At 71.7% G+C, this 111,953-nt stretch carries 113 protein-coding genes, 1 tRNA gene and 2 pseudogenes (1 of these 116 only partly in view); 73 read left to right on the plus strand and 43 right to left on the minus strand.

Annotation, left to right across the window (positions count from 1 at the left end; genetic code table 11):
- On the minus strand, positions 1–723 hold the 5' portion of the coding sequence (locus tag ACQP0N_RS32090; protein ID WP_433116348.1) for a CPBP family intramembrane glutamic endopeptidase. The gene continues 48 nt to the left of window position 1, outside the view; 723 of the gene's 771 nt are visible here — the first part of the coding sequence; its start codon is at positions 721–723; the stop codon falls past the left edge of the window.
- A 144-nt stretch (positions 724–867) separates the two neighbouring features.
- Here ACQP0N_RS32090 and ACQP0N_RS32095 point away from each other — a divergent pair, with 144 nt between their 5' ends.
- A complete protein-coding gene (locus ACQP0N_RS32095; protein WP_433116350.1) occupies positions 868–1,983 on the plus strand; it encodes a globin domain-containing protein in 1,116 nt (371 codons plus the stop codon).
- A 71-nt stretch (positions 1,984–2,054) separates the two neighbouring features.
- Here the strand turns inward: ACQP0N_RS32095 and ACQP0N_RS32100 are convergent, their stop codons facing one another.
- On the minus strand, positions 2,055–3,584 hold the full coding sequence (locus ACQP0N_RS32100; RefSeq protein ID WP_433116352.1) for a peptide deformylase: 1,530 nt from the start codon (positions 3,582–3,584) through the stop codon (positions 2,055–2,057).
- A 160-nt stretch (positions 3,585–3,744) separates the two neighbouring features.
- Here ACQP0N_RS32100 and ACQP0N_RS32105 point away from each other — a divergent pair, with 160 nt between their 5' ends.
- From ACQP0N_RS32105 to ACQP0N_RS32115, 3 genes are all read left to right on the plus strand, one after another.
- On the plus strand, positions 3,745–4,263 hold the full coding sequence (locus ACQP0N_RS32105; RefSeq protein WP_433116354.1) for a SigE family RNA polymerase sigma factor: 519 nt from the start codon (positions 3,745–3,747) through the stop codon (positions 4,261–4,263).
- Positions 4,260–5,174, plus strand: a complete 915-nt coding sequence (locus tag ACQP0N_RS32110; RefSeq protein ID WP_433116356.1) for a hypothetical protein — start codon at positions 4,260–4,262, stop codon at positions 5,172–5,174. The genes ACQP0N_RS32105 and ACQP0N_RS32110 overlap by 4 nt, the downstream gene beginning before the upstream one ends.
- Positions 5,175–5,425: 251 nt before the next feature.
- Positions 5,426–6,208: an IucA/IucC family C-terminal-domain containing protein gene (locus ACQP0N_RS32115; protein WP_433116358.1), complete on the plus strand. Its 783-nt coding sequence runs from the start codon at positions 5,426–5,428 to the stop codon at positions 6,206–6,208.
- Positions 6,209–6,216: 8 nt separating this feature from the next.
- Here ACQP0N_RS32115 and ACQP0N_RS32120 read toward each other — a convergent pair whose 3' ends face one another.
- Positions 6,217–8,046 (minus strand): hypothetical protein, encoded by a 1,830-nt coding sequence (locus ACQP0N_RS32120; RefSeq protein WP_433116360.1) that lies wholly within the window; start codon positions 8,044–8,046, stop codon positions 6,217–6,219.
- A 212-nt stretch (positions 8,047–8,258) separates the two neighbouring features.
- On the opposite strand from ACQP0N_RS32120, the gene ACQP0N_RS32125 reads away from it, so the two are divergent.
- Positions 8,259–8,969: a class I SAM-dependent methyltransferase gene (locus ACQP0N_RS32125; RefSeq protein WP_433116362.1), complete on the plus strand. Its 711-nt coding sequence runs from the start codon at positions 8,259–8,261 to the stop codon at positions 8,967–8,969.
- Between the two features lie 137 nt (positions 8,970–9,106).
- Here the strand turns inward: ACQP0N_RS32125 and ACQP0N_RS32130 are convergent, their stop codons facing one another.
- Positions 9,107–9,649 carry a YbhB/YbcL family Raf kinase inhibitor-like protein gene (locus ACQP0N_RS32130; RefSeq protein ID WP_433116364.1) on the minus strand — a complete coding sequence of 181 codons (543 nt, stop codon included), beginning with the start codon at positions 9,647–9,649 and terminating at the stop codon, positions 9,107–9,109.
- A gap of 141 nt (positions 9,650–9,790) precedes the next feature.
- Between ACQP0N_RS32130 and ACQP0N_RS32135 the strand changes: the two genes are divergently transcribed.
- Positions 9,791–9,946, plus strand: a complete 156-nt coding sequence (locus ACQP0N_RS32135) for a hypothetical protein (RefSeq protein ID WP_357131644.1) — start codon at positions 9,791–9,793, stop codon at positions 9,944–9,946.
- 71 nt (positions 9,947–10,017) lie between these two features.
- Positions 10,018–11,175, plus strand: coding sequence for a low temperature requirement protein A (locus tag ACQP0N_RS32140; protein WP_433116366.1), 1,158 nt, complete (start codon positions 10,018–10,020; stop codon positions 11,173–11,175).
- 12 nt (positions 11,176–11,187) lie between these two features.
- Here ACQP0N_RS32140 and ACQP0N_RS32145 read toward each other — a convergent pair.
- Positions 11,188–11,274 (minus strand) — tRNA-Ser (locus tag ACQP0N_RS32145).
- A 393-nt stretch (positions 11,275–11,667) separates the two neighbouring features.
- On the opposite strand from ACQP0N_RS32145, the gene ACQP0N_RS32150 reads away from it, so the two are divergent.
- Complete coding sequence (locus ACQP0N_RS32150; RefSeq protein ID WP_433116368.1) at positions 11,668–12,645, plus strand: NAD(P)H-quinone oxidoreductase; 978 nt, start codon at positions 11,668–11,670, stop codon at positions 12,643–12,645.
- Here the strand turns inward: ACQP0N_RS32150 and soxR are convergent.
- Both soxR and ACQP0N_RS32160 read right to left on the minus strand, forming a co-directional pair.
- On the minus strand, positions 12,628–13,083 hold the full coding sequence (gene soxR, locus ACQP0N_RS32155) for a redox-sensitive transcriptional activator SoxR (RefSeq protein ID WP_433116370.1): 456 nt from the start codon (positions 13,081–13,083) through the stop codon (positions 12,628–12,630). The two genes, ACQP0N_RS32150 and soxR, sit on opposite strands and share 18 nt — an antisense overlap.
- 48 nt (positions 13,084–13,131) lie before the next feature.
- Positions 13,132–13,839 (minus strand): glycosyltransferase family 2 protein, encoded by a 708-nt coding sequence (locus tag ACQP0N_RS32160; protein ID WP_355240514.1) that lies wholly within the window; start codon positions 13,837–13,839, stop codon positions 13,132–13,134.
- A 124-nt stretch (positions 13,840–13,963) separates the two neighbouring features.
- On the opposite strand from ACQP0N_RS32160, the gene ACQP0N_RS32165 reads away from it, so the two are divergent.
- Positions 13,964–16,246: a hypothetical protein gene (locus ACQP0N_RS32165; RefSeq protein ID WP_433116372.1), complete on the plus strand. Its 2,283-nt coding sequence runs from the start codon at positions 13,964–13,966 to the stop codon at positions 16,244–16,246.
- A gap of 52 nt (positions 16,247–16,298) precedes the next feature.
- Here the strand turns inward: ACQP0N_RS32165 and ACQP0N_RS32170 are convergent, their stop codons facing one another.
- The 6 genes and pseudogenes from ACQP0N_RS32170 to ACQP0N_RS32195 all read right to left on the minus strand — a co-directional run bounded on the left by ACQP0N_RS32170 (position 16,299) and on the right by ACQP0N_RS32195 (position 22,042).
- Positions 16,299–16,892 carry a hypothetical protein gene (locus tag ACQP0N_RS32170; protein ID WP_396832094.1) on the minus strand — a complete coding sequence of 198 codons (594 nt, stop codon included), beginning with the start codon at positions 16,890–16,892 and terminating at the stop codon, positions 16,299–16,301.
- 56 nt (positions 16,893–16,948) lie between these two features.
- Positions 16,949–18,413 (minus strand): annotated as a pseudogene (locus ACQP0N_RS32175) (histidine kinase dimerization/phospho-acceptor domain-containing protein).
- Positions 18,406–19,098 (minus strand): response regulator transcription factor, encoded by a 693-nt coding sequence (locus ACQP0N_RS32180; RefSeq protein ID WP_433116375.1) that lies wholly within the window; start codon positions 19,096–19,098, stop codon positions 18,406–18,408. Before ACQP0N_RS32180 ends, ACQP0N_RS32175 begins: the two are co-directional and overlap by 8 nt.
- Positions 19,099–19,176: 78 nt before the next feature.
- Positions 19,177–19,689: a hypothetical protein gene (locus ACQP0N_RS32185; RefSeq protein WP_355048692.1), complete on the minus strand. Its 513-nt coding sequence runs from the start codon at positions 19,687–19,689 to the stop codon at positions 19,177–19,179.
- A gap of 112 nt (positions 19,690–19,801) precedes the next feature.
- Positions 19,802–20,815 (minus strand): aminoglycoside phosphotransferase family protein, encoded by a 1,014-nt coding sequence (locus ACQP0N_RS32190; RefSeq protein WP_433116377.1) that lies wholly within the window; start codon positions 20,813–20,815, stop codon positions 19,802–19,804.
- Positions 20,816–20,869: 54 nt separating this feature from the next.
- Positions 20,870–22,042: a thiolase family protein gene (locus tag ACQP0N_RS32195; RefSeq protein WP_357131604.1), complete on the minus strand. Its 1,173-nt coding sequence runs from the start codon at positions 22,040–22,042 to the stop codon at positions 20,870–20,872.
- A 134-nt stretch (positions 22,043–22,176) separates the two neighbouring features.
- Here ACQP0N_RS32195 and ACQP0N_RS32200 point away from each other — a divergent pair, with 134 nt between their 5' ends.
- Positions 22,177–22,605, plus strand: a complete 429-nt coding sequence (locus ACQP0N_RS32200) for a PH domain-containing protein (protein ID WP_433116379.1) — start codon at positions 22,177–22,179, stop codon at positions 22,603–22,605.
- Here the strand turns inward: ACQP0N_RS32200 and ACQP0N_RS32205 are convergent.
- Entirely contained in the window at positions 22,598–23,515 is a 918-nt protein-coding gene (locus ACQP0N_RS32205; RefSeq protein ID WP_433116381.1) for a rhomboid family intramembrane serine protease, read from the minus strand. The two genes, ACQP0N_RS32200 and ACQP0N_RS32205, sit on opposite strands and share 8 nt — an antisense overlap.
- A 100-nt stretch (positions 23,516–23,615) precedes the next feature.
- A complete protein-coding gene (locus ACQP0N_RS32210; protein ID WP_030331635.1) occupies positions 23,616–24,146 on the minus strand; it encodes a peptidylprolyl isomerase in 531 nt (176 codons plus the stop codon).
- 84 nt (positions 24,147–24,230) lie between these two features.
- On the opposite strand from ACQP0N_RS32210, the gene ACQP0N_RS32215 reads away from it, so the two are divergent.
- Positions 24,231–25,004, plus strand: a complete 774-nt coding sequence (locus tag ACQP0N_RS32215; protein WP_433116383.1) for a hypothetical protein — start codon at positions 24,231–24,233, stop codon at positions 25,002–25,004.
- 89 nt (positions 25,005–25,093) lie between these two features.
- Here ACQP0N_RS32215 and corA read toward each other — a convergent pair whose 3' ends face one another.
- The 4 genes from corA to ACQP0N_RS32235 all read right to left on the minus strand — a co-directional run bounded on the left by corA (position 25,094) and on the right by ACQP0N_RS32235 (position 28,625).
- Positions 25,094–26,242, minus strand: coding sequence for a magnesium/cobalt transporter CorA (gene corA / locus ACQP0N_RS32220; RefSeq protein ID WP_396803371.1), 1,149 nt, complete (start codon positions 26,240–26,242; stop codon positions 25,094–25,096).
- 247 nt (positions 26,243–26,489) lie between these two features.
- A complete protein-coding gene (locus ACQP0N_RS32225; RefSeq protein WP_433116385.1) occupies positions 26,490–27,584 on the minus strand; it encodes a PLP-dependent aminotransferase family protein in 1,095 nt (364 codons plus the stop codon).
- Between the two features lie 106 nt (positions 27,585–27,690).
- Entirely contained in the window at positions 27,691–28,149 is a 459-nt protein-coding gene (locus tag ACQP0N_RS32230; protein WP_433116387.1) for an ester cyclase, read from the minus strand.
- Between the two features lie 83 nt (positions 28,150–28,232).
- Positions 28,233–28,625, minus strand: coding sequence for a CBS domain-containing protein (locus ACQP0N_RS32235; protein WP_355048683.1), 393 nt, complete (start codon positions 28,623–28,625; stop codon positions 28,233–28,235).
- Between the two features lie 114 nt (positions 28,626–28,739).
- On the opposite strand from ACQP0N_RS32235, the gene ACQP0N_RS32240 reads away from it, so the two are divergent.
- The 5 genes from ACQP0N_RS32240 (at position 28,740) to ACQP0N_RS32260 (ending at position 32,196) form a co-directional block, all read left to right on the plus strand.
- A complete protein-coding gene (locus ACQP0N_RS32240; protein WP_433116390.1) occupies positions 28,740–28,871 on the plus strand; it encodes a hypothetical protein in 132 nt (43 codons plus the stop codon).
- A complete protein-coding gene (locus ACQP0N_RS32245; protein ID WP_433116391.1) occupies positions 28,868–29,635 on the plus strand; it encodes a hypothetical protein in 768 nt (255 codons plus the stop codon). The genes ACQP0N_RS32240 and ACQP0N_RS32245 overlap by 4 nt, the downstream gene beginning before the upstream one ends.
- Positions 29,636–29,712: 77 nt before the next feature.
- Positions 29,713–30,444, plus strand: a complete 732-nt coding sequence (locus tag ACQP0N_RS32250; protein WP_433116393.1) for a sugar phosphate nucleotidyltransferase — start codon at positions 29,713–29,715, stop codon at positions 30,442–30,444.
- Positions 30,432–31,499, plus strand: coding sequence for an iron-containing alcohol dehydrogenase family protein (locus ACQP0N_RS32255; protein ID WP_433116395.1), 1,068 nt, complete (start codon positions 30,432–30,434; stop codon positions 31,497–31,499). The genes ACQP0N_RS32250 and ACQP0N_RS32255 overlap by 13 nt, the downstream gene beginning before the upstream one ends.
- Positions 31,474–32,196: a CDP-alcohol phosphatidyltransferase family protein gene (locus ACQP0N_RS32260; RefSeq protein ID WP_433116397.1), complete on the plus strand. Its 723-nt coding sequence runs from the start codon at positions 31,474–31,476 to the stop codon at positions 32,194–32,196. The genes ACQP0N_RS32255 and ACQP0N_RS32260 overlap by 26 nt, the downstream gene beginning before the upstream one ends.
- A gap of 244 nt (positions 32,197–32,440) precedes the next feature.
- Here the strand turns inward: ACQP0N_RS32260 and ACQP0N_RS32265 are convergent, their stop codons facing one another.
- Complete coding sequence (locus ACQP0N_RS32265) at positions 32,441–33,706, minus strand: glycosyltransferase family 4 protein (RefSeq protein WP_433116399.1); 1,266 nt, start codon at positions 33,704–33,706, stop codon at positions 32,441–32,443.
- Positions 33,707–33,730: 24 nt separating this feature from the next.
- Between ACQP0N_RS32265 and ACQP0N_RS32270 the strand changes: the two genes are divergently transcribed.
- The 5 genes and pseudogenes from ACQP0N_RS32270 to ACQP0N_RS32290 all read left to right on the plus strand — a co-directional run bounded on the left by ACQP0N_RS32270 (position 33,731) and on the right by ACQP0N_RS32290 (position 39,224).
- Entirely contained in the window at positions 33,731–34,591 is an 861-nt protein-coding gene (locus tag ACQP0N_RS32270) for an Fpg/Nei family DNA glycosylase (protein WP_357131550.1), read from the plus strand.
- A gap of 265 nt (positions 34,592–34,856) precedes the next feature.
- On the plus strand, positions 34,857–36,428 hold the full coding sequence (locus ACQP0N_RS32275) for a sugar transferase (protein ID WP_357131827.1): 1,572 nt from the start codon (positions 34,857–34,859) through the stop codon (positions 36,426–36,428).
- Positions 36,429–36,460: 32 nt separating this feature from the next.
- Positions 36,461–37,686 (plus strand): annotated as a pseudogene (locus ACQP0N_RS32280) (sensor histidine kinase).
- Complete coding sequence (locus tag ACQP0N_RS32285; protein WP_053651534.1) at positions 37,683–38,441, plus strand: LytR/AlgR family response regulator transcription factor; 759 nt, start codon at positions 37,683–37,685, stop codon at positions 38,439–38,441. Before ACQP0N_RS32280 ends, ACQP0N_RS32285 begins: the two are co-directional and overlap by 4 nt.
- Before the next feature lie 66 nt (positions 38,442–38,507).
- Entirely contained in the window at positions 38,508–39,224 is a 717-nt protein-coding gene (locus ACQP0N_RS32290) for a DUF5701 family protein (protein WP_433116402.1), read from the plus strand.
- Here ACQP0N_RS32290 and ACQP0N_RS32295 read toward each other — a convergent pair.
- Positions 39,170–39,721, minus strand: coding sequence for a Uma2 family endonuclease (locus ACQP0N_RS32295; RefSeq protein ID WP_433116404.1), 552 nt, complete (start codon positions 39,719–39,721; stop codon positions 39,170–39,172). The two genes, ACQP0N_RS32290 and ACQP0N_RS32295, sit on opposite strands and share 55 nt — an antisense overlap.
- Positions 39,722–39,904: 183 nt before the next feature.
- On the opposite strand from ACQP0N_RS32295, the gene ACQP0N_RS32300 reads away from it, so the two are divergent.
- The 13 genes from ACQP0N_RS32300 (at position 39,905) to ACQP0N_RS32360 (ending at position 52,145) form a co-directional block, all read left to right on the plus strand.
- Positions 39,905–40,582 carry a response regulator transcription factor gene (locus ACQP0N_RS32300; RefSeq protein ID WP_433116406.1) on the plus strand — a complete coding sequence of 226 codons (678 nt, stop codon included), beginning with the start codon at positions 39,905–39,907 and terminating at the stop codon, positions 40,580–40,582.
- Complete coding sequence (locus ACQP0N_RS32305) at positions 40,579–41,652, plus strand: HAMP domain-containing sensor histidine kinase (RefSeq protein WP_433116408.1); 1,074 nt, start codon at positions 40,579–40,581, stop codon at positions 41,650–41,652. The genes ACQP0N_RS32300 and ACQP0N_RS32305 overlap by 4 nt, the downstream gene beginning before the upstream one ends.
- A gap of 233 nt (positions 41,653–41,885) precedes the next feature.
- On the plus strand, positions 41,886–43,682 hold the full coding sequence (locus tag ACQP0N_RS32310) for a DUF4153 domain-containing protein (RefSeq protein WP_433116410.1): 1,797 nt from the start codon (positions 41,886–41,888) through the stop codon (positions 43,680–43,682).
- A 44-nt stretch (positions 43,683–43,726) separates the two neighbouring features.
- Positions 43,727–44,140, plus strand: a complete 414-nt coding sequence (locus tag ACQP0N_RS32315) for a hypothetical protein (RefSeq protein ID WP_433116412.1) — start codon at positions 43,727–43,729, stop codon at positions 44,138–44,140.
- Between the two features lies 1 nt (position 44,141).
- On the plus strand, positions 44,142–45,782 hold the full coding sequence (locus ACQP0N_RS32320) for a cation acetate symporter (RefSeq protein ID WP_433116414.1): 1,641 nt from the start codon (positions 44,142–44,144) through the stop codon (positions 45,780–45,782).
- Between the two features lie 218 nt (positions 45,783–46,000).
- Entirely contained in the window at positions 46,001–47,224 is a 1,224-nt protein-coding gene (locus ACQP0N_RS32325) for an IS110 family transposase (RefSeq protein ID WP_433116272.1), read from the plus strand.
- A 216-nt stretch (positions 47,225–47,440) separates the two neighbouring features.
- Positions 47,441–47,866 (plus strand): YbaB/EbfC family nucleoid-associated protein, encoded by a 426-nt coding sequence (locus tag ACQP0N_RS32330; protein WP_433116416.1) that lies wholly within the window; start codon positions 47,441–47,443, stop codon positions 47,864–47,866.
- 10 nt (positions 47,867–47,876) lie between these two features.
- Positions 47,877–48,188, plus strand: coding sequence for a hypothetical protein (locus ACQP0N_RS32335; RefSeq protein ID WP_433121897.1), 312 nt, complete (start codon positions 47,877–47,879; stop codon positions 48,186–48,188).
- A 6-nt stretch (positions 48,189–48,194) separates the two neighbouring features.
- Positions 48,195–48,689, plus strand: a complete 495-nt coding sequence (locus ACQP0N_RS32340; protein WP_433116418.1) for a hypothetical protein — start codon at positions 48,195–48,197, stop codon at positions 48,687–48,689.
- Between the two features lie 88 nt (positions 48,690–48,777).
- On the plus strand, positions 48,778–49,185 hold the full coding sequence (locus tag ACQP0N_RS32345; protein ID WP_433116420.1) for an EndoU domain-containing protein: 408 nt from the start codon (positions 48,778–48,780) through the stop codon (positions 49,183–49,185).
- Positions 49,182–49,577 (plus strand): hypothetical protein, encoded by a 396-nt coding sequence (locus ACQP0N_RS32350; RefSeq protein ID WP_433116422.1) that lies wholly within the window; start codon positions 49,182–49,184, stop codon positions 49,575–49,577. The genes ACQP0N_RS32345 and ACQP0N_RS32350 overlap by 4 nt, the downstream gene beginning before the upstream one ends.
- A gap of 109 nt (positions 49,578–49,686) precedes the next feature.
- Positions 49,687–50,451: an ABC transporter ATP-binding protein gene (locus ACQP0N_RS32355; RefSeq protein WP_396803399.1), complete on the plus strand. Its 765-nt coding sequence runs from the start codon at positions 49,687–49,689 to the stop codon at positions 50,449–50,451.
- The gene (locus ACQP0N_RS32360; RefSeq protein WP_433116425.1) at positions 50,436–52,145 is read left to right on the plus strand and encodes an ABC transporter permease; all 1,710 of its coding nucleotides are present in this window, start codon (positions 50,436–50,438) and stop codon (positions 52,143–52,145) included. The genes ACQP0N_RS32355 and ACQP0N_RS32360 overlap by 16 nt, the downstream gene beginning before the upstream one ends.
- 85 nt (positions 52,146–52,230) lie before the next feature.
- Here ACQP0N_RS32360 and ACQP0N_RS32365 read toward each other — a convergent pair whose 3' ends face one another.
- Entirely contained in the window at positions 52,231–52,431 is a 201-nt protein-coding gene (locus tag ACQP0N_RS32365; RefSeq protein WP_433116427.1) for a DUF397 domain-containing protein, read from the minus strand.
- Positions 52,428–53,213: a helix-turn-helix domain-containing protein gene (locus tag ACQP0N_RS32370; RefSeq protein WP_433116429.1), complete on the minus strand. Its 786-nt coding sequence runs from the start codon at positions 53,211–53,213 to the stop codon at positions 52,428–52,430. The genes ACQP0N_RS32365 and ACQP0N_RS32370 overlap by 4 nt, the downstream gene beginning before the upstream one ends.
- 443 nt (positions 53,214–53,656) lie before the next feature.
- Here ACQP0N_RS32370 and ACQP0N_RS32375 point away from each other — a divergent pair, with 443 nt between their 5' ends.
- From ACQP0N_RS32375 to ACQP0N_RS32430, 12 genes are all read left to right on the plus strand, one after another.
- Entirely contained in the window at positions 53,657–54,409 is a 753-nt protein-coding gene (locus tag ACQP0N_RS32375) for a flavin reductase family protein (RefSeq protein ID WP_433121898.1), read from the plus strand.
- Positions 54,410–54,583: 174 nt separating this feature from the next.
- Entirely contained in the window at positions 54,584–54,949 is a 366-nt protein-coding gene (locus tag ACQP0N_RS32380; protein ID WP_355048660.1) for a DUF485 domain-containing protein, read from the plus strand.
- Complete coding sequence (locus ACQP0N_RS32385; protein ID WP_433116431.1) at positions 54,927–56,618, plus strand: solute symporter family protein; 1,692 nt, start codon at positions 54,927–54,929, stop codon at positions 56,616–56,618. Before ACQP0N_RS32380 ends, ACQP0N_RS32385 begins: the two co-directional genes overlap by 23 nt.
- An 82-nt stretch (positions 56,619–56,700) precedes the next feature.
- Positions 56,701–57,678 (plus strand): NAD-dependent epimerase/dehydratase family protein, encoded by a 978-nt coding sequence (locus ACQP0N_RS32390; RefSeq protein ID WP_355048658.1) that lies wholly within the window; start codon positions 56,701–56,703, stop codon positions 57,676–57,678.
- 76 nt (positions 57,679–57,754) lie between these two features.
- Entirely contained in the window at positions 57,755–58,969 is a 1,215-nt protein-coding gene (locus ACQP0N_RS32395) for an LCP family protein (RefSeq protein WP_433116433.1), read from the plus strand.
- Between the two features lie 182 nt (positions 58,970–59,151).
- Entirely contained in the window at positions 59,152–60,411 is a 1,260-nt protein-coding gene (locus ACQP0N_RS32400; RefSeq protein ID WP_433116435.1) for an LCP family protein, read from the plus strand.
- Positions 60,412–60,632: 221 nt separating this feature from the next.
- Positions 60,633–61,550: an LCP family protein gene (locus ACQP0N_RS32405; RefSeq protein WP_433116437.1), complete on the plus strand. Its 918-nt coding sequence runs from the start codon at positions 60,633–60,635 to the stop codon at positions 61,548–61,550.
- Positions 61,551–61,608: 58 nt separating this feature from the next.
- Positions 61,609–61,944 (plus strand): rhodanese-like domain-containing protein, encoded by a 336-nt coding sequence (locus tag ACQP0N_RS32410; protein WP_425733076.1) that lies wholly within the window; start codon positions 61,609–61,611, stop codon positions 61,942–61,944.
- Positions 61,945–61,954: 10 nt separating this feature from the next.
- Complete coding sequence (locus ACQP0N_RS32415; RefSeq protein WP_355048653.1) at positions 61,955–62,743, plus strand: glycerophosphodiester phosphodiesterase; 789 nt, start codon at positions 61,955–61,957, stop codon at positions 62,741–62,743.
- An 83-nt stretch (positions 62,744–62,826) separates the two neighbouring features.
- Positions 62,827–64,281, plus strand: a complete 1,455-nt coding sequence (locus ACQP0N_RS32420; RefSeq protein WP_433116440.1) for a PAS domain-containing sensor histidine kinase — start codon at positions 62,827–62,829, stop codon at positions 64,279–64,281.
- A 60-nt stretch (positions 64,282–64,341) separates the two neighbouring features.
- On the plus strand, positions 64,342–64,746 hold the full coding sequence (locus ACQP0N_RS32425) for an ATP-binding protein (protein ID WP_355048793.1): 405 nt from the start codon (positions 64,342–64,344) through the stop codon (positions 64,744–64,746).
- 123 nt (positions 64,747–64,869) lie between these two features.
- Positions 64,870–65,757, plus strand: coding sequence for a DUF5926 family protein (locus ACQP0N_RS32430; protein ID WP_433116442.1), 888 nt, complete (start codon positions 64,870–64,872; stop codon positions 65,755–65,757).
- Between the two features lie 31 nt (positions 65,758–65,788).
- Here ACQP0N_RS32430 and ACQP0N_RS32435 read toward each other — a convergent pair whose 3' ends face one another.
- On the minus strand, positions 65,789–67,018 hold the full coding sequence (locus ACQP0N_RS32435; RefSeq protein WP_433116444.1) for an arginine deiminase: 1,230 nt from the start codon (positions 67,016–67,018) through the stop codon (positions 65,789–65,791).
- 163 nt (positions 67,019–67,181) lie between these two features.
- Between ACQP0N_RS32435 and ACQP0N_RS32440 the strand changes: the two genes are divergently transcribed.
- From ACQP0N_RS32440 to pheA, 5 genes are all read left to right on the plus strand, one after another.
- On the plus strand, positions 67,182–67,922 hold the full coding sequence (locus tag ACQP0N_RS32440) for a hypothetical protein (RefSeq protein ID WP_355048649.1): 741 nt from the start codon (positions 67,182–67,184) through the stop codon (positions 67,920–67,922).
- Positions 67,923–68,090: 168 nt separating this feature from the next.
- Positions 68,091–68,549, plus strand: coding sequence for a hypothetical protein (locus ACQP0N_RS32445; protein ID WP_357131480.1), 459 nt, complete (start codon positions 68,091–68,093; stop codon positions 68,547–68,549).
- A 75-nt stretch (positions 68,550–68,624) separates the two neighbouring features.
- Positions 68,625–69,014, plus strand: a complete 390-nt coding sequence (locus ACQP0N_RS32450; protein WP_433116447.1) for an ACT domain-containing protein — start codon at positions 68,625–68,627, stop codon at positions 69,012–69,014.
- Between the two features lie 142 nt (positions 69,015–69,156).
- Complete coding sequence (locus ACQP0N_RS32455; protein ID WP_433121899.1) at positions 69,157–69,663, plus strand: hypothetical protein; 507 nt, start codon at positions 69,157–69,159, stop codon at positions 69,661–69,663.
- 10 nt (positions 69,664–69,673) lie between these two features.
- Positions 69,674–70,627 (plus strand): prephenate dehydratase, encoded by a 954-nt coding sequence (gene pheA / locus ACQP0N_RS32460; RefSeq protein ID WP_433116449.1) that lies wholly within the window; start codon positions 69,674–69,676, stop codon positions 70,625–70,627.
- Between the two features lie 63 nt (positions 70,628–70,690).
- Here pheA and ACQP0N_RS32465 read toward each other — a convergent pair whose 3' ends face one another.
- The 3 genes from ACQP0N_RS32465 to ACQP0N_RS32475 form a co-directional block, all read right to left on the minus strand.
- Entirely contained in the window at positions 70,691–71,413 is a 723-nt protein-coding gene (locus ACQP0N_RS32465; protein WP_234582643.1) for an AIM24 family protein, read from the minus strand.
- An 88-nt stretch (positions 71,414–71,501) separates the two neighbouring features.
- Complete coding sequence (locus ACQP0N_RS32470; RefSeq protein ID WP_433116451.1) at positions 71,502–71,849, minus strand: metallopeptidase family protein; 348 nt, start codon at positions 71,847–71,849, stop codon at positions 71,502–71,504.
- A gap of 91 nt (positions 71,850–71,940) precedes the next feature.
- Positions 71,941–72,372, minus strand: a complete 432-nt coding sequence (locus ACQP0N_RS32475) for an OsmC family protein (protein WP_433116453.1) — start codon at positions 72,370–72,372, stop codon at positions 71,941–71,943.
- A 186-nt stretch (positions 72,373–72,558) separates the two neighbouring features.
- Here ACQP0N_RS32475 and ACQP0N_RS32480 point away from each other — a divergent pair, with 186 nt between their 5' ends.
- The 3 genes from ACQP0N_RS32480 (at position 72,559) to ACQP0N_RS32490 (ending at position 75,238) form a co-directional block, all read left to right on the plus strand.
- Positions 72,559–73,302 (plus strand): hypothetical protein, encoded by a 744-nt coding sequence (locus tag ACQP0N_RS32480; protein WP_433116455.1) that lies wholly within the window; start codon positions 72,559–72,561, stop codon positions 73,300–73,302.
- Positions 73,303–73,604: 302 nt separating this feature from the next.
- Positions 73,605–74,426, plus strand: coding sequence for an HAD family hydrolase (locus tag ACQP0N_RS32485; RefSeq protein WP_433116457.1), 822 nt, complete (start codon positions 73,605–73,607; stop codon positions 74,424–74,426).
- Positions 74,426–75,238, plus strand: a complete 813-nt coding sequence (locus tag ACQP0N_RS32490) for a Cof-type HAD-IIB family hydrolase (RefSeq protein ID WP_433121900.1) — start codon at positions 74,426–74,428, stop codon at positions 75,236–75,238. The genes ACQP0N_RS32485 and ACQP0N_RS32490 overlap by 1 nt, the downstream gene beginning before the upstream one ends.
- A 4-nt stretch (positions 75,239–75,242) precedes the next feature.
- Here the strand turns inward: ACQP0N_RS32490 and ACQP0N_RS32495 are convergent, their stop codons facing one another.
- Positions 75,243–75,833 carry a bacterial proteasome activator family protein gene (locus ACQP0N_RS32495; RefSeq protein ID WP_357131456.1) on the minus strand — a complete coding sequence of 197 codons (591 nt, stop codon included), beginning with the start codon at positions 75,831–75,833 and terminating at the stop codon, positions 75,243–75,245.
- Positions 75,834–75,918: 85 nt separating this feature from the next.
- Between ACQP0N_RS32495 and ACQP0N_RS32500 the strand changes: the two genes are divergently transcribed.
- Together ACQP0N_RS32500 and ACQP0N_RS32505 are read left to right on the plus strand one after the other, a co-directional pair.
- Positions 75,919–76,716 (plus strand): alpha/beta hydrolase family protein, encoded by a 798-nt coding sequence (locus ACQP0N_RS32500; RefSeq protein ID WP_433116460.1) that lies wholly within the window; start codon positions 75,919–75,921, stop codon positions 76,714–76,716.
- 79 nt (positions 76,717–76,795) lie between these two features.
- The gene (locus tag ACQP0N_RS32505) at positions 76,796–77,983 is read left to right on the plus strand and encodes an ABC transporter substrate-binding protein (RefSeq protein ID WP_433116461.1); all 1,188 of its coding nucleotides are present in this window, start codon (positions 76,796–76,798) and stop codon (positions 77,981–77,983) included.
- A gap of 78 nt (positions 77,984–78,061) precedes the next feature.
- Here the strand turns inward: ACQP0N_RS32505 and ddaH are convergent, their stop codons facing one another.
- Complete coding sequence (gene ddaH, locus ACQP0N_RS32510) at positions 78,062–78,847, minus strand: dimethylargininase (RefSeq protein ID WP_433121901.1); 786 nt, start codon at positions 78,845–78,847, stop codon at positions 78,062–78,064.
- Between the two features lie 107 nt (positions 78,848–78,954).
- On the opposite strand from ddaH, the gene ACQP0N_RS32515 reads away from it, so the two are divergent.
- The gene (locus tag ACQP0N_RS32515; protein ID WP_354814963.1) at positions 78,955–79,416 is read left to right on the plus strand and encodes an Lrp/AsnC family transcriptional regulator; all 462 of its coding nucleotides are present in this window, start codon (positions 78,955–78,957) and stop codon (positions 79,414–79,416) included.
- Between the two features lie 189 nt (positions 79,417–79,605).
- The gene (locus tag ACQP0N_RS32520; protein ID WP_433116463.1) at positions 79,606–80,562 is read left to right on the plus strand and encodes a zinc-binding dehydrogenase; all 957 of its coding nucleotides are present in this window, start codon (positions 79,606–79,608) and stop codon (positions 80,560–80,562) included.
- Here ACQP0N_RS32520 and ACQP0N_RS32525 read toward each other — a convergent pair.
- From ACQP0N_RS32525 to mobA, 3 genes are all read right to left on the minus strand, one after another.
- Positions 80,559–81,653: a T3SS (YopN, CesT) and YbjN peptide-binding chaperone 1 gene (locus ACQP0N_RS32525; RefSeq protein ID WP_433116465.1), complete on the minus strand. Its 1,095-nt coding sequence runs from the start codon at positions 81,651–81,653 to the stop codon at positions 80,559–80,561. The genes ACQP0N_RS32520 and ACQP0N_RS32525 overlap by 4 nt on opposite strands.
- A 108-nt stretch (positions 81,654–81,761) precedes the next feature.
- The gene (locus tag ACQP0N_RS32530; RefSeq protein ID WP_357131438.1) at positions 81,762–82,025 is read right to left on the minus strand and encodes a DUF6457 domain-containing protein; all 264 of its coding nucleotides are present in this window, start codon (positions 82,023–82,025) and stop codon (positions 81,762–81,764) included.
- A complete protein-coding gene (gene mobA / locus ACQP0N_RS32535) occupies positions 82,022–82,735 on the minus strand; it encodes a molybdenum cofactor guanylyltransferase (protein ID WP_433121902.1) in 714 nt (237 codons plus the stop codon). Before mobA ends, ACQP0N_RS32530 begins: the two co-directional genes overlap by 4 nt.
- 47 nt (positions 82,736–82,782) lie before the next feature.
- Here mobA and fdhD point away from each other — a divergent pair, with 47 nt between their 5' ends.
- Complete coding sequence (gene fdhD / locus ACQP0N_RS32540; RefSeq protein WP_433116467.1) at positions 82,783–83,646, plus strand: formate dehydrogenase accessory sulfurtransferase FdhD; 864 nt, start codon at positions 82,783–82,785, stop codon at positions 83,644–83,646.
- 51 nt (positions 83,647–83,697) lie between these two features.
- Here fdhD and ACQP0N_RS32545 read toward each other — a convergent pair whose 3' ends face one another.
- The 3 genes from ACQP0N_RS32545 to ACQP0N_RS32555 all read right to left on the minus strand — a co-directional run bounded on the left by ACQP0N_RS32545 (position 83,698) and on the right by ACQP0N_RS32555 (position 85,484).
- Positions 83,698–84,015: a helix-turn-helix domain-containing protein gene (locus tag ACQP0N_RS32545; RefSeq protein ID WP_433116469.1), complete on the minus strand. Its 318-nt coding sequence runs from the start codon at positions 84,013–84,015 to the stop codon at positions 83,698–83,700.
- Positions 84,012–84,347: a type II toxin-antitoxin system RelE/ParE family toxin gene (locus ACQP0N_RS32550; RefSeq protein WP_433116471.1), complete on the minus strand. Its 336-nt coding sequence runs from the start codon at positions 84,345–84,347 to the stop codon at positions 84,012–84,014. The genes ACQP0N_RS32545 and ACQP0N_RS32550 overlap by 4 nt, the downstream gene beginning before the upstream one ends.
- Before the next feature lie 90 nt (positions 84,348–84,437).
- The gene (locus ACQP0N_RS32555; protein WP_433116473.1) at positions 84,438–85,484 is read right to left on the minus strand and encodes a DUF4192 domain-containing protein; all 1,047 of its coding nucleotides are present in this window, start codon (positions 85,482–85,484) and stop codon (positions 84,438–84,440) included.
- A gap of 152 nt (positions 85,485–85,636) precedes the next feature.
- On the opposite strand from ACQP0N_RS32555, the gene ACQP0N_RS32560 reads away from it, so the two are divergent.
- The 5 genes from ACQP0N_RS32560 to ACQP0N_RS32580 all read left to right on the plus strand — a co-directional run bounded on the left by ACQP0N_RS32560 (position 85,637) and on the right by ACQP0N_RS32580 (position 92,342).
- A complete protein-coding gene (locus tag ACQP0N_RS32560; RefSeq protein WP_433121903.1) occupies positions 85,637–86,551 on the plus strand; it encodes a fructosamine kinase family protein in 915 nt (304 codons plus the stop codon).
- The gene (gene moaA / locus ACQP0N_RS32565) at positions 86,548–87,561 is read left to right on the plus strand and encodes a GTP 3',8-cyclase MoaA (protein ID WP_355048626.1); all 1,014 of its coding nucleotides are present in this window, start codon (positions 86,548–86,550) and stop codon (positions 87,559–87,561) included. The genes ACQP0N_RS32560 and moaA overlap by 4 nt, the downstream gene beginning before the upstream one ends.
- Before the next feature lie 3 nt (positions 87,562–87,564).
- Complete coding sequence (locus ACQP0N_RS32570; RefSeq protein ID WP_355048625.1) at positions 87,565–87,819, plus strand: MoaD/ThiS family protein; 255 nt, start codon at positions 87,565–87,567, stop codon at positions 87,817–87,819.
- A 10-nt stretch (positions 87,820–87,829) separates the two neighbouring features.
- The gene (locus tag ACQP0N_RS32575) at positions 87,830–89,080 is read left to right on the plus strand and encodes a metallophosphoesterase (protein WP_433116476.1); all 1,251 of its coding nucleotides are present in this window, start codon (positions 87,830–87,832) and stop codon (positions 89,078–89,080) included.
- 61 nt (positions 89,081–89,141) lie between these two features.
- Positions 89,142–92,342 (plus strand): UvrD-helicase domain-containing protein, encoded by a 3,201-nt coding sequence (locus tag ACQP0N_RS32580; RefSeq protein WP_433116478.1) that lies wholly within the window; start codon positions 89,142–89,144, stop codon positions 92,340–92,342.
- 128 nt (positions 92,343–92,470) lie between these two features.
- On the opposite strand, the gene ACQP0N_RS32585 is transcribed toward ACQP0N_RS32580, so the two are convergent.
- Entirely contained in the window at positions 92,471–93,100 is a 630-nt protein-coding gene (locus ACQP0N_RS32585) for a prepilin peptidase (protein WP_433116480.1), read from the minus strand.
- Positions 93,101–93,110: 10 nt separating this feature from the next.
- A complete protein-coding gene (locus tag ACQP0N_RS32590; protein WP_433116482.1) occupies positions 93,111–94,115 on the minus strand; it encodes an EamA family transporter in 1,005 nt (334 codons plus the stop codon).
- A gap of 531 nt (positions 94,116–94,646) precedes the next feature.
- Here ACQP0N_RS32590 and ACQP0N_RS32595 point away from each other — a divergent pair.
- From ACQP0N_RS32595 to ACQP0N_RS32605, 3 genes are all read left to right on the plus strand, one after another.
- Positions 94,647–95,084, plus strand: coding sequence for an LppU/SCO3897 family protein (locus tag ACQP0N_RS32595; protein ID WP_433121904.1), 438 nt, complete (start codon positions 94,647–94,649; stop codon positions 95,082–95,084).
- Positions 95,085–95,482: 398 nt separating this feature from the next.
- A complete protein-coding gene (locus ACQP0N_RS32600) occupies positions 95,483–95,893 on the plus strand; it encodes an LppU/SCO3897 family protein (RefSeq protein WP_433121905.1) in 411 nt (136 codons plus the stop codon).
- A gap of 133 nt (positions 95,894–96,026) precedes the next feature.
- Positions 96,027–97,265 (plus strand): AAA family ATPase, encoded by a 1,239-nt coding sequence (locus tag ACQP0N_RS32605; RefSeq protein ID WP_433116484.1) that lies wholly within the window; start codon positions 96,027–96,029, stop codon positions 97,263–97,265.
- Between the two features lie 42 nt (positions 97,266–97,307).
- On the opposite strand, the gene ACQP0N_RS32610 is transcribed toward ACQP0N_RS32605, so the two are convergent.
- Positions 97,308–97,856, minus strand: coding sequence for a GNAT family N-acetyltransferase (locus tag ACQP0N_RS32610; RefSeq protein WP_433116486.1), 549 nt, complete (start codon positions 97,854–97,856; stop codon positions 97,308–97,310).
- 134 nt (positions 97,857–97,990) lie between these two features.
- Between ACQP0N_RS32610 and ACQP0N_RS32615 the strand changes: the two genes are divergently transcribed.
- Positions 97,991–98,536 (plus strand): DoxX family protein, encoded by a 546-nt coding sequence (locus ACQP0N_RS32615; protein WP_433116488.1) that lies wholly within the window; start codon positions 97,991–97,993, stop codon positions 98,534–98,536.
- Positions 98,537–98,751: 215 nt separating this feature from the next.
- Entirely contained in the window at positions 98,752–100,197 is a 1,446-nt protein-coding gene (locus ACQP0N_RS32620) for a glycosyltransferase 87 family protein (protein ID WP_433116490.1), read from the plus strand.
- A gap of 56 nt (positions 100,198–100,253) precedes the next feature.
- Here ACQP0N_RS32620 and ACQP0N_RS32625 read toward each other — a convergent pair whose 3' ends face one another.
- From ACQP0N_RS32625 to ACQP0N_RS32645, 5 genes are all read right to left on the minus strand, one after another.
- Complete coding sequence (locus ACQP0N_RS32625; protein WP_433116492.1) at positions 100,254–100,682, minus strand: molybdenum cofactor biosynthesis protein MoaE; 429 nt, start codon at positions 100,680–100,682, stop codon at positions 100,254–100,256.
- A complete protein-coding gene (locus tag ACQP0N_RS32630; RefSeq protein ID WP_433116494.1) occupies positions 100,679–101,935 on the minus strand; it encodes a molybdopterin molybdotransferase MoeA in 1,257 nt (418 codons plus the stop codon). The genes ACQP0N_RS32625 and ACQP0N_RS32630 overlap by 4 nt, the downstream gene beginning before the upstream one ends.
- Before the next feature lie 116 nt (positions 101,936–102,051).
- Positions 102,052–102,522, minus strand: coding sequence for a MogA/MoaB family molybdenum cofactor biosynthesis protein (locus ACQP0N_RS32635; RefSeq protein ID WP_433116496.1), 471 nt, complete (start codon positions 102,520–102,522; stop codon positions 102,052–102,054).
- Positions 102,519–103,010: a cyclic pyranopterin monophosphate synthase MoaC gene (gene moaC, locus ACQP0N_RS32640; RefSeq protein ID WP_433116497.1), complete on the minus strand. Its 492-nt coding sequence runs from the start codon at positions 103,008–103,010 to the stop codon at positions 102,519–102,521. The genes ACQP0N_RS32635 and moaC overlap by 4 nt, the downstream gene beginning before the upstream one ends.
- Positions 103,011–103,275: 265 nt before the next feature.
- A complete protein-coding gene (locus ACQP0N_RS32645; RefSeq protein WP_433116499.1) occupies positions 103,276–106,365 on the minus strand; it encodes an AfsR/SARP family transcriptional regulator in 3,090 nt (1,029 codons plus the stop codon).
- A gap of 529 nt (positions 106,366–106,894) precedes the next feature.
- Between ACQP0N_RS32645 and ACQP0N_RS32650 the strand changes: the two genes are divergently transcribed.
- The 4 genes from ACQP0N_RS32650 (at position 106,895) to ACQP0N_RS32665 (ending at position 111,895) form a co-directional block, all read left to right on the plus strand.
- A complete protein-coding gene (locus ACQP0N_RS32650) occupies positions 106,895–109,417 on the plus strand; it encodes a putative bifunctional diguanylate cyclase/phosphodiesterase (protein ID WP_433116501.1) in 2,523 nt (840 codons plus the stop codon).
- A 78-nt stretch (positions 109,418–109,495) separates the two neighbouring features.
- Entirely contained in the window at positions 109,496–110,818 is a 1,323-nt protein-coding gene (locus tag ACQP0N_RS32655; protein ID WP_433116504.1) for a glycosyltransferase 87 family protein, read from the plus strand.
- Positions 110,819–110,859: 41 nt separating this feature from the next.
- Positions 110,860–111,492 carry a phosphoribosyltransferase gene (locus tag ACQP0N_RS32660; protein ID WP_433116506.1) on the plus strand — a complete coding sequence of 211 codons (633 nt, stop codon included), beginning with the start codon at positions 110,860–110,862 and terminating at the stop codon, positions 111,490–111,492.
- 22 nt (positions 111,493–111,514) lie between these two features.
- Positions 111,515–111,895 (plus strand): zf-TFIIB domain-containing protein, encoded by a 381-nt coding sequence (locus ACQP0N_RS32665; RefSeq protein WP_433116508.1) that lies wholly within the window; start codon positions 111,515–111,517, stop codon positions 111,893–111,895.
- Positions 111,896–111,953 lie beyond the last annotated feature (58 nt).

The raw sequence follows: 111,953 nt of genomic DNA on the forward strand, positions 1-111,953 counted from the left end.
GGCGACCACGTCGAGCACGGTGTGCGCGATGACCAGGGGCATCACCCGGCGGGTACGCAGGTAGAAGAGGCTGAACACGACGCCCATCACCGCGTTGCCGACGAACGCGCCGAAGCCCTGGTAGAGGTGGTAGCTGCCACGCAGCAGCGCGCTGGCCGCGATGATCGCGGCGAGCCGCCACTGGAGTTGGCGCAGCCGGGTGACCAGGTAGCCGACCACGATCACCTCCTCCAGCACCGCGTTCTGCACGGCGGCGAGGATCAGCACCGGGACCGCCCACCAGACGGGCGGTAGCGCCGCCGGCACCAGGGTCGCGTTGAGGCCGAGGTGCGCCGCCACCCAGAACAGGGCCAGACCGGGCAGGCCGATCAGCGCGGCCAGGCCGGCGCCCCGGGCCAGATCCTGGCCGGGCCGCCGCGCGTCCAGGCCGAGGGTCCGCGCCGGGTCACCGGGGTCCCTGCTGAGCAGGTGTACGGCGAGCAGCACGGGAAGCAGCGCGAACACGATGCCCAGGAGCTGGTACGTCAGGTCCAGCCAGGGGCGGGCCGACGCGGAGGTGTTCAGTGCGGCGGTCTGCTTGGAGAGCGGGCCCTCGGCGGTCAGCTTCGCGATGATCGAGACCACCGCGTAGACGGCGGACTGGCCCAGGGACAGGCCCAGGACCAGCAACGTTTCGGTCCCCAGCAGCCGGCGGGACACCGGGCGGGTCAGCTCAACGGTCACCGCACCACTCTGCCCGACGGACCGGCCAGCGGGCAGGGCCGACCGGCCGGCATGAACCGATCGCACATTCTGTGCGACCGGTGCACACGCTCCGTGGAGATTCTATGGGTGCCCGATCCGCTGCCGTCTGGAGAAGGAGCACCGGTGGACGACGTCGCACGGTTGCTGAAGGAGAGCTGGACCCTGGTCGAGGAGGACCGGGAGCGGCTGACCGGGCACTTCTACGCTCGGGTGTTCCTGCTCGACCCCGCCCTGCGCCAGCTCTTCCCGGTGCAGATGGCCGGCCAGGGTGACCGCCTGCTGGAGGCGATCATCACGGCGATCCACACCGTGGACGACCCGGAGAGCTTCGACGAGTTCCTTCGCGCGCTGGGCCGCGACCACCGCAAGTACCACGTCGACGATCGGCACTACGCCACGATGGGCGTGGCGCTGCTCGACGCGCTGCGCAGCACCGCCGGCGACGGCTGGAATCTGGAGTACGACCAGGCCTGGCGGGACGCGTACGCGGCGATCGCCGCGAAGATGGTGGCCGGGGCGGCCGACGACGACAACCCGCCGTTCTGGCATGCCGAGGTGCTGACCCACGAGCGCCACGGCCCCGACATCGCCGTGCTGACGTGCCGGGCCCTGCAACATCCGCTGCCCTGGCGGGCGGGCCAGTACGTCAGCCTGGAGTTGCCCCGCTTCCACCCGAGGGTGTGGCGGAACTACTCGGTGGCGAACGCCCCGAACGACGACAACGTGCTGGAGTTCCACGTCCGGAGCCCCGGCGCGGGCTGGGTGTCCGGGGCGCTGGTCCGCCGGGTGCAGCCCGGGCACCTGCTGCGGCTGGCCGCGCCGATGGGGTCGATGACCCTGGACCGCTCCTCCGAGCGGGACATCCTCTGCGTGGCCGGTGGCGTCGGGCTCGCGCCGATCAAGGCGCTGGTGGAGGAGTTGGCCACCTACAACCGGACGCGGTGGGTGCACGTCTTCTACGGCGCCCGGCAGGCGACGGACCTGTACGGGCTGGCCGGGTTGCAGGATCTGGTGGCGACACATCCGTGGTTGTCGGTCACCGCCGCGTGCAGCGACGACCCGGACTTCGACGGCGAACAGGGCGACATCCCGGACGTGGTGGCCCGGTACGGCCCGTGGACCACGCACGACTGTTACGTCTCCGGGTCGGCCCAGATGGTCCGGTCGACCCTGCGGGTGCTGGCCGCCGACGAGGTGCCGCCGTCGACCGTCCGCTACGACACGTTCGGCGATCTCTAGACGTTCCTCCCCCCACACCGGGGCGCGTGCCCCTGCCCCCTGGGGCGCGCGCCCCGGTCCCCTCCCTGCCTTCAGTAGCGCCAGGGTCGCCCGGTTTCCCGGTACTCCTCGACCGGCACCAGCGGCACACCCGGCGCCATCCGGTCCACGTAGAGACGACCGTGCAGATGGTCGATCTCATGCGCGACGAGCCGGGCCATGCCGAACTCGAACGACGTGATGATCCGGCTGCCGTCCCACTGGGCGTGTTCGACGTCGAGCCGCAGCGGCCGGGGCACCAGACCGCGGTGGTCGAAGAACGAGAGGCACCCCTCGTACTGCTCGTCGGTCTCCGGGTCGGCGTCGACCACCCGCGGGTTGAGCAGGACGACCGGCTCCGCCGAGCGGTCGGGGGGTCGGACGACGGCGGCGGCACGGCCGATGGCGAGCTGCGGGGCGGCGATACCGACCCCCTTGCTGAACGGGTGCAACTCGTCGAGCCGGGCCAGCGCCATGATGAGGCGGTCCACGATCTCGCGGGCCGCCTGCTCCTCGCCGGGCAGGTCGAACTGTCGCACCGGCTGTCGGAGCAGGTCGTCGCCGCGCTGCACGATGCCGATCCCGCGCATGCGGTCGCTGGGTCGGACCCGCGTGGTGCCGGGGCCGGCGTCCGGCTCGGTGTCCGGCCGAGCCCGGAAGCGCCACTGCATCCGGTAGCGGGCGTTCAGCGGCGGGTCGTCGGTCTGCCAGTCGACGATCGCCCGGTCACCCTCGTCGCGCCGCTGCGGGGCCGTCCGCAGCGGGCCCTCCTCCGCCGAGAGCGAGGTCTCCACGCCCCAGACCTGCGGGTCGAACGCCGCCGGCAGATCCAGGTGTACGGCGAGGTGCCGGGTGGGCAGCCGGACGGCCCGCTGGAACCAGGGGCCCCACTTGTCGTGGCCGACGCTGTACGCGTACTCGATGCTGGTCCGGTCGCCGGGGTACAGCGGGAAGCGGCGCTCGCCGTTCTCGAAGAGCAGCCAGATCTCCTTGAAGGCGTCCCGGTCGTGCTTCGCCCGCCAGTGCATCGGCTCCGGGTCGCCGGTGCCGTCGTCGCGCCGGGCCTGTAGTTGCAGCTCGGCGAAGGTGAGCGGGTGTTCCCGGTGGTGCCGGTTGGAGCGACCGGGATCGTTCGGGTAGCGGTCGACCGCGACGCGGACGAGGTAGCGGGTGACCGGCTCGGTGCCCGCGTTGTACAGCTCGCGGTGGATGACGCACCGGTAGCCGTCGTCGGTGTGGGTGAGGGTGGCCAACTCCCGCTCCACCACGAGGCCGGTGCCGGGGGGCAGCCACTGGCCGGACAGCGGGGGTTCGCGGTGTGGTTGGCCGGAGCGGGCGTGCCGGAGGTCGTCGTACTCGCGGAAACGCTGCCAGATCGCGCCGCTGGCCTCCAGGACGGCCTCGGCGCGGCGGGCGAAGTCCTCGGTCGGGCGGTGTCGGCGCCCTTCGACGTGGCTCACGTAGGACGGGTCGAAGCCCATCAGGACGGCCAGTTGTTTCTTGGAGAGGCCCCGCCCGGCGCGCTGGCGGGCAAGCTCGGCCGCGAAGGACTCGGCAGCCCGTTCGAGGGGTGAGGTCGTCATCGGCTTCCTCGCGGCCGGGAGTATCAGTTTCACGTTCCGTGGCCGAGCGCACACTCATCTGGCATGTTCCCGACACACTGCTTGACAGTTCATGTCTTGCTCCCGTGTGACGACGGCCGGCGGTGGCAACCCCCGCCGGGCGGTCGGAGTCCTTATCCCCGTGAGAGTTGATCCGAGTTTCGACAGCTTCGTCGAGCAGAGGTCGGCGGCGCTCCTACGGCTCGCGTACCTCCTCACCGGGGACCGGGGCCATGCGGAGGATCTGCTGCAGACGGCCCTGCTGCGCACGATGCGTCGCTGGTCGAAGGCCCGCGAGGCGCCTGAGCCGTACGTCCGGCAGGTCATGGTCAACCTGTCCCGGGACCGGATCAGGGATCTGCTGCGACGCCCGCGCGAGACGGCGCTGCCGGACAACCCCGACGCCTTCCGCTCCACCGATGCGGGGTTCGACGGCGTCGGGGAGCGGCAGACGGTCGCCAGGGCGCTCGCCCAACTTCCCGTGCGGCAGCGACAGGTGATCGTGCTCCGGTACTTCGAAGACCTCTCCATCGAGCAGACGGCGGAGCTGATCGGCTGCTCGATCGGAACGGTCAAGTCGTACACCTCCCGTGCGCTGGCGCGGCTGCGCGAACTACTCGGCGACCTTCACGAAACCGAAGAGGCAAGGACCCTGCGATGACCGCTCTCGACGACGACGAACAGCTGGGCCGCCTGCTGGGCGACCGGCTCCACGAGGAGACGTACACCATGACCGCACCATCGAATCTCACTGACACCCTGCACCACCGGAACAGGCGCCGTACCCGGGCACTGGGTCTGGCCGTGGCCGCGCCGGTGGTCGCCGCCGTGGCCGTGGGCGCCTCGCTGGCGTTCGCTCCCGGAGGCGTGGGAGGCGGTGGCGCCCCGAAGGAGGCGCCGGAGATGCTCACCGTCGGCTACGTCGCCGAGCAGACGGCCACCGCCCTGGGCCAACTACCGGGGTACGTCCAGCACGAGACCGCCAAGCACCAGGGCCGGGACGGCAAGCAGGCGAGCCTGATCGAGCTCTGGGCCGACCGCACCACCAGCCGCGAACGGCAGGACAACAAGATCTACTACGGCGACGTCCGCTCGTACACGGTGGCGCTGGACGGCTCCACCGCCGTCGAGCTGAACCATGACAAGAAGAAGTGGTGGACCTACCAGGTCGCCTCGCTCAAGCCGGCCGACACCAACAAGGTCCAATACCTACCGCCGTCGCTCAACCCCAAGGACCTCAAGCGCGCCGTCGACAGCGGGAAGGTGACGCTCGTCGGGAAGGAGCGGCTGGACGGCAGGCAGACCGTGCACCTCCAGTGGCTGGGCGGCCCGGACAGCGCCATGGACGCGGCGAAGACCGCCGAGGAGTCCATGCAGATCTGGGTCGACGCGAAGTCCTACCAGCCGGTCCGGGTGGTCAACAAGGTGTTGACCGGCACCACCACCAGCGACTACGAGTGGCTGCCCCGCACGAAGGAGAACCTGGCGAAGGTGACGGTGACTCCTCCGGCCGAGTACCGGAAGCTGCCGTGCACGCCCACGCCGGCGAAGGACTGCGGCTTGAACGATTAGGGGCTGTTTCATAAGGGCCAGCTCTTGTGAAACAGGCCTCAAGTCGCGTTTACGAGGCCCCGGATCGCGGTACGCGGTCCGGGGCCTCTCGGCCTGCCCGAACACGGCAGCCGCTGTCGCCCGGATTACAGAACACTCGGGTATGCCGGCGAGCATGGTTAGGCTAGCCTTAGCTCAGGACGGCATCTGACCGTCCGCCGGGGAAGGCTCCTCGGCCATGCGGACGGGGGACGGCTCAGGTGACTGCGGTGATGCCGAGGCGGGACGTGACCGTCACGCCGCTCGCCCCCGTCACGGCCGCGCTGCGGACCATGTTCGGCACCGACGACCTCCCCGGGCTCGCCCGGGGGCTGCTGGTCGACGACGAGCTGGGCTGGTCGCCCGCCACGACCCTGGTCGACGGCACCCGCCTGCCGGAGCTGCTGCGCGCGGCGAGTGTCCGCTGGGGCGGCACCCCGCACGCCTGCGCCGCGCTGGCCTGGAAGTCGTACAGCTACTGGACGGCGCTGCCGGTCGTACTCGGTTGGGCCTCGGCCCGCCGGGTTCCGCTGCTGCACCCGTCCGACGTGCTGATCCACTTCGAGGACCACCGGCCCCTGATCACGCTGGGTCTGCGCCGCGGCACCACCGTGGCGGTCCTGCCGAGCGACCCGCTGGCGCTGTCCGGCCTGCCGGAGGTACGCGTCGTCGCGGGTGAGGCGGAGTTGCTCGCCGAGCTGCGGGCCTCTCTGCTCGACGCCCACCTGGCCCCGCTGATCGCGGCGATCCAGGCAGAGGTGCGGGTGGGCACCCGGACGCTGCTCGGCTCGGTCGCCTCCGGCATCGCGCACGGCATCCTGCGGGGTGCCGACGCGCTGCCCGGCTCGACGGTGCAGAGCATCGACACCCTGCTCGGCGCGCTCGACCTGGCCGACCTGGTGGAGCTCGTCCCCGGCCCGGCCGGCGAGCCCAGCGTCCAGCGCCGCACCTGCTGCCTGGCCTTCACGCTGCCCAGCCCCAAGGTCTGCCAGGGCTGCTGCGTCCGCCAGGGCTGACCCGCTCTTCAGTCGGTCAGCGGTCGGACGTCCCACACCCACACGCCGCCCGTGAAGGTCGGCTGGATACCGGTCAACTCGGTCATACCCCGGCGTAGTTCCATCTCGTGCTCGTGCGGTCCGAGGATCACCACGCCGGCCCGCCAGTAGCGCAGGTCGTCGACCGCCTTGACCCGACTCTGCGGGGTGATCGGCGGCACCGCGCCGGTACGGCGGATCGTGGCGAAAAAGCTGCTCGTGGGTCGCGGTGGCGCGGTGAACAGCGCGACCTTCGGCGGCTGGGCGCTCGGGCGGGTGTCCGGGCCGAGGAAGTAGCCCCGGGCCAGCGGCATGTCGTCCCGGGTGACGGCAGCCCAGCGCAGCGGCTCCGCGTAGGTGGTGTCCGGCAGCGGCAGGGTCACCACACTGCGCCCACCAGCCACGTAGGGCCGCCACGCGCCACTGGTCACGAAGGTGGGCACCGGATCCAGTTGGACCACCGGCAGCGGGGTGGGCAGGATCGGCAGCAGGGCCATCGTCAGCACGGTCGCGGTGACGAAGCGGATCTGCGGTCGGGCGGCCGGTCGGGCGCGGGCCACCTCGCGGGCGCGCTCAGCGCCGTAGGCGAGCAACACCCCGATGATCGGGGTGATCGCCAGCGCCCACCGGGTCGGCACCACCGAGTGCAGGATCGGCAGATTCTCCAGCGCTGCCCAGGGCCCCGGCACCCCGGTGCCGCGATTGTTGAAGCGGATCTCCCGGCCGAGCGAGAGCACCGCGAAGAGCAGCCCGAGCCCGGCCAGCGCGAGCACCACCGCCGAGCGCCGCAGCCACCAGACGAGGGCGATCACCAACACGAGCAGCGACCAGCCGAAGAAGCTGTTCTCCTCGGTCGGGTTCTTGGCCAGGCCGGCGGCGGTGCGCGGGCTGCCGGCCAGCGACTCCCGGGAGTACGCCACGAACGAAGCCAGGTCACTGGAGTAGCCACGGATCAGGCTGGACAACCCGGAGTAGGCGCCGGGACCGAAGAACTGCACGTACAGCGGGTACGCGAGCAGCGCACCGGCGACCACGGCGGCGACGGCCAGGCCGGCGAGGAACCCTCGGGTCCGTGACCGCAGAGCGGGGCGAGCGAGGGCCAGCGCGCCGACGACCACGCCGAGCCCGATCGCGGTCATCAGCAGGATCTCCAGGTTGAGAAACGCCTGCCAGACGATCACCAAGGCGAGCAGCACGCCGTTACGCAGCCAGCGGCCCGGGTCGGCGAGGCGCAGCGTACGCCAGATGATCAGCGGGACGACGAACTGCGACACGATGTTCGGGTGGCCGTTGGCGTGCGACACCATGGCCGGTGCGAACGCGCAGAAGCCGGCGCCCAGCCAGGCCGGCCCCCGACTCTTGACCAGGACGCGGGAGAGCAGGAAGTACCAGGCCGTGGCGGTGGCGATCATTCCGAGAGTGAGAAAGAGCAGGAATGACGCACGCGGCCCGAACAACAGGGTGATCGGCGTCATTGGTAATGAAATGGATAATACGGACGTATTTGCCATGAGGTTGACGCCGTCCGGCACGTTCATCTGGTCCGAGTGGAACGGGTATGCGAATTGCGTGACCACCCGCGCACCGTGCGCCATCATCCATTCGAACTGCGACTGGTCCGAGCGGTTGTCCCGCACTCCGCTGCCCGGGCCCCACCAGAGACGCCCGGTGATCCAGAAGCCGAGCACCACGAAGCTCAGCACGGCGGCCAGATCGGCCCACTTCCCGTTGCGGCGCAACCGATCGCCGTCGCCGGGCTCCTCCACCCACGAAGCGGTGGACGGACCGTCGCCGGGAGCGTCCGATTCGGGAGTAGTCATGACAATTCATAGGGTAGTCAGCGTATGACGGTGCCGTGACATGTTTCGAGGTACTGCCGTACTATGTGCCGGGTTCGCCGACCGCCGATCACGTGCCCACCCCCCGACCCGCAATTCGGCCAACAGCTCCCCCGATTCCTTCGCCATCCAAGCGGATGATTCACTCTGTCGGTCCAGGCACGGGTCGAGTTCATATCGTGAGGAATCGACGCATGGCAGAAATCACTGGGGACCAGCGCGTCCAGTCCGAGGTGCTTGAGGGCCTGGCGATGGCCGTCAACCACCGTCGCTGGTTCGTCGAACTGGCGGTGCCGTACCTCGGTGACGACCCGATCGAGATCGGCAGCGGCCTCGGCGACTACGCGTTGGAATGGTCGCAGCGGCTGCCCCGGTTCACGGCCACGGAGGCCGATCCCGACCGGCTCGTGCAGCTCAAGGAGCGGCTCGCCGAACAGCCGGGGGTCGACGTCCGGCAGATGCTGCTGCCGCACCACGACCGGGGGAACTACAGCGCCGCGGTCTCGTACAACGTGCTCGAGCACATCGAGGACCACGTGGGCGCGCTGCGCAGCATGCGCGACCTGGTCCGACCCGGCGGCGCGGTGATCATCATCGTGCCGGCGTTCCAGTTCGCCATGAGCCCGGCCGACGTCGCCACCGGCCACGTCCGCCGCTACACGAAGAAGACGCTCGGTACGGCGATGACCGAGGCCGGCCTGACCGTAGAGAAGATCCACTACGCGAACGCGCTCGGGTTGATCGGCTACTTCATGGCGACCAAGGTCTTCCGGCTCATGCCGAAGGAGGGACCGATGGTCAAGGTGTACGACACCCTGGTCCTCCCCGCCACCAAGGCCGCCGAGCAGGTCGTCCGCCCCCCGTTCGGCCAGTCCGTCTTCGCCGTGGCCCGCGTCCCCGCCTAACCCCTGCCCCCTCCCTCCCTCACCCCCACCCCCTCCTCGTCGATCTTGCACTTTCGGTTGCCGACACGTCCCTTGTGCGGGGATATGTCAGCGCAGAAAGTGCAAGATCGACGCGGCAGGGGAGGACGGGCCGGGGGTTACTCCTTGATCTGGCACGTGGGGCGGATGACCGCTCTCGCCAGGGTGTGGAAGGTCAGGTTGAAGCCGACGTAGGCGGGGCTCGCGTCGGGGGTCACGTCGAGGCTGTCCACGTCGAGGGCGTGCACCGCGAAGACGTACCGGTGGGGGCGGTCACCGGGCGGCGGCGCCGCGCCCCCGTACCCCTGCTCGCCGTAGTCGTTGCGGACCGAGAACGCTCCGCCGAGATCGGTGCCCGCCGCACCCCCGGCACCGGTCGGCAGCTGTGTGACGTCGACCGGCACGTTCACCAGCACCCAGTGCCAGAAGCCGCTGCCGGTCGGCGCGTCCGGGTCGTAGCAGGTGACGGTGAAGCTCTTGGTCTCGGCGGGGAAGTCCGACCAGGTGAGCTGCGGCGAGGCGTTCTCACCGCCGGCGCTGCCGTGCATGTGCCGGACGTCCATCGGCTCGCCGTTCTGCACGTCGTCACTGGTCAGGGTGAACGAGGGGACGGTCGGCAGCAGCTCGTACGGGTCCGGGGCGATCGGTCGTTCCAGGGTCATCGGTACGTCCTTCCGGAGTGGGCAGATACCAGCCCCTTCATACCCCTTTCCACGGCATGGAACGACCGATTGGTCGGGGTGTGCCGGATCACGGGAGCGGGCTAGGGTGAGGCCCCTGAAGCGTTCCACGGGGGGAATTTCTTGCTCAGCATCTGGCGGGACTTTCTGGTCGCCGTCGTCGGCGTCCTGCGCAAACCGGACGAGCGGGCGCTCGCCGAGGAGCGTCGACGTGCCGTCGAACGACTCGCCGACACCACGATCCGCGAAGCCCGACGGGACGAGCCCGAGGGTACGTAGCCGCAGACCCGCGGGGGTGACCGGAGAGCCAGGCACCGGACGCCGCCCGCTCGGACGGTGAAGATGACCGGATGGCGCGGCCAGTGGTCACGGCGGAGACCCACCGACCGACCTTGTTCGAGGTCTTCTTCGACCTGGTACTCGTCTTCGGGCTCATCCGGGTCACCTCGTTCATGAGCGAACGGCCCGCGCCGGTGACCCTGGTGCAGGGACTGCTCGTCCTCATGCTGCTGTGGAACTCCTGGCTGGTGTACGCCTGGCTCGGCAACTCCGTCCGTATCGACGTCGGGCCGAGCTGCATCGGCGTGACCATGGCGATGGGGGCCATCTTCCTCATCGCGCTCGTCATCCCGGAGGTCTGGGAGACCGGCCCGGGTACGGCGATGCCGCGGCTGACGCTGGTACTGGCGTACATCGTGGTGCGGACGATCCAGTTCATCCTCTTCCACTGGGTGGCCTCGGACGATCCCCGGCTGCTGCGGACCGTCCGGCTCTACGCCCTCACCACCGCGCTGTCCTTTGTCCCGCTCTTTCTCGGCGCCACGTTCGGCGGCACCCCGCAGATCCTGCTGTGGGCGGTGGCGCTCGTCGTCGACATGAGCGGTGGAGTGCTCGCCCTGCTGCTGAGCGGGTGGCCGGTACGCAGCCCCGGCCACTTCGTGGAGCGGCACGGCCTGGTCGTGATCATCGCGCTCGGCGAGTCCCTCATCTCGGTCAGCGCCGGTGTCGGGACCCAGGTGATCCGCGGGCAGACGCTGGTGGCGGGTCTGCTCACTCTCAGCGTGACGGGAGGCCTCTACTGGCTGTACTTCACGAGCGCGGGAAACGCCGGCCGAGCGCTCACAACTCGGTCCGGGCTGCGGCGCGGGTTCGTCGCCGGCAACGCCTACAGCGTCGCCCATCTCCCCCTGCTCGCCGGGACGATCTACGTGGCCTTGGGAGTCGAGGAGGTGCTGACCGAGCTCGGGCACGGCACGCTGGGGTGGATCCCGGCCACCGCGCTGTTCGGCGGAACAGCCCTGTACCTCGCGGGCCGGGCGACCTTCCTCGTCCTCAGCGTCCGGTGCGTACGGTCAGAGCAGTTCGTCGCGCCCGGTGTGGCGCTGCTGTTGCTCCCCGTCGGCCGACATCTGCCGGCCCTGGCCGCCCTCGGCCTGCTGACGGCGTTCCTCGCCGCCCTACTCGGCTACGAGGCGTGGACGAGACGTGCGAGCCGAACCTCCGACTGACAGCGGAGCGAGCGGAGGGTGTGGGATTCGAACCCACGAAGACATCGCTGCCTTACCGGTTTTCAAGACCAGCGCCATCGGCCACTAGGCGAACCCTCCCGGACCGGCACCCGTGGGTGCGCGGCCGTGAACAGTCTGCCACGGCACCCGCTGGCCGGCTCGGCGTCCCTCCCCGAAAAGCGCCGGCCAGGCGGCAGCTCCAGCGTCCACTGTGGCGCTGATCGACTCGACTTCCCCGAAACCGGGGCATCCCGGCGCGCGGGAGGCACCGCTTTCAGGGAAGCCGAGTTGATCAAGCCTGCGGATGCCCCGGTTTCACGGAAGTTGAGTCGACCAAGCCCGCGGACCGCCCGGTTTCAGGGAAGCCGGGGAACCAAGCCCGCAGACCGCCCGGTTTCCCGCAAGCCGGGGGGACCATGCCGACAAGGACCGGACCGCTTCGCCGCGAGGGGTGCGTCTGCGGCGGGAAGCGCGGCGGGTGAGACTGGGGGCATGCGAGCCATCACCGTTCCGCAGCCCGGTGGACCCGACGCGCTGGTCTGGGCCGAGGTCCCCGATCCCGAGCCCGGCCCCGGCGAGGTGATCGTCCGGGTGCGGGCCAGCGGGGTCAACCGCGCCGACCTGCTGCAACGGCAGGGGCACTATCCGCCGCCGCCGGGCGCGCCCGCGTACCTCGGTCTGGAATGTTCCGGCGTGATCGACGCGGTCGGCCCGGAGGTGACCGGGTGGGCGGTCGGCCAGGAGGTCTGCGCGCTGCTGGCCGGCGGCGGGTACGCCGAGCGCGTCGCGGTGCCCGCCGGTCAACTGCTGCCGGTGCCGGACGGCGTCGACCTGGTCGACGCCGCGGCGCTGCCGGAGGTGGCCTGCACGGTGTGGTCGAACGTCGTGGGCGTCGGTCGGCTCGAAACGGGTGACACGCTGCTGGTGCACGGCGGGGGCAGCGGGATCGGCACGTTCGCGATCCAGTTCGGGGCGGCGCTCGGTGCCACGGTCCTGGCGACCGCCCGGACGACGAAGCACGCCCGGCTGCGCGAACTGGGCGCGGCGCACACGATCGACTACCGGGACCAGGATTTCGTCGAGGAGGTCCGCGAGGCCACCGACGGCCACGGTGCGGACGTCATCCTCGATATTCTGGGCGCGTCCTACCTGGGGCGGAACGTCGCCGCGCTGGCCACCGGGGGCCGGCTCGTGGTGATCGGGATGCAGGGTGGCCGCAAGGCCGAGCTGGATCTCGGCGCGTTGTTGACCAAGCGGGCCAGCGTGTCGGCGACGGCGCTGCGCTCCCGGCCGCTGGACGAGAAGGCGGCGATCGTGCGGGGCGTACGCGATGAGGTGTGGCCGTTGGTCGCGGCCGGCGCGGTCCGCCCGGTGGTGGACCGGCGGCTGCCGATGGCCGAGGCGGCCGAGGCGCATCGGCTGGTCGAGTCGAGCGACCACGTCGGGAAGGTGCTACTCACCCTCGGGTGAGGCGGGCGGCAGCATGAGGCGGGCGCCGGGGCCCTGTGCGGCGAGGGTGTCGCCGGGGTTGTACAGCATGCAGCGTTGCATCGACAGGCAGCCGCAGCCGATGCAGCCGTCGAGGTCGTCGCGGAGCTTGGTGAGCAGTCGGATCTTCTCGTCCAGCCGGCCGCGCCAGCTCGCGGAGAGGCGCTCCCAGTCCTGCGGGCTGGGGGTACGGCGCTCGGGCAGCGATTCCAGCGCGTCGCGGATCTCGTCGAGCGAGACGCCGACCTGCTGGGAGATCCGGATGAAGGCGACCCGCCGCAGCTCGGCGCGGGCGTAGCGGCGCTGGTTGCCGCCGGTGCGGTCGGCGCGGATCAGGCCGAGGCGCTCGTAGTAGCGCAGCGCGGATGGCGCCACGCCAGAGCGGACGGACAGCTCACCGATCGTCAACGCGTCCTGCATCACCGGGTCCTTGAGTTGAAGTGGACTTCAACTCAAGGTTACCGTCGATCAACGCGCGGACGAGACCGCCGGGCGACGGCGGGCGCGCTCGCGACCGAGGATCCAGATCGCCTCGACGCCGTCCTTCCAGGTGATCTTCTTGCCCTCTTCGCGGCCCCGGGCGCGGTAGCTGATCGGCACCTCGTAGGGGCGGATGCGGCGGCGCAGCAGCTTGCCGGTCACCTCGGCCTCCATGCCGAAGCCCCGCGAGCGCACCTCCAGCGACCGGTACAGCTCCACCGGCATCAGCTTGAAGCAGGTCTCCAGGTCACCGATGTACGAGTTGAAGAGGACGTTCGCCGCCATCGTGACGCCCTTGTTGCCCATCACGTACCAGAAGCTGTAGGCGCTGTGGCTGCCGAACGTGCGATTGCCGTAGACGACCGTGGCCCGCCCGTCGAGCACCGGGGCGAGCAGCTTCGGGATGTCCTGCGGGTCGTACTCCAGATCGGCGTCCAGGATGACCATGTATTCGCCCTCGGCGCTGTCCACCGCCGTCTTGATGGCCGCGCCCTTGCCCGCGTTGCGCTGGTGGGTGATCACCCGCAGGCGCGCGTCGTCGGCCCGGCCGAGGACCTCGCCGGTGCCGTCGCGGCTGCCGTCGTCGACCACGACCAGCTCGATCTCGCAGGGGTAGTCCACCGCCAATGCCTGCTTGAGGGCATCCGCGATGCGTTCTTCCTCGTTGTAGACCGGCATGAGGATCGAGAGCTTCACGGGAATCTCCACGGTGGCGACAACACGTCGGGCATAGCCTAGCCTGGCTGGTCAGCCCAACGGTGGCCGCCACCGTCGGACAGCCGGCGTGGCGGTATCAGCCCGATGGTGTTTACTTCCCGCCATGTCGGCTGCCGGCTCCCTGCTCGCGGTGCTCCCCGCCGCCTCGGTGCTCCTGCTCACGGTCGCGGCGAAGCCACGCGAGACCTCAGCGGTGGCCCCGTCCCGGCTCGCCGCGGTGCGCGCCGCGCTGCTCACCGGGGCGTACGCGGTGCTCGTCGTCGAGGTGCTCGGCGCGCTGCACGCGCTGACCCGGCCGGCGTTCGTCGTCGCCTGGCTGCTCTTCCTCGTCGCCGCCGGGACGGCGGTGGCTCTGCGCCGGCGTCGCGACACCCCGGCCACACCGGCGGTGGCCGCGACGCCGCAGCCGGTGGCGGTGGGCGCGGCGGTGCCCGCCGGCGCTACCCCGGACACACCCGCCCCGGCCGTCGACCACGGCCCGGTGGGTGGGCGGGCGGCCGCACCGGTCCAGCCGAATGGAGTACGCGCCAGACTGCTCTCCCGGGCCACCGAGAGCTGGCGTACGGCGGGTCGGGGCGACCGGCTGCTCGCGGGCGGCATCGGCGGCCTGGTGCTGCTGGAGCTGCTGATCGCGCTCTTGGCCGAGCCGAACAACTTCGACTCGCAGACGTACCACCTGCCGAAGGTCGAGCACTGGGTGGCCCAGGGCGACCTCGACTTCTGGCCCACCGCCATCCACCGGCAGGTGACCATCCCGCCCGGCGCGGAGTACCTGCTACTGCACCTGCGCCTGCTTACCGGCGGCGACGCGCTGCACAACCTGGTGCAGTGGGCCGCCGGGGTGCTCTGCCTCCTGGTGGCCGCGCGGATCACCGCGCAGCTCGGCGGCGGCCGGCGAGCCCAGTTGATCACCGCGTTCGTGCTGGCCAGCACCCCGATGGTCGCGCTACAGGCCACCAGCACGCAGACCGACCTGGTCTGCGCGGCGTGGGTGGCGTGCGCGGCGACCCTCGCGCTGGACGGTCTGCGCCGCCGCACCGGCTGGGGAACCGTACTCGGCCTGGGGGCGGCCACCGGGTTGACGGCGGTGACCAAGACCAGTGGCCTGATCGCGGTGGGCCCGCTGCTGGTGCTCTGGGGTCTGGCCCAGCTCCGGCTGGCCCTGGCGGCCCGGCCATCAGCCGCCGAACCGGCGGGTCGGGCGGCGAGCGTCGGACCAGCGGGTCGGGCGGCGAGCGTCGGACCAGCGGGTCGGGCGGCGACCGCCGGGGCGTCGGCGGGGCGGGCGCGGCCGGTGTTCCGCGTCGTCACCGGTTCGGTGCTGATCCTGGCGGTGGCGGCGCTTGTCGTCGGCCCGTTCCTGGCCCGGGTGACGGCCGAGTTCGGGCACCCGTTGGGCCCGCCCCGGCTGCGTGAGTCGATCCCGATGGAGCGGCACGACCCGGCGTCGATCCTGGTCAACGCGCTGCGCATCGGGCACACGGCCTTCGACACGCCGGTCGCGCCGCTGCGCACCGCCGGCGCGGACGCGATCATCGGCGGCGCGGAGGCGATCGGCGTCGACCCGCAGGACCGGGCGATCACCTTCGGCCGGGAGGTGTTCCCGGTGCCGGCCTGGTACCCGGACGAGGATCGGGTCGCGTTCCCGATCGCCGGGTCGGTGGCGCTGCTCGGCGCGCTGGTCGCGCTCGTCCGCCCGCGCCGGATCGATCCCGCTCAGGCCGGGCCGCTGCGGGCGTACGCCGTGGTGGTGCTCGCCGCCGTGCTGCTGCACACCTCGATGATCAAGTGGCAGCCGTGGGGCAATCGACTGATCCTCTACGCCCTGGTGCTCGCCGTTCCGCTCGCCGGCCTCTGGCTGGACGCGCTCCTGCGTCGGGGCAGCGACCGGGCCACGAACCCGGCCGAGGCGGGTCGACGGCGACGCTCGGTGGCCGCCGTGGCGGTCGTCGTCGTGCTCGCCACCTCGGCGCTGGCCGGAGTGCTCGCACTGTCGTACGGCTTCCCGCGCCGGCTCGTCGGCTCGGGCTCGGTCTTCACCACCTCGGAGTGGGACACCCGGTTCCTGCGCCGGCCCGAGTGGGCCGACGAGTTCCGCTGGGCCGCGGCGGCGGTCCGCGAGAGCGGCGCGCGCCGGATCGGTCTGGTCGAGCGGAACGACGACTGGGAGTACCCGTGGTGGCTGCTGCTGCGCCAGCCGGACGGCAGCTCGCCGGATCTGGTCTCGTTGCAGTCGGTCCTGCCGGAGCGACCGCCGGCCGACCCGACAACGGTGGACGCGATCGTCTGCACCGGTAGCCAGCCGGCCTGCGCCGAGCTGGTCCCGGCCGGGTGGCGCTTGGAGTTCCGCGACTACGTCGGTTACGCCCTGCCCCCGGGTCGCTGAGACGACGGCAGGCGAGGGCCCCGCACGTACGACGTGCGGGGCCCTGGTTCGACTACTTGGCGCGGGGGATGAGGACGAGCCGGGCGACGCCCTTGTCCCCGTCCTTGGTGCCGGCGACGCCGACCGTCGTGCCGACCTTCACCTCGCTGGGCTGCACCGTCGACCGCTTCTCGACGACGCGCAGGTCCTCGCCGAAGGTCCACGTCATCGTGAAACCGTCGGTGGACTTGACGGTCATCGAGTCTCCGTCGACGGCGGTCACCGCGCCACGCTGGACGGCGACGGTCTGCGTACCGTTCTCCTTGGTCTGCACCACCGCCTCGCCGTGCAGGGTGTTCTTGCGCAGCAGCACGCGGGCCTGGTGGCGCTTGCGCAACTCCTCGCCGCGCTTCTGCTTACCCTTCTCGGCCGCCGTCGGGGAGGGTGCGGGCGTCGCCGGGGCGGCGACGGTCTGCACGTCCAGGTCGTTGGCGTCGAAGCCCATCGCGGTGAGCGCCTGGCCCTCCACACCCATCGCGGCGGCGACCTCGACCGCCGCGTCCCGCGCGGGCTGGCTGGCCACCTCGGCCGCGCCGCATCCGCTGACGCCGAGCGCCACCGCCGCGAACAGTGCCGTGGTGCCGGTGACGAATCCCCAACGTGGCATGACTCTCCCTCTCGTCCGTGGAGCCTTCAGCCTTCCCCGCGAGGACGAGCGGACCGTCAGGCCGATGTACGGGTCCGGTAAGGATCACCGGGCAGCCGGACCGTGAAGGCCGCACCCCCCTCGGGCGCGTGCCCCGCGACGATCTCCCCGCCGAGCCGGCGCACCAGCCCGGCGGCGAGCGCCAGCCCGAGACCGCTGCCCACCTTGCGCACCCCCGGTACCGCTCGTGCAGCGCCCCCGCTCGAACGCCACCGCCAAGTCGTCGTCGGTGAAGCCGGGCCCGCCGTCGCGGACCTCCAGCACACCGCCGTCCGCCGGGTCCGCGCCGACCGGCCGGACCGCGAGCACCACGGGCGCCCCCGGGGGTACGACCCGCAGCGCGTTCTCCAACAGCCCGTCCAGCACCTGCCGGATCCGACCCGGATCGGTGTACGCGGACACCGGACCGCCGGGCGTCTGGAGGTGGAACGGCACACCGACCGCGGCGCAGCGACCGGACCAGGTGGGCTCCGCGTCGGCGGCCAGTCGGGTCAGGTCGACGGGTACCGGCTCCAGCGGGAAGTCGGCGGCCTCCAACCGGGCCAGCGCCAGCAGGTCGCCGATCAGCCGGTCGAGGTGCTGGGCCTCGGCCAGCATGGTGCGGCCGGTGTCGGCGCTGCCGTCCGCGTCGATGACCCCGTCGGCCAGCGCCTCGGCGTACCCCCGGATCGCGGTCAGCGGGGTGCGCAGCTCGTGCGAGACGGACAGCAGGAACTCGCGCTGCCGGCCCTCGCTGGTGGTCAGTGCGGCGGCCAGGCCGTTCAACGCCTCGGCCAGGTCGGCGACCTCGTCCGGCGGCTCGACCGGCACCCGTACCGCGCGGTCCCCGGCGCGCAACCGGGCGGCGGCGGTGGCCGCGACGCGGATCGGTCGGGCCAGCCGGCGGGCCAACAGGAGACCGGCCACCACACCGGCGGCCAGCCCGGCCAGCAGCGGCAGCCACAGGCTGAGCAGCACCTGCGCCCACAGCCCGTCCGCCGTGGCGCGGGAGAGCACCACCCCGTTGCCGCCGGGCAGCGCCCGGCCCTCCACCAGGGCGCGGTGACCGTTGACCGACCGGCGGGCCGAAACGTTGCGGCCCTGCCCGATCCGCTGCACCACGCGCGGCGGCAGCCCCGACCGGTCGACGGTTCCGCGCCGGATCAGGTACGCGTCGATGCCCTGGTCACGGAGTTGCTGGATGAGCTTCTCCTCGTCGGCGGCGCGTCCCCGGTCCAGCCGGGTCCGCAGCACCTCGGCGGCGAGTCGCGCCTGGGCGGCGAGGGCGTCCTGATCGCGTCGCTCCGCGCCCCGAATCGCCAGCGGCACGGCGACGATCGCCGTGACGAGCACCGACACCAGTGCCACCGCACAGGTGACCAGCACCGCGCGGGCGGTCAGGGTCCGGCCGAACCGGCGACGCCGGGGGGCGGCCGATTGGCGGTCGCCGACCACCGGCAGCGCCATGGTCGGCGACTCGATGCGTACCGACTGCTCAGGCATCGACCGCGTACCCCACGCCGCGGTGGGTGCGGATGACGCTGGCCGGGCCGAGCTTCGCGCGTACCTGCGCGACGTGCACGTCCACCGTGCGGGTGCCGGCGTGCGCGGCGTATCCCCAGACCCCGGCCAGCAACTCCTCGCGGGTGAAGACCCGCCCCGGCCGGGCCATGAGGTGGGCCAGCAGGTCGAACTCGGTCGAGGTGAGCTGCACCGGTACTCCCCCGGCGGTGACCGTCCGGCGGGCCGGGTCGAGGGTCACCGGGCCGACGACGCGCTGTCGTTCCGCGCCCTCGGGGCCACCGGCGGTGCGACGCAGCACGGCGCGTACCCGGGCGACCAGCTCGCGCGGGCTGAACGGTTTCGTCACGTAGTCGTCGGCGCCCAGTTCCAGCCCGACGATCCGGTCGACCTCGTCGTCGCGAGCGGTGAGGAAGATGACCGGCGTCCAGTCGCCGGCCTCGCGCAGTCGTCGGCAGATCTCGGTGCCGGGAAGGCCGGGCAGGGCGATGTCCAGGACGCAGGCCACCGGGCGCAGCCGGCGGGCCGCGTTCAGCCCGGCCTCACCGTCGCGTTCGAGGTGGACACCGAACCCGTCACGGCCCAGGTAGAGCCGTACCAGGTCGGCGATGGCCGGCTCGTCCTCGACCACGAGGACGAGTCCGCGGTGCGGCGTTTCCAGAGTCACCGGCCCATGATTCCCGACCTGGTGGCTCGGCGCGATCGGTACGTGTTCGAGTTCGGTAAAGGCGGGCGTCGTACGGCGTCAGCGTGCGACGGCGGGACGGAACACGCTGGGCCGCACGGGGGCGGGCGTGTCGCCGATGGTGGCGAGAACCCGTTCGCGGGGTGCCCGCAGACGGGTCCGAAAGGCGTGGTTGAGCAGCGCGTCGAGCTGCCACACCTGCTTCGGGTGGTTGGTACGGATGAGGAACCGCTCGCGGATCCCGTCGATCGCGGTGGCGGCCAGCTCGACCGAGTGCAGCCGCGGGTCGGGGCTCCACGTGACGTTGCTCAGCTCGCGCAGCTCGGTGTTGAGGTGCAGGCGCAGTCGGTGCAGGAGTCGGGTCTGCTGGGTCACCACCAGTCGGCGGTGCGTGAGCAGCAGCAGGTAGTCGCCGGTGACCGGACGGTCGGGGCGGCTGCAACGGGTGACGAGGATGGTCGCGTCACCGGAGCCGACGCAGCGGCGGAACACCGGCATGTGCCGGCTCACGGTCTGCACGGCGAGGCCGGCCTCGGTGGCGGCCGGGAGGAACGTTCGGGAGAAGACGTCCATGACCTGCCCAACGACGTCCCCGGCGGGGTGACGTGGGTCACGGCGAATTTTTGGAAGTTCCACGCCGGCCCGTCGCACTGCCTGTCCGATTTCCGACCCGGACGGATGCCGGTCAGCTTTCGGGCTGAATCGGGGTGGCGGCGAACAGCTCGGCGAGCCACCCGGGCACCGCCTCGGCGTACTCCGCGCGGGCCGGGTCGGTCGTGTCGAGGGCCCGCCGCCAGGAGAGCGACCGGCTCACCGCGCCCAGGTTCATCGCCAGGTCGGCGGCCTCGACGAGGGTGCGGCGGTCGTAGCGGTCGGTCCACGCCTCCAGGTAGGCGTCGCGCAGCCGGGTCAGGCTGGCGTCATCGGCGGACAGCGCGGTGGCGTACCGGATGGAGCGCAGGATCACCAGCAGCGTGCCGAACGGGTGCGCCACCGAGGCGTCGCCCCAGTCGAAGTAGCGGTACCCGGCCGGCCCGGCGAAGACGTTGCCGTCGTGCAGGTCGTCGTGCTGCACGGTCGCCTCGATGCCGATGTCCGCGAGCCGACGGCACCGCCGCGCGTACGCCGGAACCTCCGCCCGCAGCCGCTCGTACGTCTCGACGGTCAGTCCGCCCTCCGCACCGACGCGCAGCGACTCGGAATCGTCGAGCAGGTCGGCGAGCAGCCCGGCCAGCACCTCCGGACGGTGGTCCGGCACGCCGAGGGCGACCAGGTCGTCGGCGCGCGACGCGGTGGCGAGTTGCAGCGCCGCGTACCCCGGTAGGGCCCGCTCCCAGTGCGTCAGGTCGGGGTCGCGGCCCAGCACGTCGCGCAGCGTCTCCCCGCCGTCGGGAAGCAGCGACCAGCCCCGCACCCGGTCCACCCCGATCGGGGCCAGCACCCGCTCGGGCGTCAGCGCGGCCAGCGTCGCGATCAGGACCGCCTCGTGCGTGGTGCCGGAGTTGTTGGCCTTGAACCAGACCGGCCCGTCGTCGGTCGGCACCCGCCAGACCAGCGACCACGGCCGGACCCGGGGCTCGACCGGCCCGTTGACCCGCCGGCCGGTGCCCGCGAGTCGCTCGTCGACCCAGGACCGGGCCTGCTCCTGCCACTGCACGCTGGACCAGTCGGGAGCGCGCTCGTCGGCGATCGTCGTCACGATGGGCACCCTAGGCGGCGTCCCCGACCCCGGCGAGAGCATTTCCGGGACGGATCAGACCAGCTCGACGATCGTGGCGTTGGCCATGCCGCCGCCCTCGCACATGGTCTGCAGGCCGTAGCGGATTCCGTTGTCCCGCATGTGCGCCAACATCGTCGTCATGATCCGGGCCCCGGAGCCACCGAGCGGATGCCCGAGGGCGATCGCGCCGCCACGCGGGTTCAGCCGCTCCGGGTCCGCCTCGGTCTCCGCCAACCAGGCGAGCGGTACGGGGGCGAACGCCTCGTTCACCTCGTACACCCCGATCTCCTCGATGCCCAGCCCCGCGCGGCGCAGCGCCTTCGCGGTGGCCGGGATGGGCGCGGTGAGCATGGTGACCGGGTCGTCGGCGGCGACCACCGCGGTGTGGATGCGGGCCAGCGGGCGCAGGCCGTGCCGGCTGGCCCAGTCGGACGTGGTCACCGCGAGCGCGGCGGCGCCGTCGGAGATCTGCGACGCGGACCCGGCGGTGACCACGCCGTCGGCGCGGAACGGGGTGGGCAGCTCGGCGAGCCGGTCCAGTGAGGTGTCCCGGCGGATGCCCTCGTCGGCCGCGACCGTGCCACCGTCGTCGAGGGGCACCGCCGCCAGCTCCGGGTCGAACGCGCCGGCGTCCTGCGCGGCGGCTGCCTTCTCGTGGCTGGCCAGGGCGAACTCGTCGAGCTGGGTACGGGAGAAGCGCCAGCGCCGGGCGATCAGCTCGGCCCCGACGCCCTGGTTGAAGGGGAGCGGCGCGTCGTCGGCGAAGCCCTCCACCCCCCGGTAGCGGGCGCGGAGCTGGTCGCTGAACGGCAGGCCGTCCGCCACGCTGGAACCCATCGGCACCCGGGTCATCGACTCCACCCCACCGGCGACCACCAGGTCGGCCTGACCGGACAGCACCGTCGCGGCGGCGAAGTGCAGGGCCTGCTGGCTGGAGCCGCACTGCCGGTCCAGCGTGGTGCCGGGCACCGCCTCCGGCCAGCCGGCGGCGAGGACGGCGTTGCGGGCGATGTTCCACGACTGCTCGCCGACCTGGGACACGCAGCCCCAGAAGACGTCGTCGACCTGCGCCGGGTCGAGCCCCGTGCGCTCGGCGAGGGCGCGCAGCACGTGCGCCGACAGGTCGACCGGATGGACACCGGCGAGACCGCCCTTGCGCCGCCCGACCGGGGTGCGTACCGCGCCGACGATGACCGCGTCACTCATGTTTACTCCCCGGTAACTTGGGCTGTCCCGATCCTACGCTGACGCGGCGGGCCGCCGCCCACCCCTCTCCGGCGTCGATCATGGAGTGGTGGTGGGCAGAAGCGGGCGGCCATGACCGCTGGCATGCTGGGCTGGTGGATGACATTCCCGGAACTCGGCAGTGGCGGGTGCCGTCGACCCTGCCTGCGGCGAAGCTCGCCGGTGCCGTTCTGCTGATCGCACTCGGGTTGCTCTTCGCCGACGGTGACCCGGTGCGGCTGGTCGTGGCCGGTGTGGCCGCCGCCGCGCTGGCCGTCTGGGCGGTACGCGACCTGGTGGCGCCGGTCCGGCTGGCGGTCGACCCGGCGGGACTCACCGTCATCCACGGCTTCGCCGGCCGGCGGCTGCTGCCCTGGTCGACGGTCGAGGCGATCAGCGTGGACCGCCGGCAACGCCTGGGGTTGACCGGCGAGATCCTGGAGATCGACGCGGGCGAGTCGCTGCACCTGTTCGGCAGGTACGACCTGGCAGCCACCCCGGAGGAGGTGGCCGTGGCGCTGCGGGCCGCCCGTCCGGTCAGTTGAGCAGTTGCACGGTTCGGAAGATCACCAGGGCGAGCAGGATCAGCAGGATGATCGAGCCGCCGACGACCTGCACCAGCGTGCGCCGCTCCCGTGGCGCGTACGCGAGCACCGCCGCCATCGCCCCGCCGACCACCAGGCCACCGATGTGCCCGGATTTCGAGATGCCCGGCACGGCGAAGGTGAATACCAGATTGATGACGAGGAGCGGCACGATCGCCGAGGTGTTCAGGCCGAGACGACGCATGATCACGAAGATCGCGGCGAAGAGCCCGAAGGTGGCCGTCGACGCGCCGACAGTCGGACCGTCGTTGGGCGCGCTGAACAGGAAGACGGCGACATTGCCCCCGATCCCCGCGATCAGGTAGAGGGCGAGGAAACGCACTCGCCCGAGCGCGCCCTCCAACTCCCGCCCGAGCACCCACAGTGCCCACATGTTCAGCAGCAGGTGGAACACGCCGTAGTGCAGGAACATGGCGGTGACCAGGCGGTACCACTCACCGGCCGCGACACCGTGCACCGGGCCGAAGTCAACGTACGAGGCGTAGCCGAGCACGCCACCCCAACGGGTCAGCGGCGTTCCGTCGCCGGCCAGCCCGCCGAAGCCGGAGCCGCCCAGCACCGCGGTGAGGGACCGGGCGGAGGCGACGGAGAGCAGGAAGAACAACACGTTCAGGGCGATGAGCGCCTTGGTGACGTAGCCGTGCCGGCCGGCGGCACCGCCACCGAAGGCGGTACGCGCCGGCCGGACACTACGACGACCCTCGTTGACGCACTCCGGGCACTGGTGCCCGACGGACGCCTCCCGCATGCACTCCGGACAGATCGGCCGGTCGCAGCGGGTGCACCGGACGTAGGTCTCCCGACCGGGGTGCCGGTAGCAGACCGGGGTGGTCGGCGGGGACTCGCTCACCGGGCCGACCCTCCGTCCGCCACCGCGCGACGCACCGCCGCCGGCCGGCGCGATGCTCCGGAGCGCTCAATCATGCGAGCAAAGGTACCTCGCCGTGTCGTCAGGAAGCGGATCGCTCGATCTCGACCCGCTCGATGACGACGTCCTGCAACGGACGGTCGCTCGGGCCGGTCGGGGTGTTCGCGATCGAGTCGACGACCTTCACCGACTCCTCGTCGGCGACCTGGCCGAAGATGGTGTGCCGGTTGTTGAGGTGCGGCGTCGGGGACACGGTGATGAAGAACTGCGAACCGTTGGTGCCCGGTCCGGCGTTCGCCATCGCCAGCAGGTAGGGACGGTCGAACCGCAGCTCCGGGTGGAACTCGTCGGCGAACTTGTAGCCCGGCCCGCCCCGACCGGTGCCGGTCGGGTCGCCCATCTGGACCATGAAACCGCTGATCACACGGTGCGAAATGGTGCCGTCGTAGTACGGCCCGTTGCCCGGCTGACCGGTGCGCGGGTCGGTGTACTCCCGGTTGCCCTCAGCCAGGTCGACGAAGTTGCGGACGGTCTTCGGCGCGTGGTTCGGGAAGAGCTCCAGCCGGATCGGGCCAGCGTTGGTGTGCAGGGTGGCGTAGACAGCCTCGGCCACGGGTACTCCTCACTTGTTGGTCAGTTCCATGCGGATCCTCCCATGTGCCCGATCTGGCATCGCGGAGGCATCCGAAGGTGGAGGATGACGAAGGAACAACTCCCAGGAGGTAGGACCGTGTTTGGAATCGGGCGGCGTAAGTCCCAGGGCCAGCTCGCAAAGGCAGAGCTGAACCAGAGCATCAGCCACCTGATGCAGGCAGCCAACCACGCCGCCAAGGGCGCCGGCGCGTCCGTCGGCCCGCGGGTCGAGGCGGCCCGGGGCTATGTCGGGCCGGCCGCGGTGAAGGTGCGCGACCGCGCGTCGACCGGTTGGGGGACGACACTCACCACGCTGGCACCGCTGGCCGCGGCGGCTCGTGACGGCGCCGTGCAGGCAGGGCCGCTGACCAGGAAGGCCAAGTCGAAGACCATGCGGATCACGGGGAAGAAGAAGCAGCCGCGCCGTCGCGGTTCGAAGATGACCGGCCTGCTGGCCGCGGGCGCCGTCGTCGGCCTGGTCGGTGCGGTGGCCCTACGCCGCCGCCGCGAGCAGCAGGAGTGGGCCGAGTACGACCCGACCCACACCCTGGAGCCGATGCGCAACGAGGTCGACTCGATCGAGGTGCGTACCCCGGCCGCGACCAAGGGCTCCGACGGGTCCGCCATCTCCGGAATGACCGGTGCCGGCAGCTCGGCGGTGGCCGGCGGCGACAGCGCCAGCACCACCGCCACGGCCACGGCCAAGCCGACCGGTGTGCGTCCGACCGACAAGGTTCCGTCGGTCGCCGAGGGCGCCAAGGACGTTTCGGGACGCCCGGCCGACGACCTCACCAAGGCGCTGGGCAAGGACACCGCCCGCACCAACGGCCGCCGCTGACCCCGGACAGCAGCGCGACGAGCGCCGGCGACGCGGGCTTGCCCCGCGCACCGGCGCTCCGTGCTGTCGGCGTCCGCCGGGCGGACCGGTCAGAGCCAGCCGTTGCGGCGGAACCAGCGGTAGAGGGCCAGCGAGACGCCGAGCATGAGGGCCAGCGCCACCGGATAGCCGTACGTCATCTTCAGCTCGGGCATGTTCTCGAAGTTCATGCCCTCGACGCCGGCGATGGAGGTCCAGACCGCGGCGATGGCCGCCCACGCGGCGATCTTGCGCATGTCGTTGTTCTGGTCGACGGACACCTGGGCCAGCCGTGCCTGGAGGATCGAGTTCAGCAGGTCGTCGTACGAGTTCACCTGCTCGACCGTGCGGCTCAGGTGGTCCTGCACGTCCCGGAAGTACTTGCGGATCTCCTTGGGTACGTCCCGGTTGACCTGCGAGGTCAGGTTCATCAGCGGGCGCTGCAAGGGGATCACCGCCCGCTTGAACTCCACCAGCTCCCGCTTCATCTGGTAGATCCGCTGGATGCGCCCGTGGCTGTTGCGGTCGAAGACCTCGGCCTCCAACTGGTCCAGGTCGTCCTCGAGCTGCTCCGCCACCTCGAGGTAGAGGTCGACCACCCGGTCGGTCACCCCGTACGCCACCGCCCACGGGCCCTGGAGCAGCAGCTCCTGCTTGGTCTCCAGGTCGGCCCGGACCGGGGAGAGCCGGCAGGCGTCACCGTGCCGGACACTGATCAGGAAGTTCGGGCCGATGAAGAGCATCACCTGACCGGTCTCGACCACCTCGGAGGTCTCGGTCAGCTCGGTGTGCTCGCAGTAGCGGGCGGTGCGCAGCACCAGGAAACTGACGTCGCCGAAGCGCTCCAGCTTGGGCCGCTGCTCGGCCTTCACGGCGTCCTCGACGGCCAGCTCGTGCAGGCCGTACGTCTCCGCGATGGCGCTCATCTCGGCCAGCTCGGGCTGGTGCAGCCCGATCCAGACGAAGCCGTGCTCCTCGCGACGTGCGGCCTCCAGCGCCTCGGCGTACGACCAGTCACCGGGCTGCCGCTTGCCGTCGATGTACAGCGCGCAGTCGACCACTCCGCTGCGCCCGGCGCCGGTGGGCGCCGGGGTGGGTGGTGAACCGTCGGCGTTGAGCATCCGGGTCATCGCCCGGACGGGGGACGGCCAGGCTCGGGGTCGCAGCACCCGAGATGTGTTCAACGGCGCCGTCCGGCCCCGCTCTGCCCGATCCGTCATCGCGACACCTCCCCGCGCTCGCCTGCGGCTTGCAGGCTACGCCGATGGTGGCCATCGGCAGGTGTGACGGCGGTCGCGGGTGCGGCGCCGGGCGGGCCGGGCCGCATCGGGGGGTGAAGGGACGACACGGCCCACCCGGCGCCCGTGGGGGCGGGGGTTACGCTCGCAGCATTGTGGGCCGCCGGCCGCCCGCTGGGGAGACCCGGGACGGCCGGCATCGTCTTTTTGTCGGAAACCCGACAGATTTTCAGCTTCGGCTGGCCTCGACGGCCTCGGCGAGCCGGCGAACGCCCTCGTCGATCCGGTCGGCCGTCACGGCCGAGAAGGCCAGCCGCAGGGCGTGCCGCCCACCGTCGAGGACGAAGTCGCTGCCCTTGACGACGGCGACGCCACGCTCGGCCGCCGCCGGGGCGAGCCGGTCCACCAGCACGTCCTCGGGGAACTCCACCCACAGGAAGTAGCCGCCGTCGGGCTCGACGAACCGCGCCTGCGGCAGGTGCCGGCGCAGCGACTCGGCCAGCACCTGGGCCCGCTCGCCGAGCGCCGCCCGGACGGTCTCGATCGAGCGGTCGATGTCGCCGGAGACGCAGAACTGGTGCACGATCGCCTGCGACACCATGCCGGGCGAGATGTAGAGGCTCGTCGCGTTCTTGGCGATGTCGGCGATCAGATCCGCCGGACCGACCAGGTAGCCGACGCGTACGCCCGGGCAGACCGTCTTCGTGAAGCTCGACGCGTGCACGACGACGTTGCGGGTGTCCATCGAGAGCATCGACGGCAGCGCCTCGCCCCGGAAGCGGATGTCCGCGTACGGGTCGTCCTCGAAGATCGTGAAGTGGTACTCGGCGGCCAGGTCGAGCAGCTCACGGCGCTTCTCCAGCGACAGCGTCACGCCGGCCGGGTTCTGGTAGTTCGGGATGACGTGCGCCAGCCGGGGGCGAACCCCGGACTCCAGCAGCTTGCGCAGCTCGGCGGTGTCGAGGCCGTCCGGCTGGACCGTGACCCCGTGCAGCTCACTGCCCATCCGCTGAAGGTTGAGCAGCGTGCGGTCGTACGTGGGGCGCTCGACGACCACCGCGTCGCCGGGGCGGATCAGGTGATCGAAGAGGAACGCGTCGGCCTGCAGTGACCCGTTGGTGACCAGCACCTGGTCGGCCGAGACGCCGTGCTTCTCGGCGATCCACTTGCGCAGCGGCACGTAGCCGACGGAGGTGCCGTACGCCGTGACCCCCGCGGGATCGGCGTCGAAGGCGCGTACGGCGGCGGCCTTGAGCCCCTCGACATCGACGATGTCCAGCGAGGGGGCCCCACGGGCAAAGGAGATCAGCTGCTCGGCGGTCATGGATATTGAGCGTACGGGCGGCGGCGGGGGACGCGCCGACGGCACGGCGATGTCCGCATCCTGAGCCACCGGGACGGGTGACCCGGCCGGGCCGGACGGCGACAGATCAGACCGGAAGTGCGAGCGAGTCGTGCTGCGCCGCCCGCGAGAGGCCGTCAAAATGCACGCCGAGCGAGTCCAGGAGCTGGCTCCAGTCGAAGTAGGAGCGCCACGCGACGATCCGACCCCGGCGGGCCCGGACCACGTCGGCGACCTCCCAACTCACCGAGCGGCCGGTCGGAGCGACCGTGCCGTACGGCGAGTGCAACGTGCCGGTGTGGGTGCCACTGAGGCGCAGCTCCACGGCCGCGCCGCTGGACGTGCGCACCGCGCCCAGGGGGTCGACCAGCAGGTCCGGAAAGGCCCCCGTCCAGGTACGCAGCAGGGCCGGCAGCTCGATCGGTCGGACCGTGACACCCGGCATGGAGTAGAACGCCTCCGGGGCGTACAGGTCCGGCAGTCGGGCCACGTCCCGCCGCAGGAGCATCGCGTACTGCTGCTCGACCAGGCGCTCCGCGTCAGGCATCGGGCCCTCCCCCACGGGCCACGGCATCTCCGCGCCCGCGAGGGATCCTTACCCTTCGATCCGACCCGGCACACCTGCGCGGTTCAGGTCGTGGCGGCCACCTCGCTCCGGGCCCAGACGCGCATGATGTCCCGCACCGAGATCACCCCGGCAACCTCCCCGCCGTCGAGCACCACGAGGTGCCGGAAGCCACCCCGGGCCATCGCGGCGGCCGCCTCGGCGACCGTCCACTCCGGCGCCGCGTACACGACGTCCCAGGTGAGGTGGGCGCCGGTGCGTTCGGTGTCGCAGTCGAGACCCGCGCCGATGGCCTTCAACACGTCGCGTTCGGTCATGATGCCGACCCCCTCGGACTCGGGATCGATCACGACCGCCGACCCGACACCGCGGGCCGACATCATCCGGGCCGCCTGACGGAGCGTGTGCTCCGGACCGACGACGAGGACCTGGCTGGACATCGCTTCCCGTACCTGCATCACGCATCACCCCTTTGGGACCGTGGCATTCGGTATGGACATGGTCGTCCGTGGATGTTTCCAGGACAAGACCGGACATCGTCGGGATGCGGCGGCGCTCGCTACTGTCGACGCGTGTCCACCGAGCCCCTGCGCTGCGCCGGCGCGTTGATTGTCGACCGCGACGGCCGCCACGTCGGTTACGACGGCCTGCTCCGGCGGATCGCGGAGGAGGGCTTCGCGCTCCGGCGGTCGATGGGCCGGTGAACAGCGTCGCGCTGCCGCCGCACCGGATCGCCGGGCTGCTCGCCCCGGCCGTGGACCGCACCTTCCGCGCGACCATGCTCGCCGGCCACAACGGTGGTGGGGCCGAGCTGTCCCAGCGCTACGGCGGAGCGGCGGCGAGCGGTTTCCTCGTCGACCTACGTACCCGGCTGGCCGCGCCCGGTGGCGCCGTCGACGGGGCGGGGTTCGCGGCGATCACCAGGTACCGGGACCCGATTGCCTGCCGACGAGCCGTGGACAAGCAGGTGGCCCACGGGATGATCTACCGGAGCCCGGACGGCGCCCTCTCCGCCACCGAGCGCGGTGCCGCCTTCCTCGGCGAGCTGTACCAGGTGCACGCCGAGGTCACCGAGGAACTGTGGTCCGGGCACGACGAGCGGGTGGCCCGACTGGTCGCCGTGCTCGGACGGCTGGTGGCGTATGCCCTCGTGCTGGCCGACGAGGAGGGGACCCGGAGCGGTTCCGCCTTCGCCGCGCTCGCGCCCCCGCACGAGCCGGACGGCACCCCGCCCGGTGTGCTGCTGCTCAACCGGCTCGGCGCGCTGCGCTACCACCGGGCGGACGCGCACGCCGCCGCCTGGACCGCGGCCGGGCACACCGCGTCCAGCGTCACCGCCCTGCCGCCCGGCCCCGAGCGGCTCGCCATCGAACTGGAGACCGACCGCCGGGCCGCCGGGCCGTACGCCGTGCTCGCCGCCGAGGAGCGGCTGACCATGCTGGCCGACCTCGCGGCGCTGCCCGGCTGACCGGTTGGCCGGAGTCGCCGGGCTTGCCGGGGCTATCCTCCACCGGTGACGGCAGCAGGACGAGGGAGGATGTCGCGATGATCGGAATGGTGCTCGCGGCCGGGGCGGGGCGCCGGCTGCGCCCGTACACCGACACGCTGCCGAAGGCGCTGGTGCCGGTGGACGGCGAGATCACGATCCTGGACATCGCGCTGGGCAACCTCGCCGAGGTCGGGCTCACCGACATCGTGATCGTGGTCGGCTACGCGGCGGACGCGGTCGTCTCCCGTCAGGCCGAGCTGGAGAAGAAGTACGGGGTCACGCTCACCCTGGTGCACAACGACAAGGCCGAGGAGTGGAACAACGCGTACTCCCTCTGGCTGGCCCGGGAGCACTTCGCGCGCGGCGTGCTGCTGGTCAACGGCGACACCGTGCACCCGGTGAGCGTGGAGAAGACCCTGCTGGCCGAGCGCGGTCCGGGCATCCTGCTCGCGGTGGACACCCTCAAGCCGCTGGCCGAGGAGGAGATGAAGACCACCTTCGACGCCGCCGGCCAGCTCACGCGGATCACCAAGATCATGGATCCGGGTGAGGCGTATGGGGAGTACATCGGCGCGACGCTGATCGAGCCGCAGGTCGCCGACGCCCTCGCCGACGCGCTGGAGGCGACCTGGCGGCGGGACCCGAACCTCTACTACGAGGACGGCTACCAGGAGTTCGCCGACCGTGGTGGCGAGGTCCGGGCCGCGCCGATCGGTGACGTTCCGTGGGTCGAGGTCGACAACCACGCCGACCTGGCCCGCGCGCGGGAGATCGCGTGCCGCTACTAGCCCGGAGCATCCTCACCCCGCTGCACATCGACGTGCGACGCGGGGCGGTCGCCGACCTGGCCGCGATCCTGGCCGACGGGCGGATCTCCTCCGGCGGCGACGTCGCGGTGGTGCTCGGCCCGGGTCAGGGCGCCCAGATCGCCGAGCTGATCCAACCGTCGCTGCGCTCGGCGGACGTCTTCACCGTCTCCGGCGGGACCCTCGAGGCCGCCGACGACCTGGGCGGCAAGCTCCGCGCCCGCTCGTACGACGCGGTCGTCGGCATCGGCGGTGGCAAGACGATAGACGTCGCCAAGTACGCCGCGACCCGCCGAGGCCTGCCGATGGTGTCGGTGGCGACCAGCCTCGCCAACGACGGGATCGGCTCCCCGGTGGCCAGCCTCATCACGGACGGGATCAAGGGCTCCTACGGGGTGCACATCCCGATCGCGGTGATCGTCGACCTGGACTTCGTGGAGAGCGGCCCGGACCGGCACAACCGGGCCGGCATCGGCGACGTGGTCAGCAACATCAGCGCGCTGGCCGACTGGGAGCTGTCCCGGCAGGTACGCGGTGAGCCGGTCGACGGGCTGGCCGCATCGCTCTCCCGGGCGGGCGCCGAGGCGGTGCTCAACCACCCCGGCGACATGAGCGACGACTCCTTCGTGACCGTCCTCGCCGAAGCGTTGATCTCCAGCGGCCTGGCGATGGCCGTCGACGGCACCAGCCGTCCGTGCAGCGGCGGCTGCCACGAGATCATGCACGCGGTCGACTCGCTCTACCCCGGCACCGCCTCGCACGGCGAGCTGGCTGGGCTGGGGGCGCTGTTCTGCACCTGGCTGCGCGGCGACCTCCGCCGCTTCGCGGAGATGTCGGCCTGCCTCGCCCGGCACGGTCTGCCCCGGCTCCCCGCCGAGGTGGCGCTCACCGACGACCAGTTCGTGGAGGCCGTGCAGTTCGCGCCGCGTACCCGCCCGGACCGGTACACCATCCTCGAGCACCTGGCCCTGTCGCCTACCGAGACGCGGGAGCGGCTGGCAGACTACGCCGGTGCAATCCGCGACCAGCTTGGCTGACCCCCGTCCCACCGTCGCCGACTTCCACCGGGTCAACCGGGGCGGCGGCCTGTTCAGCGAGTCGATCAGCCAGTGGCTCGGCGCGGTGTTCGCGCTGGTCGCGCAACGCCTCGGGTTACGCCCGACCGCGCTGACCCTCACCAACCTGGTGCTCGGGCTGGCCACCTCGATCTCCGTGGTCGCGCTCGCCGGCCCGGTCGCCGACGGTGACGTACCGGCCTGGGTAGTCGGCCTGATCGCGCTCGTCGGCTGGCAGGTCGCGTACGCCCTGGACTGCGCCGACGGACAGCTCGCCCGCGTCACCGGCCAGGGCAGCGCGGCCGGGGCCCGGATCGACGTGCTCTGCGACGTGGCCGCGCAGATCGCCCTGGTGGCCGCGCTGGCCGCCACCGCCGTCGCGCAGGAGCCGTCCACCCCGACCTGGCTGGTGGCCACCTTCGCGGGTACCTGGATGGTCAACCTGGTCACCTCGGTCATGCAGGCCGGCCCGAACGCCGCCAGCATGGTCACCTCGACCTCGCTGCCCGTACGCCTCGTGAAGCTGGTCCGCGACTACGGCGCGGTCGTCTTCGTGGCCGCCCTGGTCCTCGCCGTGGCCCCCGCCCTGGTCCTGTGGGTGCTTGTCGCGTTCACCGTCGTCAACGGCGGCTTCCTGCTGGCCAGCATCGCCTTCTCCGCCCGCGCCTCGCTGCGCTGACCCCCGCCGCCCGCGCCACTCCCCGACCGGGTGCCAAGGGTGTTCGAGTCCTCCTTTGCTCTGCTTCAACCCAGGAAACACCCGGCGTCCGATATCCGGACACCGGGTGTTTCCTCCGGTGAAGCAGAGCAAAGGGAGCGAACGGTAGGTGGCCTCCTCCCGCGCTACGGCGCTCCAGCGCTCCCGGGTGACGGCGCTCCCGGGTGACGGCGCTCCCGGGTGACGGCGCTCCCGCGCGCCCGCATCACGGCTTGACGGCGTGGACCATCCCCGCGTAGATGTCGATGAGTTGCTTCGTGACCACGTCGGGGTGGAAGGTGCGCTCGTAGCGGGCGCGCGCGGCCTGGGTCAGCCCGGACGCGCCCGCCCGGGCGACCGGCAGGGCGTTGGCCAGCGCGGCCGGCTCCGGGGCGACGACCCAACCGGCCTCGCCCAGATCGATCCCGGCGGGCATCGCCGGTCCGCCGTCCCCGGCGACCGCGGAGGCGACCTCGGCCGGGCCGGTGCCGGCAGGCTCGTGCGGGGCGTCCGCTCCCAGCAGGTACGGAATGCCGCCCAACGCGGTGCCGAGGACCGGACGACCACTCGCCAGCGCCTCGATGATCACGGTCGGCAGCACGTCGTGCCACATCGAGGCGGCGATCACCACGGCGCTGGCCTCGACCGCGGCCCGGACCCCGGCGCGGTCGAGCTGACCGAGGTAGACCACGTCGGGTCGTTCGGCGGCGGCCGCCTCCACCAGCGCGCGCAGTTCGCCGTCGCCCGCGATCCGCAGCGTTCCCAGGGTGCCCACCGGATGCCGTCGCCAGGCGTCCAGCAGCAGGTCGACGCCCTTCTCGGGGGAGAGCCGGGCCATGTAGAGGAAGCCGTCACCGAGCGGCGCCGGCCGCCCCGGGTCGGGCACGGCGTTCGGCTTGACCACGATCCGATCGTCCGGAATGCCGTAGTCGCGGAGGTGGTCGGCGATCGCCGAGGTGAGCGCGATGAAGCGGTCCACCGACCGCCAGGTGCCCCGGTGCACCGCCAGGGTGGTCGCCATCAGCGCGCTCTGCGCCGCCGAGTCGCGGTAACACCGGTGCCTGATCGCCGGCACGCCCAGCGCCCGGCCCTTGCAGTCCTGGCAGATCACCCCGTCGCGGAAGTAGATCCCCGAGGAGCAGACCTGCCGGTAGTTGTGCACCGTCTGCACCACCGGCACGCCGTGCCGGTGCGCGGTCCGCACCACCCAGGGCGAGATCAGGGGGTACGGGTTGTGCAGGTGCAGGACGTCCGGCCGGTGCTCGGTGAGCAGCCGGCTCAGGTCCTGCTGCGCGCGGGGCGCCCAGATCGGTGAGATCGGCAGCAGCGCCTTGGCGGCCTTCGACATCGAGGGGATCTCGTCCGAACTGCGGATGAAGGGCAGCACCTCGACACCGGCGGCGGTGAGCTGGGCGATCTCCACGTCGACGATGGTGTTCTCGCCAGAGGGCTGAGCTTCCCGGTACCGGTTGTGCGCCACCACGATTCTCACGGGAAAGAAGGCTACCGTTGGCTGGTGCCCGAACTACCGGAGGTTGAAGCGCTCGCGGGTTACCTGCGGCAGCGCGCGGTGGGGCGGCGTGTCGACCGGCTGGAGATCGCCGCGATCAGCGCCCTGAAGACGTACGACCCGGCGCCCACCGCCGTCGCCGGCAAGGCGGTGGTCGACGCCCGTCGGCACGGCAAGTTCCTCGACGTGGTGATCGAGGGTGACCTGCATCTCGTGGTGCACCTCGCCCGGGCAGGCTGGCTGCACTACCGGGAGGCGTTCCCGGCCACCACCCCGTTGCGCCCGGGCAAGGGCCCGATCGCCGTACGGGTCCGGCTCGACGACGGCTCCGGCTTCGACCTCACCGAGGCCGGTACGCAGAAGAAGCTCGCCGCCTACCTGGTCACCGATCCGGCGGCGGTGCCCGGGGTGGCCAAGCTGGGTCCGGACGCGCTCGCCGCCGACCTGCCCACCTTCGCCGAGCGGCTGCGCAGCCGACGCGGGCAGGTCAAGGGGGTGCTGACCGACCAGTCGGTGCTGTCCGGGGTGGGTAACGCGTACTCCGACGAGATCCTGCACGCCGCGAAGCTGTCCCCGTTCGCGATCACCGATCGGCTCACGGACGCCCAGCTCGCCACCCTGCACGCGGCGACGCGGCAGGTACTCGGCGACGCCGTCGAGCGGTCCCTCGGCCAGCGTGCCGCCGAGCTCAAGGGCGAGAAGCGATCCGGGCTGAAGGTGCACGCCCGTACCGGCCTGCCCTGCCCGGTCTGTGGCGACACGGTCCGGGAAGTCTCGTTCGCCGACTCGAGCCTGCAGTACTGCGCCACCTGTCAGACCGGCGGGAAGCCGCTGGCTGACCGACGGTTGTCCCGTCTCGTACGGTGAGTAATCCCACGAGGCGACTACAGAGCGGAATCGACCCGAGTGAGCCGAACCTCCGGTCCACCGTTCTCGCCACAGGCGCATCCATCGGTATAGTGGCCCGGTCCCCGGCTTCTGAAATGGTGCGGAGCCGGCCAGAATCCCGCCGACACCATCGGTCGCCAATCTCCTGCGGGGCGGCGACCGGCCGGAGCCCGCGTGGGAGACTGGGACGGTGGGCGACCCGGGCCCTCACGGCGAGTGAGCGGCACGTGTCATGCGGGAGGACATGGGTGAGGTGACGGCAAGCCTCCAGCGCCCGGTATCCAACGAAGGCCGGAGCAGACTCGTGCGGCACGTCGACAGCTTCGAGATCCAGCCGCCGACGCCGCCGTCACACAACGGCGTCCCTCGGTCGGCGTGGGCCAGGGCGCGACGACGTGTCTCCCGGTGGCACCGCCCCTACACCGCGATCCTGCTGCTGCTCGACTTCGGCGCGGCGGCGTTCGCCAGTTGGATCGCGATCCAACTCTTCGACCAGGCCGCCTCGGGTTTCTCCGGCACCAACCAGGACCCGACCTGGTTCCACACCATCTCCTACCTGCTGCTCCCGCTGGGCTGGGTGGTCATCCTCTGGAGCAACCGGGCGTACGACCGGCGGTATCTGGGGCTCGGCCCGGACGAGTTCAAGCGGGTGATCCGGGCCGCCGTCACCGTCGCGGCCAGCGTCTCCTTCCTCGCCTTCGCCACCAAGACCGCGCTGTCGCGGTGGACGGTGGGCACGGCGCTGCTCGGGGCGCTGCTGTTGATCCTGTGGGGCCGTTTCGTGGCCCGCTGGGCGCTGCACTACATCCGTCGACGGGCCGGTCAGGCCGCGCACCGGATGGTGCTGGTCGGCACCCTCCCGGAGTGCCTGGAGGTCTACGCGGCGGTCACCCGTAGCCCGGCCGCCGGCCTGATGCCGGTCGCCATCCACATCACCGACGGCTACGCGGCGGCCCGTGGGGTGCCGACGCCGGTGCCGGTGCACTCGGGTCGTGACGTCCTGGCCCTGGTCCGCGAGGTCGGCGGGGACACCATCGCCGTGTGCGGGTCGGCCAGCGCCGAGCCGGGCGAGCTGCGCCGACTGGCCTGGCAGCTCGAAGGCTCCGGGGTCGATCTCGTGGTCGCCCCGCAGTTGACCGACATCGCCGGCCCGCGTGTGCACATCCGGCCGATCGAGGGTCTGCCGCTGCTGCACGTCGAGGAGCCGACGCTCTCCGGGCCGGCGCTGCTGGCCAAGAACCTGATGGACCGGGTCGCCGCCGGCCTCGGCCTGCTGCTGCTGATCCCGCTCTTCATCTCGATCGCGGTGGCGATCCGAATCTCCGACCGCGGGCCGGTCTTCTTCCGCCAGCCCCGGGTGGGGCACGAGGGACGCACGTTCCGGGTGTGGAAGTTCCGGACGATGTACGTCGACGCCGAGGACCGGCTGGCCAGCCTCACCGACCAGAACGAGACCGACGGCATGCTGTTCAAGATGAAGCAGGACCCCCGGGTCTTCCCGGTCGGCCGCTTCCTGCGGGCCTCGTCGTTGGACGAGCTGCCGCAGTTGATCAACGTGCTCTGGGGTGAGATGTCGCTGGTCGGGCCGCGCCCGCTGCCCGCCGACGACGGCGACTTCCTGGGCGACGTGCGGCGCCGGCTGCTGGTGCGCCCCGGCATGACGGGGCTGTGGCAGGTCTCCGGCCGCTCCGACCTGTCGTGGGACGAGGCCGTCCGGCTCGACCTCTACTACGTCGACAACTGGTCGCTGGCGTACGACCTCAGCATCCTGTGGCGGACGGTCGGTGTGGTGCTCGCCCGCAAGGGCGCCTACTAGCGCGAGCGGCGGCGAGCCGTCAGGATCGCTGCGTGGGTGGCAACCTCTCCGCCGTCGTCGGCGTCGTCTCGCTGGTCACCGCGCTGACCGCGGCTCTGCTGGCGGTGCTGCGACTACGCGCCCGGCGCGGCATCGCCACCGCCACCCAGCGGGCCACCTACGAGGTGCTGCACACCGCCGGGCTGGCCGCCGAACCGCTCCGGGCGGGGCTGAGCGCGGCCGGCGCGGCGAAGGCCGTACGCCATCTGCGGGCCCTGGTGGGCGCGGTCGGGCTGGCGCTCACGGACGCCGACGAGGTGCTCGCCCTCGACGGACGCGGCACGCACCACGGCGAGCAGTTGCTCGCGGCGGCCCAGCGGTCGATCAGCTCCGGGCGGTCGACGGTGCTCGGGGAGTCCGACCTGCGCTGCGACCGGGTGGACTGCCCGATCCGGGGTGCGGTGGTCGCGCCCTGCACGGCGCCGACGCCCGGGTGGTCGGGGCGCTGGTGGCGATCGCCGACAACGCGCCGGCGCCGGGGCTGGTGCAGGCCACCCTGGAGACCGCGCACTGGGCCGGCAACCAGCTCGCCCTGGCCGAGCTGGACTCGTCCCGGGAGCGGCTGGCGCGGGCCGAGATCCGGGCGCTGCGGGCGCAGATCAGCCCGCACTTCATCTACAACGCGTTGACCGCGATCGGCTCGTTCGTCCGCACCGACCCGGAGCGCGCCCGGGAGTTGATCCTGGAGTTCGCGGAGTTCACCAGGTACTCGTTCCGGGCGCACGGGGAGTTCACCACCCTCGCCGAGGAGCTGCGGTCGATCGACCGGTACCTGACGATCGAGCGGGCCCGCTTCGGCGACCGGTTGCAGGTGCGGTTGCAGATCGCGCCGGAGGTGCTGCCGGTGACGCTGCCCTTCCTCTGTCTCCAGCCGTTGGTGGAGAACGCCGTCCGGCACGGGTTGTCCCGCAAGCCGGGCACGGGCATGGTGAGCATCGAGGCCCGGGACGCGGGCGCCGAATGCCACATCACGGTGGAGGACGACGGGGTGGGTATGGATCCGACCGCGCTGACCGCCGGCATCGCCGAACTGGCCCGCAGCACCGGCGACCCGGGTGACGACACGGGCCAGCACGTCGGCCTCTCGAACGTCGACGAGCGGCTGCGCTCCGTCTTCGGTGACCGTTTCGGTCTGGTCGTCGAGACCGGGCTGGGCTCGGGCACGCGGGTGAGCGTGCGGGTGCCGAAGTTCCACCCGGGCGTACGGGCCGGCTCGTGACCACCGGTTTCCTGCGCGTGTTGGCGGTGGACGACGAGCCGCCCGCGCTCGACGAGTTGGCGTACCACCTGCGGGCCGACCCCCGGGTGGCCCGGCTGCACACGGCCGGGGACGCCACGGAGGCGCTGCGGCTGTTGCGCGACGGCGACGTGGACGTGGTCTTCCTGGACATCCGGATGCCCGGCCTGGACGGCATGGAGCTGGCCCGGGTGCTGCGCCGGTTCGCCCGGCCACCGGCGATCGTCTTCGTCACCGCGTACGACGACGGCGCGGTGGACGCCTTCGACCTGGGCGCCACGGACTACGTCCGCAAGCCGGTACGCGCCGAGCGGCTGGCCGAGTCGCTGCGGCGGGTGATCGGTTCGCGGGTGGTGCCGTCGCACCCGGCGGCGCTGGCCCGGGCCGAGGAGGATCCGACCATCCCGATCGAGCTGGCCGGGACGACCCGCATGCTGCCCCGTTCGGCGGTGCGGTGGGTGGAGGCGCAGGGCGACTACGCGCGGCTGCACACCGCCGAGGGGTCGCACCTGGTGCGGGTTTCGCTCGCCACGCTTGCCGAGCGCTGGGCGGACGCGGGTTTCGTGCGGGTGCACCGGTCGTACCTGGTGCAGTTGAAGTTGATCGCGGAACTGCGCCTGGTGAACTCCGGCTACGTGGTGGTGGTCGACTCCACCGAGCTGCCGGTGAGCCGGCGGCACACCCGCGAGCTGAAGGACAAGCTGGTCAGGGCGGCGAAGCAGGATTGGAGTCGCTGAACCAGGAATGCCGACAACCATCCCGTACGTTGTACGCTAGGCCGTACGACAACCGGGAGGGCCGCCGTGACCGAAACACCGTTCGACGCCGAGACCGAGTTCGACAGCCAGCTCGACCGCCTGATGGAGTTGGGCTACCCGACCCTGGCCGGGATGACCGACAGCGCCTTCCGCGACCTGGTCGCGCCCCTTCGATCCCGAGCGGTCGACGGTGCCGCCGGCCTGCCCCGGCCCACCGACGCGCGGGTGCCGTTCCTGCTCGTCGTCACGCGCGACCTGATCGGCGTGGAGCCCCGACTCGAACTCACCACCCTGGCCGGCAAGCGCAAGCCCGGCTTCCTCGACCGGCACTACGCCGAGGACGACCTGCCGCGATTCGACCCGATCAAGGAGCTGGAGGTGCCCGCCGGGCCGGCCTATCTCCTCTTCGACGTCGACCGTGGTGAGGAGTTCCGCAACCTCGCCCCAGCGGCGGCCATGGAGGGCATGACCGCCCAGGATCGGCTTCCGCTGACCATCGACGAGGGGCTCGCCTTCATCACGCTCTACCCCGAGGCGCTGGCCAGCAACAGGTGCTTCTCGCTGGTCGGCTCGCGGTGCGGCGACAGGCGGGTGCCGGCGCTGTGGATCAGCCAGGGCGCCCCGAAGCTCGGCTGGTGCTGGTACGGCAACCCGCACACCTGGCTCGGCTCCGCCTCGGCCCGCCCCGAGCGCGTCGGCCTGGACGGTCAGAAGATGTCGGCGAGCGCAAGCGTCAGCGGGAACGGCCGTTCGCTGCGGTAGACCTCGCCCGCCGGCATGACGACCTGCTCCCGGTAACCGCCGGGCGCGTTCACGAGCACCGTCAAGGTCTGCTTGCGGGGCTCGACCAGCCAGTAGAAGGCGATGCCGGCCGCCGCGTACTCGTGCCGTTTGAGCACCAGGTCGCGGCCGGCATTGCTCGGCGAGATCACCTCGACGACGAGGAGCACGTCGACCGGATCGAGCGCGGCGCCACCCCGATCCATCGCGCTCTCGCGCGCGACGAACAGATCCGGGACGAAGTACGACGAGCGCTTCGCGCTGACGCCGATGTCCTGCCCGACGAGCAGACCAGCCGGTGCCTGCCGGTCGAGGATTCGGCGGAGGCGGTTGGCGACCGCGCCGTGGAAGACGTCCGCATGGGGGGACACGAGCAGGCTCCCGTCGAAGATCTCGTAGACCTGGTTGTCCTCGGGGAGGCCCTGGAGGTCGTCCACCGTCCAGGCGTCACCTCGGCCGGGCCGGGCAGGGTTGGTCACCGTCACACCTCCTCTCTACCGGTCCACCCTGACAGCTCGGTTGGTCGTCCACAACGAACCTCGGACGTTCGGGGAGGCCGGCCGCCATTACCACCGAGTTATCCACAGGGCTGACGGGTTCTCCACAGGTTGTTCACAACGCCACCCACTGATCTCCACGGTGGCTCCCTACAGTCAGACCCCATGAAGGAACGCCGCGTCCTGGTCGTCGAGGACGAACGCACCATCGCCGAGTCGGTCGCCGCCCGGCTCCGCGCCGAGGGTTTCGCCGTGGAGATCGCCACGGACGGCCCCAGCGCGGTCGAGCGGTTCCGGACCGGACAGCCGGACCTCGTCGTCCTCGACGTGATGCTGCCCGGGTTCGACGGACTGGAGGTGTGCCGGCGTATCCAGGCGGTCCGGCCGGTTCCGGTGCTGATGCTCACCGCCCGCGACGACGAGACCGATCTGCTGGTCGGGCTCGCCGTCGGCGCGGACGACTACCTCACCAAGCCGTTCTCGATGCGCGAGCTGGCCGCCCGCGTCCACGTGCTGCTGCGCCGCATGGAACGGGCCGCGGCCCCCGCGCCACCCGCCATCCGCCTCGGCGACATCGAGATCAACGAAGCCGAACGGCGGGTTCGCCGGGCCGGGGCGGACGTGCACCTCACGCCGACCGAGTTCGACCTTCTGCTGCACCTCGCCGGGCGACCCCGGACGGTGCTTCCCCGGGAACGACTGCTCGCCGACGTGTGGGGCTGGGCCGACGGCACCGGCACCCGCACCGTGGACAGCCACGTGAAGGCCTTGCGCCGCAAACTCGGCGCCGACCTGATCCGGACCGTCCACGGCGTCGGGTACGCCCTGGAGGTTCCCGCGTGACCGGCCGGCAGGTGGACTGGCTGGACCGGGTGCTGCCCCGCCCCCTCGACCCGGTCCGCTCGATCAAGATGAAGCTCGGCGTCCTGCTGGTCGCCTCCTGGGCGGTGGCCATCGGCTACTTCTGGTACGGCATCGGTTGGCTCCCACCGGGCACGGCGATCACCGCCATCTGCATCGCGCTGGTCACCTCGCAGGTACTCGCCCACGGGATGACCTCGCCGTTGCGCGAGATGACGGCCGCCGCCGGGGTGATGGCCCGCGGCGACTACACCCGTCGGGTACGCGCCACCTCCCGGGACGAGGTGGGCGAGCTGGCCCAGGCGTTCAACAAGATGGCCGAGGACCTGCACGCGGCGGACCAGCGGCGGCGTGAACTGATCGCCAACGTCTCCCACGAGCTGCGGACGCCGATCACCGCGTTGCAGGGCGTACTGGAGAACATGGTGGACGGGGTGGCCGAGCCGGAGCCGGCGGCACTGCGCGCGGCGTTGTCCCAGACCGAACGACTCGGGCATCTCGTCGCCGACCTGCTCGACCTGTCCCGTCTCGACGCCGGGGTGGTGCCGCTGCGCCGGGTCACCATCGACGTCGGGGACTTCCTCGACGAGGCGGTGGAGCACGCTACCGCCAGCGCGGCCGGCGCGGGGCTGGACGTGGACTTCCGGCTGCACGAGTTGACGACGCCGTTGGCCGTGCACGCCGACCCGTGGCGGTTGCACCAGGTGTTCGCCAACCTGCTCGACAACGCGGCGCGACACAGCCCACCGGGCGGCACCGTGCGGGTGAGCGCCGAGGAACACGCCGGACAGCTCCATTTCGAGGTCAGCGACGAGGGGCAGGGCATCCCGACAGCCGAGCGGTCCCGGGTGTTCGAACGATTCACCCGCGGCGACCGCGCCGCCGGGGGTGGAACCGGCCTCGGCCTCGCCATCGCCCGCTGGGTCGTCGAACTCCACGGCGGCCGGATCGCGGTCCTCGACCCGGTCGGCGCCGCCAAGGGCGCCCGTCCAGGCTGCCGCATCCAGGTCACCATCCCGAACAACGGCCCACACCGAGGAGAGGTCGCATGACCACCCCTGGCAGCACTCCGCCTCCGACCAGCGGCCCGGCGACGCCGGTCGCCGAAGCACCGGCACCGCCGACAGCCAACCCGTCGGCAACGCCGACCGGAGGCCCAGCGGCACCCCGGGCCGGAGGCCCAGCCGCACCGCCGACCGGAGGCCCAGCGGCACCCCGGGCCGGAGGTCCTGCGGCCCCGCCGACCGGCCCCGCCGGACGGCCGCTTCCGGCCTGGCCCCAGCCGATGGCGGCTGTACCCCGGCCACCGTCGCTGATCGAGCGGCGCTGGCCAGGGCCATCGGGTGCCGCGCGCCCGCTCGTCCTGGCGGCCCTGACGGCGGCTGCCGTCCTCGGCGCGTCGACGATCACGATGGTTCGTCCCGGACTCGGCTGGCTGGTGGCCGTGCTGGCCGGCACCGCCGCGCTGGCCGTCGCCGCCGTCGTTCGGGGGAAGCCGTCGACCACTCCACCCGCGTCGGCGACACCGACGCCACCGACCACCTCACCCAGTCCGACGACTCCGGCGACCCAGCCCAGCGCAACCGGCCAGCCCAGCCCGGCTACCCCGGCCGCCCCGACGGCCCAGGTCACCTCGACCACGCCGGCCACGACGGCCGGTCCGGCCGCTCCGACCACGCCGGCAGCCCAGGCCACGCCGGCAGCCCAGGTAACCCCGGCAGCCCAGGCCACGCCGGCGGCTCGGGTAACCCCGGCGGACCGGGTAACCCCGGCGGCCACCGCCCGTCCCGATGCCACGGGGGCATCGGGGCGGGCGGCGCAGGTCGTCTGGGCCGCCGCGACCGTCGCGTTGGTGGCCGTGGGCACGGTCCGGGCGGCCGGCTGGCTCTTCGCGCTCTGCCTGCTCGCCGCCGTGGTGACCGGGACGCTCGCGGTGACCGGCGGGCGGAGCCCGTTCGGGATGCTGCTGGCCGCGACCCTGCCGCCGGCCGCGACGGTACGGGCGCTCCCCTGGGCGGTACGCGGGCTGCGCGACACCCGACCGGCCGGCTCGGGTATCGCCGTCGGACGGGTCCTGACCAGCGTGGCGCTCTCCGCCGGTCTCCTGATGCTGTTCGGCCTGCTCTTCTCCTCCGCCGACGCGGTCTTCGCCGACCTGGTCAGCGGCTTGTTGCCCGACATCTCGGTGCCCGGCACGATCGGGTGGACGTTCCGTCTGCTGCTGATCGGCGGCGGTCTGCTGGGTGCCGCGTACCTGGTCAGTCGACCGCCCAACCTCGACGACCTGCGGCCTGGGCCGGCGCGGCCGGCGCACCGGCTGGAGTGGACGCTTCCGCTGGTGCTGCTCGACGCGCTGTTCGCGGCGTTCGTACTGGTCCAGTTGACGGTGCTCTTCGGTGGCTCGGGGCACGTGCTGCGCACGGCAGGGCTCACCTACGCGCAGTACGCGCGCGGCGGCTTCTGGCAACTCCTCGCCGTCACCGGGCTCACCCTGCTGGTGATCGCCGTCGCCGCCCGTCGGGCACCGAAGGCCACGCGGACCGACCGGCTGCTCGTCCGCGCGCTGCTCGGGGCGCTCACCGCGCTCAGCCTGGTGATCGTCGCCTCGGCGCTCTACCGGATGCAGGTCTACGCCGACGCGTACGGCGCCACCCGCCTGCGGCTCGTCGTGGCGACCGTCGAACTGTGGCTCGGGCTGCTGTTCGTACTGGTCGGCGTGGCCGTGGTACGGCTGCGGGCCACCTGGCTGCCTCGACTGGTGATCGGCACGGCGGTGCTGGCGCTGCTCGGGTTGGCCCTGGTCAACCCCGATCGGCTGATCGCCGACCGGAACGTCGACCGGTACCTGCAGACCGGCCGGTTGGACGTCGACTACGTGTCCGGCCTCTCGGCGGACGCCGTACCCGCCCTGGCCCGGCTGCCCGAGCCGATGCGGATCTGCGCTCTGTCCCGGCTCGCCGTCGAACTGCCACGGGACGGTGTCTGGGCGACGAACCTCGGACGGGAGCGCGCCCGCCCCGAGCTGGACCGAATCCCGGTGATCGGGCCGGCCTCGCACTGCCTCGTGCCGCGCGGCTGGTGAGCCTCGACGCTTGACAATCCGGCGAGGCGGGCAAGACTGCCGGGGTGGCCAAGCAACTCCCTGACGTGGGGTCGGGCGGTGCGGTTCCGCCGCCCCGGCGGGAACGGATCGTGTTGGCCGACATCACCCGGCGCGACACGCGCACCGAGCGGACCCGCGCCGAGCTGGCCCAGCAGACCCAGGTCGGCGAGGCGCTGGTCCGTGGCCTGGTCCGGGCCCAGCTCGCGCTGGCGTTGCGGTTGTCGCTGGTGGTCATCATCGGGCTGGGCGGGTTGCCGTGGCTGTTCGCCATCGCGCCGTCGCTCGGCCGGACCACCGTGGCCGGCGTCAACCTGCCCTGGCTGCTGCTCGGGGTGGCGTCGTTCCCGTTCCTGATCGCGGTGGGCTGGGCGTACGTGCGGCTGGCCGAGCGCAACGAGCAGGACTTCACCGATCTGGTGCAGCGGCCGGAGCACTGACGTGGGCAACGACTACGTGGTTCCGGCCATCGTCGCGGTCACCCTGGTCACCGTCGGCATCGGCTTCTATGGGCTGCGGCTGGCCCGGACCACGTCCGACTTCCTGGTCGCCTCGCGGGCCATCAGCCCGACCTGGAACGCCGCCGCCATCGGCGGGGAGTACCTGTCGGCCGCGAGCTTCCTCGGCATCGCCGGTCTGGTCCTCAAGTACGGCGTGGACGTGCTCTGGTACCCGGTCGGCTTCGCCGCCGGCTACCTGGCCCTCCTGCTGTTCGTGGCCGCGCCGCTGCGCCGCTCCGGCGCGTTCACGCTGCCCGACTTCTGCGAACTACGGCTCGGGTCACGCCGCCTGCGCATCCTCGCCACCGCCTTCGTGATCTTCATCGGGTGGCTCTACCTGGTGCCGCAGTTGCAGGGCGCCGGGCTCACGCTGGCCACGGTGGCCGGCTCCCCGTACCCGGTGGGTGCTCTTCTGGTCGCGGCCGTGGTCACCGCGAACGTGGCGCTCGGCGGGATGCGGGCCATCACCTTCGTCCAGGCGTTCCAGTACTGGCTCAAGTTGACCGCTCTCGCCGTACCCGTGATCTTCCTGGCGCTGCAGTGGCAGGCCGATGCCCGCCCGGCGGTGACACCGCCGGACGGGCCGACGTTCCGGGCCGCGACCACCGTCGTGGTCGAGCACCGCGCGACCCTCACCCTGGCCGACGGTGACATCCGTGAGGTACGCCCCGGCGACGAACTGACCTTCGCGGCCGGCGACCCGGTGCCGCAGGTGTCCGGAGTGGCCACCGACGCGGCGGACTGGTTGCTGCCCAGCGCCGCCGGCGCCGACGACCGGGGCCTGTTCGGCACGTACTCGCTGATCCTGGCCACCTTCCTGGGCACGATGGGTCTCCCGCACGTGCTGGTCCGCTTCTACACCAACCCCGACGGCGCGGCGGCACGCCGGACGACGCTGGTGGTGCTGGCCCTGGTCGGCGTCTTCTACCTGCTACCCACCCTGTACGGGGTGCTGGGCCGGATCTACACCCCGCAACTGCTCGTCAGCGGGCAGACCGACGCGGTGGTGGTCCTGCTGCCCGGCGCGGTCCTCGGTGACGGGCTCACCGGGCGGCTGCTCGCCGCGCTGGTCTCGGCGGGAGCGTTCGCCGCCTTCCTGTCCACCTCGTCCGGCCTGCTGACCAGCGTCGCCGGGGTGATCTCGACGGACGTGCTCGGCCGCGGCTCGGTACGCGGCTTCCGCTGGGCGACAGTCATCGCCGGAGGCGTACCGGCGGTGCTGGCCCTGCACGTCTCCGGCCTGGACGTCTCACAGGTGGTCGGGTTGGCCTTCGCGGTCGCCGCGTCGAGCTTCTGCCCGCTGCTGGTGCTCGGCATCTGGTGGCGCGGTCTGACCGACCTGGGCGCGGCCGCCGGCGTGCTGGCCGGCGGCGGGGCGGCGATCGGCGCGGTGCTGGTGACCGTCCTCGGCCCGCCGCTGTCCGGCTGGCCCGCCACCCTCACCGCGCAGCCGGCCGCGTGGACGGTGCCGCTGGCCTTCACCGTGATGGTCGCGGTGTCGATGGCGACCCGCCGCCGAGCACCGGCCGACGTAGCCGCCACCATGCTCCGCCTACACACCCCCGAAGCCCTGCGCCTGTAGCCCCGTTACCTTTTTGATCGTCCCCAGCCGGGGACCCTCGGTCGCCCGGCCCGGTATGACTTCCTGCCCCTGTCGTTCGGATGATCCGGGGGGTGTTGTCGCCGGGTCGGGTGGCGTCGGCGGACCGCTGATAGGGACACGGCCACCCGTGTTGGGGTAGGTCTCTTCGTAACGTGGCTGCCGGCAGTCCGACGCCTGGACCAGCGGCCGGGGCCACGATGCGATGCGTGGAGGCGGGTGCGGTGAACGACGGATTCGGCGTCTTCTTGGGCTTAGACGTTGGCAAAGAGGGTCACCACGCCGTCGGGTTGACGCCGGAGGGCAAGCGGCTGCACGACGCGGCGTTGCCGAACACTGAGGCGCGGCTGCGGCAATTGTTCGACAAACTCGCCCGTCACGGTCGGGTCCTGGTCGTGGTCGACCAGCCCGCCTCGATCGGTGCCCTGCCGGTCGCGGTTGCCCGGGCGTGCGGTCATCAGGTGGCCTACCTGCCTGGCCTGGCGATGCGCCGGATCGCCGACCTGCACCCCGGTGCGGCGAAGACCGACGCCCGCGACGCCTATGTCATCGCTGATGCCGCCCGCACCCTGCCGCACACGCTGCGGCGGGTCGACGTCGGCGACGAAACCCTGGCTGAGTTGGAAGTCCTCGTCGGCTTCGATGACGATCTCGCCGGCGAAGCCACTCGCGTGTCCAACCGGATCCGGGGCCTGCTCACGCAGATCCACCCCGCCCTGGAACGAGTCCTTGGCCCCAAGGTCAACCACAAAGCGGTCCTTGAACTGCTGTCCCGCTGCGGCGGCCCACTCGGGCTACGCAAGGCCGGCCGCCGCAAACTGCTCTCGATCGCCGCCGTCCACGCACCCCGGATGGGTGAACGCCTCATCGAGCAGATCATGACGGCCCTTGATGAGCAGAGCGTCACCGTCGCGGGCACCCGGGCCGCGGAGACGATCCTGCCCCGCCTCGCGGACAGCCTTCGCGACATCCTGAGACAACGCGACCAAGTCGCGAAAGAGGTCGAGGGGATGCTTGATGCGCACCCTCTTGCCCCGGTCCTGACCTCGATGCCCGGCATCGGTGTCAGGACCGCAGCCCGGATCCTGCTCGAAGTCGGCGACGGCACCGCCTTCGCCACCCCCGGGCACCTCGCCGCCTACGCCGGCCTCGCCCCCGTGACCCGACGATCCGGCAGCAGCATCCGCGGCGAGCACCCACCCCGCGGCGGCAACAAGAACCTCAAACGCGCGTTCTTCCTCGCCGCGTTCGCATCCCTCGCCGACCCCGTCAGCCGCACCTACTACGACCGCAAACGCGCCGAAGGTAAACGCCACAACGCCGCTCTCATCTGCCTCGCCCGCCGCCGCTGCGACGTCCTGTTCGCCATGCTCCGCGACAAGAACCCCTACCAGCCACACCCCACCAGCCCCGTCCCCGCTTGACGAAACTCATAGGGACACCCCCCCCGGCCCTCGCCCTCGCCCTCGCCCCCGCCCCCGCCCGCGCCCGCGCCCGCGCCCCCGCCCGCGATCTTGCACTTTCTGTCGCGGCATGACGGGCATTCTTCGCATTAGGACAACCGAAAGTGCAAGATCGCGCGAGGGTGTGGTGGTTTTGAGGGCTGAGACGGCCGTGCGGGCCTTACTACACTGCGGATCGTGGCAAACCCCTCGGATTTGAGCAGGTCCATTTCGGAGCTGCTGTCTACGCTCGACCGCGGTCACGCCGGAGGCGATCCGGAAGCGTCGAGCGAGCTGGCGCCTCCCCTCCAGGGCGTCGGTGAGGCTGCCGACGGACTGGTACGCGTGGTCGCCCTCCCGGGCGGACAGATCGAGTCGGTGTGGATCGACCCGAGGCTGATGCGCTCGGCGTCGGAGAGCCTGGCCGAGGAGATCCGCACGGCCACCAACGCGGCCCTGACGGACCTGCGGGCAGCGCTGGCCGACGCGACCGCCACGCCGGACACGGCGGCCATGCTGGAACAGCTGCGTGAGCTGCAACGTGGTGCCGTACCGCAGTTGCAGGGTCTCATCGACACCCTCGGCAGCGTTCAGGACCGGCTCTCCTCCGGTGGAAGGCCCTGACGTGGCCCGCATGGTGGACCCGGAGGGCCTGCGCGGGGCAGGCACCGACCTCCAGGACATCTCCGATCGCTTCCTCACCGAACTGCGCACCTTCCTGTCTGACCTGCAGGGGTTCGGCGTGCCCTGGGGCAACGACGACATCGGCAGCCTGATCGGCGCCGCCTGCGAGGAGGTGACCGCGTACGCGGCGGAGTGCTTCGAGTCGGCAATCGAGGAGCTTGGTGTGGTCGGCGTGGACCTCAACCGGATGGCACACCTCGTCGAGGAGGACGAGCGGGCCATCACGGCTCACCTGAGCGGGCTCGGCCAGGAACTCGGGTGAGGTGACGTGGGACTGCAACTGCCGGGTGAGCTGACCACCTTCCTCAGCATGATCGGGTACGACTGGCCGCAGGCGGACGAGACCGCGCTGGTCGAAATGGGCCAACGGTGGCTCGCCTTCAGCGGCACCCTGCAAACCCTGACGACGGAGGCGGGACAGGCGGCCCAGCCGGTCGCAGCCGGCAACGCGGGCGCCGACATCGACGCCTTCCAGGCGTACTGGACCGAGCAGGACGGGCCGGTGCAGGTGCTACAGGATGGTGCGCTCGCCGCCACCCTGGCCGGCACCGGCCTGATCATCATCGGCGCGATCGTCCTCGCCCTGAAGATCCAGGTCATCGTGCAGCTGGTGATCCTGTCGGTGGAGATCGCCCAGGCGGTGGCGACGGCGGTGGCCACGTTCGGCGCCTCGCTGGCGGAGATCCCCATCTTCCAAATGATCACCCGCGAGATCGTCGGCCTGCTGATCGACCAGGTGATCGGCGCGCTCCTCGATGGGTAAGCGCGGGCGCGGCAAGTTCATCCGGTCGGCCCTCTCCCACCTGCGCAAACAGAGGGCGCGAGCGCGGCGCGGTCAACGTACGGACGGCATGACGCCGGAACGGCTGCGGCACACCCTGCTCGGGGAACGCGACGGCAGAGCTTCGGGATGGCACCACCGACCGGGAGGCATCGACCCACCGGGCGCAAAGCTGATCAAGGTGACGAAACGGGACAGCCGAACTGGCGTCTACAACGGCAAGGTCGCCATGCAGAACCGACGCAATGGTGAGTGGCAGGAGAAGCGCGGCGGTAGCACCTTCTTCCCCGACCACTGGACACCGCAGGACGTCGACAACGCGATCACCCGTGGATTCAACTCGCCGGACGTCGTCAAGGATCCGCAGACCGGACGGTGGTCAGGCACGTTCAACGGTGTCCATCTGAAAGGCTTCTACGATCCAGAGACCGACACTCTCAGCCACGGCTACCCCACTCTGCCTGGAGGCACTCCTTGAGCACTATCGAGTTCCACTGGTCCAAGGAGCGCATCGCCGAGTACCAGTCGACAGACCAGCGGCTCGCTTGCCTCGGCATGTGGTTGACCGACGACATCCAGAGCGTCCACGAACTCTGCCTCGACCTGTTGGCCGATCTTGAGGACATCGCCGCCGGACGCAAGGAGAGCGAGAGCTGGGAGGGGAACGCCTGGGCCGCGGAGCTGAGCGCGGAAGGCGTCGACCTGCAGAATCTGTGGCGGGATGTCCTGCACGCCCACTATCCGCTGGCGGAGACCCGGCGGGTCGTGGCGCAGTACTGGCGGCTGCTCGCCGAGGACCCGGACCGCACGCGAGCGGTCGTCGAGTGGGAGAGCGAGAACGGGCGGACGCACCCGTACCCGGGGCTGTGACGGTCGGGTAATCGCCTCCCGGTCGGAACAGGGACTACGTCTTGGGAATGATCGTGGATCCGCCTGTCTCCGGACGGCGGATCTGGCGGTCGGCGGATAACGTCGGGCCATGACTGGTGAGCATCCCGCGCTCGTGCTGCGTGGTCTGGCTAAACGATTCGACGGCACGGTCGCGGTCGCCGGTGTCGACCTGGACGTACCGGCCGGGTCCTTCTACGGGCTGCTCGGCCCGAACGGAGCCGGCAAGACCACCACCCTGTCGATGGCGGTCGGCCTGTTACGGCCGGACGCCGGCTCGGCGTGGGTGCTCGGCCAGGACGTGTGGCGCGACCCGGTCACGGCCAAGCAGTTGCTCGGCGTGATGCCCGACGGTGTCCGGCTGTTCGACCGGCTCAGCGGCGCGGAACTGCTGGCGTACCACGGGCTGCTGCGGGGGATGGACCCGGCGGTGGTCGACCAGCGGGCCGCGGAGCTGCTGGACGTCCTGGCGCTCGGCGACGCCGGCCGGACGCTGGTGGTGGACTACTCGGCGGGCATGAAGAAGAAGATCGGCCTGGCCTGCGCGTTGCTGCACGGCCCCCGGGTGCTGGTGCTGGACGAGCCGTTCGAGGCGGTCGACCCGGTGTCGGCGGCGCTGATCCGCGACATTCTCACCCGGTACGCGGCCGGCGGCGGCACGGTGGTCTTCTCCAGTCACGTGATGGAGGTCGTCGAGCGGCTGTGCTCGCACGTGGCGATCCTGGCCCAGGGCACCATCAAGCGGGTCGGCACGATCGCGGACGTCCGGGGCGACCGGTCGCTCGAACAGGTCTTCGTCGAGGTGGTCGGCGGGCGTACCGCGACCGGTGACGAGTTGTCATGGCTGTCTCGGTGAACCCGGCCACCGCGGCAACCGCGCCCGCCGCTCCGGCGCGAAGGGTCTCCGCGCAGCACTTCGTACGGCTCAAGCTGCGGGTGATGGGCAACAACTTCCGGGGCCAGGGCTGGCGGATCGCGATGTTCGTCGGCGGGGCGCTGGTCGGCCTCTGGTTCGCGGCCAGCGGCTTCTTCCTGTTCGCCGCGCCGGGCATGACGGGCAACGGCCGGTACGCGGTGCTGGTCGCGGCGGCCGGCGGGGGCCTGCTGGTGCTCGGTTGGCTGCTGCTGCCGTTGGTCTTCTTCGGGGTGGACGAAACGCTGGACCCGGCCCGGTTCGCGCTCCTGCCGTTGCCGCGCCGCACTCTTGTCGTCGGCCTGTTCGCCGCCGCGCTGGTCAGCGTGCCGGTACTGGCAGCGTCGATCGCCTCGCTGGGGCTGGTCCTGACCGCCTGGGCGCTGGGCGGTTGGTCCGCCGGTGTCGTGGCCGTGCTCGGCGTACTCACCGGGTTGTTGCTCTGTGTGGCCGCGAGCCGCGCGGTGACCAGCGCCTTCGCCAGCATGCTGCGGTCCCGTCGGGTACGCGACCTGGCCGCCGTGCTGCTGGCGGTGGTCGCCGCGCTACTCGGCCCGTTGCAGGTGTTCGGCCTGGCGGCGCTGCGCCAGACGGACTGGACCCGACTGACCGGAGCCGCGTCGGTGCTCGGGTGGACGCCGTTCGGGGCGCCGTGGACCGCCGGCATCGACGTGGCGCAGGGACGGGTGTGGGCCGCCCCGCTCAAGCTGCTGATCACGCTGGCGGCGATCGGCGCGCTGCTGGCCTGGTGGTCGCGGTCGCTGGAGTCGGCGATGGTGGGCTCGGCGACCGCCGGCCGGGCACCGGCGCGACGCAGCGTCGACGGCGGCGCGGTCGCCCAACTCTTCCCCCGGGCCGCCACCTGGGCGCGGCGGGACCGGTTCGGCGCGCTCGTCGCCCGGGAGGCCCGCTACTGGTGGCGGGACGCCCGCCGCCGAGCCAATCTGATCACCATCGCGGTGGTCGGCATCTTCGTGCCCGTCCTGGTCAACGTCACGGGCGGAGACTTCGCGGCGCAGGACGGAGGGTTCACCGCGGCGGTTGGCGACAGCTCACCGGTCGTGGTCACCATCTCGCTGCTCTTCGTCGGGGTACTCGCCTCGGTCACCCTGGCCAACCAGTTCGGCTTCGACGGCAGCGCGTACGCCGCGAACGTCGTGGCCGGCGTTCCCGGTCGGGTCGAGCTGCGCGCGCGGATGACCGCGTTCTCGCTGTACGTCCTGCCGCTGCTGGTGCTCGTCTCGGTGGTCCTGTCGGTACTGCTCAGCCGACCGGCGTGGATCGGGCTGATGGTGGGCAGCCTGGTCGCGACCTACGGCGCCGGGCTGGCGGTGAGCAGTTTCGTGTCGGTGCTCGGGGCGTACTCGCTGCCGGAGACGAGCAACCCGTTCGGCATGAACAGCGGCGCCGGCATGGCGAAGGGGTTGCTCACCCTGGTCGCCATGATCACCACGGCGGTCATCGGCGTGCCGATGGTGGTGGCCGCCGCGCTGCTCGGCGACGCCTGGCTCTGGCTGGCCCTCCCGCTCGGCACCGCGTACGGGCTGGGTGCGGCGCTGCTCGGCGCGTACCTGGCCGGCGACGTGCTGGACCGACGTCAGCCGGAACTGCTGGCCACCGTCACGCCACGCCGCTAGGCGATCTACTCCACGGGGAGATCTTGGACAGTTTCCGTTAGCTGCTAACGGAAACTGTCCAAGATTGCGAGCGATAGCGGGCCAACTAGGCGGCCGGGCCGCGAGCTGCGTGGGCGGCGAGGAATCCGGTCCAGGCCGACGGGCTGAACGTGAGCACCGGGCCGGACCGATCCTTGCTGTCCCGCACCAGCACGACACCCGGCAGATTGTCCGCCACCTCGACGCACGCGCCGCCTGTGTCGCCGGACCTGGTCGACGTTCGCCAACGCGGATGAGCAAGGGTCATGGAGTCACCTTCAGCTTCCGGATCAGATCCAGCGAGGCGCTGGTGGGCAGCGCTTCGCCGAGCAGGCTATCCCATTTCCGACCTATCAGACGCACGACGTCCGGATCGTCGATGACGTGTCCTCGGGCGACGTCTTCCACATAGGTCACCCGTTCGCCATCCGGGAGTTCGGCGAGCAGGAAGCCACCGGTCAACCCGACATGGGCCCCGATGTCGAGCGAGACGATGTGCAATCTGACGCTCGACATGGTGGCGAGTTCCATCAGTCGGCCAAGCTGCGCATCAAGTACCGCCGGCCCGCCTACCGGACGTCGCAGCGCGGCCTCGTCCAGGACGAACACACACTGGGGCGGCTCGGCGCGATGCCAGAGCCGCTGCCGGTCGAGTCGAACCGCGACCAACTCATCCACCACATCCGCAGGGTTCAGGCCCCCGGCGGAGATCACCGCTCGGGCATAGTCCTCGGTTTGCAGCAGACCAGGAATCAAGCAGGGCTCGAATTCGCAGAGGCGAATCGCGTGCTCCTCGTGATGACGCCAGGGGACGAACCATGTCGGCAACCGCTGACGATCGGCAGCCGACAGGAGTTCGGCGAGGAGGCCGCCGGTGGCCAGGGCCTCGTCGGCGGCCACCGCGAATTCCATCGTCGGTCGGCGGCGGCCGGTCTCGATGGCGGCCACCGTGGAGGGGCTCCACCTGATCAGGGTCGCCAGCGCCTCCTGGGACACGTCGGCACCGGCGCGGGCGGCCTTCAACGCCCGTACCCACATCTCGATGTTCATCCTTACCTCTCCGGTAAGTACGTGACTGCGCTGCGTAGTAAGCCCTGGAATCCTCCCGTGTCCACGCCGCGCCGTCCAGGGTGGAGAGCACGCGGCCCGGCCGGTGGAGGCGATGACCCGGCGGTTGGTCCTGCGTCGGGCCGCCCCGGTCATCCCCCGAGCGGGGCGGCCCTCGTTCACTGGGAGGGATCGCTCATGATCGGGTCAGTCCTCGATGGGCAGGGGACGCGGTGGTCGTACTCGATGAGGAACGTGGCGACGACGGCCGTGCCGGGCGCGATCGAGCCGGCACGCGGCGGTGCGGCGCGTCACGTGCGGAGACCTGCCATCCCCACCAGCGTGATGCCGGTGGGTCATCTTGATGACTCACCGGCATCACGCTCACAGAGATGTTGCCTCCCGGCGGCCGCCAGAGGTGTGGGGTGAGTCGGCCGCACCTGCCGATGCGACCGCTGTGGCGGTGTCGGGGCTGCGGCGCGCACTGGCCCTGCCAAGCGGCGCGGCTGGCGTTGCTGGCCGAGTACCGGGACGACCGCACGGCGCTGCTGTTCTATCTGGGGACGCTGATGGCGGAGGCGGGCGATCAGCTCGCCCGGCTGGGCGGGCGACCCGCCGACCTGCACGCACGCTTCCTGGGCTGGGTACGCGGACGGGGCGGCACAATGTTTCACGTGAATCATGAGCCGGGTGCCGAGATCCACCACACCGATCCGTTCGCGGTGCCGACCGGGCAACGGTCGCCCGCCCGTCGGCTGCGGGGTCGACTCGCCGCGCCCGTCACCCTCTGGACGGCACCCGGCCCGGCGGGTCTGACGGTGTCGTCGACACTGGTCGCGGAGGGGGAGCCGGACCGACTGCTCGGGCTGATCGACCCGGAGTCCGACCTCTGGGCGGCCGTCGAGGAGGCGGGCCGGTTCGCCGTCGCGCCGCTCGGCCCGTCACACCGGCAGCTCGCCGACCGCTTCGCCGGCCTCTTTCCCGCCCCGGGAGGACTCTTCGCCACCGGCGGGTGGACCGACACGCCCTACGGGCCGGTGCCGTCCGACGCCGGCGGCTGGGCGGGGTGCCGGCTGGACACCGCCCGGGAGTACGGCTGGGGCCTGCTGGTGGAGGCCACCATCGAGGCCGTCGACCTGGTCGAGGACACCACGCCGCTGCTGCACTACCGGGGGCGGTACCACGAGCTGCCGGGCTGACCAGGGCCCTGGGAGCGCGACCGGTCACCGGAGTGACCTGGGTCACTCGGCGCACCCAGCCAACCGCTCGGCGCACTCGGCGACCGGCGTCGATCTCGACCTTCCCCGTCGGGGAGCGTGCCTCCTACGGTGCGCGCAACTACCCCCGACGCCTGTGAAGGTGGTGATCCACAGATGTCCACGGACACACCCGCGCCGACCGCTTCCCAGCCGGACAAGTACCTGGCCGTACAACAGTCAGACGAGTTCGCCGGGTTGCGGCGCGCGTTGCGCGGCTTCGTCTTCCCGATGACCGTCGCGTTCTTCCTGTGGTACGCGCTCTACGTCATTCTCTCCGCGTACGCCCGGGACTTCATGGGCACGAAGCTGTTCGGCAGCAACATCAACGTTGCCCTGGTCTTCGGCCTGCTCCAGTTCGTCTCGACGTTCCTGATCGCCTGGCTCTACTCCCGGTACGCCGACCGGAAGATCGACCCGGTCGCCGACCGCATCCGTGCCGAGATCGGGGAGGTGACCCATGACGACGGTCCACGCGGCTGACCTGCTCCTCGCGGCCGAGGCTGGTAACCACACGGCCCGCAACCTGACCATCACGCTGTTCCTGGTGTTCGTGGCGGTGACCCTGGGCATCACCATCTGGGCCAGCCGGCAGACCAAGACGGCCACCGACTTCTACGCCGGCGGCCGGTCCTTCTCCGGATTCCAGAACGGCATGGCGATCGGTGGCGACTACATGTCCGCCGCCTCGTTCCTCGGCATCGCTGGCATCATCGCGCTCTACGGCTACGACGGCTTCCTCTACTCGATCGGCTTCCTGGTCGCCTGGCTGGTGGCCCTCCTGCTGGTCGCGGAACTGCTGCGCAACTCCGGCCGGTACACGATGGCCGACGTGCTGGCGTTCCGGATGCGGCAGCGTCCGGTGCGTACGGCGGCCGCCGTCTCCACCATCACCGTCTCGATCTTCTATCTGCTCGCCCAGATGGTCGGCGCCGGCGCGCTCGTCGCGCTGCTGCTCGGCATCAAGCCCGGGACGACCTTCCTCGGCATGGATGCCGCCACGGCCAAGGTGGCGACCATCATCATGGTCGGCGCCCTGATGATCATCTACGTGACCGTGGGTGGCATGAAGGGCACCACGTACGTGCAGATCGTCAAGGCGTTCCTGCTGATGAGCGGCGCGCTGCTGATGACCGTGCTGGTCCTCGCCAAGTTCCACTTCAACCTGTCGGAGCTGCTCGGCGCCGCCGCCGCGGCCTCCGGCAAGGGCGACAAACTCCTGGAACCGGGCCTGCGGTACGGGGTGGAGGTCGCCGGGAACTCCACGCAGACGTTCTACAACAAGATGGACCTGCTCTCGCTCGGCATCGCCCTGGTGCTCGGCACGGCCGGTCTGCCGCACATCCTGATCCGCTTCTACACCGTGCCGACCGCCAAGGCGGCCCGTAAGAGCGTGCTCTGGGCCATCGGCATCATCGGCACCTTCTACCTGCTCACCCTGGCCCTCGGCTTCGGCGCGGCGGCGATGGTGGGTGGTCCGGCGATCATCGCGCAGGACAAGGCCGGCAACACGGCCGCACCCCAGCTGGCCGAGGCGCTCGGCCTGGAGTTCTTCGGCGGTGAACTGGGTGGCGCGGCCCTGCTGGCGATCATCGCGGCGGTCGCCTTCGCCACCATCCTGGCCGTGGTCGCCGGGTTGACCCTGGCCTCCTCGTCCAGCCTGGCCCACGACTTCTACGCGAACGTCCTGAAGAAGGGCGAGACGTCGGAGCGCCAGGAGGTGCGGGTCGCCCGGATCTCCGCCCTGGTCATCGGCGCGATCTCGATCCTGCTGTCGATCTACGCGCAGAACCTCAACGTGGCGTTCCTCGTGGCGCTGGCCTTCGCGGTCGCCGCCTCGGGCAACCTGCCGGCGATCCTCTACAGCCTGTTCTGGAAGCGGTTCAACACCTCCGGAGCGGTGTGGGCGATCTACGGCGGCCTGATCTCGGCCGTGGTGCTGGTGTTCTTCTCACCGGTCGTGTCGGGCGCGGCGACGTCGATGTTCCCGGACCACGACTGGCAGTGGTTCCCGCTGTCCAACCCGGGCATCCTGTCCATCCCGTTCGGGTTCCTCTGCGGGTTCGTCGGCACGCTCATCTCGAAGGAGCACGACGAGGACAAGTACGCCGAGCTGGAGGTCCGCGCCCTCACCGGCGCGGGTGCCCACTGACGCGCTAGCTGTTAGGAAGGGCCCCCTGTACAACGCCAGGCGTTAGCAGGGGGCCCTTCCTTCAGTCGGTAGGCTGACCGGCATGAAGGTTGCTGAGCGCTTTGGGTCTGGTCACCGCGTTCTTGTCACCGGCGGCGCCGGTTTCGTTCCGTCGCACCTGGTCGACTCGCTGATCGCCCGTGGGTGCACGGTGGTGGCCCTGGACAACTTCGTCACGGGTTCCAAGGAGAACGTCGCCCACCTGCTGGACCGGCCAACCTTCACCCTGGTCGAGGCGGACATCTCCGACGGTCTGCCGACGCACCACCCGGCGCTGACCGAGCGCTTCGACGCGATCCTGCACATGGCCTCGCCGGCCAGCCCCACCGACTTCGCCCAGCTTCCGGTGGAGATCCTCCGGGTCGGCTCGGTGGGCACCCTGCACCTGCTGGACCGCGCGGTCGCCGACGGCGCCCGGTTCCTGATGGCCTCCACCAGCGAGGCGTACGGGGACCCGAAGGAGCACCCGCAGCGCGAGACCTACTGGGGCAACGTCAACCCCATCGGCGTCCGCAGCGTCTACGACGAGGCGAAGCGCTTCTCCGAGGCGGCCACCATGGCGTACCACCGGTACCGGGGACTGGACGCCGCGATCGTGCGGATCTTCAACACGTACGGCCCGCGGATGCGCCCGGACGACGGTCGCGCCATCCCGACCTTCATCTCCCAGGCGCTGCGTGACGAGCCGATCACCGTGCACGGCACCGGCAACCAGACCCGGTCGATCTGCTTCGTCGAGGATCTGGTGCGGGGCATCCTGCTGCTGCTCGACTCGACCGAGACCGGCCCGGTCAACTGCGGTACCGAGCACGAGATGTCCATGCGGCAACTCGCCGAGTTGATCGTGTCGCTCTCCGACAGCAGCTCGGAGGTGACGTACATCACGCGCAGCGCGGACGACCCGGAGATGCGCCGGCCCGACCTGACCCTCGCCCGTGAACTGCTCGGATACGAGCCGGCCGTGACGCCCGAAGACGGCCTGCGACGCACGATCGAGTACTTCCGGGCGCGGCTAGGGTAACCGGCTTGCGGCGGACCGCCGATCGCTGAGTGTCACCTGAGGGCGGTAGTGGTCCTCGCTACGTACTCTGATTTGCATGTCAGCGACCCCTGCCGGCGTTCCCCACCCGTACCTGCACCGCAGCGCCGGGCGCGCCTCGGTGCCCGGCCCCGACCGGGGCGCCTCCGGACGCGCGCGTCCGGCCGAGGCGCGCTTCTACCCGTCGTACGACGATCGGGAGGTCGGCCCCGGCGGGCCGACGGGACCGGGCGGGCCGGGTGGCGCCGGCGGGTCGGGACGGCGTGGCCCGCGCCCACGCTGGGGGCGGATCGGCCTGGTGGCGGGCATCGCGGTGCTGGTGTTGGCGCTGCTCGGCGGCCTCGGCGCGTGGCTCTACGCGCGCAACCTCAACAACGACCTGGCCCGCACCGATCCCTTCGCGGAGATCACCGGCGGCCGGCCGGCGAAGCCGGTCGACGGCGCGTTGAACATCCTGCTGGTCGGCAGCGACTCCCGGGACCCGGACGCGCCCGTCGACACCAAGAGCCAGTGGCGGGCCGACACCATCATCGTGATGCACATCCCGGCCGACCATAAGGAGGCGTACCTGGTCTCCATCCCGCGCGACCTGTACGTGCCGATCCCGGAGAGCGCGGGCGCGGACTGCGGCTCCGGCCAGCGCGCGAAGATCAACGCGGCGTTCGCCTTCGGTGGCCTGCCGCTGGCGGTCCGTACCGTCGAATGCTTCAGCGACGTCCGGATCGACCACGTCATGGCGATCGACTTCGGCGGGTTCAAGGAGGTCACCGACGCCCTCGGTGGGGTGGACCTGAAGGTGGAGCGGACGATCACCTCGATCCACAAGCCGTACCGGACGTTCACCAAGGGCACCAACCACATGGACGGCGCGGAGGCGCTGGACTGGATCCGGCAGCGCAAGCAGTTCCCGGACGGCGACTTCGCCCGGATGCGGCACCAGCAGGACTTCCTGCGGGCGCTGATGGACAAGGCGGCCAGCACCGGCACCCTGGCGAACCCGAAGAAGCTCAACGACTTCCTCAAGTCGGTGACCGCGGCGGTGACCGTCGACCAGGGCTTCTCGTTGACCGATATGGCAGTGCAGTTCCGGAGCCTGCGCGGTGAGAACCTCACGTTCCTGACCAGCCCGAACTCGGGCAGCGACACGATCAACGGCGAGTCGGTGGTGGTTTCGGACCGGGAGAAGGCGCTGGCGATGTACAAGGCCATGTCGGCGGACACGATGGCGGACTGGGTGAAGGCCAATCCGCCGAAGAACTCCGACGGCGGCTGAGCGCGCGGGGAGTCACGACGGTCGACCCAACGTGAGGCACACTCACCGTTTCGGTGATCGAGTACGACCGATCGAACGGTTGACGGGACCTGTCGTCCCAATTGAGTCCAGATGAACTCGCAAAGTCGAATTGATGTACGTACAGTGGTGCCGCCCCCTCCTGATCACGAGCTGGAGCACGAATGCCGGTTCAGGCCAGCCGTCGCCCTCCGTCCACCACATCCCCCGCGCAGAGCGGTCGTATCGCCGCGTCCATACCGGTGCAGCCCGGCCGATCGGGTGGTGGCCCGGGTGGTCGCCCGCCGGGTGACGGCGGCAGCCGGCCGGGCGGCAAGGGGCCGGCGAAGAAGCGGCCCCGGCGCAAGGATCCGCTCTGGGCCCGCCTCACCGTGATCTTCGGTGCGGTGCTGATGCTCAGCAGCGGGGTGGCGATCGTCGGCACGAAGGTGCTGATCGGTCAGGCCACCGGCGACATCGCCCAGCGCAACCTGCTCGGCGACGCCGGCAAGACCGACGCCGAGGGTGGCGCGAGCCTGGACGGCCCGATCGACATGCTGCTGCTCGGCGTGGACGCCCGGGAACGCTGGGCCGCCGACGACGTCCGGTCGGACAGCATCATCATCCTGCACATCCCGGCCTCGCACGACCAGGCGTACCTGATCTCGATCCCCCGGGACACCGAGGCGCAGATCCCGCCCTTCAAGAAGAGCGGCTTCGCCGGCGGCACCGACAAGATCAACGCTGCTTTCCAGGCCGGCGCCCGTAACGGCGGCGGCTGGGAGGGTGGCGCCCAGTTGATGGCCCAGACGATCAAGCGCCTCACCGGCGTCAGCTTCGACGGCGCGGCGATCATCAACTTCGGTGGCTTCAAGAACGTCATCGACACGCTGGGCACGGTCAAGATCTGTGTCAGCCACGAGGTCAAGTCGCACCACATGTCGTTCGTCGACGGCAAGCCGATGTGGAACGCCGACGCCAAGAAGACCGGCAAGTCGATGACCCCGGTGGTGCACAAGAAGGGCTGCCAGGAGATGGAGGGCTGGGCCGCCCTCGACTACGCCCGGCAGCGGTACGGCCTCCCCGGCGGCGACTACGACCGGCAGCAGAACCAGCAGCAACTGATCAAGGCGATGGCCCGCAAGGCCACCGACGGCGGCATGCTGACCAACCCGGCCAAGATGAACTCGTTGATCAAGGCGGCCGGCAAGGCGTTCGTCCTGGACACCGGCGGCGTGCCGATCGAGAACTTCATCTTCACCATGCGTGGCGTCACCGCGAACGAGCTGACCATGCTGAAGACCAACAACGGCAACTTCAACGGCAACGGCAACAACCGCGAGGCGTTGAGCGCGGAGACGATGGAGATGTTCGAGGCGGTCAAGCAGGACAAGCTCGCCGAGTTCGTCTTCACCCACCCCGAGGTGATCTCCGGCCGGAAGTGACGGCCGGGCATGGCCAAGTCGCGGAAAGCCCGGCGACCGTCCCGTCACTGACCGTAGCCTGACGTGAGCAAGGTTCACGTATCGGCTGCGGGGAGGCGGTCACGTCCAGGTGGGGACGGAACGCAGCCGGCCGGGCACACCCGGCCGGGTCGCGACGCGCTCGCTGGCCACGCCTCCTGCTCGGCGTCGGACTGGCCCTCGTCCTGCTGGCCGGGCTCGCGGTGGCGGGCCTGAAGACACTGACCCACCGGTACGACCGTACGGTCACCAAGGAGCAGTTGCTCGACGCCGACGCCCGCAGCGACCGGACCGACCTGGACGGGGCGCTCAACTACCTCCTGATCGGCACCGACAAACGTGCCGGCAGCAGCGAGCCGGACCAGCGCTCCGACACCATCCTCATCGTGCACGTACCCGCCGGGCGGCGCGCGGCGTACCTGGTCTCGATACCGCGTGACCTGCTGGTCGCCATCCCACCGGCGAACGGCTTCGGCGGCGGCCCCGACAAGATCAACGCCGCGTACGAGCACGGTGGCGGCGGATCGGCCGGCGCCCGACTGCTCTCCACCACCCTGAACCGGCTCACCGGCATCCGGTTCGACGGCGCCGCCCTGATCGACTTCTCCGGCTTCCGGAAGGTGATCGACCTCCTCGGCGGGGTGCAGATGTGCGTCGACACCGAGGTGCGCTCGATCCACACCAACCGCCTCTTCCGGACCGGCTGCCAGCGGATGGACGGGGCACAGGCGCTGGACTACGTACGGCAGCGCTACGACCTGCCCGGGGGCGACTACGACCGGCAGCGCCACCAGCAGCAACTCCTGCGGGCGATGCTGGACAGCGCCGGCGACGCCGACCTGCGCAACAATCCCGTGAAGCTGGACCAGGTGCTCCGGGCGGTCGGCGGCTCGTTGACCGTCGACACCAACGGCGTACCCCTTGAGGATCTGCTCCTCGCGCTCCGCGCGCTGCCGCCCGACGGAATGCGCGGCGTCCAGGTGCCCTCGTCCCCGCAGACCATCGACCAGGTCTCGTACGTGGTGCTCGACAACGGTGGCAACGGGCTGTTCGAGGCGGTCCGGGGCACCCGCGTACCGGACTGGGCGCAGGCCAACCCGCGCTGGGTGACCCGGTTGTGACCGTGGCGACGGCCGGGTCGGTGCCGATCCGGCCCCCGAGGATCTAGTGTTGCTTCCTGTGTTCGGACCCCAGGTTCCCACCGTGCCCGTGACCGAGATCGCCGACGACACCTACCTGCTCGATGTGCGGGAGGCCGACGAATGGGCGGCCGGCCATGCCCCCACCGCCCACCACCTGCCGATGATGGAGCTGCCCGCGCGGCTGGCCGAGGTGCCGACCGACCGGGACGTGGCCGTCATCTGCCGCTCCGGTGGACGATCCGCCCAGGTCGTCGCCTACCTGATCAACAACGGCTGGGGGCAGGTACGCAACGCCGACGGCGGGATGCGCCAGTGGGCAGCGGTCGGCCGACCGGTGGTCGACGCGAACGGGCAGTCCGGCCAGGTCATCTGAGGCGGGCGGAATGGGCGGGCCACTGGTCTTCGCGCACCGCGGCGCCTCGTACGACCTTCCGGAGCACACCCTCGCCGCGTACCTGCGCGCCCTCGACGAAGGCGCCGACGGGCTGGAGTGCGACGTCCGGCTGACCCGGGACGGTCATCTGGTCTGCGTACACGACCGGCGGCTGGACCGTACGAGCAACGGTCGCGGGCTGGTCAGCGCACGGACTCTCGCCGAGTTGGACGCGCTGGACTTCGGCTCGTGGCATCCGGCCGGCGCGCCGAGCGGTGACCTGCCGCCGGACGAGTCGCACACCCGGCTGTTGACCCTGGCCCGGCTGCTCGACGCGGTGCTCGCCGCCGGGCGGCCCGTCCGGCTGCTCGTCGAGACGAAGCATCCGTCCCGCTTCGGCTCGCTGGTGGAGCGGCGGCTGGTCGACCTGCTGCGGCAGTACGGGCTGGTCGACCCGGCACCGGACGACCCGGTCCAGGTGACCGTCATGTCGTTCTCCCCGCTGGCCGTACGCCGGATCCGGGAGTTGGCTCCGGCGCTGCCCACGGTGCTGCTGCTGGAAGTGCTTCCACCCTGGCTGCGGCTGGGCCGGCTGCCGTTCGGCGCCCGCATCGCCGGCCCGGGCATCGGCCTGCTCCGGGCCCGCCCCCACCTGCTGCCCGCGCTGCGCGCCGCCGGCAACCAGGTGTACGTCTGGACGGTCAACGAGCCGGCCGACGTGGAGATGGTGCTGGCCGAGGAGGTGGACGGAATCATCACGGACCGACCAGCGCACGTCCTTGCCCGGCGGGACCGCTGAACGGGCCTGTCGAGGCGAGCGAGCCGACGCCTGTGCGACAACCGGGGGTGCCGAAAGCCGGGCCGGCGGGGCACACTCGGCACATGCCGGAGCGTATCGATTTTCCCGCTCTTCTCGCCGGCCACACCGTCGTGATCGAGATGATCAATGCGGGGGACGCGGGCCTGCCGGTCCTCACCCAACTCCTCCGGATGACCCAACCGGCGCTGCGCGCGAGCGGGATGGCGTTCGTCGAGTTCGGTCCGACCGGCGGTCGGGTGATCGCGGCCACCGGCGCGGCGGAGTGGGCGCTCGGTCGCCCGCTCGCGGCGGACGATCCGGACACGGTCCGCCTGCTCTCCGGTCCCCGGGTGAGCCAGGTCCGGGTGACCGATCTGAGCGGCAAGCTCGCCGCCGAACTGGCCGGCAGCGGCCTGAACCGGATGGTGGTGTCCCGGGCCGAGATCGGCGGTCACACCGTCGGCAGCCTGCACGCCCTCTATCCGGGCGACGACGAGCCGGGCGCCGAACAGCAGGGGGCCATCGAGTATCTGGCCTCGTGCGTGGCGCACATGTACGGCGACCAGAGCGGACTGCCGGTGCACGGCGACGGTCCGGTGGTGGCGGCGCTCGCCGACGGGCTGGCGGTGGTCGACCGGGACGGGCACGTCCGGCTGTGGAACCCCGCGGCCGTCCAGGTCACCGGCCGCACGACGGACCAGGCCCTGAACCGGCCGTTGCCGTTCCCGCTGCCGCCCGCCGGCCAGGTCCGCGACCACCGGCTGCCGGACGGGCGCTGGCTGCGCATCACCTCCGGCGACCTGCCCGGCCCGGGCGCGCTGCGGGTGGTCACCTTCCGCGACATCACCGACCAGCAGCGCCGCGATCACGACCGGGAGCTGTTCGTCGCGGTGACCAGCCACGAGCTACGCACGCCGGTCACCGTCATCAAGGGGTACGCGGACACCCTCACCGACCACTGGGAGTCGCTGACCGACGGCGACCGGCGGCAGGCCGCCCGGGTGATCGGGCAGCGCGCCAACGAGCTGGCCCGGCTGGTCGACCGGCTGCTCTCCTCGGCGGCGGAGACGGGGCCCGCAGACGAGCCGCCCACCCCGTTCGACCTCGGTGCGGCGCTGCGCGCGGCGGTCGTGGACCTGCCGGCGGAGCTGCGACACCGGCTGACGCTCCGCCTGCCCGTCGACCTGCCCAAGGCGCTCGGCCACCGTCCCAGCCTGGCCACCGTCCTGACCGAGCTGGTGACCAACGCGGGCAAGTACTCGCCACCGGGCTCCCCCATCGAGATCACGGCCGGGGTCGACGGTCAGTTGGTCGCGTTCCGGGTGAGCGACCGCGGCATCAGCATCCGGCCGGAGCACGTGGAACGGGCGTTCGACCGGTTCTGGCAGGGCGAGTCCGGTGACCGGCGCGGCTATCCCGGAGCGGGGCTCGGCCTCTATCTCGTCCGCCGGATCGTTGAACAGCAGAATGGATGGGTATCCCTACGTCCGAGGACCGACGGCGGTACGGTCGCAGAGGTGCGGCTACCGCGCGGTTGACCTGCGGGGCGCGACGTGGAGGCGACGGTGGCGACGGCGGCGAGGGATCGGGCGTGGTGCGTGGTTGTTCCCCACCACCCCGCCGGCGCACGACTGGCCCGGCATCGGCTCGCCGACGACCTGGCGGACGTCGTGCCCCCGGCGCTGCTCGCGGATCTGATCGCGGTGCTCGCCGAACTGGTGGGAAACTCGGTCCGGCACGCCCACCCGCTGCCCGGCGGCGTGGTCCGGGTGGCCTGGCGGCTGCGGCCGTCCGCCGACGGCCCACGGATCCAGTTGCGGGTGACCGACGGCGGCGCGGCCACCGGCCCACGGATCCGCACCGCCGGCCTCGACGCGGCGGACGGGCGCGGCCTGCACATCGTGGCCGGCCTGGCGACCCGCTGGGGCGTCGAGCGGGACGGCATGGGCCAGCGCGTCTGGGCGGAGTTCGACCCCACTCCCCGGCTGGTCGCGGCGAAGTAGGGCCTGTTCCATAAGGGCAGTCGAGCCGAGGCCGGAGCCCGGGCAGTTCTTCTGACACAGGCCCTGGCCCCGGTGGCGGGTCCGGGCCACGGCACGGGGCCGAGGGCTCTAGGCTGTGACGCCGTGAGCAAGCGTCGAAAGAGCCAGCGAGCAGCCACCGACACCACTCCCCGTCGGGAGAAGGTGCGGGACGTCTTCGTGTCACGTCCCTTCGAGGGGCTGGTCGACGAGCCCGAGTGGATCGCGCTGCGCGAGCTGGTGCCCGCCGCCTCCGCACCGCTGCGACTGGCACCCGCCCTGGTCGAGGAGTTCGGCGACCGGTCGGCGACCCTGGCCACGGTGCTGCCGATGGCCGCGCCGGCGGTGAGCAAGCCGGACGGCCAGGTGCTCATCGGTCTGCAGCGTCACCAGCAGTCCGGCGATGTCTCCCGGGACCTGGCCGAGGCGCTCCTCAGCGCGCTGCGCACCGAGCCGGGCGGCCAGGTGTCCGTGCCGCCGCTGCCCGGCCCCGGGCCGCGACTTCAGGACATCCTCGTGGACGGCCCGCTGGAGATCAGCATGCACGACGGGTTCGAGTTCTGGCTCGATCCCGGCGCCACCGACGACCCGGGCGTCCAGGCGTCCCTGGAGCGGGCGAACGCCGCCATCTACCCGACCGTCCGGATGACCTCCGCGAAGGCCGCGTACTGGTGCCAGGTCCCCGAGAAGGCGCACGTGCGCTGGGTGCTGCCGGACGATGAGGACGCCGCCCTCGACGCGCTGGCCCGCCTCGGCGCGGCCGGCACGCTGACGCTCGGCGAGCAGACCAAGTTCGCCGGGATGTTCCGCGCCCACGGCCGGCTCGTACCCGTCTGGGATCTTCCCGAGGACACGCCGGCGGGCGAGTGGGAGGACCCGGTGGCGCAGTTCGCCAAGCGGTACGCGGAGGCTCTCGCCAGCACCGAGGCGTTGGACGCCGCCGGCCGGCGCGCCCGCCAGGGGCTGCTCGGCCGCCAGCTCACCCTGCGCTGAGGCGTTGTTAGGAAGGGGCCCTTGCTATGCACTAGGCGTTAGCAGGGGGCCCTTCCTTCAAAGGGGCGCGGACGATCGGGCAGGACATGCAGCGCGGGCCGCCCCGGCCGGAGCCCAACTCCGAACCGGCGATCGGGATGATCTCGATGCCGGCCCGCTCCAACTGCGCGTTGGTCTCCGTATTGCGCTCATAACCGACGCACAGCCGGGGCGCGAGGGCGAGGGTGTTGTTGCCGTCGTCCCACTGCTCGCGCTCCGCGGTCACCGGGTCCAGGCCGGTGTCGATGACCCGGAGCTGGTCCAGGTCCATCGCGTCGGCGGCGGCTCGCAGGAAGGGCGCCGGGCCGTCCACCCGTGGGTCCTCGCCGTCCGCGCCGGCGATGACGGTGTACGCCGAGAGCGTGCTGGCGATGTTCGGATACATCAGGACGGCGTCGACGTCGACCATCGTGCAGACGGTGTCCAGGTGCATCGTGGCGCGTTTCTGGGCGATCGGCACCACCAGGATGGTGTGGGCCAGGCCGGCGGCGAAGACCTGCCGGCCGAGGCGTTCCGCGCCCGCCGGGGTGGTCCGCTCACCGACCCCGACGGCCAGCACGCCGGGTGCGAGCAGCAGCACGTCCCCGCCCTCCAGGTGTTCCAGGTCGGGGCGGTAGACGAACTCGGTGCCGGCGAACCGGGGGTGGTACCGGTAGATGGCGTCGGTCAGGGTGGTCTCCCGACGGCGGGCCGGCATGGCGAGGCTGGTGACACCGACCCGGTCGCCGATCCACAGCGACGAGTCCCGGGTGAAGAGCAGGTTAGGCAGCGGGTCGATGACGAAGTCGTGCCGGTCCATCAGGGTGTAGACGAGACCGCCTGGCCGCTCCGAGCTGATCCGCAGCTCCTCGTGGGCCAGCCCGGCGGTCAGCACGTCGGCCAGGGCGGCCGGGTCCAGGTAGGCGAGGTGGTCGGCGACCCGGGCGCGGAGCGTGTCGCCGAGGCGGCGCGAGCGCAGCACCTGCTCGGTCAGTTCGGCGCGGGCGTCCTCGACGGCCAGCGTCTCGGCCAGCAGGGTGGCCAGGTACAGCACCTCGACCCCGCGCTCCCGCAGCGCGGCCGCGAAGGCGTCGTGCTCCTCCTGGGCGCGGCCGACCCAGGGGATCGCGTCGAACAGGAGCGAGTCGTTGTTGCGCGGGGTGAGCCGGGCCAGTTCCGGGCCGGGCCGGTGCAGCAAAACGGTGCCGAGCCGGCCGACTTCACTGTCGACGTAGTGGGTCACCCCCGCAGCGTAGGGCAGGGTTTGGCGGCATCCGAGAAAAGAACTGTGGATGAATATGGCATTCATCCACAGTCACTCCGGCGTTCCGGCTTGCCGAACACCCACAGTGGCAACGTAGGGTAGTGAGGACATAACTTCGAGGGACCTTTTGCCGGAGGTCGCGATGACTGTCTTTCCCGCACGACGAGCCGTACCGACCGCACGGGCACTGCCGCCCATCGCGGTGCCCCACCCCCGCGTCGAGGCGCCGGGGGCTCTCGAACCGGTCCGCCCCACACCGCTCGAGTGGGCCCGACGCCGCCGTGCCGAGCGGGGCGCCCGTCGGCTGGAGGCGGCCGGCGCGCGGGCACTCGGTCAACTCGACCACCTCGGGCCTTCCTGGCACGTCATCGAGTGGCCCCGCACCGACGTGGCGGACGTCCTGCTCGACCGCGCTCAGGACGACCGCGCCGGTTTCCTCGCCATCGGGCCGAGCGGCCTGTTCGCGGTGACCATCGCCGACCACGGCCGGGCCCGGGTGCTCGTCGCCGGGGACGTCGTGCAGATCAACGGGAAGCGGCCCCCGTACGTGACCGAGGCCCGCCGGGACGCCAAGCGGGCCAGCAAGGCCCTCTCCGACGCGGTGGGGCTGACCATCCCGGTGACGCCCGTGCTGACCTTCGTGGGTTCCGGCGTGATCAGCGTCTACGGCCTGCCGAAGGACTGTCTGATGGCCACCCACCGGGAGCTGGACCGGCTCCTCGTGGCCGGTGGCAACCGGATCAGCCCGACCACGGCCGAGAAGCTGGCACGGGTGGCGCAGCACCCGAGCACCTGGCTGAACGGCACGTACCGTCCATCGGCCGACTACCGGTGGTACGAGGAGGGCCGAACGGCCGCTGACAAGGCGGCCCACCGCCGGTAACGTCACCGGCGACGCCACGCGGCCCCGGTCCCCCACCTACCCACCGGCTCCCGCGCCGTCGCCGGCCGCCCGGGGGTTCTCCGCTGCGGCGCGGTGACCCGGCTCGCTCGGTGAATCCGTCGTCGACCGGCTAGCGTGGACAGTCCGTCGTTGTACATAGGAGGCGCGGTGGCCCACGTCGAACTCTCGCTCTCAGAAGTGTTCGTGCCCTCGGCCCGAGCCTCGACAGAGTCTGAGTTCGACAATGTCGGTCAGTGGTCCTCGACCGTCGGGCGGGCGGACGAGCCCTGCCTGCTGATCGACGCCGACACCCGTGTGGTGGCCATCTCCACCGCCGGCTGCGCCCTGCTCTGCCTGGGCGAGCCCGCCGGCCTGATCGGGCGTCCACTTCTCGACGGCGGCCTTCGCCTGCTCGACTTCACCGCGAACCGGGGCGAGCTGACCGAGGCCGAGATCGACAAGATTCCGCCCCTGCTTGCGCTCTCGTCCGGCCGCCTCGCCCGGGGCCTGCTGCGGGTGCAGGCAGCCTCCGGTGGCGGGCCCGACGCGACGGTCGACGCGATCTCCACGCCGGTGCTCTCCGACGGCGCCGTCGCGGGCTCGCTCACCTTCTTCTCCGAGGTCTGACCTGCGGCGCGATGTGGTGTTCGCCGCACGCGGCGATGCCCGGACGGGCTCGGTTCCACGTCGTAGGGTGCCCTCATGCTCGATATCACTCTGCTGCCGGGGGAGTACGCCGTGTGCCGGCTGAGTGGCGGCACCGCCCTGCCGGACGAGTTGTCGAGCAAGCTGGGTCGCGCCGACGTGGTCACGGTGAGCTGGACCGCCGACGGGATCTCGGTGATCTGCCCGGCCGACCGGTTGCCCGACGAGGCCGTGGCGGAGACCATCTGGCGCTGCCTCCGCGTCGCCGGTCCGGCGGGCGTGGACGGCACCGGCACACTCGCGGCGCTCATGGACCCACTCGCCGCGGCCCGCGTCAGCGTGGTCACCTTCTCCACCTTCGACACCGACTATGTGCTGCTACCGGCCGTCCGACTGACGGAGGGCACGACCGCGTTGGAGCGCGCCGGACACCGCGTCCTCGGCTGAGCTTCACCCGGCCGACCGCTCGCCCTACGATGGGCTCGGCCACCCCGGCCGCGACGTATCCCGATGTCCCGAGGACCGGCCCGTGCCGTTCAGACCACCCCGCCGCCCGTCCGCCCCCACCGCGCCCGCGTGGGCGGCGCTGCTGGCGCTTTTCACCATCGGAGCGCTGACCGGCTGCGGAGCACCTCCGGAACTGCGTGACCCGGCCGGCGTGCCCACCGGAGCCGGCAGCCCCAGGCCGTCGGGCCCGACCGGCGTCGCGACGGGCACACCCTCGACCGCGCCAACCGCACCGCCACCCGCCACCGGCGCGGCCACCCCGGAGCCGGGCCTGGTGGCGACGACCTGCCGGAACGGCCCGACCGGGCAGCGGGTGGTGCAGTTGCTGCGCGGGCAGGCCTCGGTGCTCCCGGACAACGTCCGGGTCCGGGTCCGCACCGGCCCGTTGTGCGCCGCAGACTGGCAGTACACCGTGCTGGAGGTGACCGGGCACGAGGAGCTTCAGGTCGTCACCCAGGGCGGGCCGACCGCTCTGCAACTGGTCACGGCCGGGACCGACGTGTGCACCATCGAGGTCCGGGCCACCGGGCCGGCCGGAATCCGTACGCTCGCCTGCGATCCATCTCCAGCGGTCGGACCGGGTGCGTAGTCTGGGCGGCATGCCCGGAACACCGCCTACGCGCTACGTCTACCTCGGCCCCGAGGGCACCTTCGCCGAGCAGGCCCTGCGCACCATCCCGGCAGCCGAATACGGCTCCCGTACGCCGGCTCGCAGCGTCGGGGAGGCGCTCGACAGCATCCGGGCCGGAGAGGCCGACGCGGCGCTCGTACCGCTGGAGAACTCGATCGGCGGGGCGGTCGGCGTCACCCTCGACGAGATCGTCGAGGGTGAGCCGCTGGTGATCACCCGCGAGGTGGTCCTGCCGGTGGAGTTCGTGCTCGCCGCCCGTACGGGCACCGCGCTGTCGGCGGTCCGCTCCATCGCGGCACACCCGCAGGCGTCCACCCAGTGCCGGGGCTGGCTGCGGGACCACCTGCCCGACGCGACGGTCGTCGATGTCCTCTCCAACGGCGCGGCGGCCGCCGGCGCCGGGTCCGGCGAGTACGACGCAGCGATCTGCGCGCCCATCGGGGCGGCCCGGCACCGGCTCGCGCTGCTCGCCGACAAGATCGCCGACCACCCCGACGCGGTGACCCGGTTCGTGCTGGTCTCCCGTCCCGGGCCACCCCCACCGCCGAGTGGCGACGACCTCACCTCGCTGGCCGTCTACATCGCTCACGACCGGGTGGGCGCGCTGCTGTCGGTGCTGGTCGAGCTGGCCGTACGCGGGGTGAACCTGACCCGGATCGAGTCCCGCCCGACCGGTGAGGCGCTGGGCCGGTACGTCTTCTTCCTCGACTGCACCGGGCACGTGGCCGACGTACGCCTGGGTGAGGCGTTGCAGGGGCTGCGCCGGGTGTGCGCGGAGGTCCGTTTCCTCGGGTCCTATCCCCGCCACCGTTGGGTCGAGGCCGGCGAGCGGCGGGTGCCCGCGCCGGCCGGCCTGTCCGACGTCGACTACGCCGACGCGGCGGCCTGGCTGGCCCGGCTGCGCACCGGCGAGATGAGCTGACCGGGCCGAACGCCGGGGCCCTGGGGGTGGGGTGCTCCGGAGCGCCCCCACCCGGATCGGCGCTCAGCTCAGCAGACCGCCGAGCAGGCCACCCTCCTGCTGCTGCTGACCGCTGCCCATGACGGGCGGCTCCTCGGACGGCTGCACCACCACGAAGCCCTGACCGGCGAAGCTCATGGTGAACGACTCGCCGGTGCGCCGACCGAGCAGCGTGCCGAGACCGAGCTGCTCGGCACGGTGGTAGCCGGTCTGGAGGTTGGCCGACCAGCAGACGGCGGCCTGCGGGTCGACGTACGTCGGGGCGTCCACGTTGAGCACCACTGGGGTGCCCTTGGTCGTGATGGCGATCCGGCCGTACCCGCTGAACACGCAGTTGAACAGCCCGGATGAGGAGGCCATGCCGGCGCCCCCGACCATCCTGATGTCGTACTGCAGGGTCGAGTCGAAGGCGAGCACGCTGGAGCCGTTGATGGAGAGCGCGTCGCCCGGCTCCAGGTCGATGATGTGGACGTCCTTGGCCAGTTCGGCGAGGAAGACGTCACCCTGGCCGGTGACCTTCATCAGCGGGACGCCCTCGCCGGTGAGCTTCTGCTTGAGGAACTTGCCGAGGCCGCCCGAGCCCAGGGCCTGGAACTGCACGTTGCCCTGGTAGGCGACCATCGAGCCGACCCGGGCCATCGCCTCGCCGTTGAGCTCGATCTTCAACATCTTGGAGTTCTGCAGACGCATGCCCGCCTGCGCCGACTCCTTCTCCAGATTCTCCGCCGAGAACAGCTCGCTGCGCATGAAAGGTGCCTCCTGAAATGGTCGCGGTCGCTGCATCGACCGTAGGTGACCACGGCAACCGGAGGCGATCGGTTCAGCGACGAGCGCGTCAGCCCCAGCCCAGGGCGTGCAGCCGCTCGTCGTCGATACCGAAGTGGTGGGCGATCTCGTGCACCACGGTCACCGCCACCTCGTCGACGACGTCCTCGTCGTTGTCGCAGATCCGCAGGATCGGGTGGCGGTAGATGAAGATCCGGTCCGGCAGCACACCGGAGTAGTCCCAGCCCCGGTTGGTGAGCGCGTGCCCCTCGTAGAGGCCGAGCAGGTCGGATTCACCCGGCGGCGGGTTGTCCTCGACGAGGATCACCACGTTGTTCATCAGGCCGAGAAGCTCCTCGGGCACCTCGTCGAGGGCGTCAGCGACCAGCTCCTCGAAGCGCTCGCGAGTCATCTCCACCGGCACGACGTTCATTCTGCCCGACGCGGGACCGGTCGGCCGGGTCGCGCTCGGCGACCCGGGCCGGGGTCCACGTGTGCGGGTCGCCGGGTCAGGCGGCCAGGCGGGCGGTGAGGGTGATCTCGGCGCCCGGCGAGAGCAGGCGGGAGATGGGGCAGTTGGCCTTGGCGGCCTCGGCGAGCTTCTGGAACTCCGCCTCGTCGACCCCGGGCACCTGGCCGACGGTCTCGAGGTCGATCCGGGTCACGCTGAACCCGGCATCGGTCTTGTCCAGGTGGACCTTGGCGGTGGTCTCGACCGAGGTGGGCGTGGTGCCGGCGTCGGCGAGGGCCTTCGAGAACGCCATCGAGAAGCAGCCCGCGTGCGCGGCGGCGATCAGCTCCTCGGGGTTGGTGCCCTCGCCCTCCTCGAAGCGCGACTTGAAGGAGTAGTTGCCGGACATCCCGCCCTTACCGGTGCGGACGGTGCCGGAACCCTCGGTGAGATTGCCCTGCCATTGTGCGGAAGCGGTACGGATTGGCATGTCGAGAACGCTAGCGGATACGTGACCTACGGGCGACCGACCGGCACCGACGACCGCCCTGCGATTCCCGTCACCGTGATCGGCGGCGCGACGGACGTGGGCGGGCGCGCGGTGTCGACGGCAGCGCTACGACCGAGGGCTGTGCCATGATTCGACGCAGGCCCGCGACCGGCGGAGGGATGGCCGATGCCCGAGGATCTGCCCGTTCCGCGACAGGGAGACCCGCCCGACGCGCCGGCTGTGATCGAGTGGGGCGCCGACGAGCCCGCGCGGGCACGCCGGTTCGGTAATCCCCTGGTCGGCCTGACCCGTGATCCTCGCCTGCCGCTGCTGCTGGCCGGCCTCGGCGCGGTCGCCGGGATCGCGTCGATGATCGGCGAGTGGCTGCTGACGACCGTGCCGAGCGGCGGGCCCGAGGGGCCCAACACGATCGAGGTGCCCGCCAGCGTGTCCGAGATCGGCGGCTTCGGGGTCGCCTATCTCGCCGGTCTGCTCGGCCTGGCCTGCGCCGTGGCCCTGGCGCTGGGGGGCACGGCGGCGGTCCGTGCGAACGCGCGGCTGGTCGGCCTCACGCTGGCCGGCGCGCTCCTGGCGTTGCTGGTCGCCGCTGCCGCGACGCTCCACGACACCGGGGAGCGGGCCCTTCTCTACTCGCCCGAGGAAGAGTTCCGGGTCGAGTACGGCCGCGGTCTCGTGCTGGCGTTCGTCGCGTGCGTCCTCTTCGCCGCCGCCCTGCGACTGGCGGGGGCCGTACCGACCCGCGCGTCGTCGGGGCCGGCTGACGACGATGCCCGGGCCGCCGACGTACCCGCGATGCGGTCCTGGCGTCGCCGCCCGCACCCGGGTCCACTCGACGACGGCCTACCTCCCCCCGCCGACCTGACGGTGGAACCAACCACCCCCTTCGCCCGCCCCGAAAACCCCACCTGACCCCCCACCCCACCCCACCCCCCCACCCCACCCCACCACCGCGCCGATCTTGCGGTTTCTGTCGTCACATAGGACGCACAAGCCAACAAATCAGCCGCCGAAAGTGCAAGATCGACGGGGCGAGGGGCGAAGGCACGAGGGCGGGGGTTGGACACCTGTCGGGTGCCGCGCGTTGGTGCCCGATTCGCCGGGAAGCCATGGTTGCGACCCTTTCCGCGAGGTACGGTTGCTGCCCGCCGTCACGCCGGGTCTCGACCAGGACCGCACGGCTGGCTGCGACGGCGGCGGGCGAAGGAGGAACGATGACCCGCCCGGGACTGCCCAAGCTGATCGCGACCGACCTCGACGGAACACTCGTCCGCAGTGACGACACCGTCTCCGCGTACACCCACGGGGTGCTCGACCGGGTGCGGGCCGCCGGTATTCCGGTCGTCGGCGCGACCGGACGCGGCCCTCGCCTGACCGAGCTGACCCGCAACGACATCCGCGCCGCCGACTTTCTGGTGATGGCCGGCGGCGGACGTGTGGTCGACCAGAGCGACCCGGCCGGTCCGGTGGTGCTGCGCGACGAGCGCCTGCCCGCCGAGGTGCTGGCCCGGTTGCTCGCCGACCTGGAGGCCGAGGTCGGCCCGCTGACCGTGATGGTCGAGGCGTCCGACGAGCACGACGCCCCGCTCTGGGGTGACTACCACCCGAGCTGGCCGTACCAGGACCGGTTCGAGGCGCGTACCCGTGACGAGTGCCTCTCCTGTGACGTGCTCAAGGCGTTCGCCAGAACCGCCGACCACCATGTGGACGAACTGCTGGAGGTGGCCCGTCGGATCGTCGAGCCGCAGGTCGCCACGCTCACCCAGGCCGGGCTCGGTTTCATCGAGATCTGCCCGCCCGGGGTGGACAAGGCGACCGGGCTGACCGTCGTGGCGCAGACGCTCGGGGTCGATCCGGCCGACGTGCTGGTCTTCGGCGACATGCCCAACGACCTGCCGATGTTCGAGTGGGCCGGCTGGTCGCGGGTGGCGGTCGCCAACGCTCACCCCGACGTCCGCGCGGCCGCCGACGAGGTGACCCTGCGCAATGACGACGACGGGGTGGCGGTGTATCTGGACCGACTACTCTCCCGATGATGGGAGAGACACCCCGGCTGGTAGCCACGGACATCGACGGCACGTTGATCCGCGACGACCACACGGTCAGCCAGCACACCGCCGACGTGCTCGCGCGGATCTCCGCGCGAGGCACGCCGGTCGTGCTGGTCACCGGCCGCCCGGTCCGCTGGCTCAAGATGGTGTACGACCAGCTGACCGAGCCCCTGCCGGCGGTCTGCGCCAACGGCGCCGTGGTCTACGACCCGTTCAACGACGAGGTGTTGCGGGCCGACCCGCTCGCGCCACAGCATCTGGTGGAGGTGGCCCGCCGGCTGCGCGCCGAGGTGCCCGGCATCCGCTTCGCCGTGGAGATCCTGGACAGCCGGGAGATGCGTCACGAGGCGGACTACCCGTTGCGCTGGGATGCCGACGCCGACGCCATCCGGCCGATCGAGACGCCGGAGGAGTTGCTCTCCGTGCCGGCGGTGAAGCTCCTCGCCCGCGCCGGCGAGCAGGACCCGGACGCGTTCGCGGCGCTGATCGCCAGGGCGTTGCAGGGGTTGGCCGAGGCGACGCACTCGTCGTCCTCGGGGCTGGTGGAGATCTCCGCGGCCGGGGTGACCAAGGCGGCCGGGCTCGACTGGTACTGCGACCGGCTCGGCGTGGCCGCGGCGGACGTGGTCGCCTTCGGCGACATGCCGAACGACGTACCGATGCTGAGCTGGGCGGGGCGCGGCGTGGCGGTGGCAAACGCGCACCCCGCCGTCCTCGCGGTCGCCGACGAGGTGACCGGCTCGAACTCCGAGGACGGCGTGGCCGCGTACCTGGAGAAGGTCTTCGGGGTCCAGTGACCGGTCAGAGGTACTGGCCGGTGTTGTGACCCTCACCGCCGCCCGGCTGGCCGATGCCCGGCATGCCGGGGACGACCCCGCCGGGGCCGCTGGGCAGCGCCTGCCGGCCGCCGCGCATCTGCTCAAGCTGGACCCGGGCGGCCATCTGCTGGGCGACCAGGGCGGCCTGGATGCCATGGAACAGGCCCTCCAGCCAGCCGACGAGCTGGGCGTGCGCGATGCGCAGCTCGCTCTCGCTGGGCGCCTTGTCCTCGGTGAAGGGCAGCGAGATCCGCTCCAGCTCGTCGCGCAGCTCGGGCGCGAGACCCTCCTTCAGCTCGACGATCGAGCGTTCGTGGATCTCCCGCATCCGGTGCCGGCTGGCGTCGTCCAGCGGGGCGGCCTTGACCTCCTCCAGCAGCTGCTTGATCATGCTGCCGATCCGCATCACCTTGGCCGGCTGCTCGACCAGGCGGGTCGGGTCCTCGCCCTGACCCTCCTCGGTCTGCACGGTGCCGATCGGCCGCCCGTCCGGACCGACCACCACCACGGTGCCGGAGTGGCCGGAGTCGTCGGGGCCGGGCTGGTCGTTCTGCTCAGCGGTCATGGGGTCCATCTTTACCCAGGAGGTCCGGCCCACGCCGCCCGGGACCGACTCCCCTGGGCCGAACCACCCGGGCGGGGCGCGCTACCGTCGCGCCATGTCTGCCGACCCACGCGCGGTGCTGACCCGGCCGGCGCCCGCGCCGGACCGGACGGTGGCGTACGGCGACCACCCCGACCAGATCGCCGACCTTCGCCGCCCAGCCGGTTCCGGGCCGGCCCGGCCTCTGGTCGTCGTGGTGCACGGTGGCTTCTGGCGGGCCGGGTACGACCGGCGGCACACCGGACCGCTGGCCGCCGCGCTCGCGGCCGACGGGTACCCGGTGGCGCAGCTGGAGTACCGGCGCACCGGGCAACCGGGCGGTGGCTGGCCGGGCACGTTGGCCGACGCCCTCGCCGGGATCGCGGCGCTGCCGACGCTGGTCGCGCAGGCGCTGCCCGGTCGGGTGAGCGGGGCCGCGCCGATCCTGATCGGTCATTCCGCCGGTGGCCACCTGGCGTTGTACGCGGCGGCCACCGCGCCGTCGACGGTGGGCGGGGTGCTGGCCCTGGCCCCGGTGGCCGATCTCGCCGAGGCGTACCGGCTGGACCTCGACTCGGGCGCGGTGGCCGCGCTGCTCGGTGGCGGTCCGGAGGAGGTGCCGGACCGGTACGCGGCGACCGATCCACGATTATTGGTACCGATACCAACACGCACGGTAGTGATGCATGGCTCACTTGACGAACAGGTGCCGGTCTCGATGAGCCGGGATTTCGTGGTGGCAGCTCGTACCGTGGAATCCGATATCTCCCTTGTCGAGCTGCCGGGATGCGAGCATTTCGGGCTGATCGACCCGGAGTCCACGGCCTGGCCCCGGGTGCGGGATGCGTTGCGGTCCCTGCACGATGATCTATAGCCATTGACGCAGCGTCGCCGACCAGGTAGAACGCCGGAGGGGCGCTGTTCGCCCTGCAACGCTCCTGGAAGGGAACTCGGTGTCGCAGATGAATCGCAGGCGGGCGCTCCAACTGTTGGCCGCGCTCGGTACGACCGGATTCGCCACCGCGTGCGGCTCCGACACCGGCGACCAACCGGCCGTCGCCAAGAGCCCGATCAAGATCGGTCTGATCGCACCGAAGGGCGGCGGGTTCAAGTCCATCGGTGACGACATCACCAACGGCTTCCAACTCTTCCTCGACCTGCACAACCAGCAACTGGGCGGGCACCCGGTCGAGCTGCTCACCGCCGACGAGGGCGAGACCGCCAAGACCGGCAAGGCCGCCGTCGACCAGCTCCTCAAGCAGAACGTGCTGGCGCTCACCGGCGTGGTCAACTCGTCGGTGATGGTGGGTATCCGCGACACCATCGAGGACGCCCGAGTCCCGCTCATCGGGTCGAACGCCTCACCGAGCAGCCTGCAGAGCGTCGTCTACATCTGGCGTACCTCGTACGTGCTGGACGAGGCCGGGCGGGCGCTCGGCCGCTACCTGCGCGACCAGCTCCCGGCGAACGGCCGGATCGCGATCATCATGCCGGAGAACGTGGGCAGCCCGGACGTCGTGCGGGGCTTCAGGCAGGAGTTCGGGCCCACCGACCCGCGCATCGCCGACCCGGTGACCAACACCAGCCCCACCCCGAACCCGGGCAAGACCACCTACGTGGCGGACATCGAGAAGGCGCTGCGCAAGAACCCGACCGCCGTGTTCTGCTTCTTCGCGGGTGCGGCCGCCGTCGAGTTCATCAAGCAGCTGCGCGACCAGTTCTCCGGGCCCGTGTACGCCCCCGGCTTCCTCACCGAGGGCGCCGTGCTGGACAGCCTGGACCGGGACGCGCTGGGCATCCAGACCGCCCTGAACTACTCGGCCGACCTCAACAACACGTCGAACCGGGTCTTCGCCTCGGCGTACCGCAAGAAGCACCAGAGCACGCCGACGACCTACGCGATGGCGTCGTACGACGCGGCCCAGGTGCTCGACCAGGCCATCCAGCTGACCGGCGGCGCGCCCACCCCGCAGCAGGTCAACCTGGCGCTGGGCAAGATCGGCCAGATCGACAGCCCGCGCGGCATCTGGCAGTTCAACCAGCCGCGTACCCCGCAGCAGAAGTGGTACCTGCGGGAGGTCCAGCAGGACGGTCAGGTCATGTCGAACGTGCTGATCAACGAGCTGGCCACCCTGGGCTAGAACGGGCGCCCACCGGACGAAGCAGGGGCCGGCCTCCCCACGGGAGGCCGGCCCCTGCCGTACGCGGCGCCGTTCGGGTCAGTGCCGCAGTTCGGCGATGCAGCACTTCACGCTGCCGCCGCCCTTCTTCAGCTCGGCCAGCTCCACCGGCACCGGTGTGTAACCGGCGGCCTTGAGCTTGCCCGCCAGTCGGGTGGCCTCGCTGTTGAGCACCACGTTCGCGCCGTCGCTGACCAGGTTGAGCCCGAAGGCCAACGCGTCCTCGTCGTCGGCGATCACCGCGTCCGGGAAGAGCTGCGTGAGGACGCGCTGACTGGCTGCGGAGAACGCCCCCGGGAAGTAGACGACGTTCGCGTCGTCGAGGGCGGCGAGCGCCACGTCCAGGTGGTAGAAGCGCGGGTCGACCAGCCGCAACGACACCACCGGGCGACCCAGCGCCTCCTGCGCCTCGGCGTGGGCCGGGATCTCGGTACGGAAGCCGTGCCCGGCCAGGATGAGTCCGCCGTGCGCCTCCGGCACGTACGCGAAGTCGCCCTCGCCCTCGTTGGTCTCGCTCGGCGCGATGAACCGCCAGCCCTGCTGCTCGTAGAACGCGTGGTGCGCGGCGGCCTCGGCGGTCCGCTGCTCGTGCTTGAACCGCGCGCCGTAGACGCTGCCGTCGACCACGAAGGCGCCGTTGGCGGCGAACACCATGTCGGGCAGCCCCGGCTCCGGCGTGAGCAGGTGCACCTCGTGGCCGAGACCGACGAGCGTCTCGCGCAGTCGGTCCCACTGCTTGACGGCCAGGTCCCGGTCGACCGGGGTGGTCACGTCCATCCACGGATTGATCGCGTACTCGACCGCGAAATGCTCGGGCGAGCACATGAGATATGTCCGCTTTCGCGAGACTCGCTGCTGGTTCACGGTCACCAAGAGTAGGTATCGTTGAACTTTGGTAACAGCCACAACCATTGCTTCCCAGAGGCGGAACGTTGCAGATAGACGCCGTTGACCAGCGGATCATTGCGTTGCTCGTCGCTGATGCCCGTGCCTCGTACGCCGACATCGGCACCCGGGTGTCACTCTCCGCCCCGGCGGTCAAGCGCCGGGTCGACCGACTGCGCGCCACCGGCGTCATCCGGGGATTCACCGCCGTCGTTGACCCGGCGGCCGTCGGCTGGACCACCGAGGCGTTCGTCGAGCTGTTCTGCGCCGGCCGGACCACCCCCGCGCAGATCGGCGTGGCCGCCCGCCGTCACCCCGAGGTGGTCGGCGCGTACACCGTCTCCGGCGAGGCGGACGCGCTGGTGCACCTGCGCGCCGCCGACATCGCACACCTCGAGGCGGCCCTCGAACGGCTGCGCGCCGAGTCGTTCGTGACGTCCACCCGCAGCACCATCGTGCTGTCCCGGCTGGTCGAATCCCCCGGCGTCGGGCCGTCCACCGGCGCCTGACCGTCCACCGCGCGGCTCGACCCGCGATTCGCGGCTTGACCGTCCGCGCTTGACCTCAAGTCTGCTTCAGGTGTTGGACTCATGGCGGCCTGGCTGTCATTCCTTTGCTCTGCTTCCCTCCAGGCGACAGTGCGGTGCGGAAAGTGTTGCGTCGGTGGAAGCAGTGCAAAGGACAACCAGGAGGACTGCATGCGGGCGATCTGGCTACGTGAATTCGGCGGTCCCGAGGTGCTGACGCCCGGCCCGGCGCCAGACCCGACGCCCGGCCCCGGCCAGGTGTTGATCGACGTCGCGCACGCGAACGTCACCTTCGTCGAGACGCAGCAGCGCTCGGGCCGTCCCGGGCCGAACCGGTACACCCCGCCGCTGATCCCCGGCAACGGCGTCGGCGGCGTCATCACCGCCGTCGGGTCGGATGTCGACCCGGCCCGCATCGGGCAACGGGTGGTCACCGCCACCGGCGGCGCCGGCGGGTACGCCGAACAGGTCGCGGTGGACGCGTCCGCGCCCATCGACGTGCCGGCCGGGCTGGCGCTGGACGCGGCCGTGGCGCTGCTCGCCGACGGGCGTACCGCCACCATGCTCGTCGAGGCGGTCGGCGTCCGCGCCGGTGACCGCGTGCTGGTCGAGGCCGCCGCGGGTGGGGTGGGGAGCATGCTCGTCCAGATCGCGACGCGGGCCGGCGCACGCGTGATCGGCGTGGCGGGCGGACCGCGCAAGCTGGCCCTGCTGCCCGGGTTGGGCGCCGACGTGGCGGTCGACTACCTGCGGCCGGACTGGGCCGATCGCGTCCGCGACGCGGTGGGCGGGGTCGACGCGGTGTTCGACGGCGTCGGCGGCTCGGTGGCCAGAGCGGCGTTCGAGCTGCTGACCCCGGGCGGCCGGATGATCAGCTACGGGTTGGCCAGCGGCGAGTGGTCTCCCGTGACACCGGATGCCGCCGCCGAACGCCGGATCACGCTGATCCGGCCGGACGTGACGCCCGCGCGGCTGCGGGCGTACACCATCGATGTCCTGGCGGACGCGGCGGCCGGGCAGCTCCGGCCGCTGATCGGCCAGCGCTTCCCCCTCGAACGCGCCGCCGACGCGCACGCCGCCATCGAGGCGCGCGCGACGGTCGGCAAGACCCTGTTGGACGTGGCCTAGAGGTACATGCCGGTACGGTGCTGGGAATCGTCACCGCGGACCGGCTTGTCGCCCTCGCCGAAGAAGCGCTTGCCGCCGAACTCACCGTGCAGACGATCGTCCAACTCGTCGGCGAGACCGGTCATCACCTGCACGGCCAGCATGAGATGGGTCGCCTGGAAGTTACGGCCGAAGACCGGGATGGAAGCCCAGACCGTGTCGTCGGCACAGTAGAGGCGGCCGATCGGCATGCGGTTGGTCAGCTCCGACAGCTTGACGTAGAGCCGTTCGGTCGGCTCGACCTCGGTGAGGATCGGGGAGAGGACGTCCACCAGCGGCGGGTTGTCCCGCACCCGCACGAAGACCATCGCCGAGCCGGCCCGGATGGTGATGTCGCCGTCCGAGTCGACCTGCAACCGCTCGGCGTCGGACTTCAACATCGTCGACACGACGGTACGGACGCGATCCGGCAGGTCCAACACGTCGTCCCGGTCGGTGGCCGCCTCGGCCAACGCCTCCTGAAGGTCCCCCTCCACGTCAGCGTCCGGGCCGAACTCGCTGCGCGCGGTACCCAACGGCTCGACGGCCAGCGGCTCGCCCTCGGCGTCGTGCACCAGGTAGACGAGGAAGGCCGGGTGGGGTGCGCCGTACACGTCGCGCAGCGTCCGGGACAGCAGCGGGGCGATCCGGTTGGCCTCCGCCACCGTGCCGTCCAGCCCGAACGCGCCGCCGGAGCCGGCCACCACGCCGGGCGGGGACCAGCCGAGCGCCACCATGTCCGCCACGGCGGCACGGTCCAGCCGGTAGCCCTGCGGCAGCGCCGCGTTACCGACCGCCCGAGCGGAGAGACCGCCGTCGTCGGTCGCGTCGACGCTGATCGAGTAGACGGCGTCACCCGTACCGGAGGCGGTGGGATCGAGGGTCAGTTCGAGGTGCGCGCCGGCCGGTAGCTCCCGTAGCCGCAGGGCGAGCATCCGGGCGAACTCCCGCCAGGCCTCCGTCACCTTGGCCCGCAGATCGGTGGTGCTGGGGTCGTCGAGCAGGATCGACTCCGCCGGCTCGGGTGTACCGCCGGGCTCTCCGTCCGACGCCGAGGGGTGGTCAGCCGTCATGATCGCCTCCGTCCGTTCCGATCACCCTACCCACGGTCCACTCGGCTCGAATCAGCCCGGACCGGGATCGGACACCCGGGGTCGTGACACCCGCACGGGGCGCGGCGGTCAGGAGGTGGGGTCGGCGAGTTCGGCGTCGAGGCCGACCGGCCAGTCGGCCGCGAGGGCACTGAGCCGGGCCGCGGCGTCCGCCGGATCGGCGCCGCGACCGACGGCCAGCCCCAGGAGGTACGCGCTGACCGGCGCACCCGGTCGCACCACCTGGTGGGCGACGTCGCGGGCCAGGTCCAGCACCGCCGGCACCGGCACCTCGGCCGGGTCCAGACCCACCTCGGCACAGGCCGCCGTGACCCAGTCGTCCAACACCGTCATCGCACCCACTCCTCCGCCCGGCGTACGTCCTCGTCAGTGTCGCAGTCGAACCAGGGCGGCGGACCGGCACCGGCCCACGGCACGTCCTGGATCGCCAGACCGGCCAACAGCGCCCGCGTCGAAGCACCGGCCAGACTGCCGCCCCGCTCGGCGGCCAGCCGCAGCAGCCCGGCCCGCAGCGCATCGACCCGCCACACCCCGCAGAGCGACTGCCTCCGTCCGTCCGCGTCGACGAAGCACACCCCGTCGACAGGCTCGGGGTAAAGGACAATGCCGGCCGGGCTGTCCGCCGGGGCGGCTGGTGCTGGCCTTCCAGCGGCGGCGAGGTGGGTCAGCAGGTCGCCGATCGCGGCGCGGGTGAGCAACGGCAGGTCGGCGGCGAGCAGCGCGACGAGCGTCGTGTCGGGGTCGAGCAGCGCCAACCCGGCCGCCGTCGCGGCGACCGGCCCGCCTCCGGGTGGATCCTCGCGCGTCACCCGTACGTCGTCCGGCACGCCGTCAGCAGGCCCGACCAGCACCCGGGGCGCGGCGTCCCCCACCGCGGCCAGCACCCGGTCGCGCATCGAGCGACCACCGACCGGCAGCGCGGGCTTGTCCACCCCGCCCATCCGGCGGGCGGCCCCACCCGCGAGCACCACGGCGGCGTACGTCCCCACCCGGTCACGGTAGCCGTGCCGGCGCCCGGCCGCCGGGTGCTGCGGGTGCCTGATGAGCGGCGGCCGTGCGGGCCGGCCGGGGTGGGGTGCAGGATGGCGGGATGGGACGGGCGACTGACCGACGGCGCGTACTACGGATCGACCTGGACGCGGCCGACGGACGCGCAGCCGTCAGACGGCCCGACACCCTCTCGGTGGAGGAGCCGCTGGAGATCCGGGTCGGCCCGGCCGGTCCGGGCCGACGCAAGCCGCTCGCCGTCACCATGCGCACCCCCGGAGACGACCTGGATCTGGCGATCGGCTTCCTGCTGACCGAGGGGTTGATCCGGTCCACCGACGACGTGCTGACCGCTCAACTCTGCTCCGGCGCGGAGACTCCGAACACGTACAACGTGGTGGACGTGGTGCTCGCCCCCGGCGTCCCGGAACCGAGCACCGACCCGTCCCGGAACTTCTACACGACCAGCTCCTGCGGGGTCTGCGGCAAGGCCAGCATCGACGCCGTCCGTACCCGCTCACTGTTTCCGGTCGCGGGGGACCCGCTCGTCGTACCGGCCACGCTCCTCGCCGAGCTGCCCGACCGGCTGCGGGCCGCCCAGCACGCCTTCGACCGCACCGGCGGGCTGCACGCGGCGGGACTGTTCACCCCGGCCGGAGAGCTGGTGACACTGCGGGAGGACGTGGGCCGGCACAACGCCGTGGACAAGGTCATCGGCTGGGCGGTGCGGGAACGGCACCTGCCGTTGACCGGGCACCTGCTGCTGGTGTCCGGCCGGGCGAGCTTCGAGCTGACCCAGAAGGCCTGGATGGCGGGACTGCCGCTGCTGGCCGCAGTGTCCGCGCCGAGCACCCTCGCGGTCGAGCTGGCCGAGGAGGCGGGGATGACGCTCGTCGGGTTCCTGCGCGGCCGGACCATGAACGTGTACGCCGGCCCACAGCGGATCACCGTCGAGCAGCCAACCTGACCCGAGCGACGGACACACCACATCGGCGATGTCGGCCTACAGACACTCGCTTCAGGCGGCTTCGACCTCGACGATGCCGTGCGAGATCTTGAACTCGAACTCCAGGCCGGTCCCCGCCGACAGCTTGGCGAGCGTGGCGATGGACGGCGGTTGGTCACCGGATTCCAGTCGCGCGATGACCGACTGGGTCATGCCCACCAGTCGGGCAAGCGCCGTTTGGGTCAGCCCGTTCTCGGCTCGGTAGCGGACGATGCGGAGAGCGACGTCACGGGCGAAGGCCGTTCGGTTCCACTCTGCGCGGAACGCCGGGTCCTGACCGCGGTCCCCATCGACGACCTGCTGAGCGGTCGTGAGATCACCGACCTTCACCACTCCTCCTCCACATCCTTGATCCTCTCCTCGGCCGCCACGACGGCCCTGGCGAAGCCTCGGCGATGGACACCGGCTTCCGGGCCGATGGCGCCGATGACGAACGCCGCGCCGACGCCCGAGTAGAAGGCGCGCCACCGGCTCCGGCCTCCCCGTGGGCGCAGTTCGCGCAGGTTGACCGCGCTAGGGACGTTGCTCGAATGGGGATAACCCAGATTGGGACCCAGACTCTCCAGCTTCTCGACGGCGTGATCGATTGCCGCCCGCTCAGCTGCGGGCAGTGCGTCCCGCTCGACCATGGCCTCCGGGTGATAGAGAACTAGCCAGAGCACGCGCACCCACTATAGCAATTTTGCGATAAGCAGCATGGTTGTGTGACGAGATGAGCGTGGGCTCGCGGTCGGGAGCGCACCGCGCCCGGGTCAGCGGCGGCCACGTCGACGTCGCTTGCGGGGGCGGACCACGCCGGGCATGCCGACCGAGGGCCAGCCGTCCAGTTCGGAGGGGGGTACGCCCCGCCGGAGCAGGTCGTCCAGGAGCAGGGCCAGCGAGTATTCGGGGTGCAGGCTCAGCGTGCGCTCCAGCGCTACCGCCGCCAGGGCCCCCTGACCCGCCCGCCACGCCGCGAACGCCAGGAGCGCGCCGGGCGCGGCGGTCAACTCCGGCTCGGCCCGGCGCAGCACGTCCGTCCAGAGGTCGATGTCCCGGTCGCGGCCGTCGGTGCGTTCCCAGGCGTGGTCGCGGACCGGCAGGTGCCCGAGGAGCAGACTGAGCCAGGCCACCTCGTCGTCGTCGAGCCGCTCACCGCGCCGGTGTCGTCGTTGCGCGTCGCGGACCGCCGTCACCCCGGCGGAGCGTACGGCCCGCCCGCCCAGCAGGTCGCTGGCGGGCGCCCGCTCGATCAGCTCGACCAGCCGTCGCTCGGCACGGACCGTGGCCGCCTGCAGCGCCTCGCGGGCCGGGCCGGCCACCGGCGACACCTGCGCCACGAGGGCGGCCCGATCGGGGAGGGCTACCTGACCGGCGAACACGGCCGACGCGGTCACCGCATTGGCCTGCGGGTCGTAGCGCCGACCTTCGGGCGGGCAGCAGTCCACCTCGGTGCACAGGTAGGACCACCACCGGCCGTCGGTCACCCGCAGCGCGTCGAGCACCTCCAGGCCGGCAGCCGTCAGGGCCGCGCGCACCGCGTCCACGCTCGGGGTCACCTTCTCGGGTGGCCCGTAGCCCACCACGGTGGCAGCGTCCGCGCCCTGGCGGTGGATCACCCCGGCCAGGTGCCGCGCACGGTCGACCGGGTCCGTCGCGGGCTCGGGCAGATCGGCGCGGGCGGCGAAGATGATCTGTCGACCGCGCAGCGCCACCGCGACCACGCTGTCGGCCGGGTGGAAGCCGAGCAGGTACGGCACGGCGGCGATCAGATCTGCGGGCGAGCGTACGGAGAGCTTCGGACGTTCGGTCGAGGTCATGCAGGAAGGCTGCGTCCGAACCGCGGAGCCTTCCAGACCCTGTGGATGACACGCGACTTATCCACAACTACGGAGCGTATTTGCGGAGGTAGAAGCGATTCGATGTGCTCACACGACACCGTGGTGTCATGGGCAGCCGCTACCGTGCGCTGATGGACCTGGCGTACCTGCGCGCGCATCCGGCACACCTGCCGACGTTCCGGACCCACCAACGGCTCCGGGAGACGCCGGTCGCCGGAGGCGACATCTGCGCCGCCGCCCGGCTGACGCTCGACGACGGTCACTCGGTCTTCGCGAAGTCCTGGCCCGAGGGGTCCGACCGGCCGGTGCCCGAGGGCTTCTTCGCCGCCGAGGCCGCCGGGCTGCGCTGGCTGCGGGAGGCCGACGCGATCGGCGTACCCGAGGTGATCGTCGCGTTGCCCGACCTGCTGGCGCTCGACTGGGTGGAGCCCGGCGAGCCGACGCCGCAGGCCGCCGATCGCTTCGGTCGGGAGTTGGCCGCCCTGCACCGGGCCGGCGCGCCCGCCTTCGGCGCGCCCTGGGACGGCTTCATCGGTGCGCTTGCCCAGGACAACACCCCCGACGACGGCCCCTGGTCGACGTGGTTCGCGCGGCGGCGACTCATCCCCTACCTGCGCCTGTCGGTCGACAGCGGTGCGCTGACCAGCAGCGATGCCGCGCTCATCGAGCGGGTGATCGGGCGCGTCGCTGAGTTCGGCGGGGACGAGCCGCCGGCCCGCGTCCACGGCGACCTGTGGCCGGGCAACGTGCTCTGGGGCATCGACGAGCGGGCCTGGCTGGTCGACCCGGCGGCGCACGGCGGGCATCGCGAGACCGACCTCGCCCAACTGGCGCTCTTCGGCGGTATCGCGCACCTGGACCGGGTGCTGGCCGCCTACCGGGAGAGCTGGCGGCTGGCCGACGGTTGGCGCGAGCGGGTGCCACTGCACCAGCTGCATCTGCTGCTCGTGCACACCGCGCTCTTCGGTGCCGGCTACCGCGATGCGGTTGTCCAGGTCGCCCGAGCCGCCCTGGGTGGCGTCGAGCGCGCTACGGTCGACCGGTGAGTGTCGACCGACGTACCGACGGCGTCCTCGTCGACCGGTACGGCCGCGTCGCGCGGGACCTGCGCGTCTCCCTCACCGACAAGTGCAACCTGCGGTGCACGTACTGCATGCCGGCCGAGGGACTGCCCTGGTTGGCCGGCCCGGAGCTGCTCACCGACGAGGAGATCGTCCGACTGGTCCGGGTGGCCGTCGAGCAGCTCGGTGTGACCGAGGTGCGGTTCACCGGCGGGGAGCCGTTGATCCGTCCCGGACTGCTCGGCATCGTGGGTGCGGTCGCCGGGCTCGATCCGCGCCCCCGGATCTCGCTCACCACGAACGGCATCGGCCTGGACCGGCTGGCGCCCGCGCTGCGGACGGCCGGCCTGGACCGGGTGAACGTCTCGCTGGACACCCTGGACGCGGCCCGGTTCGCCCAGCTCACCCGCCGTCCCCGCCTGGACGCGGTGCTGGCGGGGCTCGCCGGGGCGGCGGCCGCGGGTCTCGACCCCGTAAAGATCAACTCAGTCCTGATGCGCGGGGTCAACGAGGACGAGGCGCCGGCTCTGCTCCGCTTCGCGCTCGACCACGGCTACCACCTGCGGATCATCGAGCAGATGCCGCTGGACGCGCAGCACGGCTGGGACCGGAGCACGATGGTCACCGCCGAGGAGATCCTGGCGTCCCTGCGTACCCGGTTCGACCTCAGCCCCGACCCGGCCGAGCGCGGCGCGGCGCCCGCCGAGACCTGGCTGGTCGACGGCGGCCCGGCCCGGGTCGGCGTGATCGCCAGCGTCACCCGGCCCTTCTGCGGCGACTGCGACCGCACCCGGCTGACCGCCGACGGCCAGGTGCGGGCGTGCCTTTTCGCCACCGAGGAGTCCGACCTACGGGCGGCGCTGCGCGACGGCGCGACCGACGACGAGTTGGCGCGGCGGTGGCGTACCGCGATGTGGGGCAAGCGGGCCGGGCACGGCATCGACGACCCCACCTTCCTCCAGCCGACCCGGCCGATGTCCGCGATCGGGGGTTGAGTCGTGGAACCGAGGCCGTTGACCGTCCGCTACTTCGCCGGGGCGCGAGCCGCCGCGGGCCGCTCCGAGGAGGTCACGCCAGCCGGCCGGTCTCTCGACGACCTGACGGCCGAGCTGTCCCAGCGGCACGGCGACCGACTGGCCGCCGTGCTGCGGGTGGCCAGTTTCCTCGTGGACGGCGTCACCTGCCATGATCGTCGGGCACCCCTGCCGGGCGGGGCCACGATCGATGTCCTACCCCCGTTCGCGGGCGGCTGAGGGGGCGCACATGTTGGCGGTTCTGGGTTTCCTGGGCGTACTGGCGCTGGTCACCGGGCTTGTCCACCTCTACCTGTGGAAGCGCCTCGTCCGGGACACGACGACGCCGGGTCGCTGGCGGCGCGTCGGCGGGATCGCCGCCGGAGTGCTGGCGGTGCTCGTGCCGGTCACCCTCGTCGGCACGCAGGCCGGCCTCTACTGGCTCGCCTGGCCGGGCTACCTGTGGCTCGCCGTCATGTTCTACCTGCTGGTCACGCTGGTCGTGCTGGAAGTGCCGATGCTCATCGCGCGGCTGGTGCTGCGCCGCCGGGTGACCGTCGCCGAGTCGACCACCGCCGCGCCTGAGCCGGTGCTGGTCGGGGCGGCCGGGCCCGCCGATCCGCCGGCCGTCGGCGCGGTCGCGGCACCGGACCACGACCCGGCCCGTCGCCTGCTGCTGGCGCGCGGCGCGGCCATCTTCGCCGGTCTCACCGCCACCGGCATCACGGGGTACGGCGTCCGCACGGCACTCGGCCCGCCCCACCTCGACCGGGTGCGGATCCCCCTGGCCAAGCTCCCACGCAGCATGGACGGCCTGCGTATCGCCACCGTCTCCGACATCCACCTCGGCCCCCTGCGCGGCCGGGCGCACACCGAACGGATCGTCGCCGCGATCAACCGCCTCGACGCGGACCTGGTCGCGGTCGTCGGCGACCTGGTCGACGGTTCGGTCGCCGAGCTGGGCCCGGCCGCCGCGCCGCTGCGTGACCTGCGCTCCCGGTACGGCAGCTTCTTCGTCACCGGCAACCACGAGTACTACTCCGGGGTCGAGGAGTGGGTGCAGGAGGTGGACCGCCTCGGCCTGCGGGTCCTGCAGAACCGCAGGCAGGAGATCCAGGCCCGGGGCGGTGTGCTCGACCTGGCCGGCGTCAACGACCTGAACGCGGACCCCAAGGGCACCGGCCTGGCCGCCGGCCCGGACTTCGAGGGCGCCCTCGGCGACCGCGACCCGAGCCGCCCGGTCGTCCTGCTCGCACACCAGCCGCTCGCCGCCAAGCAGGCGGCTCGCTACGGCGTCGACCTGCAACTCTCCGGACACACGCACGGTGGTCAGGTGATGCCGTTCAACCTGGCGGTCCGTCTCCAGCAGCCGGTGGTGAGCGGGCTCGGCGAGGTCGACGGCACGAAGGTCTACGTGACCAACGGCGCCGGTTTCTGGGGTCCGCCGGTGCGGGTGGGCGCCGAGCCGCAGATCAGCCTCGTGGAGTTGCGCTCGGCATAGCAGAGGTCACGTCCGCGCGTGGCGGAAGGCGGGCCGCGTGGCGGGCGTGACAGGATGCGGCGTGCCCCCGTTCAGTGACGTACCCCCCGGTGGCCTTGCGCCCTTCGTCGCGGACCTGCACATCCACTCGAAGTACTCGCGCGCGTGCAGCCGGGACCTGAGCCTGCCGACCCTCGGATGGTGGGCGCGGCGCAAGGGCATCGCCCTGCTCGGCACCGGCGACTTCACCCACCCCGCCTGGTACGACCACCTGGTGGAGACACTGCGGCCGGCCGAGCCGGGGCTCTACCGGCTCAGCCCGGAGACGGAGCGCGACATCGCCCGCCGGCTGCCGCCGCGACTGGCAGGTACGACCGACGCGGACGCGGTCCGTTTCATGCTGAGCGTGGAGATCTCCACCATCTACAAGCGGGACGACCGGACGCGCAAGGTGCATCACCTGGTCTACCTGCCCGATCTGGAGGCGGTGGCCCGGTTCAACACCGCTCTCGGGCGGATCGGCAACCTCGGCTCCGACGGTCGACCGATCCTCGGCCTGGACTCGCGGGACCTGTTGGAGATCACCCTCGAAGCCAGCTCAGACGGCTATCTCGTGCCGGCCCACATCTGGACGCCGTGGTTCTCCGCGCTGGGCTCGAAGTCCGGCTTCGACGCGATCGCCGACTGCTACGCCGATCTGGCCGAGCACATCTTCGCCGTGGAGACGGGTCTCTCGTCCGATCCGGCGATGAACTGGCGGGTCGGCAGCCTGGACGGGTACCAGCTCGTCTCCAACTCGGACGCTCACTCGCCGCCGGCCCTCGGCCGGGAGGCGACCGTGCTGACCGCCGAGCGGGACTACTTCGCCGTCCGGGAGGCACTGCGCACCGGCGTCGGCCTGGCCGGCACCGTCGAGTTCTTCCCCGAGGAGGGCAAGTACCACGCGGACGGGCACCGGCTCTGCGGCGTCAACTGGCCGCCGGAGCGGACCCGGGAGGCCGGGGGACGTTGTCCCGAGTGCGGCAAGCCGCTCACCGTGGGCGTCCTGAGCCGCGTGGAGGAGCTGGCGGACCGTCCGGAGGGGCACCGGCCGGCACACGCCCGGGACGTCACCCATCTGGTGCCGCTCGCCGAGATCCTCGGCGAGATCAACAAGGTGGGCGCCCGGTCGAAGAAGGTCGAGGGGCGGCTCAACGAGCTGCTCGCCGCGCTCGGCCCCGAGTTGGAAATTCTGACCACGACGCCGCTGTCCGACATCGCGCAGGCCGGCGGTGAGCTGCTCGCCGAGGGCATCGGGCGGCTGCGGCGGGGCGACGTACGCCGAGTGCCGGGTTACGACGGCGAGTACGGGGTGATCACGCTGTTCGATCCGGCGGAGCTGGGCAGGGGCGCTGGCGCGGCGCAGGAGACGCTGTTCGACGTACCCGTGTCGGTGCCGTCGCAGCGACGTCCGGCGGAGCCGGCGGCTCGCGCGACGGCCAAGCGCCCGGCGGCGGCCAAGTCCGAATCGAAGCGCAAGCCGGCCCCGCCTCCCGCGCCACCGATCGCGCCGCCGCCGTCACCTCACGAACCGTTCGAGCCGATGCTCTCCGGTATGGAGGAGGTCGGCACCGGCCTGCTGGACCGCTTGGACGCGATGCAGCGGGTGGCGGCGTCCGCGCCCGGCGGACCGCTGCTCATCGTGGCCGGACCGGGCACCGGCAAGACCCGGACGCTGACCCACCGGATCGCGTACCTCTGTGCGGAGCTGAACGTCTTCCCCGAGCACTGCCTGGCGATCACGTTCACCCGCCGTGCGGCCGAGGAACTGCGGCACCGCCTCGACGGGCTGCTCGGCCCGGTCGCCGAGGACGTCACCGTGGGCACCTTCCACGCGCTGGGATTGGCCATTCTGCGGGAGAACGCCGACGCGGCGGGTCTGCCGGCCGGCTTCCGGATCGCCGACGACGCCGAGCGTGCGACGGCCCGGTCAGAGGCGGGTGACGACACCGCCGGCTACACGGCGCGGCTGCGCATGCAGGACCTCGTCGACCTGGACGAGCTGGTGACACTGCCGGTGGAGCTGCTGCGCGCGGACCGCAAGCTCGTCGAGCGGTACCGGGACCGCTGGCGGTGGATCTTCGTTGACGAGTACCAGGACGTCGACGCGGTGCAGTACGAGCTGCTGCGGCTGCTCAGCCCCACCGACGGCAACCTGTGTGCGATCGGTGACCCGGACCAGGCGATCTACTCCTTCCGGGGCGCCGACGTCGGCTACTTCCTGCGTTTCTCGCAGGACTTCACGGACGCCCGGCTGGTCCGGCTCAACCGGAACTACCGCTCGTCGGCACCGATCCTGGCCGCCGCCGTGCAGGCCATCGCGCCGTCCTCGCTGGTCCAGGGCCGGCGACTGGATCCGGCCCGGCTCGACCCGGAGGCCCCGCTGGTCGGCCGATACCCGGCGTCGTCCGTCGTCGACGAGGCCGACTTCGTGGTCCGGACCGTCGACGAACTGGTCGGCGGACTGTCGCACCGATCGCTGGACTCGGGCCGGATCGACGGCCGGTCCACCACGCTGTCGTTCTCCGACATCGCCGTGCTGTACCGCACCGACGCACAGGCCGCTCCGATCGTGGACGCCCTGACCAGGGCCAACATCCCCGTGCAGAAGCGCTCGCACGACCGGCTCCGGGACCGGCCCGGGGTGGCGGCGATCGCCCGCGAGCTGCGGCACGCCGACGGGTTGGCCGGGTCGCTGGCGGCCCGGGTGCGGCTGGCCGGTCAGACGGTCGCCGAGCGGTTCGCGGTGCCGACCCTGGACGGCTCGGGTAGCGGGGCCCGCCCCGAGGACGTGCGCTCGGCGGTGGACCTGTTGACCCCGCTGGCCCACCGCTGCGGCGACGACGTGGAGGCGTTCCTGTCGCAGCTGGCCACCGGCGCCGAGGTGGACGCGCTCGACCCGCGCGCGGAGGCGGTTACTCTGCTGACCCTGCACGCCGCGAAGGGCCTCGAGTTCCCGGTGGTCTTCCTGGTCGGCGCCGAGGACGGGCTGCTGCCGCTGCGCTGGCCCGGCTCGACGCCCGACGAGGACGCGGTCGCCGAGGAGCGCCGACTCTTCTTCGTCGGCCTGACCCGGGCCCAGGACCGGCTGTACGTCAGCCACGCCGCCCGCCGTACCCGGCACGGCACGGAGCGCGACTGCACACCCTCGCCGTTCCTCGCCTCGATCGATCCGGGCCTGTTCGAACGGTTCGGCGAGACCGAACCCCGCCGCCCCAAGGACCGCCAACTCCGCCTGATCTGAGCCCTGGGGGGCGCGGAGGCCAGGTGGCACGTTGAGCGTGATGCCTCAGAGGCATCAAGATGACTCAGAGGCATCACGCTCTTTCGGGCGGGCCGGCGGGAACGCGCCGTGCCGGGCATGCCACAACCTCAGCCGAGGAGCACGCCGAGCCACGCGCCGGCGAGCAGGGCCGGCCCGAGCGGGAGCAGGGTGTCGCGGCGTACCCGTCGCGTGGCGAGCAGGCCGACCACCAGCCCGCCCTGTAGCAGGTGCGCCAGCAGGAGCCCGGTGAGCAGGGCGTCGTGTCCCAGCCAGCCGAGCGGCAGTCCGAGGACCACGGCGAGCTTGACGTCCCCGAAGCCGAGCCGGGATCTCGGCAGCAGGGCGAGCAGCACGTGCGCCGCGCCGCAGAGAACCGCACCGACCAGAGCGCCGACCAGACGCCCCGGAGTGGCGGCCAGCAACGCCGTCCCGGTCAGGCCGCCGAGGGCCAGCGTGCCGGCAGCAGCGACCAGTGGGTCGGGCAGCCGCAGGCACCCGAGGTCGACCACGGCCAGCACCAACCCCACCACCGCCACCGCGACAAGGACCGGCAGCGCCGGGTCGTCGCGCCGCACAGTGGCGAGCCCCACGAACACCACGACCGCCACCGGCGGACAGAGCCAGGCCGACCCGATCCGCCGCGCCGGCGGATCGACGAACCGCCGGGCCAGTGAGGGTACGACCAGACCGACCAGACCGCCGAGCAGCGCCACCCCGAGCAGCGTGGCGGCCGACATGGGCCGGACGTTACCGGCGGGCTCCCGTCCGCGCCGCCCCCGATCGTGGTTCCGCTGCCTTGCGGCGTGGGCGTTCGGTGCTCACCACCAGGGCCACCCCGGCGACGATGACCGCCCCGCCGAGCAGCACCTGCGGCGTGATCGGCTCGGCCACGAGCAACGCGCCGAGCGCCACCGCGACCGCCGGGTTCACGTACGCGTACGTCGACACCAACGAGATCGGCGCGCTCTGCAGCAGCCAGACGTACGCCGTGAAGGCCACCAACGATCCGGCCACCATGAGGTAGCCCAGCGCCAACCAGGACCGGGCGCTGACGGCCGACGGGTGGAAGTCACTCAGTTCACCCCGGCCGGCGGCGACCACGGCCAGGGCCAGCGCTCCGGCCGCCATCTCGTACACGGTCGCCACGAACGGGTCGGCGGGCATTCCGATCCGTCCCGACAGGAACGACCCGAACGACCAGGCGGCGGCTCCCGCCACCACCGTCAGCGCACCGACCAGTGGCACCGCATCCGAGGTACCGGCCGGCAGCACCAGCAGCACCAGGCCGACGAAGCCCACGGTGACCCCGGCGAACGTCCAGAGCGGCGGTCGGTCGCCGGTGACCGACCGCAGCAGCACCACGAGCAGCGGCACGGTCGCCACCAGCAGGGCGGCGACACCGGAGGGCAGCGCCACCCCGGGCGGCCCGGACTCGGCGAGCACCACCAGGCCGTTGCCGCCGGCGAGCAGGAGCACACCGACCAGCGCGGCCGAGCCGAGCTGTCGGGGCCGCACGCGGAGCGCGCCCGGCCCTCGGCGCAACCGCAGCACCACCGCCAGCACCAGACCGGCCACCGCGAACCGCATCGTGGCGGACAGCAGCGGCGGCAGCGTCTCCACCGTGATCCGGATGGCCAGATAGGTGGAGCCCCACAGCAGGTAGACCACGATCAACGCGGTCCAGACGAGGCTTGGCGCGGCGTCGGCGCGGCGGCCGGATGCGGCGGCGGCGCTCGGTGGAGATGAGCTCATCGGTGGACCACGCTACGGTGACCTCGGAGTCGGCGTCGCGCTTTGGTGGCCGGCCTCTCACCACTTGTGCAGGAGGGCGGCATGACGAACTACGGACCACCGGGTGAGGGCTACGGACGCCCTTGGCGTGGGCAACGCCCCGACGAGACGCCCAACCGGCCGCCGCAGCAGCCCTATCCGCCGGCCGCAGAGCCCTATCCGCCAACGGTCCAGCCCTACCCGGTGGCGTCGCAGCGGCCCGGCCCCTACGGCGACGGCCCGTACGGCGGCGCGCCGGCGGCGCCCCATGAGGGCGGCCAGTACGGGGGCGGGCAATACGGGGGTGGCCAGTACGGAGGCGGTCAGTACGGGGGCGGTCAGTACGGGGGCGGTCAGTACGGGGGTGGGCAGGGGACGCCGTACGGCGGCGGGGCCTCGGAGCCCTACGGCGGCGCGTACCCGGCCGTCGACGGCAACCCGGCCTACGGCCCAGGGTCCTACCGACCAGACGACGACCCGGCACCCGAGCCGCCGAGGCGGGGACGGGGACCGCTGATCGCGGTGCTGGCCGTCGTCGTGCTGCTGGTGGTGGCCGGCGGGGCGTACTGGTTCCTGCGGGGATCGGACGATCCGGCACCGACCACGGCCGCGCCAAGCGGCTCGGCCGCCGCGGCGGAGCCCACCGCCGGGGTGACCGATCCGGAGGAGCCGGCGCCGAGCGCCGCGGCGCCGGAGTCGTCGGCCGATCCGCGGTTCGTCAAGGTCGGGCAGTGTGTACGCAACGACGGCGTGGCGGGCGGCAAGCCCAAGCTGCTGATCAGCGGCTGCGCGCCGAAGTCGTACGAGGTGCTGCGCCGAGTCGACGGCGCGACCAGCGGTGAACGCGACGCCGAGGCCAAGTGCGCCAAGGTCGAGGGTTACACGAACTGGTACTTCTTCGACAGCGAGCTGGACACTCTCGACTTCGTGCTCTGCCTCAAGCAGCGCTGACCACCCACCCTGGGGATGACATGACGACCTACGGACCACCGGGTTCCGGGCAGCCGGACGACCCGTACCAGCGTCCGCCGACCGGCCCCGGCGGCCCGCCACCGGTCGATCCGACGCTCCCGCAGTGGGGGCCACCACCTGAGCCCTCGCAGTGGGCTCCCCCGGAGCAGCCGACGCAGTGGAACGCTCCACCGCAGCAGCCGACGGAGTGGAACGCTCCACCGGGGCAGCCGACGCAGTGGAACGCTCCACCGCAGCAGCCGGGGCAGTGGAATGCGCCGCCGGGGCCGTTCCCGCCCGCACCCGGTCAGCCGGGAGCGCCGCTGGGCCCGCCGCCGCCCGGCGCGTACCCGATGCCGCCCGCCGCCCCCGCCGGTCGCAACGGGCGCAAGGTCGCCCTGATCGTGGGGCTGGTCGTGCTGCTTCTGCTCTGCCCCTGCCTCGGTCTCGTCGGCTGGGCGGCCTGGCGGATCGCCGACTCCGACAGCGACGTCACGCCCCGGCCGTCGGCGAGCGCGCCGGTCTTCCCTCCCGGCCTGCCCAGCGATGCGCCGAGCTCGGTCGCGCCGTCGCCGGACGAGGAGGAGGAATTCGCCAAGGGCGACTGCGTGGTCAACGACGGCTCCGAGGACGACGCGGAACTGCGCAAGGTGCCGTGCGGCCCGAACACCTACCAGGTGCTGCTGCGGATCCCGGCGACCACCGACGGGGACCGGTGCGAGACGCTCGCCCCGCAGGCGACCGCGAACTACGTGCACGACAACTCGATCGACCTGTTCGACTACGTGCTCTGCCTGAAGAAGCAGTAGACGATTCCCGAAACTAGGGCTGTCTAGCGTCCACGCTAGACAGCCCTAGTTTTGTCTCGACGGCCTCGACACGCCGTAGCCTCATCTATCCATATCTAGCTTCCCAGCTAGAGGGCCCGATATTGTGCGATGCGTGGATCCGGTCCGCAACCCGTACGCCCCCGGCGCCGGTCAGCGCCCACCCGAACTCGCCGGGCGGGGGCGCGAGCTGGACGTGTTCGACATCGTGCTGGAACGCATCGCCCGCGGCCGGCCCGAGCGCAGCCTCATGCTCACCGGGCTGCGCGGCGTCGGCAAGACCGTCCTGCTCAACACCCTGCGGTCACAGGCGATCAACCGACTCTGGGGCACCGGCAAGATCGAGGCTCGTCCGGACCAGTCCCTGCGCCGCCCGGTCGCCGCCGCGCTGCACATGGCGGTCCGCGAACTCGCCCCACGCCACCGCGCCCCCGACCGGATCGACGCCTTCCTCGGGGTGCTCAAGGCGTTCGCCCAGCGGTCCGCGCCGGCAGGCCGCGGGGCCACGCCCAAGCTGCGCGACCGGTGGCAGCCCGGCATCGACGTACCCGCCGCCAGTGGCCGGGCCGACTCCGGCGACATCGAGATTGACCTGGTCGAGCTGTTCAGCGACGCCGCCGACGTGGCCAGCGACGTCGGCACCGGCATCGCGCTCTTCATCGACGAGATGCAGGACGTCGGGCCGGAGGACGTCTCCGCGCTCTGCGCCGCCTGCCACGAGCTGTCCCAGATCGGCGCCCCGCTGATCGTCGTCGGCGCCGGGCTGCCACACCTACCGGCCGTGCTCAGCGCCGCCAAGTCGTACTCCGAGCGGCTCTTCCGCTACCAGCGCATCGACCGGCTCGACCGGATCGCCGCCGACCAGGCGCTCTGCGCCCCGGCCGAGCGCGAGGAGGTGGAGTACGAGCAGAAGGCGCTCGACCTGCTCTACGAGAAGTCCGGCGGCTACCCGTACTTCGTCCAGGCGTACGGGAAGGCGACCTGGGACCATGCGCCACGGTCGCCGATCACCGCGGCGGACGTCCGGGTCGCCGCGCCCGAAGCCGAGGCCGAACTGGCGGTCGGGTTCTTCGGCTCCCGGTTCGAGCGGGCCACCCCGGCCGAGCGTGAGTACATGCGGGCGATGGCCACGCTGTCTCTGGTGGAGGGCGAAGCCAGCGGGACGGTACGCGACGACATGGACGCCGCCGTGCCCACCGCCGAGATCGCCCGTGCCCTCGGCCGGAAGCCGGCCAGCCTCTCCCCGGCCCGGGACGCACTGATCAAGAAGGGGCTCATCTACTCGGGCGAGCGGGGCACGGTGGCCTTCACCGTTCCACACTTCGGCCGCTACCTGCGCACCCAGCCGGCCTGACCTCACGACCGGATCGGCCCGGCGCGGTGGCGGGCCGGGGCGTCAGACCTGGGACCAGGGCGCGGGGAAGACGACCTCACCGCGCGGCGGCGGGCCCTCCTCGCTGGTGGACGGCGGCAGCACCAGCGCCTGCCACGGCTCACCGAGGCCGGCCCACGGGCTGCTGAGACCCAGATCGGTGGCCGGTCCGAAGCCGAAGCGGCGGTAGAAGGCCGGGTCACCGAGCACCACGACCACCCGCTCACCCAGTTCGGTGGCGGCGTCCAGGGCGGCCTGCACCACCGCGCTGCCGTGTCCGACCCGCTGTCGGTGCGGCGCCACGGCCACCGGCCCGAGTGCCAGGGCCGGCACCACGGCACCGCGTTCGGGCCGCACCCGCACCCGGGTGAGCAGCGCGTATCCGACGATCTCACCGCCGTACTCGGCGACCATGGCCAGCTCGGGCAGCCAGGCGTCGGTGCCGCGCAGGTCGTCGACCAGTCCCACCTCCGGAGGCGTCTGCACGTCCGGGCGGGCGAACGCCGAGGCCAGCACCCGACGCACCGGGCCGGCGTCGGCCGGGTCCTCGGGGCGGAGCCGAAGCGTCGTCACCCGCGCGACGTTACCCGTCACGCCCCGTCCATCAGCGATGGTCGCTCGATTCGGCGTGGCGCGCGCGCCCGCGGACCGATCCGGATCCGCCGGTTGACCGGGTAGCAAACGCCGCGAGGGGGTATGACTGATCCATGACGCCCGTACGCTCCCTCGCCCGCGCCATGCTGAGCGGCATCTTCGTGATCCAGGGATACCGCAACCTCCGCAACCCGCACCGACTGGCGGAGACCGCCAAGCCGGTGACCGACAAGGTCGCGCCGTTGCTGCAGAAGGCGCACCCGAAGATCCCCACCGACACCGAGTCGTTGATCCGGCTCAACGCGGCGACGCAGGTCGGGGCGGGGCTCATGTTGGCCACCGGGCGGTTCAGCCGGCCCGCCGCGCTGGTCCTCGCCGGCACCCTGGTGCCCGTGACCATCGCCGGGCATCCGTTCTGGAAGAACGACGACCCGATCGCCAAGAACAACAACCAGATCCACACCCTCAAGAACCTCGGGCTCCTCGGCGGTCTCCTCCTCGCGGCCGTCGACACCGAGGGCAAGCCCGGCGTGCGCTGGCGTACGGGTCACCGCATCGGCCACTCTCGACGCTCCATGCAGCGCGCGGTGCGCACCGCCCGCCGCGAGGCACGGATCGCCGTCCGGTCGGCGGCCACCGCGCGTCGACTCCCAGGCTGACCTGCCTCGATGCCTCTCGTTCGCTTCCCCACCCCCCGCTAAGGCCGCGAATTACCTGAACCACCCGGTAGGCGTTAACGCGGTGGAAATGTCAAAAACATGTGTGGGATCGGACACGGTCGCATAACGCGGGAGGCATTGACGTGAGGCGCCGTTCTAGGCTCCGTGCAGGACCTGGACGGGTAGGACGACCTTGGTACGGGGGTGGCCACGCCATGCCGACGACTGTCGGTAGACGGGCGGACCGCCTCGCCCCAGTTCAGCGCATGACCCGGGGGATCGATCGCAGGAGTGTCGTACGGGGCGCCGTCGTGGTCGCCGTCGCCTACGCCGCATGGCTCGCCATCGGCGAGTTCGGGCGACCGTACAACTTCTTCGATATGAAGATCTACCATGGCGCGGTGGTGTGGTGGGCGAGCGGTCACGAGCTCTACGAGTTCATCGCGCCCGGCACCACGCTCGGTTTCACCTACCCGCCGTTCGCCGGACTCGTCATGTTGCCGATGGCACAGTTGCCGATCGGCGCGGCCGGGATGGTCAACGCCCTCGCCAGCATCGCCGCGCTGGCCCTGGTGCTGGCCGGGCTGCTGCGCCCCATCGTGGACCGGTTGGCGTGGCCACTGTGGTTCACCGTGGCCCTGGCCGTCCCGCTCGCCGTCGCCATCGAGCCCAGCCGCGAGACACTGGGATACGGCCAGGTCAACCTCCTGCTCTTCGCCCTGATCATGGCGGACCTGATCGGGCTGCGCTGGCGCTCCCGCCGGGGCACCCACTACGCCGCGACCGACGGTCCGCTGCTGCGCTTTGTCTACGGTGGCGCCTGGGCGGGCGCTGGCATCGGCCTGGCCACCGCCGTCAAGCTCACCCCGGCGCTGTTCATCGCCTACCTGCTGATCACCCGGCAGTGGCGGGTGGCGGCCACCGCGATCGGCACGGCGATCGGCGTGACCATCGGTACGTTCGCGATCGTCGGCGACGAATCGCGCACCTACTTCGGCAGCGTGCTCTGGCAGACCGAGCGCGTCGGCGCGGCCGACATGACGCCGAACCAGTCGCTCGCCGGCCTGCTGGCCCGCCTGTACGACTCGATCGAGACGCCCGGACTGCTCTGGTTCGCCTTCTCGGTGCTGATCCTGGCGCTGGGCCTGTCCCGGGCGGCCAGTTCACGCGTCGAGGGCGACGAGCTGACCGCGTTCACGCTTGTCGGACTGACCGCCAACGTGATCAGTCCGATCTCCTGGACGCACCACCTCGTCTGGGTGATCCCGGCGATCATCGTGCTGGCCGACGCCGCCGTACGCCGCCGCGAGGCCAGCCGGGGCCCCTCGCAGCGCACCGGCCAGGGGACGGCGTTCGGTGGCCTGAACGGCCTGAACGCCCTTCGCCCACCGATCTGGTATCCCACGCTGACCGGGCTCCGGCACGGCGTCGCCGCTGTCGGGCTCTACCTGCTGTTCCTCATCTCCCCCATCTGGCCGTACGAGCACCAGTTGCCGGAGGTGTCGCACTACCAGGACGGCCTGTTCGGGGCGCTGATGGAGAACTCGCTGGCTCTCGCCCTGATCGTGCTGGTCGCGGCCCTGCCCTGGCGGCCCGGCGCTGAGCCGGCCTTCTACGGCGAACGACTCGCGCGGGCAGTGGTGGTGAACGGCCGCCGCTAGAACTTGCCTGGCCGTCGTCTGGGCCCGCCGCGGGCCGGCCCAGGGCGATGGCCCGGTCAGGGGCAGTTGACCCACTCCTCGGTGCCGTCGGCGAAGACCTGTCGCTTCCAGATGGGCAGGCGGGCCTTGGCCTCGTCGACCAGTCGGGCACACGCGGTGAAGGCGGCGGCGCGGTGCGCCGTGCTCACCGCAGCGACCAGCGCCACGTCACCGATGGCCAACGGGCCGACCCGGTGCGAGACCGCCACCACGTAGACGTCGGGGTCGGCCGCGATCTCGGCGGCCACCTCGCGCAGCACCTGCGCGGCGCTCGGGTGCCCCTCGTAGTCCAGGCTCACCACCGCACGCCCGTGGTCGTGGTCGCGGACGACGCCCTGGAAGGAGACGACCGCGCCGGCCCGACGGTCGGCGACCGCCGCCTCGTGGGCGGCGAGGTCCAGGGGCCGGTCGGTGACCTCGACGAGGGTGATCGCCGGCGCGCTCATGATGCCCGCTCCCCGGACAGCAGCGGCAGCGGCACGATCGGCACCCGGTCACCCTGCGCGCCGCTGGTGCCCGGCCGGATGACGGCGAACCCGTCGGCGCCCGCGAGGCCGCGCAGCATCGCCGAACCGACGTGCCGCACCGGGTACGCCGTGCCGGCGGTCCGGTCCAGCCGAACCAGCGCCAGGTGGGTGTGGTCACCGCGCCCGGGCACCGCCTCGGCCAACGTGGCGTGCGGCAACACCGGCATCGAGCGACCCGCGAGGCCGGCGAGCAGCGGCGCGACCAGTGATACCAGCGCGACGATGGCGGACTGCGGATTGCCCGGCAGACCGGCGACGAACCGGACCCGCCCGTCCGGATCGGCCAGCCGGGCCAACAACATCGGGAAGCCCGGCCGGACCGCCACCGTGTTGACCACGTAGTCGGCGCCGAGCGCCTCCAGGGTGGGGTGCAGGTGGTCGACCGGACCGTGCATCGTGCCGCCGGTGGTGCAGACCAGGTCGGCGGTGGTCAGCGCCGTACGCAGCGCCGCCACGTGCGCGGGCAGCGTGTCCGCCACCGGCCCCACCACGTCCGAGGGGCGGACGTGGCACCCGTACCGCCGCAGCCACGCCGGCACCGCTGGGCCCAACGCGTCCCGCACCCGACCCGCCGCGGGCGGGCCCGCCGTCAGCAACTCGTCGCCGAAGACCAGCAGCGCGGCGCGCGGCGCGCGCCGGACCCGCAGCGTGTCGTGGCCGCAGGAGGCGGCCAGGCCGATCACCGCCGGGTCGACCGGCGTGCCGACGGGCAGGAGCTCCTCATCGGCGTACGCCTCCTCGCCCGGCTGCCGCCACTCCGGCGAGCGCCGGGGCGTTCCGCTGACCAGGCCGTCGGCGACGGTGGACTCCTCGACGCGCAGCACGGCGCTGGCGCCCTCCGGGACCATCGCTCCGGTCGCGATCTCGACGGTCGTGCCGTCGTCGGTGAGCGGCCCGGGAGTGTTGCCGGCCAGTACCCGCCCGACGATCCGCCACGGCCCGTCGCCCCGGACGGCCCAGCCGTCCACGCTGGAGGTCGGGAACGCGGGCAGGTCGGTGCGGGTGGTCAGGGGCTCGGCCAGGGTCAGCCCGTCGGTGTCGACCAGCGGCCGGGTGACGGCGGGCAGTGCGGCGGCCAGGCCTACCGCGTACACCCGGGACCGCGCCTCCTCCCACCCGGCCGGCGGGGGCGCGGCGACCTGGGCCGCCGTTGGTGTGGTTTCCGTTCGCACCGACCGAGCCTATCGGGACCGACGGACAGCCGGCGCGCTCTGGCGACGCGAGAGGGGCTGCGGGCCGGTCGGTGATCGCTGCGGCGTGGCTGGCTGGTCTGATTCCGCGCGTGCGGTCAGTGGTCGCCGCCGCGCAGTTGGTCGACGGTGTGGCCGAGGATCGGCCCCAGCACGGCGAGGCCGTCGCGGGCGCCGCCCGTCGAACCGGGCAGGTTGACCACCAGCATCCGGCCGACCACCCCGGCCAGCCCCCGGGACAGCACCGAGGTGGGTACCCGCTCCCGACTGTGCGACCGGATCGCCTCGGCGATTCCGGGGATCTCGTAGTCCAGCAGGGCCCGGGTCACGTCCGGTGTCCGGTCGGACGGCGTGACGCCGGTGCCGCCGCTGGTCAACACCACGTCGACACCGTCGCTGACGGCCGCCCGCAGAGCGTCGCCGACGGGCTCGCCGTCGGGCACCACCACCGGATCGTCCACCTGACAGCCCAACTCACGCAGGCCCGCGACGAGCAGCGGACCACTGGTGTCGGCGTAGACGCCGGCCGCCGCCCGGTTGGACGCCACGATCACCCGGGCCCGGATCACGGCCGGTCCTCCGGCCGCACCCACTCGCCGGTCTTGCCGCCCTCCTTGCGCAGCACCCGGACGGCCTCCACCGAGGCCGCCGGGTCGACCGCCTTGACCATGTCGACGAGCGCGAGGCCGGCGACCGCGACGGCGGTGAGCGCCTCCATCTCGACTCCCGTCCGGTCCGCCGTGCGGGCGGTGGCGGTGATCTCCACGGTGTCGGTCGTCAGGCGCAGGTCGACGGTGACGCCGTGCAGGGCGATCGGGTGGCAGAGCGGGATCAGGTCCGGGGTGCGTTTGGCCCCCATGATTCCGGCGAGCCGGCCCACCGCCAGCGCGTCGCCCTTGGGCAACCCGTCCCGGTGTAGCAGGTCGACGACCTCTTCGGTGGTGCGCAGACGGCCGGCCGCGACGGCCAGCCGACCGGTCACCGCCTTACCGGAGACATCGACCATGCGGGCCGCGCCGGCACGGTCGACGTGGCTGAGCTGCGCGGGTTCGGTCACGGCGCTGAGCCTATCGGGGCGGTACGACGCGCGGGCGCTCGGAAGGGGCGACGGCACAGCGGCTCGCCGGGTGCGACGACGCCTCCACTGGACCATCACCCCTTCCTGGCCCCACCCGCCACCGGAGTCGCTGGGGGGTGACCCGGTGACGGGCGTGTCTCGACGACCTGGTTCTGCCCAGGGGCAGAACCTCCCCCGTTCGTCGATACGCGGGAGAAGCTACCGAGCCCGGCGATAAGAAATCGATAAGCGACGTGTGGGCAGGTCAGCGATCTTTCTCGTCGTCCAGCCCGGCGAGGCGACGCTCCACGTCGAGGCGTTCCGGCACACCCATCCGGCGGAAGATGGCGAGCGCCCGTTCCCAGTGCCGCCGAGCCTCGGCCGGATCGATGCTGGCGAAATGTTCGCCCAGCCCGGCCAGCGCCCGTCCCTGCTCGTGCGGGTGGGCGATCCGGGTCGCCAACCGCAGGGCCTCACGGTGCGTCTCGGCTGCCTCGCGGTCCCGCCCACGTGCCCGCAACGTGCTGCCCAGCTCGTTCAACGCCGCCGCCTCGACGTGCCGTTCGCTCGAACCGACCGCCAGGCTGCGGGCCAGCTCGTGCTCGTGTTGCGCCTCCGCCAAACGACCCAGGCCGCGATAGGCGACACCGAGGTCCAGGCGTACCTCCGCTTCTCCGTAGCGGTGGCCGGTACGGTCGCGAAGCGCCAGCGAAGCCCTGAGGATCCTGATCGCCTGGGGGAGGTCCCCCTTACGCGCGCGTACCGCCCCGATATGGCTGAGGGCGTTGAGCACGTGGAACTCGCTCGAAGTCGTCCGGGCCCAGGCCAGATGACGGCGATGCATCCACAGCGCCTCGTCGTAACGCCCCAGTGACATCAGGGCGAGACCGACATTCGGTAACGCCATCGGTGCCCCGACATTGCCGTAGCCCCGGTAGTCACGCAGACGTTCCTTACCGAGCGCCACAGCTTCGCTGAGATGACCGCTCCAGTAATAGACGGGGGCAAGATTGGCCTGGTAGCGAGCCGTACCCAGCCTGTCCCGCGATTCCTTGGAAAGCTCGACCGCGCGGGTCAGATGTTCGAGCGCCCTCCGATTGTCGCCGGTCTTGACGTAAGCGGATGCAAGGTAATTGTGCATCAGCGCCGTCGGCTCGGTGTCGCCCGTCGCCTCGGCCGCAGCCAGCCCATGCTGGTGCGTCGTGACGATGTCCTCGAAGTACCCGCGGATGTAGCAGAATCGCCACAGGGCGCGAGCCAGTCGCCAAGCGTGTTGATGAAAGCCCGACTCATGGGCTGACACCACCATCGTCACCAACTCCGCCCGTTCCGCCTCCAACCACTCGGCGCTCGGCTCGCCGAGGGTCTCGAGCAGTTCGGGTCGGTCGAAGGCAAGATGTTCTACCTGGCTTTTGATGACGACCGGCTCGATGGTCTCGGCGATCCGCAGTGCCGCCTCCAGGGCGAAGCCGAACAGTTGGGCCATGGCCGACCTGCGGTCCTGCGGGGAATCGAGGCGAACGCACAGCTCGACCGAGTACTGACGCATCAGGTCGTGTAAGCCGTACTGCCCGGATTTCAGGTCCTGGGCGAGATGTCGGTCCGTGAGGTCGTCGAGAGCGGCATGAGCTTGTGCCACCGTCAGTCCGGTAAGCGCCGCGACCGTCGTTGAGCTGAAGCGATTACCGGGATACAGGCCCAGAAATCGAAAGACCCGCTTCGTCGACTCGGGAAGAGGTTCGTACGAGGTGGCGAACGCACCGGTGACGGTGGTGTTCTCTCCGCCCAGATGAGGAAGAACCGACGTGGCGGTGGCCATCTGTGCCGCGAGATCCGCCAACCGCCAACCGGGCCGGTGAGCCAGTCGGGCTCCCGCCAGGCGAATCGCCAGCGGAAGGTGGCCGCACCGCCGGACCACCTCGACGGCCGCTGCCGGCTCGGCGTCGATCCGTTCCCGCCCCACGCTCAGCGCCAACAGGTCGACGCCCTCTTCGGGCGACATGACCGGCAGGGACTGAGACGTTCCGAGATCAGGATGGGTGAGACGTCGTCGTGACGTGACCAGGACGACGGCGGTCGGCTCGATCGGCAGGAGGGGAAGGATCTGGTCGCTGCTGGCGGCATTGTCCAAAATGATCACCGACCTGCGGAGGGCCAGCTCGCGTCGCCAGAGTTCCGTCCTGTCGTCCAGGTCAACCGGTATCCGCTCGGACGGCACTCCGAGCTGGCGAAGCAGGACGACCAGGGCCGACGCCGGTCCCACCAGTTCCTTCTCGCCATGCCCGCGCAGGTCGACGTACAAGCGGGCGTTCGGGTATCGGTCGCTCAGTCGACGGGCCAGGTGCACGGCGAGGGTCGTCTTGCCGCTGCCGGCCATCCCGTCGATGAGGTGCACGGCCGGAACGCGGTCCTCGACACGCCGCGTCTCCGCCAGTAATCGTGCCACCGCGGCCTCGCGACCGACGAAGTCGGTGACCGAACGGGGCAGATGATCCACCGTGGCGACCACGGGTCTTGGCGGGGCCGTCGGGTGTCCCGCCGCCCCCGGGGCGGACGTCACCAGCCGTCCCACCCGGGCTTCGCGGTCGGCGACGACGACGGATGCCAACTTCGGCGTCTCGGCGACGATCAGGCTGCGGAGGTCTTCGAGGTTGTTTCCCGGGCTCACGCCCAACTCCGTGACCAGTTGCCGACGAATCTCGTCGTACACGACAAGCGCCTCGGCGCTGTCACCGCGTTCGTGCAGGGCCCGCATGAGCAGGAGGTACGTCGGTTCCCGGAGCGGATGGCGAGCAGCCACCTCCCGCAACGACGGAATCGCGAGATCGTCCCGCCCGGACCGCAGGTGCACCTCGGCGAGGAGTTCCACCGCCAGTAGCCGCTCCTCCTCGACCGCTACGGTTCGAGCCGTCAGGACGGGGCCGAGCGGTAGGCCGGCGAGCATGGAGCCCTGCCACCGGGCCAACGCACGGCCCAGTAGTTCTGACGCCCGCGCCAGGTCGCCGGCGCCCAGAGCGTTCCGGCCCGCGTAGAGCTCCTTCTGGAAGCGGAAGACATCGATCACATTCGGTCGCACGGTGAGTCGATAGCCGCTCCCCTGCCGTACGAGAGTCGCGTCCGCGAGCGCCAGCGTCTCGAACTCCCGGCGAAGATTTGCCGCGTAGGTCCGCACATTCGCTACGGCGGATCGCGGAGGGCGCTCCACCCACAGCTCGTCTATGAGATCGGTCAGCGTCACCAACTGGCCCGGTTGAACAGCGAGCATCGCGAAGACTACCCGTTGTTTCGGTGTGCCCAGGTGCAACTTGTGGTCAGCAAGCAGCACCCCCACGTCACCGAGCAGGTTGATCTTCAACCGTTCCCCCGAATTCACATCCATCGGTGTTTAGCTGATCACACTGGGAAAGGCTATCGGCGTCCACAATTCGGAACAGCCCCTCGACCAGACCCCCCAAACCCACACCGACCAGGCAAGAAAGACCAGATTCTGCCCGACCGGATTGAGCCTGAACCCGAACTGACGGATAGGCCGTCCGCACACCGTCGCCAGACTAGGGAGGAGGTGGCAAGGCCGATAGCCTCTCAGCAGGGCGCAAGCTGCGAACCGCCAGTGCAGTACGACCGCGCTCCGCTCAGGCGGCATGGACAGACCGTCACAAAGCTCGCTAGCTTGGCTAATGTTGCGTATACCGACATTTATTGCTACTAAAACCGCGTAGCTCCTCTTAGGCTCCCCGTCACGAGAACGGTTCCGGAATACGGAAACGGCCGGACGAGTGGAGGGGGCATGCAATGCGCGGCAGCGACTGGTACTGACATCCGGGTGACACTGAGCGGTAAGCTCCCGTCGTCAACAGGTAACTGTCGGCGACGACGGGAGCTTCATGGGCCAGGGGTCACCGCAGAGTCCCAGGACAGATCGGCAGCTTCTGCTGCTCGTCGGTCTCATCGTCGTCATGGCAATCGTCCCCACAGTCGTCGCCGGGGCCGAGGTGTCGACCCGTCCGCCCGACTCCGTGGGCGACGGCGCGACGTTTGTGGCGCTGACCTTCATGACTGCGCTCGGCACAATCGTCATGGCGCCTATCCGTATCCGCTCCACCACACACGCCATCACCTGGGTCGAGACGGCGATCGTGATAGGGCTCGCCGTCGCACCACCCTCCTGGGTGGTCCTGGCAACGGGCGCCGGCGTCGGTGTGGGGTCGGTAATCATGAAGCTGCCAACGATCAAGGCAGCATTCGCAGTCAGCAAGAACATCCTGGTGGCCGGTGGGGCGGGCGTCGCCACCGTGGCCGTCCACTGGCAGTGGCCGTCCGCCGGCGTGGTCGAACTGGCCTCCCTGCTCGGTGTGATCTACCTGGTAGCAGCGCTGCTCGACGATCTGCTGGCGATCCCGGTGATCGCGCTGGCTACCAGCACGCCCATTTCGCGGCAGTTCCTGAACAACCTTGACCTCCGCATCGCCGGCTTCGGCGTGCGCTTCATCGTCGCCTTCTGCACGCTCCTCATCCTCCGGGAAGATCCCCGACTGCTGCTCGCTGTCCCGCCACTGATGTTGAGCCTGCACCTCGCCTACTCCGCACGTATCCGGGGTCGCACCGAACAGCAGGCGTGGCAGCGACTCGCCCGCACCACCGACGCGCTCAACGTGGTCGACCTGGACAACGTCCTCACCACGGCCGTCACCCAGGCCGCCGAACTGTTCTCCGCCGACGAGGTCGAGATCGAGCTGCGCGACGGTGGTCGCACCGTCCGGGGCGCCACCGGTGGCATCACCTTCGACGGGCCGACCGACACAGCCACCGGGGTGGACGGCACCGTCGTGCCCACTCCGCTGGAGGGCCACGACCGCTCCGTCGACATCGGCGTCCTGCGCCTGCGCTTCCGTGGGCCGGTGCGGCTGTCCGAGCGGGAGCAGTACACGCTGCGGACCTTCGCCTCGGCGCTCTGCACGGCCGTCCGTAACGCACAGGCGTACGCCGAGCTGGCCCGGGTGGCCGACGAGCACGCGTACGCCGCCGCGCACGACGCCCTCACCGGCCTCGCGAACCGGCGGCAGCTGCTCGATCAGGGCACCGAGCAGCTCAGTGCCCGGCACGCCGACGGGGTGACCGCTCTCGTGCTGATCGACCTCAACCACTTCAAGGAAGTCAACGACACTCTCGGCCACGCTGCCGGCGACCAGGTGCTGGTCCAGGTCGCCGACCGGCTGCGCGGGGCCGCCCAGGCGAGCGACCTGGTGGCCCGCCTCGGCGGCGACGAGTTCGCCGTACTCCTGCGCGGGCTGCCGGCCCCGGCGGTGGCCGCGCACCGGTCCGACACGCTGCTGGCCGCCCTGCACGAGCCGTTCGAGCTGGACGGGATGCGGATCAGCGTCGAGGCCAGCGGCGGGATCTCCGTGGCCCCGGCCAGCGGTGGCATGCCCGAGCTGCTGCGCCGCGCGGACGTGGCGATGTACCAGGCGAAGCGGGCCGGGCAGCGGATCTCCACGTACGCGCCGACCCGGGACACCGCCGACCTGAACCGCCTCACCCTCGGCGGTGATCTGCCCCGCGCGGTCGCCGACCACGAGTTCATCGTCAATTTCCAACCGATCGTCGACCTGGGCACCGGCGAGGTGACCAGCGCCGAGGCGCTGGCCCGCTGGCACCACCCCACGCACGGGCTGATCGATCCGCTGCGCTTCCTGGAGGCGGTGGAACGCTCGGGAATGCTGCCAGCCTTCGCCGAGGCCATCCTCGACCAGGCACTGATCGCCGCCGCCGACTGGCGTGACGCCGGCTTCGACGTGCCGGTGGCGGTCAACGTCTCGCCGCGCAGCCTGCTTGACGCACGCTTCCCCGGCTCGGTACTGGCCCGGCTGCGCGCCCACGACCTGCCGCCCGAGCGGCTGGTGCTGGAGCTGACCGAGACGTTGACGCTCAGCCAACTCGACGTGGTCGACCGGGTCCTCAGCCGACTCCGCGACGAGGGCGTCCGGTTGGCGCTTGACGACTTCGGCACCGGCTACTCCTCCCTCTCGCTGCTCTCCCGGATACCCGTGCACGAACTGAAGATCGACCGCAGCTTCGTCACGACCATGGAGAGTTCGGCCGAGGCCGCGGCCGTCATCCGCTCCACCCTCGACCTTGGCCGCAGCCTCAACCTTGCGGTGGTCGCCGAAGGCGTGGAGAGCGAACCGCAGCGGCGGGCCCTCTGGGAGCTGGGCTGCTCGGCCGGTCAGGGCCACTTGTTCGCCCGACCGATGCCCGCCGGGACCCTGCTCGCCACGATGCAGCGCGGCTCGGGGGGCCAACCCGGGACGCTGGCGCCGCCGCTGCACGACACCGGCGCGGTGATCCGCCTCAACCAGACCCGCCGCCAGGTCGGTCGCTCCCGCCCCGACCGCCATCTCCCGGCCTGAGCGGGCACCTGCGCACCGACCAGGCTGCGGCCGGACGGCCAAGCTGGGTGAGCAGCGAGATCTGCCAGACTGGCGGCCGTGACCGCCGACGCCCCGACCGCCCTTCACCAGCGCTGGCGGACGCTCGACACCGCCGCCGGCGGACTCGCCCTCGACCTGGGTCTCTACACCGTGTCGGCCCTGTTCGCGGCGATCACCGCGAGCACGTCGACCCTCCTGCCACACCGGGCCTGGGGTGCCGTCGCCGCCGTCGGATACCTGGTCACGACGCTGGCGGTGGTCGTCCAACTCATCGTCCGCCGACGTACCCCCCGGCTGGCCGGCCTCGCCTCCCGCTGGGTGGTGACGGGCTTCGCCTGGGTGACCACCGCACTGGTGCCCGTGCTCTGGCAGAGCATCGACCGGGCCAACGGACGCACCGACCGGGCGCAGGAAGAAGTGCTGGTCGTCGAGCAGGCCGGCATCCGACTGCTCGACCACGGCACGCCGTACCTCGGTCGGGACGCGATCGCCGCCCTGCCACCCGGTGAGCAACTGCTCGGATACACGCCGTACCAGCCGGGCATGGCGATGTTCGGCGTGCCCCGAGCCCTCGTCGACGTCTGGTGGACCGACGCCCGGGTGTGGTTCGCGCTGGGCACCGCGCTGGCGCTCGCCCTGGCCGTGGTCGCGCTGCGCGCCGCGCCCGCCACCCTCGGCGGGGAGCACCGGCGGGACGCCGCCCTGCTGCGGGGAGTGCAGGCCGCCACCGTCCTGCCCGTCTGCGCGCTGACCCTGGCCACCGGCGGCGACGACCTACCCGTACTCGCACTCTGCCTGCTCGCCCTCGCGCTCGCCGCCGCCGGACGGCCGGGCCGGGCCGGTCTCGCCGTCGGCCTGGCCGGCGCGCTGAAGCTGTTCGCCTGGCCGATCGCCCTGGTCCTGATCGTCTGGGGTCTGACCCGGCGAGCCGGTGCCCGGGTGGCAGCCGGCGCGATCGGGCTACCCGTGCTCGCCCTGCTCCCGGCGTTGCTCGTCGACCGCGGGGCCCTCGCCGAGAACGTGCTGCGCTTTCCACTCGGCCACGGCCTGGTCACCAGCCCGGCGCAGTCCCCGTTTCCCGGTTACCTGATCGCCACCACCCTGCCGGGAGGCCGGCTGATCGCCGCCACCCTCCTGGTCGCGGCCGGCGCGGCCATCGCCGTCCGGCTCGCGCGACGCCCGCCCGGCACCGCCGCGACCACCGCTTCGATCTGTGGGTACGGGCTGCTCGCCGCCATCGCCCTCATGCCCTCCACCCGGTTCGGTTACCTGCTCTACCCGGTGGCGCTGCTCGTCTGGGCACCCGCGGTGCACCGCCCGGAGTCCGCACCGACCACCCCGACGCCCGAGCACCTGCCCGGTCGGGCCACATCGGCGTAACCGGCGGGCGAAACGACGTCGCACGGCGTACACCTGAAGGCATGACCACCTACCGTGACCGCGCCGAGGCGGGCCGGGTGCTCGCCGAGCGGCTCACCGCCCTGGTCGGTGACCCGGACGCCGTCGTCCTCGGCCTGGTCCGCGGTGGCGTACCGGTGGCCCGGGTCGTCGCCGAACGGCTCGGCGTCCCCCTGGACGTGTTGGTCGTCCGCAAGCTCGGCATGCCCTGGGCGCGGGAGGTCGCCTTCGGCGCGCTCGGCCCCGGTGGCGTGCAGGTGCTCAACGACGCGATCGCCAGCCGCCTCGGCAGCAACGACATCGCCGAGGTCAGCCACCGCGAACAGGTCGAGTTGGAGCGCCGCGAGCGGCTCTACCGGGGTGGTCGCCCACCGCTGGACCTCACCGGACGCGTCGCCGTGATCGTCGACGACGGTCTGGCCACCGGCGCGACCGCCCGGGCCGCCGTCGAGGTCGCCCGCCGGCTCGGCGCCCGCCGCGTCGTGGTGGCCGTGCCGGTCGGCGCCCAGGAGGCGTACGAACTGCTGACCGCCGAAGCCGACCAGGTCATCTGCGCCCAACGCCCGCCGGAGTTCGGCTCGGTGAGCGCCTACTACGACGACTTCCACGAGGTCTCCGACGACGAAGTCATCGAGGCGCTCACAGCAATCGCTTAGGTCGACCGGGTACCGTCGGGTGATGAGTGACCTCATCTGTCCCAAGTGTCGCGGCGAGATGCGCCAGTACGAGCGCAGCGGCGTCGTCATCGACCAGTGTGGCGAGTGCCGGGGCATCTTCCTCGATCGCGGCGAGCTCGAGAAGCTGTTCGAGGCAGAGGCCAACTGGAGTCGCCAGCAGGCCGCGCCGGCCGCGCCGGCCCAGCAGCCGGGCGGTTACGCGCCCCCACCACCGCCGCCGCCCGCCCAGCACCAGCCCGGTTACGGCGCCGTCCCGCCACCGCCGCCCGTGCACGGCTACCCGCCGGCGCCTGCCTACGGCCACCAGCAGCAGCACCACGGCTACCACGGCCACTACCGGCACAAGAAGCGCAAGAGCTTCCTCGACGAGATGTTCGGCTGAGCCCGGCCAGGGCTCGCGCCCGGGTCGATCCACCTCGACCCGGGCGACGCCGCGAGTG

Source organism: Micromonospora sp. CA-246542 (genome assembly GCF_050942905.1).
Classification (GTDB): Bacteria; Actinomycetota; Actinomycetes; order Mycobacteriales; family Micromonosporaceae; genus Micromonospora.

Excerpts from the sequence above, each read along its gene's own strand:
- ACQP0N_RS32225 (WP_433116385.1), bottom strand. The coding sequence starts at position 27,584 with ATGACCGCCGAGCAGCTGATCTCCTTTGCCCGTGGGGCCCCCTCGCTG.
- ACQP0N_RS32560 (WP_433121903.1), top strand. The coding sequence starts at position 85,637 with ATGGACCTGGCGTACCTGCGCGCGCATCCGGCACACCTGCCGACGTTC.
- ACQP0N_RS32355 (WP_396803399.1), top strand. The coding sequence starts at position 49,687 with ATGACTGGTGAGCATCCCGCGCTCGTGCTGCGTGGTCTGGCTAAACGA.
- ACQP0N_RS32310 (WP_433116410.1), top strand. The coding sequence starts at position 41,886 with ATGGCGGCTGTACCCCGGCCACCGTCGCTGATCGAGCGGCGCTGGCCA.
- ACQP0N_RS32215 (WP_433116383.1), top strand. The coding sequence starts at position 24,231 with ATGACGAAGGAACAACTCCCAGGAGGTAGGACCGTGTTTGGAATCGGG.
- ACQP0N_RS32375 (WP_433121898.1), top strand. The coding sequence starts at position 53,657 with ATGCGACCGCTGTGGCGGTGTCGGGGCTGCGGCGCGCACTGGCCCTGC.
- ddaH (WP_433121901.1), bottom strand. The coding sequence starts at position 78,847 with ATGTGCTCGCCCGAGCATTTCGCGGTCGAGTACGCGATCAATCCGTGG.
- ACQP0N_RS32130 (WP_433116364.1), bottom strand. The coding sequence starts at position 9,649 with ATGACCCTGGAACGACCGATCGCCCCGGACCCGTACGAGCTGCTGCCG.
- ACQP0N_RS32485 (WP_433116457.1), top strand. The coding sequence starts at position 73,605 with ATGACCCGCCCGGGACTGCCCAAGCTGATCGCGACCGACCTCGACGGA.
- ACQP0N_RS32520 (WP_433116463.1), top strand. The coding sequence starts at position 79,606 with ATGCGGGCGATCTGGCTACGTGAATTCGGCGGTCCCGAGGTGCTGACG.
- ACQP0N_RS32250 (WP_433116393.1), top strand. The coding sequence starts at position 29,713 with ATGATCGGAATGGTGCTCGCGGCCGGGGCGGGGCGCCGGCTGCGCCCG.
- ACQP0N_RS32165 (WP_433116372.1), top strand. The coding sequence starts at position 13,964 with ATGTCGGCTGCCGGCTCCCTGCTCGCGGTGCTCCCCGCCGCCTCGGTG.
- ACQP0N_RS32575 (WP_433116476.1), top strand. The coding sequence starts at position 87,830 with ATGTTGGCGGTTCTGGGTTTCCTGGGCGTACTGGCGCTGGTCACCGGG.
- ACQP0N_RS32525 (WP_433116465.1), bottom strand. The coding sequence starts at position 81,653 with ATGACGGCTGACCACCCCTCGGCGTCGGACGGAGAGCCCGGCGGTACA.
- ACQP0N_RS32235 (WP_355048683.1), bottom strand. The coding sequence starts at position 28,625 with ATGCAGGTACGGGAAGCGATGTCCAGCCAGGTCCTCGTCGTCGGTCCG.
- ACQP0N_RS32400 (WP_433116435.1), top strand. The coding sequence starts at position 59,152 with ATGCCGGTTCAGGCCAGCCGTCGCCCTCCGTCCACCACATCCCCCGCG.
- ACQP0N_RS32195 (WP_357131604.1), bottom strand. The coding sequence starts at position 22,042 with ATGAGTGACGCGGTCATCGTCGGCGCGGTACGCACCCCGGTCGGGCGG.
- ACQP0N_RS32385 (WP_433116431.1), top strand. The coding sequence starts at position 54,927 with ATGACGACGGTCCACGCGGCTGACCTGCTCCTCGCGGCCGAGGCTGGT.
- ACQP0N_RS32530 (WP_357131438.1), bottom strand. The coding sequence starts at position 82,025 with ATGACGGTGTTGGACGACTGGGTCACGGCGGCCTGTGCCGAGGTGGGT.
- ACQP0N_RS32480 (WP_433116455.1), top strand. The coding sequence starts at position 72,559 with ATGCCCGAGGATCTGCCCGTTCCGCGACAGGGAGACCCGCCCGACGCG.
- ACQP0N_RS32415 (WP_355048653.1), top strand. The coding sequence starts at position 61,955 with ATGGGCGGGCCACTGGTCTTCGCGCACCGCGGCGCCTCGTACGACCTT.
- ACQP0N_RS32465 (WP_234582643.1), bottom strand. The coding sequence starts at position 71,413 with ATGCGCAGCGAGCTGTTCTCGGCGGAGAATCTGGAGAAGGAGTCGGCG.
- ACQP0N_RS32500 (WP_433116460.1), top strand. The coding sequence starts at position 75,919 with ATGTCTGCCGACCCACGCGCGGTGCTGACCCGGCCGGCGCCCGCGCCG.
- ACQP0N_RS32185 (WP_355048692.1), bottom strand. The coding sequence starts at position 19,689 with ATGGACGTCTTCTCCCGAACGTTCCTCCCGGCCGCCACCGAGGCCGGC.
- ACQP0N_RS32620 (WP_433116490.1), top strand. The coding sequence starts at position 98,752 with ATGCCGACGACTGTCGGTAGACGGGCGGACCGCCTCGCCCCAGTTCAG.
- ACQP0N_RS32275 (WP_357131827.1), top strand. The coding sequence starts at position 34,857 with ATGGGTGAGGTGACGGCAAGCCTCCAGCGCCCGGTATCCAACGAAGGC.
- ACQP0N_RS32440 (WP_355048649.1), top strand. The coding sequence starts at position 67,182 with ATGACTGTCTTTCCCGCACGACGAGCCGTACCGACCGCACGGGCACTG.
- pheA (WP_433116449.1), top strand. The coding sequence starts at position 69,674 with ATGCCCGGAACACCGCCTACGCGCTACGTCTACCTCGGCCCCGAGGGC.
- ACQP0N_RS32335 (WP_433121897.1), top strand. The coding sequence starts at position 47,877 with ATGGTGGACCCGGAGGGCCTGCGCGGGGCAGGCACCGACCTCCAGGAC.
- ACQP0N_RS32230 (WP_433116387.1), bottom strand. The coding sequence starts at position 28,149 with ATGCCTGACGCGGAGCGCCTGGTCGAGCAGCAGTACGCGATGCTCCTG.
- ACQP0N_RS32125 (WP_433116362.1), top strand. The coding sequence starts at position 8,259 with ATGGCAGAAATCACTGGGGACCAGCGCGTCCAGTCCGAGGTGCTTGAG.
- ACQP0N_RS32555 (WP_433116473.1), bottom strand. The coding sequence starts at position 85,484 with ATGACCTCGACCGAACGTCCGAAGCTCTCCGTACGCTCGCCCGCAGAT.
- ACQP0N_RS32650 (WP_433116501.1), top strand. The coding sequence starts at position 106,895 with ATGGGCCAGGGGTCACCGCAGAGTCCCAGGACAGATCGGCAGCTTCTG.
- ACQP0N_RS32390 (WP_355048658.1), top strand. The coding sequence starts at position 56,701 with ATGAAGGTTGCTGAGCGCTTTGGGTCTGGTCACCGCGTTCTTGTCACC.
- ACQP0N_RS32660 (WP_433116506.1), top strand. The coding sequence starts at position 110,860 with ATGACCACCTACCGTGACCGCGCCGAGGCGGGCCGGGTGCTCGCCGAG.
- ACQP0N_RS32140 (WP_433116366.1), top strand. The coding sequence starts at position 10,018 with ATGGCGCGGCCAGTGGTCACGGCGGAGACCCACCGACCGACCTTGTTC.
- soxR (WP_433116370.1), bottom strand. The coding sequence starts at position 13,083 with ATGCAGGACGCGTTGACGATCGGTGAGCTGTCCGTCCGCTCTGGCGTG.
- fdhD (WP_433116467.1), top strand. The coding sequence starts at position 82,783 with ATGGGACGGGCGACTGACCGACGGCGCGTACTACGGATCGACCTGGAC.
- ACQP0N_RS32370 (WP_433116429.1), bottom strand. The coding sequence starts at position 53,213 with ATGAACATCGAGATGTGGGTACGGGCGTTGAAGGCCGCCCGCGCCGGT.
- ACQP0N_RS32625 (WP_433116492.1), bottom strand. The coding sequence starts at position 100,682 with ATGAGCGCGCCGGCGATCACCCTCGTCGAGGTCACCGACCGGCCCCTG.
- ACQP0N_RS32395 (WP_433116433.1), top strand. The coding sequence starts at position 57,755 with ATGTCAGCGACCCCTGCCGGCGTTCCCCACCCGTACCTGCACCGCAGC.
- ACQP0N_RS32420 (WP_433116440.1), top strand. The coding sequence starts at position 62,827 with ATGCCGGAGCGTATCGATTTTCCCGCTCTTCTCGCCGGCCACACCGTC.
- ACQP0N_RS32115 (WP_433116358.1), top strand. The coding sequence starts at position 5,426 with ATGCCGAGGCGGGACGTGACCGTCACGCCGCTCGCCCCCGTCACGGCC.
- ACQP0N_RS32325 (WP_433116272.1), top strand. The coding sequence starts at position 46,001 with ATGCGATGCGTGGAGGCGGGTGCGGTGAACGACGGATTCGGCGTCTTC.
- ACQP0N_RS32345 (WP_433116420.1), top strand. The coding sequence starts at position 48,778 with ATGACGCCGGAACGGCTGCGGCACACCCTGCTCGGGGAACGCGACGGC.
- ACQP0N_RS32110 (WP_433116356.1), top strand. The coding sequence starts at position 4,260 with ATGACCGCTCTCGACGACGACGAACAGCTGGGCCGCCTGCTGGGCGAC.
- ACQP0N_RS32495 (WP_357131456.1), bottom strand. The coding sequence starts at position 75,833 with ATGGACCCCATGACCGCTGAGCAGAACGACCAGCCCGGCCCCGACGAC.
- ACQP0N_RS32300 (WP_433116406.1), top strand. The coding sequence starts at position 39,905 with ATGAAGGAACGCCGCGTCCTGGTCGTCGAGGACGAACGCACCATCGCC.
- ACQP0N_RS32665 (WP_433116508.1), top strand. The coding sequence starts at position 111,515 with ATGAGTGACCTCATCTGTCCCAAGTGTCGCGGCGAGATGCGCCAGTAC.
- ACQP0N_RS32360 (WP_433116425.1), top strand. The coding sequence starts at position 50,436 with ATGGCTGTCTCGGTGAACCCGGCCACCGCGGCAACCGCGCCCGCCGCT.
- ACQP0N_RS32150 (WP_433116368.1), top strand. The coding sequence starts at position 11,668 with ATGCGAGCCATCACCGTTCCGCAGCCCGGTGGACCCGACGCGCTGGTC.
- ACQP0N_RS32450 (WP_433116447.1), top strand. The coding sequence starts at position 68,625 with ATGCTCGATATCACTCTGCTGCCGGGGGAGTACGCCGTGTGCCGGCTG.
- ACQP0N_RS32100 (WP_433116352.1), bottom strand. The coding sequence starts at position 3,584 with ATGACGACCTCACCCCTCGAACGGGCTGCCGAGTCCTTCGCGGCCGAG.
- ACQP0N_RS32380 (WP_355048660.1), top strand. The coding sequence starts at position 54,584 with ATGTCCACGGACACACCCGCGCCGACCGCTTCCCAGCCGGACAAGTAC.
- ACQP0N_RS32365 (WP_433116427.1), bottom strand. The coding sequence starts at position 52,431 with ATGACCCTTGCTCATCCGCGTTGGCGAACGTCGACCAGGTCCGGCGAC.
- ACQP0N_RS32615 (WP_433116488.1), top strand. The coding sequence starts at position 97,991 with ATGACGCCCGTACGCTCCCTCGCCCGCGCCATGCTGAGCGGCATCTTC.
- corA (WP_396803371.1), bottom strand. The coding sequence starts at position 26,242 with ATGACGGATCGGGCAGAGCGGGGCCGGACGGCGCCGTTGAACACATCT.
- ACQP0N_RS32120 (WP_433116360.1), bottom strand. The coding sequence starts at position 8,046 with ATGACTACTCCCGAATCGGACGCTCCCGGCGACGGTCCGTCCACCGCT.
- ACQP0N_RS32490 (WP_433121900.1), top strand. The coding sequence starts at position 74,426 with ATGGGAGAGACACCCCGGCTGGTAGCCACGGACATCGACGGCACGTTG.
- ACQP0N_RS32590 (WP_433116482.1), bottom strand. The coding sequence starts at position 94,115 with ATGAGCTCATCTCCACCGAGCGCCGCCGCCGCATCCGGCCGCCGCGCC.
- ACQP0N_RS32170 (WP_396832094.1), bottom strand. The coding sequence starts at position 16,892 with ATGCCACGTTGGGGATTCGTCACCGGCACCACGGCACTGTTCGCGGCG.
- ACQP0N_RS32585 (WP_433116480.1), bottom strand. The coding sequence starts at position 93,100 with ATGTCGGCCGCCACGCTGCTCGGGGTGGCGCTGCTCGGCGGTCTGGTC.
- ACQP0N_RS32475 (WP_433116453.1), bottom strand. The coding sequence starts at position 72,372 with ATGCCAATCCGTACCGCTTCCGCACAATGGCAGGGCAATCTCACCGAG.